Raw genomic sequence first — 110,571 nt, 5'->3', positions numbered from 1 at the left:
TCTCCAGGACGGCGGAGGCGGCCGCGGGGGCGGCGGCGCCGGTGGTGGGGTCGGCGAGCTCGATGCCGATCATGAGGCCGCGGCCGCGGATCTCCCGGACGAGGTCGACGCCGGCCGCGGCGGCGCGGAGCCGCTCGACGAGGAGGCCGCCGACGCGGCGGGCGTTGCCCTGGAGGTCGTGGTCGAGGAGGTAGCCGAGGTTGGCCAGGCCCGCGGCCATGGTGACGGGTGAACCGCCGAAGGTGGAGATGGAGTTGGCGTCGAGGCAGTTCATGATCTCGGCGCGGGCGACGACCCCGCCGACGGACATGCCGTTGCCGATGCCCTTGGCGAAGGTGAGCAGGTCGGGCGGGCCCGCCTGGCCGTGCGCCTGCCAGCCCCAGAAGTGGTCGCCGGTGCGGCCCCAGCCGGTCTGCACCTCGTCGGAGATCCAGAGGATGCCGTGGCGGTCGAGGACGCGGCGGAAGGCGGCGTACAGGCCGTCGGGCGGGGAGGTGAAGCCGCCGACGCCCTGGATGGGTTCGGCGATGAGGGCGGCGGTGCGGTGGGTGTGGCCGAGGAGGTCTTCGAGGTCGGCGACGGCGGCCTCGGTGAAGCGCTCGTCACTGAGGCCGGCGAAGGGGCCGCGGGTGCGGACCGCGCCGTGCACGTAGAGGGTCTGGAGCGGGGAGAGGCCGGTGGGCGACCAGGAGCGGTTTCCTGTGACGCCGACGGTGGAGAAGGAGCGGCCGTGGTAGCTGTTGCGCATCGCCAGGATCTGGTTCGAGCGCCGGTACGCGGTGGCGAGGAGCAGGGCCGTGTCGTTGGCCTCGGTACCGGAGGTGGTGAAGAAGACGCGGGCGTCGGGGATGCCGGAGAGGGTCGCGATCCGCTCGGCGAGCTCCACCATCGGCCGGTTGAGGTAGAGGGTGGAGGAGTGGACGATCCGGCCGGCCTGTTCGGCGACCGCCTTGGTGACCTCGGGGAGGGCGTGGGCGGTCATGGTGGTGAGGATGCCGCCGAAGAAGTCGAGGTAGCGGCGGCCTTCGGCGTCCCAGACGTGGCGGCCCTCGCCGTGGGTGATCTCGATCGGCTCCTCGTAGTAGAGGGCGAGCCAGTCGGGCAGGACGGAGCGGTGGCGGGCGTGGAGGCTGTTCACGGCCGGACCAGCCCGTCGTACGCGTCGGGGCGGCGGTCCCGGTAGAAGGCCCACTGCTGCCGGACCTCCTCGATGAGGCCGAAGTCGAGGTCCCGGACGACGAGTTCCTCCTCCTTGTCGGAGGCGAGGTCGCCGACGAAGCGGCCGCGCGGGTCGACGAAGTAGCTGGTGCCGTAGAAGTCGTTGTCGCCGTACTCCTCGACGCCGACGCGGTTGATGGCGGCGACGAAGTACTCGTTGGCGACGGCGGCGGCGGGCTGCTCCAGCTGCCACAGGTAGGAGGAGAGGCCCCGGTGGGTGGCCGAGGGGTTGTAGACCAACTGGGCTCCGTTGAGTCCGAGTTGGCGCCATCCCTCGGGGAAGTGGCGGTCGTAGCAGATGTAGACGCCGACCTTGCCGACGGCGGTGTCGAAGACCGGCCAGCCCGCGTTCCCCGGGCGGAAGTAGTACTTCTCCCAGAACCCCTTGACCTGGGGGATGTGGTGCTTGCGGTACTTGCCGAGGTAGCTGCCGTCCGCGTCGATGACGGCGGCGGTGTTGTAGTAGAACCCCTCGCCCTCGACCTCGAAGACCGGGACGACGATCACCATGCCGGTCTCGCGGGCGAGCTCCCGCATCCGCGTGACGGTGGGGCCGTCCGGGACGGGCTCGGCCCAGCGGTAGTGCTCGGGTTCCTGGACCTGGCAGAAGTAGGGGGCGTTGAACACCTCCTGGAAGCCGATCACCCGGGCGCCCTGGCGGGCCGCCTCGCGGGCGTGCTCCTCGTGCTTGGCGATCATGGATTCGGTGTCGCCGGTCCAGGTCGCCTGGACGAGTGCGGCGCGTACGACGGTCATGAGCAGCTCCTTCGGCGCGGCGTCGATGAGCCTCTACGCCCGTAGACACGGTGCGTAGGAGGAGAACGTAAGCCCCGTCACACCCCGGAGCAAGACCGCCGCCCGGAAGCAGCGCAGTCGATCATGTTTCATACCGGAGTGGTCCACACCGGACACGTACCGACACGTGCCGACTGCTCCCGTTCTCCCGTGCCGACTGCTCCCGTTCTCCCGTACCGGCCCGGCCCGCCCGGCACCGGCCCGGCCCGCCCGGCACCGGCCCGGTCCTCAGGGGCCGAGGACACCGCCGACCCGCAGCGCGTGCCGCAGCGCCCGGTCGTCGGCCGCCGACAGGGCGCGGGCCGCCGCGCCGAGCCGGGGCACGAGGAGGACCGGGTCGACGGCGGCGAGCCGGGCCGCCTCCTCGGGGGTGCGGACCCGGATGAACGCGGTGAGCAGGGCGTGGGCCTCGCGTTCGCGGGCCTCCGCGACCAGGGCCGCGACGGCACCGGTGAGCTCCTCGACCGGCCGGGCCAGGCCCTGGCGCAGCAGCTGTTCGCAGTCGTCGGCGCGGCCCGCGTCGGCGAGCGCCCCGGCGACGGCGGCCAGCCGCGCGGGCGGCAGCGAGGCGGCCTCCCAGAGCAGGGTGCCCCAGTCGGCGCCGAAGCCGGCCCGGTGCAGCTCCCCGGCGAGCGCGGGCAGCCGTCCCGGCGGTCCGCCGAGCGCCTCGCAGAGCAGCACGTGCGCCTCGCCGGTACGGCCCTGGGCCCGCAGCCTCCGGAGGGCGTAGACGGCGTTGACGGCGGCGCGAACGGCCTCCTCCGCCTCGTCCGCCCCGCCCGCGGCGGCCGTCCCGGGAGCCGGGGCGTCCGGCGCGGCGGTACGGGACCCGGTCCGGCCCCGGAAGCGGGCGCCGCGCGGCGGTTCGCCCCCGCCGACGGGCAGCTCGGGCACCGCGGCGGGCGCGGCCTCCTCGGCGACGTCGCCCGCCTCCGTCCAGGCGTACCGCGCACCCCGCGGCCGCCGCCGCACCGCCGCGGGCGCGGGGCCGTCGGCCGCGGCGCGCCCGGGCGGGGCCTCGTCCTGGCCCGTGGGGGCGTGGAGCCGGCCGAGGCGGGCGGTGAGGTCGGCGAGGCGGGCGGTGGCACGGGCGTGGTCGTCGCGGGTCCAGGCGAGGTCGTGGGCCAGCCGGGTCGCCTCCTCGGGGCCCGGGGCCGGGTGGGCGCCGAGGTGGCGCTCCAGCGCCTCGATCCGGGCCTCGGCGCGCCGGCGTTCCTCCTCCATGGCGTCGCGGCGGGCCACCAGGGCCTCGGCCCCGCCGGGCGTCCGGTCGTGCGCGCCGGCGGCGGCCTCGTACAGTTCCCGGCCCCGGCCCGGGGCCTCCCCCACGTCCCGGAGCAGGGACTCGACGACGTCCCAGGGCAGCAGTTCGGTGCCGTCGAGGCAGGCGCGCAGGCCCTCCGGGTCCCGTTCGGCGAAGACGGCCCACCAGCCGCCGACCTGCTCGGCGCGGGCGGCCAGTCCGTTCAGCCAGTGGGTGAACTCGGCCATCCGGGTGGGGATGTGAGTGACCGTCATCTGCATGCACCTGCCCCGCGCTTGGGAGAAGGGGACCTTCCGGTCCGCCGCAGGGCATTGCACCGCAGTCGTGTTACGGGACGGCTACGGACCGTTTTCCTTTCCGTGCCCCGGGGACCACATCGGTCCCCCACCGGGTCCGTAACCGGCGGGTCACAGGGTGACGACGATCCCGGTGTGCGGGCGCTTGCCGAGGCGGACGAGGGTGGCCGGCCAGTCCACCAGCCAGTACTGGTAGGTGTACTTGCGGGAGAGCAGGCGGCGGATGCGGCGCAGTTCCTCCCCCGTGACGAGGCGGGCGGTCCCGGGGGTCCTGGCGGCGCCCTCGGGGACGGTGCCGCGCAGGTCGCAGACGGCCAGTTCCACCCGGGGGTCGTTGCGGAGCCGCTTGACCTTCCAGGAGTCGGCGCGGGTCCACACGTACACCCGCTCCTCGTCGACGGCGTACCAGACCGGGGTGGCGACCCCGGTCCCGTCCTTCCGGTAGGTGGTGAGGCTGAGGTAGCGGCCGCGCCGCAGCTCCTCGGGGATTCGTCGGTCGGTCGTCATGACGGGGGAGCCTATGCCGGGGTGGGGTTGCGGGCGTGCGTCAGGGTCTCCCAGGCGACGAAGAGGCCGTCGGTGCCGCCGGGCCCGCTCGCCCGAAGTGTCGGCGCCGCAGGCCGCCGTGGCGAGGAGCAGCAGCGGGACGAGGGCGGCGGCCGTCCGGAGGCGGCGGCGCGGGCGGGTACGACGGGGCTGGGGCTGCACGGCACCACGGTGGGGCCCCGGCCGGGCGGCCGCATCCGCTGTTACGCCACCGGACGGTCCCGCGGGTACGCGGCCCGCGCGTCGCCGACCTCCGTGCCGTGGGCACGGGCCCAGGCGCAGGCGGTGTCCAGCGGGCCGAGGAGGGAGCGGCCGAGCGGCGTGAGGGCGTACTCGACGCGCGGCGGGTTCTCCTCGTACGCGGTCCGGGCGAGGAAGCCGCTGCGCTCCATGGAGCGGAGGGTCTCGGTGAGGACCTTGGGGGTGATCCACGGGAGGGCGGCGCGGAGTTCGCCGAAGCGGCGTGCGGCCCCGTCCTCCAGGCAGCGCAGCACCACGCCGGTCCACTTGTCGCCGACGCGGAAGGGCTGGACGGCCCCGTCGGCGCAGTCGGGGTCGTCGAACCGGACGCGGATCGGGGGTGGTTCGCTCATGGGGCCGACGGTAGCGGCGCCGGTTCCCTTGAAGTAACCGGGGGCCGCCGTCCTACCGTCCGGGCCATGGGAATCGGCACAGGCGAGAAGATCATCGTGTTCGGCGCCGGCGGGCGGGTCGGCCGCGCGGCCGTGGCGGAGGCGGCGGCCCGGGGCCACCGGGTGACGGCGGTGGTCCGCGACCCGGCGCGCCACCCCGGCCTGGGGGCGCCCGGGGTGACCGTCGTCCGGGGCGACGTGACGGACCCGGAGTCGGTGGCGGCGCTCGCCGCCGGGCACGGCGCGGCCCTGCACGCCTCGGTCCGCCTCGACGTGCCGTCCGAGGAGTACTTCACCGCGACGGCGAAGGCGCTGCTCTCCGGGCTTCCGGCGGCCGGGGTCGGCCGGCTGCTGACGCTGGGGATCGCCACCACCCTGGAGGACGCGTCCGGCGTCCGGCTGATGGACGCGCCGGGCTTCCCGGCGCAGTGGCGGGCCTTCGCCCAGGGGCACGTGGTGGAGTTCGAGCTCCTCACGGCCGGGGCGGGGCCGGGGCTCGACTGGCTGATGGTGGTGCCGCCGCTGGACCTGGACGCGGCGGCGAGGCCCACCGGCGGGTACCGGACGGCGGTCGGCACGGTCGTCGACGGCCCCGGCCGCCTCGCGCACGCCGACCTGGCGCTCGCCCTCGTCGACGAGATCGAGACGCCCCGCCACAGCCGCGTCCAGCTGGCGGTCTCGGCGTGAGGGCGCGGAGGTCCGGGCCCGAAGGGCGGGGTCGGGCGCGGGTGCCGAGCCGGGTCACGCTCGGGTGCTGAGCCGGCTCAGGCCCTCGGCCAGCTCCTCCGGGTTCATGACCGGGGAGTAGTGGACCTTGGCGCCGAGCCTCATGAAGAAGGGCTCCGAGATGGCCGGCAGGTCGGAGGACTCGGTGAGGTCGAAGAAGAAGTAGCCGGTGCGACAGCCGTCCTCGACCGTGAAGAAGGCGGCCTCGGGGTGGATCCGCGTGATCGTCTCCTGCATGAGCCCCGGGATGCTGCCCTGCCTGATGGCCTCGTTGGAGGCCTCGGTGTCCATCTCGACCTTCAGCAGCATGCGCATGGCACAGCTCCCATCCCGGCCGGGCGGGGACGCCGTGCGGTACGCCCTCGGTCCACCCGGACGTACTCCCTTCCAGCGTCCTCCCGCCGCGGGGCGGGGGCCACTCGGCGGCCGGGGCCGGTGCCGACGCTGCTGCCGGGGGCCGGTGCCGCTGCCGGGGGGCCCGGGGCTCAGGCGGGCAGCGGCGCGGTGCGGACCAGGAGGTCGTCCATCGACAGGTCGAGGACGCCGGCGAGGGCGGCGACGGTGAAGAAGGCCGGGGTGGGGGCGCGGCCGGTCTCGATCTTGCGGAGCGTCTCGGCCGAGAGGCCGGCCGCCGCCGCGATCTCGACCATCGACCGCTCGCCGCGGGCCTCGCGCAGCAGCTGCCCGAGCCGCTCGCCGCGCTCGCGCTCTTCCGGAGTGAGGGGGGTGCGCACCATGTCCCCACCATACCCGCCCGCCCCCATTTTTATACCGGTATAGTAATGGGAATGGTAGAGATCAAGACCGACGAGAACATGGACGCGATGCGCGAGGCGGGCCGCGTGGTGGCCCGCGCCCTGGCGGCCGCGCGGGAGACGGCGGCGCCCGGGGTGCCCGTCACCGAGCTCGACCGGGCGGCCCGGGAGGTCCTCGCGGAGGCCGGCGCCGGTTCGCCCTTCCTGGGCTACCGGCCGGAGTGGGCGCCGACGCCCTTCCCGGCCGTCGTCTGCGTCTCCGTCAACGACGCGATCGTGCACGGCATCCCGGACGGCTCCCGGCTCGCCGACGGCGACCTGGTGTCGGTGGACTGCGGAGCGCTGCTGGGCGGCTGGGCCGGGGACTCGGCGGTGAGCTTCACCGTCGGCCGCGCCCGCGCCGGGGACACCCGGCTGATCGGGGCGGCCGAGGAGGCACTGGCCGCCGGGATCGCGGCCGCCGTGGTCGGCAACAGGATCGGGGACGTGGCGCACGCCATCGGCGCGGTGTGCCGGAAGGCCGGGTACGGCATCCCGGACGGCTTCGGCGGGCACGGCATCGGCCGCGCGATGCACGAGGACCCGGGCGTGCCCAACGAGGGGCGGCCCGGGCGTGGGATGAGGCTGCGGCACGGCATGGTCCTGGCGATCGAGCCGATGCTCATCGGGGGCGGCGGCGACGAGCACTACACGGCGCGGGACGGCTGGACGATCCGTACCCTCGACGGCTCCCGCGCGGCCCATGCCGAACACACCGTCGCCGTCACGGACGCCGGGCCGCGCGTGCTGACGGCCCTGTAGCCGCCGGCGGCGTCCCGGGGGCTGTCGGAGGCCGTTCGTAGACTCGCGCCATGACGGAGAGAGCGGAGCGGGACACCCTCGCGGCGGAGGCGCTCGCGGCGCTGTGCGAGCGCCTCGGCACGGCCGTGACCCTGGAGGCCGGGGAGGTGCCGACGCTGGTCTGGACGGACGGGCCGACCGCCGCCCGGGGCGAGGAGGCTGCCCGGGCGGTGGCGCCGGAGGCGGCCGCCCGGGCGGCGTTCCGGCGCGAGCTGTCGGAGCGGTCGGTCGCGCTGGGGGCGCTCCGCCTGGCCGCGGCCCCCAGCCCGATGCACTGCGGGCTGCCGGTGCCCGTGTCGCCGGCGTCCGTCGTGGCGCTGTGGCGGGACACGCCGCTGCCCGCGCCCGCCACCGCGCGCGAGGAACGGCTCGTCTACGCCCTGCTGTACGAGGTGCACGACGACCACCGCGCGAACCACGTGACGGCGCGGCAGATCTGCGACGGCCTCATGGTCCGGGGCGTCGCGGCGCTGGCGCGCCGGATGGGCCTGGAGGCGGCGGACGGCCCCTGAGGGGGGTCGCCCGCCGCCTGGCGTCACTTGTCCGGACGGACGACCATCGCCGAGCCGCCGCCCCGGCGGACGGTCTCGGCGGCGGCGATCCAGCGTCCGCCGGGGAGGCGCTGGACGCCCGTCGCGGCGCCGATCTCCGGGTTCTGCCGGAAGCCGTGCCCGAGCGCTTCGAGCCGGGCCCGCAGGGGGCTGTTCCAGAGGGCGGGTTCGAGCTCGGTCGTCGCCTGGTTGCGCTGGCTGGCGCGCGGGGCGGCGATGGCGTCGACGAGCGGCAGGCCCCGGTCGACGACGCCGGTCAGGGTCTGCAGGACGGTGGTGACGATGGTGGCGCCGCCGGGCGAGCCGAGGGCGAGCACCGGCCGGTCGTGCCGGTCGAGGACGATCGTCGGCGAGATCGAGGAGCGGGGGCGCTTGCCGGGGCCGGGCAGGTTGGGGTCGTGGACGGCGGGGTTCGCCGGGACGAACGAGAAGTCGGTCAGCTCGTTGTTGAGCAGGAAGCCGCGCCCGGGGACGGTGATGCCGCTGCCGCCGGTGGACTCGATGGTGAGGGTGTAGGCGACCACGTTCCCCCACCGGTCGGCGACCGTGAGGTGGGTGGTGTTCTCGCCCTCGTACGTCGTCGGGGCCGCCGTCCCGCCGGCGCCGCACGGCACCGGGTTGCGCGGGTCGCCGGGCGCGAGCGGGCTGGTGAGCGCGGCGTCGTCGCGGATCAGGCAGGCCCGGGAGTCGGCGTACCGCTGGGAGAGCAGGCCGCGGACGGGCACGGACTCGAAGGCGGGGTCGCCCACCCATCGGCCCCGGTCGGCGAAGGCGATCCGGCTCGCCTCGATGAAGCGGTGGAGGTAGCCCTCCTGCGGGGCGGCGGAGAGGTCCGTGGTCTCCAGGATGTTGAGGGCCTCGCCGACGGTCGTGCCGCCAGAGGACGACGGGGCCATGCCGTAGACGTCGAGGCCCCGGTAGGTGACCTTGGTGGGCGCGCGCCGGACGGTCCGGTACGCGGCGAGGTCCCGCTCCGTGAGGTCGCCGGAGCGGACCACGCGCGACGCGCCCTCGCGGACCGGAGGGGTGCGGACGGTCCGCACGATGTCACGGGCGAGCGGGCCCCGGTAGAGCGCCCCGACGCCCTCCTCGGCGAGGGTGGCGTAGGTGCGCGCCAGGTCGGGGTTCCGGGCGACCGAACCGACCTCGGGCAGCCGGCCGCCGGGCAGGAAGAGCTCGGCGGAGGCCGGGAAGTCGCGGAATCGGGCCTCGTTGGCAGCGGTCTGGGCGCGGTAGGTGGCGTCGACCGTGAAGCCCTCGCGGGCCAGCCGCTCGGCGGGGGCGAGGAGTTCGTCCAGCGGCTTGCTGCCCCAGGCGTCGAGGGCGGTCGCCCAGGTGGCGGGGGTGCCGGGGGTGCCGACGGAGCGCCCGCTGGTCATGGCCTCCTCGAAGGGCAGCGGGGCGCCGTTCTCGGTGAACAGGGCGGTGTCGGCGGAGGAGGGGGCGGTCTCGCGGCCGTCGACGGTGGAGACCGTGCGGCTCCGGGCGTCGTAGTGGACGAGGTAGCCGCCTCCGCCGATGCCGGCCGAGTAGGGCTCGGTGACGCCCAGGGCGGCGGCGACGGCGACGGCCGCGTCGACGGCGTTGCCGCCCCGGCGGAGGATCTCGATGCCCGCGGCGCTGGCGTCGGCGTCCACGCTGGCGACGGCACCGCCGTGCCCGACGGCCACGGGGACCTTGTCCGGTGCGACGGGCGCGACCGGCACGGCGGGTCCGGGCCCCGCGGCGGGTGGGATCGGTGGGGCGGTACGGGACGGGGCCGCCGCCCCCACCGAGAGCACCGTCGCGGCAGCCGCCGCGAACACCCCGTACCGGACCGTGGAGCGACGCATCCTGACCTCCCGTCAATGACCGTCCACGCAGGGTAACTTCTGTGGGCCCGGCCGTCAGGACCGCCTCCAGCCCGCCTCTCGAACGGCCACCCGACCGCCGCTAGCATGCGCCCCTATGGACGAGGACCTGCGCAACATCGTGCTCGGCGTGCTGGCCACCGGGCTCAGCGCCTCGCTGGGCTGGCTGACCCGGACGTACGTGTGGCGCCGGCGGCTCCGCCGCAAGCAGGCGTTCTTCGGCCTGCCCGGCCACGCGGAGTGCCTGCTCGTGGTGAACCGCGAAGCGGGCGGGGAGGGGGCGGTGCACCGCTTCGACGTCTTCGCGCTGCTCGAACTCGCCGCCCTGGTGAAGGACTGCGGGGCGCAGGCGCAGATCGTCCAGCACGACCGGACGCACCTGGGCTTCGGCGACCGCACGGAGTTCTGCCTCGGCGGACCGGGGTCGAACCGGCGGATGGCCGCCCACCTCGGCTCGCTGCTGCCCGGCCTCTCCATGCGGACCGAGCCGGACCCGGTGGAGGAGCGCGGCGTCATCGAGGTCGGCGGCGAGCGGTACCCCATGGACCCGGGGGCCGTGGAGTACGTGGTGCTGGCCCGGATCACGGCGGGCGAGGGCGGGCGGCCGGTCTTCCTCTTCTGCGGGCAGCGGGCGATCACCAACCAGGCGGCGACCCGCTATCTGGCCCGCCACCACGAACGGCTCGCCCGCACCCATCGCGGCGGCTCGTTCGTGCTGCTGCTGCGGGTGGTCAACTCGCAGGCGTACGGCCCCGACGTGGTCGAGCTGGTGGCGGACGTGACGCGGGCGGCGCTCAGGGCTCCCGCAGCCGTACCGGCAGCGACTTGATCCCGTTGATGAAGTTGGAGACGAGCCGCCGGGGCGGACCGGCGAGCTCGACACCCCCGCAGACCTCACGCAACTCCTCGTGGAACACCCGGAGTTGAAGCCGGGCGAAGTGTGCGCCGAGGCAGACGTGCGGGCCGTCGCCGAAGGAGACGTGGGGGTTGGGGCGGCGGCCGAGGTCCAGCCGGTGCGGATCCGGGAAGACGCGCTCGTCGTGGTTGGCGGAGCCGTGGAAGACGACGACCTTGTCGCCCTCGGCGATCCGGACCCCGGCGAGTTCGGTGGCGCGGGCGGCGGTGCGGCGGAAGGAGACCACCGGCGGGTGGACGCGCAGGAGTTCGTCCACGGCGGTGTCCGTGCCGACCTCGCCTCGCCGGAGCCTGCGCTGTTCGCCGGGGTCCTCGGCGAGGGCGAGGACCCCTCCCGGGGCGGCGGACCGCACGGTGTCGTTGCCCGCGACGGTGAGGAGGAAGAAGAACATCTCCAGTTCGGCGTCGTCGAGTTCGGTGGTGGCGAGGGCGGTCATCAGGTCGTCGGCGGGATGGGCGCGCTTGTGGGCGGCGAGCTCCTGCGCGTACCCGAACATCTCGGCGAGCATGGCCGGTGACCGGGGGTTGACGGGCGTGCCGTCGGCGTCGAGGACGGCGGGTTCGTCGGGGTCCTGGTAGGCGATGACCCGTTCGGTCCAGGAGTGCAGCAGGCCCCGGTCGCCCGCCGGCACGCCGAGCAGGTCGGTGAGGTTGAGCAGCGCGTAGTCGTCGGTGACCGTCCGGACGAGGTCGACCTCGCCGCCCGCCTCGCGGGCCGCCGTCAGCAGCTCCCGGGCCCTGGCCCGGGCGGTCGCCTCGAACCGGGCGATCCGCCCCGGCGTGAAGGCCCGGCCGGCCAGCCGCCTCAGCTTCCCGTGCTCCGGCGGGTCCTGATTGAGCATCATGCGCCGGATGAACGGCAGGTCGGCGGGGTCGGGGTCGCGGATCTGGGTGGCGCCGAGCCAGGAGGAGTACGTCCCCGCGTCCTTGAGCACCCGGACGACGTCGGCGTGCCGCGTCACCGCCCAGAAGCCGGGTCCGGCCGGCCAGCCGAGCACCGCCCGCTCCTCCTGCCGGGCGACCGGCGCCCGGTCGCGCAGCTCGCGAAAGGCGTCGTGCGGCGGCCCGGCGGCGTGGACGCGGGGGTCGAAGACATCGGGGAGGTCCGTCGGCTGCTTCACGGCTCCAGCCTGGAGCAGGGGTGAAGACGTGTCCATCATGACAGGTCAGAGCCGTTTTTCGTAGGACGGAACGCACAGTTCGCGCGCCTTGTCCGACCTGTCGGCGGACGCCCAGAATCTCCGCCATGACGCATCGGGGTGGAGCAGAGGACGCACGGGTCGTGGACGCGGACAAGGTCATGAGGGCGCGGGTGCTGCTGCTGGGGTCGGGAAGGCTGAGCGAGCACCAGGAAGTGGAGGCGTACCGGGTCCTGGCCCCGGTCAGCCCGGCCGTGTACGCGCCGAAGCTGGTGTGGCGGCTCGGCGGGGTACGGGCGACGACGCCGGAGCGGCGCGAGGAGCTGGCCCTGGAGGCCGTCGCGGTGGCGAGGCTGCTCGACCCCGGCCATCCGCAGCGGACGGAGGTCCTGTGCCAGGCACTCGGCCGGTACGGGTCCGAACTGCTCCGGCAGGGGCGGCGGGCCGAGGCGCTCGGGGTCTGTCGGGAGTCGGCCGCGGTGGGCCGGGAGGGGTACGAGCGGGGCCAGGTGGACCACCCCGCGTACGGGTCGGGCCGACTGATCACCGTGCTGTCCGAGGAGGGGCGGTACGCGGAGGCGCTGGAGGCGCGCGGCGACCGGACGGAGACCGACTTCTGGTCGGCGGTCGAGGGGTCGGCGCTGCGCGAGGCGGCGGGCCGGAGCGACGAGGCGGTGGCGGTGTTCGGGGAGTTCCTGGCGGAGAAGCGAACGGCGGCGGCCGAGGGGCGCACGGCCCTCGCGATCCTCGTGTGGTCGCTGCTGCGGCAGGCGGAGGTGCTGGACCGGGCCGGGCGGCCCTACGAGGCCGGGGAGCGCCGCCGGGAGGCCGGCGCGGCGCTGGCCCGACTGGCCGCCGGCGGGGAGCCGGTCTCCTGGAGCAACATCCAGGAATGGTGGGTGACGCTGTTCCTGCTGTCGGGCCGCCCCGACGAGCCGCCCGCCTCGGCCGGGGCCCCCGGCCCCTGCTTCGGCGAGGACGCGCGGCACTGGTCGCCCGACGTGCGGCAGGCGTTCGCGGAGTCGACGGAAACCCTTGAGGCGGAGAAGGCGGTCCTGGCGGAGCGGGCGGCGACCGATCCGGTCCGCCTGCTGCCGGCCCTGGTGACCGCGCACCGGCGCTTCACGCTCCGCGCGGCCCTGCGCGCCGCGCACCGCTCCCACCGCATCCTCGACGCGCTGCGCCCGGTCTTCGACGAGGGGGTGGCGCTGGGCCGCCGGCTCTCCCCGGCGGCGGAGGTCCGGGCGCTGACGGACCGGGCGTCGATGCTGCTGGCGGCCGGGGCGTACGGGGAGGCGCACGCGGACTTCGCGGCGGCGCAGTCGCTGCGGGCGGCGGCGGTCGGGGCACCGGCGCCAGCGCCTGCGCCTGCGACCGCGCCGCCGGCGGCAGCGCCCGCGCCCGTGACGGCCGGGTAGGTGGCTCGGGCCGGGGTCCGACACTCCCGCCGGGCCCCGGCCACGGGCCCGGGGCCGCACCCGCACCGCCCCGCACCGCCCCACGCCGCCCCGCACCGCAATCGTTACCCGCACGTAACTTACCGACCGGTTACCACGGGTAGCGCGACGCGGTTACCGTCGGGCCACCTCGCCGACCCCCATCGGCGACCCCCCATCGAGGAGTGGCCCGTGCGTACACCCCTGGCCCTCGCCGTCTCGGCCGCGCTGCTGGCCGGGACGGCCCTGTCGCTCTCCCCCGCCGCCCACGCCGCGGAGTCCGGCACGAGCGGCACGTCGATCCGGTTCGTCGACATCGCCGGAGACGGCGGCACCGTGCTCAAGGCCAACGTCGTCACGCCCGCCGGGGCGGACGGCTCCGCCCGCTTCCCGGTCGTCGTGCTGCCCACCAGCTGGGCCATGCCCCAGGTCGAGTACCTGGCACAGGCGCAGAAGCTCGCCGACTCCGGTTACGTCGTGGTGAGTTACAACTCGCGCGGCTTCTGGGAGTCCGGCGGGGAGATCGAGACCGCCGGACCGAAGGACATCGCCGACGCGTCGAAGGTGATCGACTGGGCGCTCGCCCACACCCCGGCCGACCCGGCCAAGGTCGGTATGGCCGGGGTGAGTTACGGCGCCGGCATCAGCCTGCTCGCCGCCGCGCACGACTCCCGGATCAAGGCGGTCGCCGCGCTCAGCGGCTGGGCCGACCTCATCGACTCCATCTACGGCGGCCGCACCCAGCACCTCCAGGCCGCCGCCCTGCTCGGCGGAGCCGGATACCTCACCGGCCGTCCGGGGCCCGAACTGGAGAAGATCCTCGGCGACTTCCTCTCCTCGAACCTCGACCAGGAGGACGAGATGATCGCCTGGGGGCGGCAGCGCTCCGCCGCCACCTACCTGGACCGGATCAACGCCAACGGCGCCGCGATCATGCTCGGCAACGCCTGGGGCGACACCATCTTCCCGCCCAACCAGTACGCGAGCTTCTACGAGAAGCTCCAGGGCCCCAAGCGCCTGGAGTTCCGGCCCGGCGACCACGCCACCGCCGAGGCCACCGGCATCCTCGGGCTGCCCAACGACACCTGGACCAGCGCCCACCGCTGGTTCGACCGCTACCTCAAGGGCACCGACAACGGCATCGACCGCGAGCAGCCGGTCCAGCTGAAGCCGCGCTCGGACGGCGGCTACGAGGGGTACGCCGACTGGAAGTCCGTGGGCGCGCACCGCGAGCGGACCGCGCTGGACGACTCCGAGCACGTCTGGGCCAACGTCAACTCCGGGGCCGACGGCGGCATCGTGCTGCTCAGCAACCTCCTCGACCAGCTGGCGCAGACCCCGCCGACCGTCTCCGTCCCGCTGCTCCCCCGCTCCTTCGCCGCCGTCTGGCAGTCCGGGCGGTACGACTCCGGCGCGGCGGTGCGCGGCACGCCGGTGCTGCACACCACGGTCACCCCGACCGCGTCGAGCGGCACCTTCGTCGCGTACCTCTACGACGTGGGCCCGCTGGGCGTCGGAAAGCTGGTGAGCAACGCCCCGTACACCTTCCACGGCAAGACGCCCGGCCGGCCGTTCGCCGTGGACCTGGAGCTGTTCTCCACGGCCTACGACGTCCCGGACGGCCACCGTCTCGCGGTGGTGGTCGACACCGTCGACCCGCTGTACATCGAGCACAACCCGGCCGGCGCGCAGCTGACCTTCTCCTCCCCCGCTTCCGATCCCTCGTACCTGTCGGTGCCGCTGCGGGAGGAGTGATCACGGCTGCTGCCGGGCCGGTTTCAGGCCCGTGCGGGGGCCCGTACGGGGGTCACTCGCGGCCCGGCAGCGTGGTCACCGGTGCGGCGGGAGCGACGTCCACCCCCTTGGTGCGGGGGTCGCGGCGCTCCCGTCGCGCGACCCAGGTCGCGAACCAGGAGAGCAGCATGCACATGCCGATGTAGATCGGCGAGATGACGAGGACGACCGGGATGAAGGGCAGGTCGTAGTCGAGGTTGGAGGCGATCAGCTTGCCCGCGTGGAGGAACTCCTCGTAGGTGATGAGATAGCCGAGCGAGGTGTCCTTGAGGGCGACCACCAGCTGGCTGATGATGGCCGGCAGCATCGCCCGGACCGCCTGCGGGACCAGGACCCAGGTCATGACCTGGGTCTTGCGCATGCCGAGGGCGTACGCCGCCTCGCCCTGCCCGCGCGGCACGGCGTGCACGCCGGTGCGGAAGACCTCGGCGAGCACCGAGCCGTTGTAGAGGGTGAGTCCGGCGACGAGCGCGGGCAGCGGCTGCACCTTGAGCGCCACGAAGATGAAGAAGATCATCACGAGGACGGGCATGGCGCGGAAGAACTCCACGAGCAGGGTGGCGATCCAGCGCACCGGCCGGTGGTCGGAGAGCCGCCCGGTGGCGAGGACCGCGCCGAGCGCCAGGGACAGGACGGCGGCGAGCGCGAAGGCCTTGAGCGTGTTGCCGAGCCCCTCCAGCAGCAGCTCCTGGATGCCCTCGTAGAGGAAGGGCCGCCACTTCACGGCGGTGAACTGCTCGGTGTCGAAGAGGAGATAGAGGATCCAGGCGGCGAGGCCGAGGATCACGGCGGTGGAGGCCAGGCCGTAGAGCAGGTGCCGGCGGCGGGCCTGGGGGCCGGGGATGTCGTAGAGGGCGCTGGCCCGCTCGGTCCCGCTCATCGGGCCACCCCCCAGCGCTTCTCCATCACGTTGAAGACCGCGCTGATGGAGAGGGTGATGATCAGGTAGCCGACTGCGATCCAGACGAAGGTCCAGATGATGTTGTAGCCGAGTTCGCTCAAGGTCTTGTAGGTGCCCAGGAGTTCGGTGACGCTGAAGGCGCCGGCGATGGCGGAGTTCTTGGCGAGGGCGATCAGGGTGGAGCCGATCGGCGGGATCACCGAGCGGAAGGCCTGCGGCAGGACGACCGCGCCGAGGGTCTGGGTGAAGCTCATGCCGAGGCTGCGGGCCGCCTCGCCCTGTCCGACGGGGACGGTGTTGATGCCGGAGCGCAGCGCCTCGCAGATGAAGGCGGAGGTGTAGCAGCCCAGCGCGAGGACGGCGAACAGCTCGAAGGGCAGGACGAGCCCGAAGCGGGGCAGGCCCAGCATCACCGCGAAGAAGAGCAGGGTGAGCGGGGTGTTGCGGAGGATGGTGACCCAGACGGTGCCGAAGACCCGGAAGGAGCCGACGGGCGCGACCCGGAAGGCCGCCATGAGGAAGCCCAGGACGAGCGCGAGCGCCGAGGCGTAGAGGGTGAGTTCGAGGGTGCCGAGGAAACCCTCGCCGTAGAGCGAGAAGTTCTCTGTCAGTACGTCCATGTCTGTACGTCCATGTCAGCGGTGGGGGTCCTCAGTCGGTCGGGTAGCGGTCGATGGGCGGCGGCGTCGGGGCCGGTACGCCGGAGAGGCCGAGGGTCGCGTCGTACGCCTTCTTCCAGTCGCCGTTCTTCTCGTGCGCGGCGATCGCGTCGTCGAGGGCGAGGCGGAGCGCGGTGTCGCCGCGCGGCACCCCGATCCCGTACGGCTCCTTCGAGAACGGCTTTCCGGCGAGCTTCAGTTCGTCGGGGACCTTGGCGGCGTAGCCCATGAGGATGGTGTCGTCGGTGGTGACGGCGTCGACCTGGTAGGTGAGGAGGTTGTCGACGCAGATGGAGTACGTGTCGTAGGCGACGAGTTCGGCCTTCGGGTAATCCCGCTGGATGCGCTGGTAGGGGGTGGAGCCGGCGGCGGAGCAGACGCGCTTGCCGTCGAGGTCCTGCGGTCCGTGGATGTCGTCCTCGTCGGTGCGGACGAGGAGGGACTGGCCGGCCTCGTAGTAGGGGCCGGCGAACCCGACGAGCTCCTTGCGCTTGTCGTTGATGGTGTAGGTGCCGACGTAGTAGTCGATCTGGCCGTTCTGCAGGGCGGTCTCGCGGTTGGCGGAGGCGATGGTGCGGTATTCGACGCCGGTCGCCGGGTCGAAGCCGAGGGAGGCGGCCATCATCTTGGCGATCTCGATGTCGAAGCCGGAGTAGCGGCCGGTGGCCGGGTCCTTCTCGCCGAGGTACGGCTGGTCCTCCTTGGCGCCGACGATCAGGCGGCCGCGTTTCCGCGCCCGGTTCCAGGTGGAGGAGTCCGGCAGTCGGACGTCGGACTGGATCCGGTAGGACGGGAGTTGGTCGGGCTGGGGGCCCTTCACGGGCGGGCTGCCGGGCCGGCCGCAGCCGGCCAGGAGGGAGCCCGCGGTGGCGAGCAGCAGGGCGAGGGCGAGGGCGCCCGGGCGTCGGTGCGTGCGCGGCATGGTTCCCACCCCGGTCAGTGCGAGAGGATCTTGGAGAGGAAGTCCTTGGCGCGCTCGCTGCGCGGGGCGGTGAAGAACTCCTCGGGGGCGCGGTCCTCCAGGATCCGCCCGTCGGCCATGAAGACGACGCGGTTGGCTGCGGAGCGGGCGAAGCCCATCTCGTGGGTGACGACGACCATGGTCATGCCGTCGTGCGCCAGTTGCTGCATGACCTCCAGGACCTCGTTGATCATCTCCGGGTCGAGGGCGGAGGTCGGCTCGTCGAAGAGCAGCGCCTTGGGGTCCATGGCGAGGGCCCGGGCGATGGCGACGCGCTGCTGCTGGCCGCCGGAGAGCTGGGCCGGGTACTTCTCGGCGTGGGCGGCGAGGCCGACGCGATCGAGGAGGGCGCGGGAGCGGCGGTCGGCCTCCTCCTTCCCGCGCCGGCGGACCTTGATCTGCGCCAGCGAGACGTTGGCGAGGACGGTCTTGTGGGCGAAGAGGTTGAAGGACTGGAAGACCATGCCGACCTCGGCGCGCAGCCGGGCGAGGTCCTTGCCCTCCTCGGGGAGGGGGCGGCCGTCGATGCGGATCTCGCCGGACTCGATGGTCTCCAGGCGGTTCATCGCCCGGCAGAGGGTGGACTTGCCGGAGCCCGAGGGGCCGATGACGACGACGACCTCGCCGCGGCCGACGGTGAGGTCGATGCCCTGGAGGACGTGCAGTGTGCCGTAGTGCTTGTTGACGCCACGCAGTTCGATCAGCGGATCGACGGTCATGCGCTGCCCTGCCCCATTTCTCAGCGGTGTGCCGATGCGGTGTGTCGAGACAGCGCAAACTATCCGCCGGGAAAAGGGACTTCACGCCCGACACGCCCGAAAGGGGTAATCGGGGATTAGCCGTATTTACGTCACTGCTCGGCGGCTTCGGCGTACACCTGGGAGAGTTCGGGAGCGCCGGTCATCGCCCACTCCACGCCGTACTCGACGACGGGGATCTCGCGTCCGGACTCCAGGACGACGACCGGACCGCCGTTCGGCCACACCTGCCAGCGGGCCCCCGGCACGGTCCGCACGATGACGGTGCCGAGGTAGAGCCCCGCGTCGTTGCCGAACCACGGCAGCTCCTCGGGGTCGTCGCGCCAGCGCGGCGGGAGCTGGTCCAGCGCCTCCAGCGAGCGCGGGCTGTCGTCGAGCTCGACGCCCGCCGCCTCCACCCGGGCGCGGAGCAGCTCGCACTCGGCGAGCAGCTCCGCCACGCCCTCGGGGTCCCGGTCGTACGCCGCGGCCAGCGGGGACGGCTCGGGCTCGTGCCGCTTGCGCCAGTGGCCGAGAAACGGGATGTTCATCGGAACAGCGTCGCACCGTCACCTGCCGGACCACCACCCGGCACGCGGAGATCGACGGGACCGCCCCGTCGGGGCGGCCCGGGTCAGAGGTCGAGGTCGACGACGACCGGCGCGTGGTCGGAGGCGCCCTTGCCCTTGCGCTCCTCGCGGTCCACGTAGCTGTCCTTCACGGCCTCGGCGAAGGGCTTGTTGCCGTACACCAGGTCGATGCGCATGCCGTTGTTCTTGGGGAAGGCGAGCTGGCGGTAGTCCCAGTACGTGTACGGGTGGTCGTACTTGAGGGGGCGCGGGACGACGTCGGCGAGGCCGGCCTCGCGCAGGCCGGCGAGGGCCGCGCGCTCGGGCTCGGTGACGTGGGTGGCGCCCTCGAAGAGGGAGACGTCCCAGACGTCGGTGTCGGTCGGCGCGATGTTGTAGTCGCCGAGCACGGCGAAGGGGCGCCCGCCGGCCGCGTCCTCGGCGACGGCCGCCTTCAGCGCCTCCAGCCAGCGCAGCTTGTACGCGTAGTGCTCGTGGGCGACCTCCCGGCCGTTCGGCACGTAGACCGACCAGACGCGGACCGGGCCGCAGGTGGCGGAGATCGCCCGGGGCTCCTGCACGCCGTCGTACTCGGGACCGCCGGGCAGGCCGGTGACCACGTCCTCGAAGCCGACCCGGGAGAGCAGGGCCACGCCGTTCCACCTGCCGGTGGCGTTGACCGCCGACTCGTAGCCCAGTTCCTTCAGCGCCTCGGCGGGGAACTGCTCGGCGCTGCACTTGGTCTCCTGGATGCACAGCACGTCGGTGCCGCTGCTCTCCAGCCAGGCCAGCAGCCGGGGCAGCCGGGCGGTGATCGAATTGACGTTCCAGGTGGCGATGCGCATGGGCCCCACCCTACTGGCGGGCACCGACAACGGCCCGGAGCCGGCTCACAGGCCGACGGAGGCGCCGGAGGCGAGCCGCTGGTGGTCGGTGCCGCCGAGCGCGCCGATCTGCCGGTCGTAGATCGGCCGGGCCAGGTCGGTGAGGAGCGCGTCGTGGATGTCGTACGCCCGGCGCGGCTTCACCTCGCGGACGTAGTCGATGACCTCGGAGATCTTGTTCCAGGGCGCCATCACCGGCAGCAGCAGGGTGTCCACCGGCCGGCCGGGGACGGTGAGGGCGTCGCCGGGGTGGAAGACGGCGCCGTCGACGAGGAAGCCCACGTTGGTGACGCGCGGGATGTCGGGGTGGATCACGGCGTGCAGCTCGCCGTGGACCTCGACGTCGAAGCCGGCGGCGGTGAAGGTGTCGCCGTCGCCGACGGTGTGGACGCGGCCGGGGTAGGCGGCGGCCAGCTGCTCGGCGACGCTGCGCAGGGTCCAGAGCTCGGTGGCCGGACCGGCGTCCAGGGCGGCGCGCAGCCGGCCCTCGTCGAAGTGGTCCGGGTGTTCGTGGGTGACGAGGAGGGCGTCCGCGCCGAGCACGGCGTCCTCCTCCGTGAACGTCCCGGGGTCGAGGACGAGCGTCCGCCCGTCCTTCTCCAGCCGGACGCAGGCGTGGGACTTCTTCGTCAGCTTCACGGCCTCACCCTACGCCGGGCGTGCGGGCCCGGCGTGGTCCGAAGGCCACGGCCTACGCGGGCGGCGTGGTCTCCTCGGTGATGATCCGGCCGACGGTGGCGAGGGCGGTCTCGGCGGCGGGGAGGCCGCAGTAGACGGCGGTGTGCAGCACGATCTCGCGGATCTCGGCCGGCGAGAGGCCGTTGCGCAGGGCGGCGCGGGTGTGGTCGGCGAGCGCCTCCCGGTGTCCGCCGGCGACGAGGGCCGTGAGGGTGACGACGCTGCGGGTGCGCCGGTCGAGTCCTTCCCTGGCCCAGACTTCGCCCCAGGCGTAGCGGGTGACGAGCTCCTGGAAGTCGGCGGCGTCCTCGTCGGCGAGCGCCCGGTCTACGTGGGCGTCGCCGAGGATCTCGCGGCGCAGCCCGAGCCCCTTCTCGTACGGGTCGGGCCGGCCGGCCGGGGTCTCCTCGCCGTCCTCGGGGGCCTCCGGGGCGGGCGCGGGCTCGACCGGGGCGGGGGCGGGGACGGGCGGCGGCACGGCCAGGGTGCCGCTGGTCTCGTGGGAGGTCGCCGAGAAGTGCTCCAGGAGCAGGTCGGTGACGGCGGCCGGCTGTTCGACGGGGGCGAGGTGGGAGGCGCCCGGGACGACGGCGAGCTTGGCGTCGGCGATGCCGGCGACGAGGGTGCGGGCCTCGGCGGGGCCGGTGACCCGGTCCTCGGAGCCGACCAGGACGAGCGCGGGCACCCCGATGCTGCCGAGGGCGGCCCGGACGTCGAAGACGGCGAGGGCCTCGCAGGCGGCGACGTAGCAGGTGGCGTCGGTGGTCCGCACCATCTGGACGGCCCAGTCGACGATGGCGGGCTGGTTGGCGGCGAAGTGCGGGGTGAACCACTGCTCGGGCGCGGTGCGGGCCATCGGCTCCAGGCCGTTGGTGCGGACCACGACCCCGCGCTGCCGGAACTCGTCGGCGGTGCCGAAGCGGGGCGCGGTGGCGACCAGGGCCAGCGAGGCGACCCGGTGCGGGGCGCGCAGGGCGAGGTCCAGGCCGACGGCGCCGCCGAGGGAGCAGCCGGCGTAGCCGAAGCGCTGGACGCCGAGGGTGTCGAGGGTGGCGAGGACCCGGTCCCCGAGCTCCGCGACGGAGGTGAAGGGCTGCGCGGGCGCGCCGCCGTGTCCGGGGAGGTCGAAGCGGACCACCCGGCGGTCCCGGATCAGCTCCGGGATCTGCCGGTCCCACATGTGGAAGGTGGTGCCCAACGAGGGGCCCAGGACCAGGACGGGCGCGTCCTCGGGCCCGTCGACTCGGTATTGCAGGGTGTTCGTCGGTGTCTCACTCACTCGCCCGACCCTCTCATCCCGCCGGATCCGGCACGCCGCCGGGGCGGAGTTCCCCGGCGCGCGCGGGAGCGGGATCAGCGGCCGCGGCGGACCCGGGCGGCCTTGCGGGCCTCGGCGAGCTTGCGTTCCTCGGCGGAGCGGCGGGACTCGTTCCTGGCGCGGCCGGGCTTGCCGGGGACCGTGCCGATGCCGCGGTACTGCGCGCCGCCGCGCTTGGGGCGCTCGGGGCTGGGCGCGCTGCCCTCGACGGGGACGCCGGAGGGGGCCTTGGCGCCGGTGATGCGGCTGAGCTCGGCCTCGCCGGAGCGGACCTGGGTGACCTGGGGCCGCAGTCCGGCGTCGGACATGAGGCGCAGGACGTCCTTGCGCTGGTCGGGCAGGACGAGGGTGACCACGGTGCCCGAGCCGCCGGCGCGGGCGGTGCGGCCGCCGCGGTGCAGGTAGTCCTTGTGGTCGGCGGGCGGGTCGACGTTCACGACGAGGTCGATGTCGTCGACGTGGATGCCGCGCGCGGCGACGTTGGTGGCCACCAGGACCGGCACCTCGCCGGTCCGGAACCGCTCCAGGGTGCGGGTCCGCAGCGGCTGCGACTTGTCTCCGTGCAGGGCGGCGGCCCGGACTCCGCTGCCGCGCAGGTGCGCGGTGAAGCGGTCGACGGCCGCCTTGGTCGCCAGGAACATGATCACGCGCCCGTCGCGGGCGGCGATCTCCGTGGCGGTGGCGAACTTGTCGGCGCCGTGCACCTGGAGGACGTGGTGCTCCATGGTGGTGACGGCGGCGGCCGAGGGGTCCACGGAGTGGACCACCGGGTCGTGGAGGTAGCGCTGGACCAGCAGGTCGACGTTCTTGTCGAGGGTGGCGGAGAACAGCATCCGCTGGCCCCCCTCGCGGACCAGGTCGAGCACCCCGGTGACCTGGTCCATGAAGCCCATGTCGGCCATCTGGTCGGCCTCGTCGAGGACCGTGATCGCGACCCGGTCGAGGCGCACGTCCTTGCGCTCGACGAGGTCCATGAGCCGGCCGGGGGTCGCGACGACGACCTCGGCGCCCTCGCGGAGCGCGGTGGCCTGCCGGCCGATCGACATGCCGCCGACCACGGTGGTCATCCGCAGCCGCAGCGCGGCGGCGTAGGGGGCGAGCGCGTCGGTGACCTGCTGGGCCAGCTCGCGGGTGGGGACGAGGACCAGCGCCCGCGGCTTGCGCGCCTCGGCCCGCAGCCCGGCGGTGCGCGCGAGCAGCGGCAGCCCGAAGGCGAGCGTCTTGCCGGACCCGGTCCGCCCCCGCCCCAGCACGTCCCGCCCGGCGAGGGCGTTCGGCAGGGTGGCGGCCTGGATCGGGAACGGGGTGGTGACCCCCTGGGCGGTGAGCAGTTCCCGCACCTCCGCGGGGAGCCCGAGCTCGTCGAAGGAGGCGACGGCGGGCAGGGCCGGGGTGTGGCTGACCGGCTGCGCGAAGTCGTCCTTGGAGACGACGGGGCGGGGGCTGTGGTCCGGGCGGGAGGAGCGGTTCATGAGGTCCATTGTGGGTCACCGCCGCCGTCCGGAGCCCCGGCGCCGTGAGGCGGGCGTCTCCACGGGCCCCGGGGCCGGGATCCGTACGGGCCGGGGTACGCCGGAACGGCGGGGGTCCCGGCACCGCCGGGGCCGGGGCGGCGGCGGGTCAGTCGGCGCGGCACCAGGCCAGGGCCTCGGCGCGGGTGGGGAAGAGCCGCCAGGTGCGGGGGCGGCCCTCGGCGGCCTCGACGAAGGGCCGCTGCGCGGCGACGGCGGTGCCGTGGCCGTGCTCGGCGAGATCGTCGAGGATCGCGGCCAGGCCGGCCGCCGATCCCGGCAGCACCGCCGTGACGCCCGTCAGGTCCAGGACGACCCGGCCCGGGGTGGCCGGGGTGATCTCCCGCACGGCCTGCACCAGCGCCTCGAACTCGGTGAACTCCAGGGTCCCCTGGGCGGTCACCACGCCGACGGGCCGCCCGTGGTGCTCGAAGCGCTCGGCGCCGGTCACGGTCGTGGCGCGCACTCCCGGGCCGTGCATGATGTGCAGCCCGAAGCGCTCCGACATGGCGCGCAGGGCCGCCACGCCGCGGACCGGGTTGCCGGACCCGTCCAGCGGAGGGCTGTGGACGGCGACGCCGAAGCGGGCCGGGCTCGCGGCGATGAGCCCGCCGGAGACACCGCTCTTCGCGGGCAGCCCGACGTCGAGGAGCCACTCGCCCGCGGCGTCGTACATGCCGCAGGTGGCCATGACCGCCAGGGTGCGGACGGCGTCGGGCTCGGAGACGACCTGGACGGAGGTGACGGGATTGCGGCCGCCGTTGGCGAGAGTCGCCGCCATCACCGCCAGGTCGACGACGGTGACCCGGACGGAGCACTGGCGGAAGTACGTGTCGACGGTCTCGTCCGGGTCGGCGCGCAGCGAGCCCGCCGAGCGCATCAGATAGGCCAGGGCGCGGTTCCGGTCGCCGGTCGCGGCCTCGCTGGCGTAGACGTCCTCGTCGACGTCGAGCGGCCGGCCGGCGAAGGCGGAGAGGTGGTCGAGGATGCGCCGGAAGCGCGCCGCCGGGCCGTCGGCGCGGACCAGCGCGGTGGTGGCGATCGCGCCGGCGTTGATCATCGGGTTGGCGGGGCGCCCGGTGCCCGGGGCCAGGCTGATGGCGTTGAAGGGGTCGCCGCTCGGTTCCGCGCCGACCCGGCGCAGCACCTCGTCGGCGCCGAGGTCGTCCAGCGCGAGCGCGTACACGAAGGGCTTGGACACCGACTGGACGGTGAACGGGAGGTCCGTCCGCCCGGCCCGGTAGACGTGCCCGGCCATGCTGACGAGGGCGATGCCGAAGTCGTCGGGGTCGGCCGTCGCCAGCTGGGGGATGTAGTCGGCGACCTGTCCGTCGCGCAGTCCGCGCATCCGTCGGTGGACCTCGTCCAGGGCGTCGGTCACCGGATCCATCGCATCGGGCCTTCCTCGGGGCGGGTGCGGACTCCAGCCTCCCCCGGGCCGGGCGCGCCCGCCCCTCCTCGGGATCCCGGGGAGGGCTCAGGGGCTGGTGGTGGAGACGGCGAAGACGCGGGGGAAGGCCGGGTCCGTGAGGTCGACGGTGAGGTCGGTGGACGGGCGGGGGTCCTCGCGGTCGACGGTGGTGCCGGACCAGCTCAGGCCGTCGGGGAAGGTCCAGCCGACGATGTCGGCGTCCCGGTCGGAGACGGTGATCCGGCCCGGGGTGAGCGCGGCGCGGCCGGTGCCGGACTCGGCGAGGAAGGTGTCGAGGCCGGTCGCCGTGGTGGTGAACCGCACGTACAGCCGGCTGGTCTTCCAGTTGCTGGTCTCGTAGTAGGCGACGCCGGAGGCGCCCGCCGGGACGGGGACCTCGAAGACCCGGCGCTTCATCAGCGAGGGCCAGTTGTCCTGGAGGCCGACGACGGAGGACTCGCGCTCCTTGTCGATGCCGCTCTCCCGGCTCTGCCCGGCGGAGATCACCAGATAGCCGGCGGGGATGCCGACGAGCAGCACGATGATGACCGCCGTCAGCCAGCGGCGGCGCAGCACCCGCCCCCGCTCCTCCGGCAGCCGCTGCCGGTCGGGGCGCTCCTCGGGGAGCCGCTCCTCGGGCGGGCTCGCGGGCTGCTGGTGGACGGTCATGAGCCGGGGTCCTCGGGGGTGCGGGGGGTGCGCCCGTGGGTGCCGGCGCGGAAGGCCTGCGCGTAGCGCTCGTACCGCTCGTAGCGCTCCACCCGGCGCCGGTTGGCGCGGCGGAAGCGGCGGGCGACGAGCCGGGCGAGGTCGGCGGCGCCGACCATGCCGGCCTCGGGGCCGAGCTGGGCGCGGGTGATCCGGGCCTCGGGCCGGTAGCCGCGGCCGGTGAGGTGGCGGCGGAAGGCCTCCCGGGCCGGGCCGATGAGCAGGTCGTCGGCGGCGGAGACGCCGCCGCCGATGACGAAGCAGGAGGGGTCGAGGGCGGCGGCGAGGTTGGCGATGCCGACGCCGAGCCACTGGCCGATGTCCTGGAACAGCTCGACGCACATGGCGTCGCCCTCGCGGGCCAGCTCGGTGATGAGGGGGCCGGTGATGTCGGGGACGCTGCCCTTGACCCGCTCGATGATGTTGTACGCGACCGGGGAGTCGGCGGCGGCCAGCTCGCGGGCCTCGCGGACCAGGGCGTTGCCGGAGCTGTACTGCTCCCAGCAGCCGCGGTTGCCGCAGGGGCAGCGGTGGCCGCCGGGCACGACCTGCATGTGGCCGAACTCGCCGGCGACGCCGAACTTGCCCCGCTTGACCTTGCCGTCCTCCAGGATGGCCCCGCCGATGCCCGTACCGAGGGTGATCATGACGAGGTGGTCCTCGCCGCGTCCCGCGCCGAAGCGCCATTCGGCCCAGGCGGCGGTGTTGGCGTCGTTGTCCACCATGACGGGGACGGCGAGCCGGTCCTGGAGGGCGTCCCTGAGGGGTTCGTTGCGCCAGGCCAGGTGGGGGGCGAAGAGGACGCGGGCCCGGTCGGCGTCGACCCAGCCGGCCGCGCCGATGCCGACGGCGTGCACGTCGTGCCGGTCGGAGAGGTCCAGGACCAGCTCGACGATGGTGTCCTCGACGACCTTGGGGCTCTTGGACTTGTCGGGGGTCTCGGTGCGGATCTTCTCCAGGATGGTGCCGTCGGCGTCGACGACGCCCGCCATCACCTTCGTCCCGCCGATGTCGATGCCCACCGTCGGCACCCGGGGAGCCGACAGGTGGGAGCGCCGCTCTCGGGTCCCGACGGTCCGCAGGACACCGCCCCGGGCGGCGGGGTCACGGTAGGTACTCATCGGCTCGATTCTGCCAGGAGGGACGTCGGGTCCGCGTGATGAAGGCCGGGGCGGGTCACGGTCCGGCGGGCCGCTCCAGCTCGTGGCGGAGGTCGTCGAGCTCGCTGCCGCCCGCCATCTGGCGGGTCAACTCGTCGAGCGTCACCGAGTCCTTGGTGTGGCTCGCGGCCATCACGCCGCGCTTGAGCAGCACGAAGCGGTAGCCGACGAGGTAGGCGTGGTGCGGGTTGTGGGTGATGAGGACCACGCCGAGGCCCTGGTCGCGGGCGGCGGCGACGTACTTGAGGACGACGCCGGACTGCTTGACGCCGAGGGCGGCGGTCGGCTCGTCGAGGACGAGGACCTTGGCGCCGAAGTGGACCGCTCGGGCGATGGCCACGCACTGGCGTTCGCCGCCGGAGAGGGTGCCGATGGGCTGGTCGACGTCGCGCAGGTCGATGCCCATGCGGAGCAGCGCCTCACGGGTGGTGGTCCGCATCCGTTCGACGTCGAGCCGCTTGAGGGGACCCTTGCCCTTCGTCGGCTCGGAGCCGAGGAAGAAGTTGCGCCAGACGGGCATGAGCGGGACGACGGCGAGGTCCTGGTACACGGTGGCGATGCCCCGGTCGAGGGCGTCGCGCGGGTTGGCGAGGGCGACCTCCTCGCCCTCGATGCGGAAGGTGCCGGCGTCGTGCCGGTGGAGTCCGGCGACGATCTTGATGAGGGTGGACTTGCCGGCGCCGTTGTCGCCGAGGACGCAGGTGATCTCGCCGGCCGCGACCTCCAGGGAGACCCCTTCGAGGGCCCGGATGTTGCCGTAGTACTTGGAGACGTCGTCGAGCTCCACCAGCGGGGTCGTCGTCGGTGCCGTCACTTGGTGGCCTCCACGCGCTTGCGGATCCAGGCGTTCAGGAGCGTCGCGAGGAGCAGCATCGCGCCCAGGAAGAACTTGAACCAGTCGGGGTTCCACTCGGCGTAGACGATGCCCTTGCTGGTCATGCCGAAGATGAGGGCGCCGACGGCGGAGCCGATGGCCGAGCCGTAGCCGCCGGTGATCAGACAGCCGCCGATGACGGCCGCGATGATGTAGATCAGCTCGTTGCCGACGCCCTCGCCGGACTGGACGACGTCGAAGGAGAAGAGCAGGTGCTGGCCGGCGACCCAGGCGCTGAAGGCGACGCCCAGGTAGAGGCCGATCTTGGTCCGGTAGACCGGGACGCCGACCGCGCGGGCCGCGTCGGCGCCGCCGCCGACCGCGAAGATCCAGTTGCCGAAGCGGGTGCGGAGCAGGATCCAGGTGGCGACGGCCACCAGGCCGAGCCACCACAGGATGGTGACCTTCAGCTCCACGCTCCCGACGGTGAGGGTCGAGGCGAAGACGGCGTGGGCGGAGGGGAAGCCCTCCATGTCGGCGATCGACTTGGTGGAGACGGTGCCGGTGATCAGCTTGGTGAGGCCGAGGTTCAGACCCGTGAGCATGAGGAAGGTGCCGAGCGTGATGATGAAGCTGGGCAGTTTCGTACGGGTCAACATGAAGCCGTTGAAGGCGCCGATGGCCAGCGTGACCAGCAGCGAGACGCCGACGCCGACCCAGACGTTCGCGGTCATCTGGTAGCTGAACATCGAGGAGACCAGCGCGGAGCTGGTGACCAGGACGCCGGCGGACAGGTCGAACTCGCCGCCGATCATCAGCAGCGCGACCGGGACGGCCATGATGCCGAGGGTGGAGGCCGCGTACAGGACGGTGCCGAGGCTGGCGGGGCGCAGGAAGCTGTCGGCGGCGACCGCGAAGAAGACGAAGACGGCGATCGCGCCGACGACCGAGCCCAGTTCGGGGCGGGCGAGGAGCTTCTTCAGCGGGGTGGTGCGCAGCAGGCGTTCGTCGACGTGGTCGAGGCCGTCGCCCGGCGCGGACGGGGGCGCGGTGGCGCTCATCGGGTCCCCCGCTCCGTGTACCGCCGGAGCTCCGCGGCCTGGTCCTTGGTGATGATCTGCGGTCCGGTGAGGACGGGCTTGCCGCCGCCGAGGACGTCGGCGTTGTAGCGGTAGAGCCAGAGCAGGTCGACGGCCTCGTACCCCTGGAGATAGGGCTGCTGGTCGACGGCGAAGCCGAGGGTGCCGGCCGCCAGGGCGGCGGCGACCTTGGCGTTGAGGTCGAAGGTGTCGATCTCGGCCTGGCTGCCGGCGCTCTTCGCGGCCTGGGCGGCGGCGTCGGCGAAGGGGGCGCCGAGGGTGACGACGGCGTCGACGTCCTTGTCGGACTGGAGCTTGGCCTCGATGGACGCCTTCACGTCGGGCATGTTGGTGCCGTCGACGTAGAGGTCGACCAGTTCGCCGTCGAAGGTCTCCTTCGTGCCGGCGCAGCGCTGCTCGTGGCCGACGTTGCCCTGCTCGTGCAGGACGCAGAGGGCCTTCTTCTTCCCGCGCCGGGTGAGTTCCTCGCCGACGGCCTGGCCGGCGACGGTCTCGTCCTGGCCGATGTGGGTGAGGGCGCCGAAGGCCTTGGACTGCTCGGCGCCCGAGTTCACGGTGATCACCGGGATGCCGGCCTTGACGGCCTTCTCCACGGAGGCCTTCATGGCGTCGGGCTTGGCGAGGGTGACGATCAGCCCGTCGACGCCCTTGGCGACGTACGAGTCGATCAGCTGCGCCTGCTGCTGCGCCTCGGCGTCGTGCGCGTACAGGAAGTTGATGTTGTCCTTGGCGGCGGCCTGTTCGGCGCCGTTCTGGACGATGTCCCAGAAGGTGTCCCCGTCGCCCGAGTGGGTCACCATCGCGAAGGTCCAGCGGGGGGTGTCCACGGCCGCCCGGCCCTGGGCCGCGGCCGCCTTGCGGGCGTCCTCGGCCCGCTTGCCGCCCGTGCTGCTGCACCCGGCGAGCGCTCCCGTGAGCGCGAGTGCGAGCACGGCGCCGATCGCGGCGCGTACCCCTCCTGTCCGAAGCCTGGTCACGAGGCCGTGCCCTCCTTTGTGTCCTTCTGCGTGCATTGCAGTATCGGTCATGCGGGTACCGCGGCTCGCCAGGGGGCCTACCCCGCACCGGCGCGGCCTACGTACGGACCAGCGGCGGGACCGCCTTGACACCGCCCGGCGGGGCGGCCCACGGTGGGGCCATGCGCATCGGACTGATCGGTACGGGCCGGATCGGGAGCTTCCACGCGGGGGCGCTCGCCCGGCATCCGGAGGTCGGCTCGCTGGTCGTCACCGACGCCGAGGCGGCGCGGGCCCGGGCGGTGGCCGCGGCCGTGGACGCCGAGGCCGTGCCCGACGTGGCGGCGCTGCTCGGCTCCGGCGTGGACGCGGTGGTGATCGCCTCGGCGACGGCCGCGCACGCGGAGCTGATCGCCCGGGCCGCGCGGGCGGGTCTGCCGGTCTTCTGCGAGAAGCCGATCGCCCTGGACGTGCCGGGCACGCTGGCCGCGCTCGCGGCGGTCGCGGAGGCGGGCACCGAGCTCCAGCTCGGTTTCATGCGCCGCTTCGACGCGGGGTACCGGGCCGCGCGGGAGGCCGTCCGCACGGGGCGGCTGGGCCGGCTGCACACGGTGCGGACGGTCAGCTCGGACCCGGAGCCGCCGCCGGCCGCGTATCTGCCGCTCTCCGGCGGCCTCTTCCGGGACTGCATGATCCACGACATCGACATGGTCCGCTGGGTGACCGGCCGGGAGGTCGTGGAGGTGTACGCGCGCGGCGCGGACGCGGGCCCCGCGATGTTCCGCGAGGCCGGTGACGTGGACACGGCGGCCGCGCTGCTCACCCTGGACGACGGCACCCTGGTGACGGCGACGGCGACCCGCTGCAACGGCGCCGGGTACGACGTGCGGATGGAGCTGGCGGGCGACCGCGACCAGCTGGCGGTCGGAGTGGACGAGCGCACCCCGCTCACCTCCCTCGAACCCCACTCCCCCGCGCCGCCGCCCAAGCCGTGGCCCGGTTTCCTGGAGCGCTTCGCCCCGGCGTACGAGGCGGAGCTGGACGCCTTCGTGCGCCTGGTGCGCGGCGGGGGCCCGAACCCGTGCGACGGGTACGAGGCGCTGGCCGCGCTGCGGGTCGCGGAGGCCTGCGAGCGGTCCCGGCGGGAGCACCGCCCGGTGGCGGTGGCGGACTAGCCGACCGTGCGGACGGTGCCCTGGGCGAGGGCGCAGAGGGTCTCGTCGCCCTGCTCGTCGACGGCGAGGAGTTCGCAGCGGACGACGGCCTGGCGGCGGCCGGAGTGGAGGACCTCGGCGCGGGCGCGGAGGGTGACGCCGACGGCGGGGCGGACGTAGTCGATGGAGTAGCCGGCGGTGAGGACGGACGCGCCGAGGACGGTGCCGGCGGCGAAGGTGATCGCGTTGTCGGCGGCGTAGGAGAGGACTCCGCCGTGGACGTAGCCGTTCTGCTGGCGCAGGTCCTCGCGGATCGGCAGTTCCAGGGTGGCGCCGCCGTCGCCGAAGGCGCGGACGTCGGCGCCGACGAGGCGGCTGAAGGGCTGGGCCCGCAGGATGTCCCGGGCCAGGGCGAGGGCGGCGTTGTCGGTCACCCGCGCCACCCTACTCGCCGGTACGCTTCGGCGGCTCGTGATCGAGGAGACCGGCGTCGTGGACGAGGAGGGCGATCTGGACCCGGTTGTTGAGGCCGAGCTTGGCGAGCAGCCGGGAGACGTACGTCTTCACCGTGGGGACGCTCATGTACAGCCGGTCCGCGATCTCGGCGTTGGAGGCGCCGCGGCCGACGGCGACGGCGACCTCCCGCTCGCGGTCGGCGAGCCCGGCGAGCCGCTCGGCGGCGGTGTCGCGCCGGGGCCGGGCCTCCGGCGCGCCGGCGACGTGGGTCATGAGCTGGCGGGTGACGGCCGGGGAGAGGACGGGGTCGCCGGCGGCGACGCGGAGGACGGCGCCGGCGATCTCGGCGGGCGCGGTGTCCTTGAGGACGAAGCCGGCGGCGCCGGCCCGCAGGGCGCGCAGCACCTGCTCGTCGGCGTGGAAGGTGGTCAGGACGATCACCTCGGGGGCGCCGGGGCGGGCGCGCAGCCGTTCGGTGGCGGTGAGCCCGTCGACGTGCGGCATGCGGATGTCCATGAGGACGACGTCGGGGGCGAGCCGGGCGACGAGGTCGGGGACCTCGGCGCCGTCGGAGCCCTCGCCGACGATCTCGATGCCTTCGGCGCCGCCGAGCATCAGGGTGAGGCCCGCGCGGACCAGGGGGTCGTCGTCGACGACGAGCAGCCGGATGGTCATGGGGGCCACGGTAGCCAGGCGGTGAGGGCGAAGCCGCCGCCGGGGGTGGGGCCGTGGTCGAACCGGCCGCCGGCGAGGGCGGCCCGCTCGGAGAGGCCGATGAGGCCCTGTCCGGAGCCGGGGACGTGCGGGACGGTTCCGGCGGGGGCGGGATTGCGGACCTCGACGGTGAGCCCGTCGCCGGGCCGGCCGCTCAGGGTGACGGTGACCTGGGTGCCGGGGGCGTGCTTGCGGGCGTTGGTGAGGGCTTCCTGGGCGATGCGGTAGACGGTGCGGCCGGTGGCGGCGGGGACGGCGCCGGGGTCGTCGACGGTGGAGTCGAGGACGACGCGCATCCCGGCCGCGCGGGACTCGTCGACGAGCTCGCCGAGGGTGGCGAGGGTGGGCTGCGGCCGGTCGCCGCCACCGCTCTCCTCGCCGGGCGCGCGCAGCACGCCGATGATCTCGCGCAGGTCCTGGAGGGCGTCGTGGGCGCTGTCGCGGATGACACCGGCGGCGCGGGCGACCTGCTCGGGCGGGGCGTCGGGGCGGAACTCCAGGGCGCCGGCGTGGACGCTGAGCAGGGTGAGCCGGTGGGCGAGGACGTCGTGCATCTCGCGGGCGATGGCCTCGCGGGCGAGCCGCTGGGCCTGGGCGGCCCGCAGCTCGGCCTCGGACTCGGCACGCTCGGCGCGCTCGCGCAGCGCCTCGACGAGCTGGCGGCGGGCCCGCACGAGCATGCCCCAGGCGACGACGAGGAGGGTGAGGGCGACGCCGAGGACGATCCCGAGGAGCCGGCCGGTCTCGGGGTCGGGCCGGACGAAGACGGTGGCGACGGCGCCGGCGAGGGCGAGCGCGACGATCCAGGCGAGGTCGCGGAAGGGGCGCCGGACGGCCACGCTGAAGAGGCTCGCGAGCATGGCCCCGGCGGCGGCCGGGACGAGCGCGCCGACGACCGCCAGGACGGCGGCGAGCGCCATCGGCCACCGGCGGCGCAGCCAGAGCGAGCAGCAGGCGAGGGCGCCGACGATCTGGTCCGTGAGGTTCACGGGGTCGCTGTTGTAGCGGGCGCTGGTGTCGATGGCGACCAGCCCGAAGAGGGCGGCGAGCAGGAAGACCAGGATGTCCACGACCCAGTCGCGGACGGTACGGCGCGGCCGGGCGCCCCCGGTCCCGGCCGGTTCGACCAGGTGGGAGGGGAGCAGCCAGCGCTGCCGGTCCGTTCGCGTCATATCCGCAATGTACGCAGTCGGGGCCCGCCGCACCGGTCCGCGGCGCCCGGCCGCTACCGAAGTCGCGCGGATCGATACTTCGGTCGCACGGGGGTGGACCGGTGGCCGACGCGGGGGGCCGTCGGGCGCGCCCATGATCGCCGTATGAAGCGATTCCTTGAGGTGGCCGGTTTCCTGCTCACGGTGTTCGGGGTGTGCGGGGTGGTGCGCGAGCTGACGGACGGGTGGTTCTCGTTCATGGGCGTGACCCGCTTCCTGACCGAGAACGTGTGGTTCCTGGAGGGCCGGGAGGTCTTCACGAACCTGGTGATCGCCGCGCTCGGCCTGGTCGTGATGATCGTCTCGGACCGGGTGGAGCGGAAGGCCTGACTCAGGCGCGGGGCGCGGCGTCCAGGTGCTCGGCGACGCGGCGCTCCGCGCTCGCGCCCGCGTAGACGGCTGCGCCCAGGGCGGCGAAGGGGACGGAGCCGCCGAGGAGCAGGGTCATGAGGGGCCAGTCGCGGCTCTCGACGCAGTCGTCGTCGTGCGCGTACTCGCTGGCGACCAGGGCGGGACACTCGCCGTCGTCGCCGTACGGCGTGACGAGCAGGACGGCGAACCAGCCCCAGAGCAGACCGGCCACGGCGAGCAGGAGGAGGCCGCGGCCCTGGGAGCGGCGGGCGCGGGCGAGGAGCGGGGACTCGGGGCGGGTACGGGCGTCGGCGGTTGGCATGATCACAACCTAGTGGGCGGCGGTGTCGGCGCTGCGGCGCCCCCAGGCGGTGCCCGCGAGCACCAGGACCGCTCCGGCCAGGCCGAGGGCGCCCGGCCGGTCGCCGGCCAGGGCGATGCCGGCGAGGGCGGCCCACAGCGGCTCGGTGCCGAGCAGCAGGCTGACCCGGGACGCGGAGGTGCGGCGGACGGCCCACATCTGCACGAAGAAGGCGAAGAGCGTGCAGCAGACGGAGAGGAAGACCAGGCCGGCCCACTCGCGGGGCCCGAAGTCGAGCGCGGCGGCCCAGGGGGTCGTCCCGCCCCCGGCGGCCGAGAGCGCCGCGAAGACGAGGACGGCGGTGCCGAGCTGCACGGTGGTCAGGGAGAGCGAGTCCGCCGACCGCACGGCCTTCGTCCTGGCCATGGCGAGGACGTGCACGGTCCGGGCCAGGGCCGCCAGGAGGATCAGCAGGTCGCCGAGGGAGGGCGCGGTGAACCCGGCGCCCTGGGTGAGCAGCACGACGCCGCCGACGGAGAGCGCGGCGGCGCCGAGGAAGCCCCGGGAGGGCGCGGTCCGGGTGACGGCGGCCTCGGCGAGCGGGGTGAAGATCATGGTGAGGCTGATGATCAGGCCGGCGTTGGTGGCGGAGGTGTGGACGACGCCGTACGTCTCCAGGAGGAAGATCCCGGCGAGGATCAGCCCGAGGAGCGCGGCGCCCCGCCACTGCGCGCCGGTGAGTGCCCGTAGCCCCTTCCACCCGGCGGCGACGAGGACGGGCACGACGAGCGCGAAGCGCAGCACGAGGACGGCGACGACGGTGTGGCTCGTGGTGATGCCCTTGGCCGCGAGGTAGCTGCCGCCCCAGAAGACGGCGACGAGCAGCAGCGGCAGGTCGGTGAGCCAGGCGCGGCGGCGGACGCCGAAGGGGACGGCGGCGGCGGGCGCCGGGGCGGACGGAGCGGCCATGGCGGTCCGGGTCTCCCACTCTTGTGCAGGGGTGGAGACGTCGGCGGCTCGCACACGGGAGGCTCACCGTACCCGGCACGGCCCGTGGTGACTACACCTTTCCCTGCCGCCCTTCCTCAGGCGTAACTGCCGTACGTGGGGCGGCCGGCGCGCTCGTACGTGTGGAGGGCGACGCCCGTGCCGGTGACGGCCGACTCGGTGAGCCGGAAGGCGGTGGGCCGGGCGCCCTCGGCGAAGAGCCGGAAGCCGGTGCCGAGGACCACGGGGAAGACGTGCAGGTGGAGGGTGTCGATGAGGTCGTGGGCGAGGAGGGTGCGGGCGAGGCCCCCGCTGCCGTGCATCTGGATCTCGCCGTCGAGGCGCTCCTTGAGCGCGGTGACCTCCTCGACGGCGTCGCCGCGCAGCAGGGTCGTGCCGTTCCAGCCGGCGGAGTCGAGGGTGGTGGTGACGACGTACTTGGGCAGGGCGTTGAGCTTGCTCGCGACGGGGTCGGCGGGGTCGTCGTGCTTCGGCCAGTACCCGGCGAAGATGTCGTAGGTGCGGCGGCCGAGGAGGAAGGCGGTGGGCCGGGTGAAGATCTCCTCGACGCGGCGGAGGAAGGTCTCGTCGCCGAAGGGCACGGACCAGCCGCCGTGCGCGAAGCCGCCGCTGCGGTCCTCGTCGGGGCCGCCGGGGGCCTGGTACACGCCGTCGAGGGTGAGGAACTGGGTCAGGCTGAGAGTGGCCATGGCGGTCGCCTTTCGGGAGTGCGGGGACGTCGTGTCCCATCCGTATCGACCCGGCGCGGATCCGAAACTCATCGGTCCGCGCCGCGGCGAGGACGGCGTCCGATGGCCGCCAGCGAGGGCGCCCCGCACCGAGTTTCCTTGAATCCGCAACCAGTTGTGACGGATCGAGGAGGCGGAAGCGATGTCCACGACGAGGATGGCCGGGACGGCGGCGCTGGTGACGGGCGGCAGCCGCGGGATCGGCGCGGCGACGGCGGTCCGGCTCGCCCGGGAGGGCGCGGACGTGGCCTTCACGTACGTACGGGACGAGGCGGCGGCGAAGGAGGTCGCGGCCCGCATCGAGGCGACCGGCCGACGGGCCCTGCCGCTGCGCGCCGACGCGGCGGACGCGGGGGACGCGGCGGGGGCGGTGCACCGGGCGGCGGACGACCTCGGCCGCCTGGACGTCCTCGTGAACAACGTCGGCGTCGGCGTCCTCGGCCCGCTGGCCGAGCTGACGCTCGCGGACGTGGACCGGGTGCTGGCGGTGAACGTCCGCGCGACCTTCCTCGCCTCCCAGGCGGCGGCGGAACGCCTGCCGGACGGCGGCCGCATCATCACGATCGGCACCTGCATGACCCAGCGGGTCCCCGGCCCCGGCGGCACGCTGTACACCCTGAGCAAGTCCGCGCTGGTGGGCCTGAACCGGGCCCTGGCCCGGGAACTGGGCGCCCGCGGCATCACCGCGAACCTCGTCCACCCGGGCCCGGTCGACACGGACCTCAACCCGGCGGACGGCCCGTACGCGGCGGGGCAGGCGGCCATGACGGCCCTGGGCCGCTTCGGCACCCCGGACGAGATCGCCGCCGCCGTCGCCTACCTGGCGGGCCCGGAGACCCGCTACGTCACGGGCACCGAACTCTCGGTGGACGGCGGCCACGCGGCCTGAAGCGGAACGCTGCCCGCGGGCGGGGCCTGGCGTGACGGGCCGGCGAGCGAGCCGAAGGGCGCGCCGGGGGAACGACGCCGAGCGCGCGCAGGCCCATGAGGAACGAGCGGGCCGAGCACGCTCGGGGTCGCGAGCCCGGCTCACAGCGCCCGGAGGCGACCCGAGCCTCTGAAAGAGGGGTTCGCGAGGGCGCACCGGTGCTGTCGGGCCGGTGCGCCCTCGCGGGCCGGGCGGGGTGTCGTGCCCGCCCAGTCTGGGATGGGCCCGGCGAGTGAGCCGAAGGGGCGCGCCGGGGGAACGACCCCGAGCGCGCGCAGGCCCGTGAGGAACGAGCGGGGCGAGCACGGTCGGGGTCGCGAGCCCGGCTGCGGCGCCCCGGAGGCGAACCGAGCCCAGGAAGGGGGGCCGTGCCCGCCCGGTCCTGCCGGGGGCCGGTCGGTGTCGGCCGGCTCGGCCCCCGGGGTCGTGTACGGGCTGCGTCAGCCGCCGAGCTCCTGGTGGCGGGCGGTGAGGCGGGCGGTGCCCGCCTCGGTGAGGGAGCCGTAGAGGCGGAGGCGGGAGATGCCGCCGTCCGGGTAGATGTCGATCCGCACGCGGGAGCCGACCGCCGGGGTGTCGAGGACGAACCGGTGGTTGGTGTCGGGCTGGAGGCGGGTCCGGGGCAGCACCTCGGTCCAGTCCTCGGAGCCCTCGGCGGCGACGGAGAGCGCGGCCCAGCCGGCGCTGTTGCCCTTGAGGTACGCGGTGTCGATCTCGACGGCGCGGATCGCGGACTCGGCGACGAGGGAGTAGCGGATCCAGTCGTTGCCCTTGTCGCGGCGGCGGCGGGTCTCCCAGCCGTCGTCCATCTTGCGGGAGCGGCCGGGCTGGATGGTGTTGGTGGCCGGCGAGTAGAAGCGGTCGGAGGCGTCCTCGACCTGGCCGCCGTTCTCCAGGGCGGCGAGGTCGAAGGTGCCGAGGACGTCCAGCCACGCCGGGTCGGGGGCGACCTCGCCGTACACGCGGAGGCGGGCGATGCCGCCGTCGGGGTGCTGGTTGACGCGGAGGTGGGTGAAGCGCTGCTCGACGTCGACGGCGAAGCCGTTGGCCGCGTGGCCGCCGATGGCGGTGCGCGGGACGAGGGTCGTCCACTTCACGTCCTCGGCGAGGAGGTCCTCGGGCGAGGGCGAGCCGGGTACGGAGGCGGCCTCGACGGAGACGGCCTGCGGGTAGTTGCCGCGGAAGTGGGCGGTGTCGACGACGATGCCGCGGATGACGCCGGGGGCGCCGAGCCGGACGAGGGCCCAGTCGTGGTCCTCGGCGGTGGGGTGCGGTTCGGCGGCGGAGACGCCGCGCCGGCGGCGGGTCTCCCAGCCGTCCATGATCTTGCCCTTGTGGCCGAAGTGCTCGGGGTCGAACTCGGCGGCCTCGGGCTTGAGGAGGTTCTCGCGCTCGGCGAAGAACTCGTCGTTGGCGGCGATGACGCCGGCGCCGAGGCGGCGGTCGGCGAGGTCCGCGTACTGGGTGAAGGGGAACTCGGCCGTGCGGTAGTCGGCGTACGGGTCACCGCCGCCGTACGGGCTGGCGTCGCCGGTGAAGGAAGGTATGCCGGTCACGGGTCAGTTGTTCCTTTCGAGGAGGCGGCCGGAGGGCTCGGCCAGGGTGCCGCCGTCGTTGATCTTGCGGCCGTGGAGCCAGGTGGACTTGACGACGCCGTGGAGGGTCTTGCCGGCGTACGCGGTGATGCGGTTGCGGTGCTGGAGGTCGGCCGGGTCGACGGTGAAGGTGGCGTCGGGGTCGAGGACGGCGAAGTCGGCGTCGCGCCCGGGCTCGATGGCGCCCTTGCGGTCGAGGCCGGCGAGGCGGGCGGGGCCCTCGGACATCCAGCGGACGACGTCGGTGAGGTCGAAGCCGCGGCGGCGGGCCTCGGTCCAGATCGCGGGCAGGCCGAGCTGGAGGGAGGAGATGCCGCCCCAGGCGGAGGAGAAGTCCGGCGTCTTGAGGTCGGCGGTGGACGGCGAGTGGTCGGAGACGATGCAGTCGATGACGCCGTCGGCGAGGCCCTGCCACAGCGCGTCCTGGTTCACGGCCTCGCGGATGGGCGGGCAGCACTTGAACTCGGTGGCCCCGTCCGGGATCTCCTCGGCGGTCAGGGTGAGGAAGTGCGGGCAGGACTCGACGCTGACCTTGACGCCCTCGGCCTTGGCGGCGGCGATGAGCGGCAGCGCGTCGGAGGAGGAGAGGTGCAGCACGTGGACGCGGGCGCCGAGCCGGCGGGCCTGGTCGACGAGGTTCGTGATCGCCGTGTTCTCGGCGTCGCGCGGCCGGGAGGCGAGGAAGTCGGCGTACTGGGACGAGGACTTCTGCGGGGCGGCGGCGAGGTGGTGGGGGTCCTCGGCGTGGACGATCATCAGCCCGTCGAAGCCGGCGATCTCGGCGAGGGAGCGGGCCAGCTGCTCCTGGTCGAGCTCGGGGAACTCGTCCACGCCGGAGGGCGACAGGAAGCACTTGAAGCCGTAGACGCCGGCGTCGTGCAGGGGGCGGAGGTCCTTGACGTTGTCCGGCAGGGCGCCGCCCCAGAAGCCGACGTCGACGTGCGCCTTGGCGCGGGCGACCTCCTGCTTGACGCGCAGGTTCTCCACCGTGGTGGTCGGCGGCAGCGAGTTGAGCGGCATGTCCACGATGGTGGTGATGCCGCCGGCGGCGGCCGCGCGGGTGGCGGTCCAGAAGCCTTCCCACTCGGTGCGGCCGGGGTCGTTCACGTGGACGTGCGAGTCGACGAGGCCGGGGAGGACGACGTCGTCGCCGACGTCCTCCAGGACCGCTCCGGCGGGTACCTCGGCGTCGTACGGCAGGACCGCCGCGATCGTTCCGTCCGAGACGGCGATGGCCGCCGGCCGTGTGCCCTCCGGGGTGATCACCCGAGTCGAGCGCAGTACCAGGTTGACGTCCACCATGCCCCTTTCCGTTCCGCTTCGGGGAAGCAGAAATTCAACGAACTGTTGAAGGAGTTTGCGGCCGGGACGACATGCCGTCAAGGGGAGGCCCCCCGGGGCGGCACCCGGCCGAACTCGCTTGGATGTTTCCACAAAGTGGAATCGATATTTCGTACAGTAGAAGGTAGCTCCGCACAGGCGGGGTGGTCCAGACCCGCGCCGAGCAGCCGCCGACAACGGACAAACACCCCGCTGACCGGCCGGTTCGCCGGGCCCCGCACACTGTGCCCGGCCCGGCGGCCCGGTAGGCTGCTGCCTTGCCCGCCTGCCCCGAAAGGACCGTTGACGTGCCGACGTCCAGCGCCAGCACCACCGACGCCGCCAAACCCGCCGCGAGCGGGGGCGTCCAGTCCCTTGAGCGCGCCTTCGACCTTCTGGAACGGATGGCCGACGCGGGGGGCGAGGTCGGGCTCAGCGAGCTGTCCGCGAGCAGCGGGCTGCCGCTGCCGACCATCCACCGCCTGATGCGCACGCTGGTCGCCTGCGGCTACGTCCGCCAGCAGCCGAACCGGAGGTACGCGCTCGGCCCCCGGCTCATCCGGCTCGGCGAGTCCGCCTCCCGCCTCCTCGGCACCTGGGCCCGGCCCTACCTGGCGCGGCTCGTCGAGGAGACCGGCGAGACGGCGAACATGGCGCTCCTCGACGGCGACGAGATCGTGTACGTCGCGCAGGTGCCGTCCAAGCACTCCATGCGGATGTTCACCGAGGTCGGGCGGAGGGTGCTGCCGCACTCCACGGGCGTCGGCAAGGCGCTCCTCGCGCACACGCCGGACGAGGAGGTACGCGCGCTGCTCGCGCGCACCGGCATGCCGGCGGCGACCGAGAAGACCATCACCACGGCGGACGGCTTCCTCGCGGCGCTCGCGGACGTGCGGGAGACGGGGTACGCCGTCGACGACAACGAGCAGGAGATAGGGGTCCGCTGCCTCGCGGTCTCGGTCCCCGACTCGCCCACGGCGGCGGCGATCTCCATCTCGGGCCCGGCGGGCCGGGTCACCGAGGCGGCGACGGAGAAGATCGTCCCCATCCTCCAGCAGGTGGCCCGCGAACTCTCCACGGCCCTCGCCAACACCGCGGCCAACGGCCAGGCCTGACACCCGGCCGCGCCCCCCGTTCCGTCGTGGGCGCACGTTTCTCCCCCCGGAGGGGTACCCCTCCGGGGGGAGAAGCGTATGCCCGCACGGGCGGGCGTCAGGCCCTGGTGGTGACCGTCAGGCGGCCGTCGTGGACCGTCGTCAGTTCGTCGGCGGCCGACAGGTGCGTCCGGTCGTGGGTCACCAGGACCGTCGCCGTGCCACGGGCCCGGGTCAGATCCGCGAGCAGCGCCACGATCGCCGCGCCCCGCTCGTGGTCCAGCGCGCTCGTGGGTTCGTCGACGAGCAGGACCGACGGCTCGTTCATCAGCGCCCGTGCGATGTTGACGCGCTGGCGCTGACCGCCGGAGAGCTGGTGCGGGCGGCGGTCGGCGCGGTCCGCGAGGCCGACCGCGTCGAGGAGCTCCCTGGCCCGGTCGCGTACCGAGGCCGGCGGGCGTCCGGCCAGGTGCGCCATGACCTGGAGCTGTTCGGCCGCCGTCAGCGAGGGCAGCAGGTTCGGCTGCTGGAAGACGATCCCGATCGAGGTGCGGCGCAGCTCCGCCCGCCCGGCCGCGTCGAGGCCCGCCGTGTCCGTGCCCGCGACGACGACCCGGCCCCGGTCGGGCGTGACGAGGGTCGCGGCGACGGCGAGCAGGCTGGACTTGCCGGAGCCGGAGGGGCCGACGACGGCCGTGAGGCGGCCGGCCGGGACGGTGAGGGAGACCTCGTCGAGGGCGGTGAGCCGCCCGTCGCCGTCCGGGTAGGTCAGGGTCACGGCATCGAGTGCGAGGCTCATCGGACGCTCCCGAGCGCGGTGAGGGGGTCGACGGCGGTGATCCGCCGGATGGACAGGGCCGAGCCGATCGCGCCGAGCACGATGATCACGCCGGCCGGGCCGAGGACGGTCAGCGGCGCGAGGACGAAGGGGACGTCGCCGCCGGAGACCAGCGCGCCGATGCCGAGGGCGAGCGCCGTGCCGAGCAGCGTGCCCGCCACCAGCATCAGCACCGCCTGGCCGAGCGCGTCGCGCAGCAGGTACGGGGTGGAGGCGCCGAGCGCCTTCAGGACGGCGACGTCGCCGCTCCGCTGGATCGTCCACACCGTGAAGAAGGCCCCTATGACCAGCGCGGAGATCGCGAAGAGGAAGCCGCGCATGAGCTGGAGGGAGCCGTTCTCGGCCTGGTAGGACCCTATGGCGGTGAGCGCGCCGTCGACGGTCCGCGCCTCCGTGCCGGCCGCCGCGTCACCGGCCGCCCAGTCGGCGCCGTCGCCGCGCAGCACGATCACCGTCGCCTGGTCGCCCGCCGCCGCGCCGCTCTGCCCGAGCTCCTGCCAGTCGCCGAAGGCGGTCCACACGACGGGCGTGTGGCTGTACGAGGCGTCCCCGGCGATCGCCGAGACGCGGGCCTCCAGCGGGCCGAGCCGGACCGTGTCCCCGGTCCGCGCGTCCAGTTCCTCGGCCGCCGACGCGGAGAGGACGGCCTCGCCGGGCGCCACGGCGGCGGGGGCGAGACCGTCGCCCGGCCGCGTGCCGAAGGCGGAGACGGCGGCCGTCCGCTCGCCCGCGACCGCGTTGAGGGTGCGGATGCCGAGCGGTGCCGCCGCCGTGACGCCGGGCCGCTCCGCCCACCCGGTCCACTGCTCCTCCGTCACCGTCGAGTTGGTGAAGGAGACGGACTGCCCGGCGGGTGGGGCGGCGAAGGCCACGCGGTCGGCGGGCAGGCCGGTGATCGCGGAGACGTTCTCCCGCGCGAGCCCGGCCGTGAGCCCGGACAGCAGCCCCACGAGCAGGGTGATCAGCACGATCACCGTGCCCATGAGGGCGAACCGCCCCTTGGCGAATCTCAGGTCTCTCCATGCCACGAACATGGGACCCAGCCTGGTGCCCGCGCCCGGCCGCGGGCATCGCGCCACGGATGGCTCCCCCTTCAAACTTTTGGTTGACCCCCGCGGGCCCCACCCCTGCCTACGCTGGTGGGGTCATGGAACCCCTCTGCTCCCTCCCACCCGCCCGGCGAAGCCTCACCCCCGTCCTCCGCGCCCTCCGGCTCTGCCTGCACCTGCTGATGGCGGGGCTGCTCGTCCTCGCCGCGGTGCGCGACCGCTCCACGGCGGGCACGGTCCTCGCGGCCGTCATGGGCGCCGTGTACGCGGCCGGGGCCTGGCTCCCCTCCGTGCGGCGCTCGCAGCGGGCTGCGGCCGGCTGGCTGGCGGTGCTCGCGCTGTCCTGGCTGGCGCTGCTGTGGACGACGCCGGAGGCCCTGTGGCTGGCCTTCCCGCTGTACTTCCTCCAGCTGCACCTGCTGCCGGCCCGCTGGTCGCTGCCGGCGGTGGCGCTGACGGCGGGCGCGGCGATCCTCTCGTACGTGGGCCACGGCGCCGCTCTGAACCCGGGGGTCTTCATCGGGCCGCTGCTCGGTGCCGCCGTCGCCGTGGCGACGGTGCTCGGCTATCAGGCGCTGTACCGGGAGAGCGAGCGGCGGCAGCGGCTGATCGAGGAGCTGATCACGACCCGGGCGGAGCTGGCGGCGGCGGAGCGGCACGCGGGGACGCTGGCCGAGCGGGAGCGGCTGGCCCGGGAGATCCACGACACGCTGGCGCAGGGGCTGTCGTCGATCCAGCTGCTGCTGCGGGCGGCGGAGCGGGCGCTGCCGGAGGATTCGCCGGCGGCCGGGCACATCGACCGGGCGCGGCGGGCGGCGCAGGAGAACCTCGCGGAGGCGCGCCGTTTCGTGCGGGCGCTGACGCCGCCGGATCTGGAGCACGGTTCGCTGGCGGCGGCCCTGGAGCGGCTGTGCGAGCCGGGCGCGGGGCCGCGGGTGCGGTTCTCGGTGAGCGGGACGCCGGTGGAGCTGCCGACGCCGTACGAGGTGGCGCTGCTGCGGATCGCGCAGTCGGCGCTGGGGAACACGGTGCGGCACGCCGCGGCCTCCCGGGCGGAGATCACCCTGTCGTTCATGGACGCGTCGGTGACCCTGGACGTCGTCGACGACGGCCGGGGCTTCGACCCGGCCTCCGTGCGCCCGTCCTCGGACGGCGGTTTCGGGCTTCCGGCGATGCGCTCGCGGGCGGAGTCGCTGGGCGGCTCGTTCACCGTCGAGTCGGCGCCCGGCCAGGGCACCGCCGTCGCCGTCTCCCTCCCGCTGCCCCTCCCCCTCCCCGCAGGAGCCGCCGTATGACGATCCGACTTCTCCTCGCCGACGACCATCCGGTGGTCCGGGCGGGGTTGCGCGCGGTGCTCGACACCGAGCCGGGCTTCACGGTGGTCGGCGAGGCGGCGACGGCCGAGCGGGCGGTGGAGCTCGCGGCGGCCGGGGGCGTGGACGTGGTCCTGATGGACCTCCAGTTCGGCGCGGGGATGCACGGCTCGGAGGCGACGGCGGCGATCACCGCCGTGCCGGACGGGCCGCGGGTGCTGGTGCTGACGACGTACGACACGGACGCGGACATCCTGGCGGCGGTGGAGGCCGGGGCCTCGGGCTATCTCCTCAAGGACGCGCCGCCGGAGGAGCTGGCGGCGGCGGTGCGGACGGCGGCGGCCGGCCAGTCGGCACTCGCCCCGGCGGTGGCGCACCGGCTGATGGACCGGATGCGGACGCCGGCGGAGGCGCTGACCAAGCGGGAGCTGGAGGTGCTCCAGCTCGTCGGCGAGGGGCTGTCCAACCAGCAGATCAGCAAGGTGCTGTTCCTCAGCCAGGCCACGGTGAAGTCCCATCTGGTGCACGTCTTCGCCAAGCTGGGCGTGGACTCGCGGACGGCGGCGGTGGCGGTGGCCCGTGAGCGGCGGCTGATCCGGCGGTAGCGCATGCCCCCCGCCGCGTGCCCCCGCCGCGTGTGCGCCGGTCAGCGCGGGGACGGCGGGCCGGGCGGGCCGAAGAGCTCGACGGCGTTGCGGACGCCGGTGAGCGCCTCGGAGAGGGCGCTGACGGAGCCGAGCGAACCGGCGACGAGGAGCAGGCTGCGGCGCAGCCGCCACACCTCGGGGGCGCCGCTGACGGCCATGGCGTCGAGCGCGGCGAGTTCGTCCTCGGCGATCTCGCGGTCGGCGAAGTCCACCCGGTGTCCGGCCAGTTCCCGCCGGAGCCGGGACACGGCGGACCTCAGTCCGGCCACCCTCGGGTCCACTGCCTCGCCGGTCACTCGCCTCTGCCCCACGCTCCGCAACACGGTCTCCCCCCACGCCGAGTCGTCCGTCCAGGTACCCCGGGACGGCGGTCGGGCGCCCGGAGTGCGGACAGTTAACTCCCCGGCCGCCCGGCGGGGAAGAGGCAGTGCCGCGCATTCATGCGACCGTGTCATTCCGTGTCATGCGGTATGCAGTCCTCCATGACGCACATGGATCCCCTGACTCCCGAGACCCTCGGAGCACCTCTCGTCGCCGGGCTGCTCCTCGCCGCCGGAGGTGGCCGCCGGCTCGGCGGGCGGCCGAAGGCGCTGCTGCCGTACCGGGGCCGGCCGCTGGTCGAGAACGCGGTGCGGGTGCTGCGCGAGGGCGGCTGCCCGGTGGTGCACGTGGTGCTCGGCGCCTCGGCGGAGCTCGTACGGGAACGAGCCGAGCTGCCGGGTTGCGTGGTGGTGGAGAACCCGGAGTGGGCGGAGGGGATGGGTTCCTCGCTGCGGGTGGGGCTCGCCTCGCTGGCGGCGGATCCGCGCGGGGCGGACGCGGCGCTGGTGTCGCTGGTGGACCAGCCGGGGATCGGCGCGGCGGCGGTGGCACGGGTGCGGGCGTACGGGGCGCGGGACGCGCTGGCGGCGGCCTCGTACGACGGGAAGCGGGGGCATCCGGTGCTGTTCGGCGCGGACCGGTGGGCCGGGATCGCGGCGGGCGCCGTGGGCGACCGGGGCGCGCGGGAGTATCTGGCGGCGCACCGGGAGGCGGTCGCGCTGGTGGAGTGCGCGGACGTGGCGGAGCCCTTCGACATCGACACGGAGGCGGATCTGTACCGGCTCGACGGGTGAGGAGGGCCCCGGGCGGGCACCTGGAGTAAGGGGGCTGGCACCCGGAGCCATGATCTGTCGACCCGAAGAATCTCGACATCAACAAACGATTGAACTTCCACCATGAGGAAACTAATATCCACTGCTTAGAAGCGCCTCATCCCTTGTGAGGGCGCTCGCGGCCGTATCTCGGCATCGCGGCACTCCGTGCCGTCCGTGACGCCCGGCGGCCGCCAGGCACCGCCCGTAGTCCGCTGAAGGAAGTGACAGTTCATGTCCGCACCAGCGCCGTCCCCCCTGGTCGTCGTCGACGCCGAGCCCCTGCCGCGCCAGGAGGAGGTGCTGACGGAGGCGGCCCTCGCCTTCGTCGCCGAGCTCCACCGCCGCTTCACCCCGCGCCGCGACCAGCTGCTCGCCCGCCGCGCCGAGCGCCGCGCCGAGATCGCCCGCACCTCCACCCTCGACTTCCTGCCGGAGACCGCGGCGATCCGCGCCGACGACTCCTGGAAGGTCGCGCCGGCCCCGGCGGCCCTGAACGACCGCCGCGTCGAGATCACCGGTCCGACCGACCGGAAGATGACGATCAACGCGCTGAACTCCGGCGCGAAGGTGTGGCTCGCGGACTTCGAGGACGCCTCCGCCCCCACCTGGGAGAACGTGGTCCTCGGCCAGGTCAACCTGATCGACGCCTACACCCGGAACATCGACTTCACCGACGCCCGCACCGGCAAGTCCTACGCCCTCAAGCCCGCCGAGGAGCTCGCCACCGTCGTCATGCGGCCGCGCGGCTGGCACCTGGAGGAGCGTCATCTCGCCTTCGAGGGACGCCCGGTGCCCGGCGCGCTCGTCGACTTCGGTCTGTACTTCTTCCACAACGCGCAGCGCCTGATCGACCTCGGCAAGGGCCCGTACTTCTACCTGCCGAAGACCGAGTCGCACCTGGAGGCCCGCCTCTGGAACGACATCTTCGTCTTCGCCCAGGACTACGTCGGCATCCCGCAGGGCACCGTCCGCGCCACCGTCCTCATCGAGACGATCACGGCCGCGTACGAGATGGAGGAGATCCTCTACGAGCTCCGCGACCACGCCGCCGGCCTCAACGCGGGCCGCTGGGACTACCTCTTCTCCATCGTCAAGAACTTCCGTGACGGCGGGCAGAAGTTCGTCCTCCCGGACCGCAACGCGGTCACGATGACGGCCCCGTTCATGCGCGCGTACACCGAACTCCTCGTCCGCACCTGCCACAAGCGCGGCGCGCACGCGATCGGCGGCATGGCGGCCTTCATCCCGTCCCGCAAGGACGCCGAGGTCAACAAGGTCGCCTTCGAGAAGGTCAAGGCCGACAAGGACCGCGAGGCCGGCGACGGCTTCGACGGCTCCTGGGTCGCCCACCCCGACCTCGTCCCGATCGCCATGGCCTCCTTCGACGCCGTCCTCGGCGACAAGCCCAACCAGAAGGACCGCCTGCGCGAGGACGTCTCCGTGGCGCCCGGCGACCTCATCGCCATCGACTCGCTCGACGCCAAGCCCACCTACGAGGGCCTGCGCAACGCGGCCCAGGTCGGCATCCGCTACATCGAGGCGTGGCTGCGCGGCCTCGGCGCCGTCGCCATCTTCAACCTGATGGAGGACGCGGCCACCGCCGAGATCTCCCGCTCGCAGATCTGGCAGTGGATCAACGCGGGCGTGGTCTTCGAGAACGGCGAGACCGCCACCCCGGAGCTGGCCCGCAAGGTCGCCGCCGAGGAGCTGGCCGCCATCCGCGCCGAGATCGGCGAGGAGGCCTTCGCGGCCGGCAAGTGGCAGCAGGCGCACGACCTCCTCCTCCACGTCTCCCTCGACGCGGACTACGCGGACTTCCTCACCCTCCCCGCGTACGAGCAGCTCGTCGGCTGAGCTCCGACACACCCCCGTACAGGGCCCGGCCCCCGGCGAACGCACAGCTCCGGGGCCCGGGCCCTGTCGTGTCACAGGGGAAGTGACGCAACCGAGATATGCAGCTACCTAGCGGTAATAAGCCGACGCGTGCGAGATTCCGCCATGCCACCGGCCGGCGGCTGTCCCCCACGTCACTGCGTACCGCAGGAGCACACAGCCATGCTCTCGACCCCCCACCGCGCGCTGCGCGCACTCCTGGCACTGTGTACCGCCGCCGGACTGGCCACCGCCGCCGCCCCGGCCGCCCAGGCCTCCCCCGGCACCGGCCCCACCGCCGTCGTCGCCATGGGCGACAGCTACATCTCCGGCGAGGCCGGCCGCTGGCTCGGCAACAGCCTCACGAACTCCGGCGGCCGCGACGGCACCGACCGCGCCTGGACCGGCAGCGGCTACGACCCGTCCCGGGTGTACGGCTCCACCGCCGGCGGCTGCCACCGCTCGGACGTCTCCGAGGTCAGGAGCGCCGGACCGATCGCGACCAACCTGATCAACCTGGCCTGCTCCGGGGCGACCACCGAGAACGTCATCCGCGCCTCGCAGGGTGGCCAGGCGTACAAGGGCGAGGCCCCGCAGGCCGACCGGCTGGCCGCCGTCGCCGCCGCGAACGACGTGAAGCTGATCGCCCTGTCGATCGGCGGCAACGACCTCGGCTTCGCCGACATCATCACCACCTGCGCCACCGACTACATCGTCTGGTACTCCTACTGCCACGACGACCAGCAGGCCGAGGTCGACGCCAGGATCGACGCCGTGATGGCCTCCGTCGGCAAGGCCGTCGACGAGATCCGGGCGGTGATGACCGGCGCGGGCTACACCGCCTCCGACTACCGGATCGTGCTCCAGTCCTACCCCTCGCCGCTCCCCCGCGCCGCCGAGAACCGCTACTCCGAGAGCGGCTGGTCGCGGACGAACACCGGCGGCTGCCCGTTCTGGAACAAGGACTCCGACTGGGCGCGGGACTCCCTCGTCCCGCAGCTCTCCGGGCGGCTGCGCCAGGTCGCGGTGGCGAAGGGCGCGCAGTTCCTCGACCTGAGGGACGCGCTCCAGGGGCGCGAGGTGTGCGCGAAGGCGAGCCGCCAGGTGACGGCGTCCCTGCCGCCGTCCGGGGCGTCCGCCGAGTGGGCGCGGTGGATCGACAGCCAGTCCACCCAGGGGCTCGTCCAGGAGTCCATGCACCCCAACGCCTACGGTCAGCAGGCCCTCGGGCGCTGCCTGGCGCTGATCCACGCCGTCCCGTCGGGCCACCGCGCCTGCCGGAACACGGCGGGCGCGGGGCCCTCGGGGATGTACCTCACGACCGGCTGACGCACCTCACGGCAGGCTGATGCCCAGCGGGCCGAGGACGCGTTCCGTGCCGTGCCGGTCGGCCTCGGCCATCGCCCGGACGAGGGCGGCCGAGCCGCCCGGCCAGTCCGCGGCGGCCGCGTCGAAGGCGGCCCGCCGGGACTCCAGCGGCCCCTTCTTCCCGGGCAGCCGGTCCAGCAGGTGCAGGGCGCGGGCGGAGGCCGGCACCTGGACCGGGTCGGCCTCCTCTCCTCGGGCGCGCAGCGCGTCCAGCGCGTAGGCGCCGACCACCGGGTCCCGCAGCGCGCCGCGCAGGGCGCCCGGCGGGGCGGTGGCGGTGTCGAGGAGCCCGAACAGGGCGCGTACGTCGGCCCCTTCGGCGGCGTGGGCGTGGACGGAGCCGACCGCGGCCAGCAGCTCCGCCCAGGCGTCGGCGGTGTCCCCGCGCGCGTGCAGCCAGTCGGCGAGCCCGCGCGCGGCGGGCGCCTGCGGCCACTGCGCGGCGGCGGCCACCAGCTCCGCGGCCGACCAGGCGACCGCCTCGGCGGCGGTGGGCGCGGCGACCCGGCGGACCCGCAGGAGGTAGCGGACGGTGGCGGCGCCGCGCGGGGTGAGCCCGAAGGCGTCGCCGGAGCGCAGCACGAGGCCGGTGGCGGCCAGCCGGTCGGCGACGGCGGCGAGTTCGCGGGCCGGACGCTCCAGGCGGGCCCGGTCGTCCTCGCCGAGTCCGGTGGAGCCGAGCAGCCGGACGAGTTCGGGCACGGGCGGGGTGACGTAGGCCCCGGTGGCCCCCTCGGGGACGGTGACGGGGACGTCCTCCAGGGCCGGGTCGACGGTCCAGTCCTCGTACTCGGCGGCGCGCCGGGCGATCGAGTCGGCGGCGCAGCCGCGCTGGTAGAGCGCGTACAGCAGGTGCGGGGCCTCGCCGCCGTAGGGCTCGTGCTCCTCCTCGGCCAGCTCCTCGACGGCGGCGAGCAGGGCGTCGGCGTCCCGCTCGGCGTCGCCCGCGGCGGCGGGCTCGACGGCGGCGGGGGGCGGGACGGGGATCGACGGGTCGCCGTAGTAGTCCATGTGCTCGTCGAGGAGCGCGTCGGCGAGCACCAGGTGGGGGAAGTCGTCGGGGCCGGGGGCGAAGCGGGCGTAGGCGCCGGTGAGCTGGTCGGCGAGGCCGGCGGCGGTCCAGCGGTCGAGGAGCGCGGCGGCGACCCGGCCGACGCCGGCGGCGACGGCGTGGTCGGTGAGGAGCGGCCCGGCGGCGGGCGGCTCCTCGGCGTCCCGTACGTAGGCGCGGGCGACGGCCTCGGCGAGCACGGTGTCGGCGAGCGCGGTACGGCCCATGAGGTCGGCGCGGAGGACCCCGTCGGGCAGCGGCGCCCCGTCGAGCGCGCCGATCCGCCGCCGGACGTCGTCGGCGTCGCCGAGGTCGGTGCCGACGCTCCGCAGCAGCGAGGCGTACCACCGGTACCAGGTGAGGTTCCCGGGGTCGGCCATGGCGCGCTCGAAGTCCCCGGCGCTCTCGTCGACGACGGCGGCGATCCGCTCGCGCAGCCCGCCGTCGAACCGTCCGGCGAGCTCGCCGACGACCGCCCGGTAGCCGGGCAGCTCGCCGGGGGCGACGTAGACGAAGGCGGGCAGGTCCTCGACGAGGAGGCGCCGCACCAGCTCCGGCGTGGGCTCGGGCACCCCGCTGGCCCGGTCGGCCCCGCGCAGCGCGAGAAGGCCGAGGACGACCTCGGCGGCCCGGCGGAACGCGGGATCACGGTGCTCCGGCCTGCCGTCGAGCAGCTCCAGGAACCTGTCCAGCCCGGTATTGGTGAGAACGGTCTCGGCCACGGTTCCAGGGTAGTTCGGGGGCACGGGGAACGGCCTGAGGGACACCAACCGGGGAGGGCGGGGCGGCGGCGGGCCCGGGTGTCCCCGTTCCCGGCCGTACCCGGCCGTACCCGGCCGTCCTCAGCGCTCCTCAGCTGTCCTCCGCCCTTCTTCGCCGTCCTTCGCCGGTACGAGCCGTGCGAGCCGCTCCGCCGTACGGGCGCGGTCCAGTGCCCGGCACAGGGCGACGCTGCCGGTGCCGGGGCCGTGGTCCGGCGCGTACCGGCCGAGGAGGGCGCGGTGGCGGTCCTCGGCGTGGGGGCCGTCGGCGCGGACGGCGAGGTCGCGGGCGCGGGCGAGGAGCGCGCCGACGGCCTCGTCCTCCGGCGTGGCGTCGGGGAGGGGTGCGCCGATCCCGGACGGCTCGGTGTCGAGCCCCCGGTACCAGGGGCCGAGCAGGAGCCGGTCCGCACCGGCCCGCGCGGCGAGGGCGTCGGTCGCCCGGCGGGCCTCCCGCACCGCGTCGAGGGCGGTCCGCGCCCCTTCCAGGGTGGGGGCGTGCGCGGGTTCGCCGTCGCCCCGGCCGGGCGGGGCGAGGGCGTCGAGGAGGTCCATGGCCGCGGCGAGCGGGGCCAGGTGGGCGCTCGCCCAGTGGGCGGCCCGGCCGAACGAATGCCCGGCGAGCCCCTCCGCGCGGTCCGCGAGCCGCGGCCGGCGCAGGTCCGCCCGCCAGCCGGCCAGCGCGCCGCGCACCGCGGCGGCGTGACCGGTCAGTTCGGGGGCGGGCGTGCGGCCGTCGGCGAGCTGCGCGGCGAGGAGGGCGCGGCGGCGCGGGTCCGCCAGGGTGTCGGGCGCGAGGCGGTGGACGCTCTCGGCGTGGGCGAGAGCGGCGTCGAGGGCCGCCGGACCGGGGGGTTGCGGCGTCACGTACCGGGCCAGGAGCGCGCCGTGGGTGCGGACGAGCGACCGCAGCCGGTCGTGGGCGGTGCTCCAGGCGAGGGCGAGGGGCAGCGTGTCGTACAGGTCGCCGCGCCAGGACCCGGCGGTGGTGAAGGCGCCGATGATCCGGCGGTCCGCGCGCACGGCGGCGGAGAGCAGGCCGCCGATGCCGCGCGCTCCCCCGGTCAGCCGGCCGACGATGTCGGGGAGTTCGGGAAGGGTGACGATCTCGGGCCGGAAGACGGCGGACGCGGCCGCCCCCGCCTCGGCGAGGCGGCGGGTGGCGTCGGCGAGCTCGGCGCGGGCCTCGCGGACCCGGGGCAGCACCCGCGGGTCCAGCCAGTGCTCCGGCGCCCGGTGCGGGGCCGCGGCCAGGTCGGCGAGGGCGATCAGCTCCTCGGCCTCCCCGGTACCGAGGGGTGCGTCACGGCCCAGGAGTGCGGCGAGGGCGCGGGCCCGGGCGTCGGCCTTCGCCAGGCGGGCCGCGAGGGCGCCGAGCCACGGGGCGAGGCCGGCGGCCCGGGCGCGGGTGAGGGGGGCGAGGTCGAGGGCCTCGGGGCGCAGCCCGGCGAGCGCCTGCTCGCCGGAGAGGAACCGGGTGACGAGGGACGGCGGCAGTTCGGCCCAGCGGGGGCCGGCTTCGGCGGCGGCCCGCTCCCGGGCTGCCCGTGCCTCGGCGCGGCGGGCGAGGAAGGCGCGGAGGGCGTCGGCGGTGACGCGCACCGCCGCTTCCTCGACCTCCGCGGCCTCCACGACCTCCGCGGCCTCCAGGACCTCCGACGCCTCCTCGACCTCCGCGGCCTCCTCTGCCGGCTTGAGGCCCTCCTTGAACCGTTCCGGGTCTGCGCCGCCACCGAGGGCGATCGGGTTCGTCACGCTGGTCCTGGTCGTGTCGTCTGTTCTCGGTGGCACCGGCCGTGCCGGCCCGCCACCCATCTTGATCACACGATCCTATGAGCCGCCTTCATGGCGCGTGAAGATCAGCGGACGGTGACGGTCCGTGGGGCGGAGAAGTCGCCCCACGTGCCGTCGGGGAGGCGGGCGCGGAGGGTGAGGGTGTAGGTGGTGCCGGGTTTCGCCTGGGCCGGGAAGGTGTAGGTGGCGCGGCCGGTGGGCGGGGCGGCGCCCCAGACGATGGTGGTGGCGAAGCGGCCGTCGATGTGGAGTTCGTGGTGGGTGACGGGGCCTCCGGTCTCGGGTGGGGTCCAGCTGAGGGTGATCTCGCCGTCGGCGGAGGCGGCGGCGAGGGCGCGCGGGGAGGTGTTGGGGGGCGCGCCGGGGGCGGGGGCGGTGGTGAGTTCGGCCGGGGGGCTGTCCGGGGAGGTGTTCTCGGCGGCGTCGCGGGCGCGCAGGGTGAGGGAGTAGGCGGTGCCGGGGCGCAGGCCGGTGAGGCGGGCGGTGGTGGCGGTGCCGGGGGCGGTGTGGATCCGGACGCCGGCCTGGTGGACGTCGTAGGCGGTGACGCGGGTGTCGTCGCGGGCGGGGGTCCAGGTGAGGAGGGCGGCGGTGGGGCCGTCGGGGGTGGCGCGCAGGGTGCGGGGGGCGGTGGGGGGTTCGCGGTCCTCGGCGGTGGCGCGCAGGGTGGTGGCGGCGACGGCGGGGGTGGCGGGCGAGGTGTTGCCGGCGGCGTCGCGGGCGACGACGGCGAAGGCGTGGCGGCTGCCGGGGACGAGGCCGGTGACGTCGGTCATGAGGGTGGTGGCGGGCAGGTCCTTGACGGGGCGGCCGTCCTGGAGGACCTGGTAGCCGGTGACGGCGCGGTCGTCGGTGGCGGCCTCCCACATGACGTGGACGGTGGTGGAGCTGCCGGAGGCGGCGGTGAGGCCGGTGGGGGTGGTGGGCGGGGTGGAGTCCGGAGGTTCGGCGCGGGCGCAGGCGCCGAGCGCGAGTACGAGCAACAGGCTTGCGGCGAGCTGACGTTGGGGGCGTCGCACGGGCCGGCCTCCATCTCCATCGGAAAGGTCCAGACCTATATGGCACGCAGAGGAAGGGGTGCGCAAGGGGGCGTTGTCGGTGGGGTGCGCTTCACTGGAACCGTTACTCTCCGTAGTCGATTCTTGGGGGGATCATGACGGACCGTTGGCTGTACGTGGCGCCGGCCGGGGTGCGGCGGCGCGGCTGGAGCGACGCGATGATCCGGGAGCTGCTGGGGCTTCCGGACGTGCAGGGGCGCGATCCGCGGCGGTACGCGCTCGCGCCGCTGCGGCTGTACCTGCTGGCGCGGGTGGAGGCGGTGGAGCGGACGCCCGAGTTCGCGGCGGCCTCCTCGTCCCTGGCGGAGCGGGGGCGCAGCACCGCCGTCGGGGTCCTGGCCGAGGGGCGGCGGGCGGCCGTCCTCGCGGCGATCCGGACCGAGCCGCTCCTGGTGCCGAGGCTGCCGGCGGCCGAGCTGGAGCGGCGGGCGGCGCGCCACCGGCGGCTGCTCACGGCGCGCGGGGCGGGCGGCGGGGGCGGCGGGGCCTCGCCCGGCTCCCTGGTGCGGTGGCAGGTGGGCTATCTGCGGCAGACGCTGGCGCGGTACGAGACGCTGCTCGACGGGCTGTACGGCGACACGGGCCGCCGCGAGGCCGAGCGGCTGCTGCGGCGCAGGCAGTACGAGGCGATCGCCGCCGCGTATCCGGCGCTGGCCCCCGAGTGCGCCCGGCGGATCGCCCTGGAGTCGCGGTGAGGGGACCGGGCGGCACGCCGCCGCCCCGGACCCCGCGGGGTGCGCGGGGTCCGGGGCGGGCGGGACGGATGCCGTGGAGGCTTCGGGTCCTCTCGTGGCTAGTGGACGTGGGCCGCCTTCGCGGTGCGGGTCTCGGAGATCTCGTCGCCCGGTTCCATCGGCGCGGTCACCTCGTCGTCGTCCGCGCGCCGGCCGAAGTGGTTGAAGACCACGTTGAGCAGGACGGCGGCGACACAGCCGGTGGAGATGCCGGAGTCCAGGATGATCTGCGCGGTCTGCGGGAAGGCGTGGTAGAAGTCCGGCTTGGTAATCGGGATGATGCCGACGGCCAGCGAGACGGCGACGATGAGGACGTTGTTGTCCTTCTCCAGGCCGGCCTTGACCAGGGTCTGGATGCCGCTGGCCGCGACCGAGCCGAAGAGGACGACGCCGGCGCCGCCGAGGACCGGGCGCGGCACCACCGAGATCAGCGAGGCCATCACCGGCGAGAGGCCCATCAGGACCAGCAGGCCGCCGCCGCAGGCGACGACGAAGCGGCTGCGGATCCGGGTCATGGCGACCAGGCCGACGTTCTGTGCGAAGGCGCTGCACATGAAGCCGTTGAAGAGCGGGCTGATCGCCGAGCCGAGGGTGTCGGCGCGCAGACCGGCCGCGATGGTCTTCTCGTCGGCGGGCCGCTCGACGATCTCGCCGAGCGCCAGCATGTCGGCGGTGGACTCGGTCATCGAGACCAGCATGACCACGCACATGGAGATGATCGCGGCGAGCGCGAACTGCGGGGCGCCGAAGTGGAAGGGGCTCGGGAAGCCGACGATGTCCGCCTCGGTCACCGGGGAGAAGTCGGTGGCGCCGAAGGGTATGGCGATCAGGGTGCCGAGGACCAGGCCGACGAGGACGGCGATCTGCTTCAGGAAGCCGCGGGTGAAGCGGCGCAGCAGCAGGACGATGGCCAGGGTGACGGCGGCCAGGGCGAGGAACTTGCCCGAACCGTAGTCGTCCGCCGCGGGGTTGGGGCCCTGGGCCCAGCCGAAGGCGACCGGCAGCAGCGAGATGCCGATGAGCGTGATGACGGTGCCGGTGACCACCGGCGGGAAGAAGCGCACGAGCCGGGAGAACCACGGCGCGGCGAGGAAGCCGAGCAGACCGGCGACGATGATCGCGCCGAAGATGACGGGCAGCGCGTCCGACTTGTCCTTCGTGGTGTCGATGATGGCGAGCATCGGGGCCACGCCCGCGAAGGTGACGCCGTTGACGAAGGGCAGCTTGGCGCCGATCTTCCAGACTCCGAGGGTCTGGAGGAAGGTGGCGAGGCCGGCGGTGAAGAGGCTGGCGCCGGTCAGGAAGGTGAGTTCGGTGCCGGAGAGGCCGACGGCCGCTCCGACGATCAGCGGCGGGGCCACCACTCCCGCGTACATGGCGGCCACGTGCTGGAGGCCGCTGGTGAACATCTTCAGAGGGGGCAGGGTCTCGTCGACCGGATGTCTGGTGTCGTCTCCGGGGTCGGTGGTGCCTGCGTCTTGTGCATTGCGAACCTGGGGCTCGTCGGCCACGGCGGTTCCTCCGGTCGGTTACACGTCGGCGGTGACGCGGGTGTCTGGGAGGTGGTGCGATGCGGTGCGAAGTGCAGGAGGTGCGGCTCGTTGCGGGGTGGTGCGGTGCGCCGGAGGAAGGGGTGCGGCGCGGGGACGGGGTGCCCGGTGGGGGTACGGGCGGGTGTGGCCGTCCCGGGCGGCGCCGTACGACGGGTGCGTACGGCGCCGCCCGGTCGGGCTGCCGCGGATCCCGCTCGGGTCCGCGGCGACCGGTCGGGGGCCGTCCCCCCCGACCGGACTCCGGGGGGAGGGTCAGGCCTGGGCCGCGATGCGGGCCAGGCGCTGGGCCTCCGTGCGCGCGTCGCGCGCGATGGTGTCCTCGTCGACGGTGAGCAGCCGGTTGTTCTCGACGATCTGCTTGCCGTTGACGAAGGAGGCGGTGACCGGGGCCGCCGCGCCGAAGACGATGGCGGTGACCGGGTCGGCGATCGAGGAGTGGCCGAGGCCGTCGATCTTCCAGAGGACGAAGTCGGCGAGCTTGCCCGCTTCGAGGGAGCCGATGTTGTCGGCGCGGCCGAGGACCTCCGCACCGCCGTAGGTGCCGAGGCGCAGGGCCTGGCGGGCGTTGAGCGCGGACTCGCGGTGGGCGCCGAGGCGGTTGATGAGCAGGGCGTTGCGGAGCTCGGTGTGGAGCTCGCCCGACTCGTTGGAGGCGGTGCCGTCGACACCGAGGCCGACCGGGACGCCCGCCTTCAGCATGTCGGGGACGCGGGCGATGCCGGCGGCGAGGCGCGCGTTCGACGAGGGGCAGTGGGCCACACCGGTCTTGGTGCGGGCGAAGGCGGCGATGTCGGAGTCGTTCATGTGGACGCAGTGCGCCATCCACACGTCCTCGCCGAGGAAGCCGGTCGACTCGAAGTAGTCGGTCGGACCCATGCCGAAGAGCTCGTGGCAGAACTTCTCCTCCTCCACCGTCTCCGAGCCGTGGGTGTGCATGCGCACGCCGAGGCGGCGGCCGAGGGCGGCGCCCTCGCGGAGCAGCTCGGTGGAGATGGAGAAGGGCGAGCAGGGGGCGACGGCGACCTGCGTCATCGAATCGAAGGAGGCGTCGTGGAACTTCTTGACGGTCTCCTCGGTCGCGGCGAGGGCGCCCTCGGTGGTCTCGACGGCGAAGTCCGGCGGCAGGCCGCCGTCCTTCTCGCTGCGGTCCATGGAGCCGCGGGCCAGGGTGAAGCGCACGCCCATCTCGGAGGCGGCGCCGATGATGGCGCCGGAGAGGTCGCCGGAGCCCTTCGGGAAGACGTAGTGGTGGTCCATGGCGGTGGTGACGCCGCCGCGGGCCATCATGGCGAGCGAGCCCTGGGCGGCGACGCGCACCATCTGCTCGTCGATGCGGGCCCAGGTCGGGTAGAGCGCGACCAGCCAGTTGAAGAGGTTGTGGTCGGTGGCCAGGCCCCGGGTGATCCACTGGTAGAAGTGGTGGTGGGTGTTGACCAGGCCCGGGGTGATCAGGTGGCCGGTGGCGTCGATCCGCCGGACCACGTTCTCCAGGTTCTCGGGGGCCTTGCCGGGGCCGAGGGACTCGATCCTGTTGTCGGCGACGACGAGGTAGCCGGAGGCGTACTCGGTGTCGTTCGCGTCGACGGTGGCGATCGCCGCGTTCTCGATGACGATGCGCTGGGCTGCCGAAGGTGCTGCCATGGCGGTGCTTCCTTCATTCCTCATGGGTGGGGTGGGCACGGCAGGACCCTAGGAGGATTTGAGTGCCGGGGCCGTCTGACGGCTCCGGGTGCCGAGATGGTGGAAGAAGAGGTTCAGCAGGACGGCGACGAGCGCGCCCGCGCTGATGCCGGATCCGAGCACGGTCTGTGCCCAGGCGGGGAAGCCGGCGTAGAAGGTGGGTGCGGCGAGCGGGATGATGCCCGCGCCGAGCGCGACGGCCACCAGGATGATGTTGGAGCTGTCGTCGAGGCCGGCCTCGGAGAGGGTCCGGATGCCGCTGACCGCGATCGAGCCGAAGAGGACGATGCCGGCGCCGCCGAGGACGGGCATCGGGACCATGGAGACGACCGCGCCGAGCACCGGGAAGGCGCCGAGCACCAGGAGGGCGCCGCCGGCGACGGCGACCACGTAGCGGGAGCGGACCCGGGTGAGCGAGACGACGCCGACGTTCTGCGCGAAGGCGGAGGTCGGGAAGCCGCCGAAGACGGGGCCGAGCAGGGTGGCGATGCCGTCGGTGCGCAGGCCCCGGGTGATGGTCTTCCCGTCGCTGGGGCGCTCGCAGATCTCGCCGAGGGCGAGCATGCCGGCGCTGGACTCGGTCATCAGGACCAGCATCACGATGCACAGGGAGAGGATCGCGGCGGGCTGGAACTCGGGAGCGCCGAAGGCGAAGGGAGAGGGCAGGGCGGCGACGGGCGCCTCGCGCAGGGCGGTGAAGTCCGCCATCCCGAAGGGGATCGCGGCGAGGGTGCCGATGAGCAGGCCGAGGAGCAGGGCGATCTGCTTGACGAAGCCGCGGCCGAAGCGCTGGAAGAGCAGGACGACGACCAGGGTGAAGCCGGCGAGGGCGAGGTACTTCATGGCGCCGAAGTCGGCGGCGGTCTTGTCGCCGCCCTGGGCCCAGCTGACGGGCACCGGCATCAGGGTGACGCCGATCAGGGTGATGACGACGCCGGTGACGAGCGGCGGGAAGAAGCGCAGGAGCCGGCCGAAGAAGGGGCCGACGGCGAGGCAGAAGACTCCGGCGACCATGACCGCGCCGTAGATGGCGGGGAGCTGGTGTCCGGGGGCGCTCGTCTCGGCGATGGCCAGCATGGGGGCGATGCCCGCGGAGGAGGCCGCGTTGACGAACGGGAGCCGGTTGCCGGCGAAGTTCCGGATGCCGAGGGTCTGCAGGATGGTGGCGAGACCGGCGATCAGGAGGCTGGCGGCGATGAGCCGGGTCATCCCGGCCGCGTCCAGGCCGACGGCCTGGCCGATGATGAGCGGAGGGGTGACGACGCCGGCGTACATGGCGGCGATGTGCTGGAGCGCCGCGGGGACGAGCCGCGAGGCGGGGAGTTTCTCGTCGACCGGATGGGCGGCGGCCTGGGCAGGGGCCTCGGTGGTCGACGGGGTGGAACACGGGCCTTCGGCGGACGCCGGCCCCTTTGCGGGCAGTGCCATGCTGGGTTCCCTCCGGTCTGGTGCCGGTCCCCGCCCGACTGCGGGCGGGCGGGGACCGGGTCACTCAGTGCCGCTCAGAGATGTGGTGCCACTCAGAGGTTGGTCATGTCGACCGGGATCAGCGCCTCGGCGCCGTCGCGCAGGACCGTGGCCTCGATGAGGCCGTACATGCGGTCCGCGGCGTAGTAGACCTCGTTGTCGTTCTTGAGCCCGAAGGGCTCCAGGTCCACCAGGAAGTGGTGCTTGTTGGGGAGCGAGAAGCGCACCTCGTCGATCTCCGCGCGGTGGTTGATGATCCGCGTGGCCATCTGGTACAGCGTCTGCTGGAGGGAGTACGAGTAGGTCTCCGCGAACGCCTCGAGCATGTGCTTCCTGGTCTGCTCGTAGGACCGCTCCCAGTTGGGCATGCGCTGGTCGTCGTCGGTCCAGTTGAACCGCCAGCGGCCGGAGACCTGGGTGGCCAGGATGCGGTCGTACGCCTCCTGGAGGGTGGTGTACTGGTCCTTGATGTAGCCCCAGAACTCCGAGTTGGTGGAGTTCATGACGACGAGGTCCTTGAGGCCGGAGATGACCTCCCACTTCTCGCCGTCGTAGGTGATCTGGGTGACGCGGGTCTCCTGGCCCTTGCGGGCGAAGGAGTGGTTGACCTCGTCGGCGCCGATGAACTTGGAGTTGGCGTCCGAGGAGGCGATGCGCTCCCAGGAGTACTCCTCGATCCGGATCCGGGCCCGCTTGATCGGCTCCTGGCTCGTCACGAAGTGGCGGGCGAGGTGGATGCCGAACTGCTCGGCGGACTCGATGCCGTACTCCTTGGCGAACGCGAAGACGGTGTTCTTCGTCGTGTCGGTGGGGAGGCAGTGGGCGTTGGAGCCGGTGAGGTGGACGTCGCTGAGGTCGCCGGAGAGGGCGACGGAGACGTTCAGGTCCTTGATGTGGTGGGTGGCGCCGTCCCGCGTGATCTTGACGACGCGGTTCTCTGCTTTGCCGTACTGGTTCTGGCCGAGAATCGTGGGCATGTCTGCTAGCTCCCTCGGTAAACGGAGTAGCCGAACGGGTTGAGCAGCAGCGGTACGTGGTAGTGCTCGCCCGGCGTGACGGCGAACGTGATCGCCACCTCCGGGAAGAAAGCACCGGCCGGACCGCTGTCCCGATTCGCGGGGGCGTCCTGCTGCGCCTCGGCTTGCTGGTTCTGCTTGCTCAGGAAGTACGCCTCGGTCTCGAAGTCGAGGCGTACGTGGGTGGTGCCGACCGGCAGGGCCGGCAGGTCCTTGCACCGTCCGTCGGCGTCGGTGGCCGAGCCGCCGAGCGCGACCCAGGCGGCGTCGGAGCCGGCGCGGGCGGCGAGGGTGATCGCCACGCCCTCCGCGGGGCGTCCGATGCTGGTGTCCAGGATGTGGGTGGACACCGAGGCCGTGGTGTCGGTGCTCATGCGGCGCTCTCTTCCTCTACGAGACGGGTGAGCCGGATGCGGTTGATCTTGCCCAGTTCGGCGCGGACGATCTCGCGCTCCTGCTCGGGCGAGTTGCCGATCCGGTCCTTGACCGCGTCGCGCATCTGCTCGCCGGTCCTGCCGGTGGCGCAGATGAGGAAGACGTGGCCGAAGCGCTCCTGGTAGGCCAGGTTCAGTTCGAGCATCTCGGCCTTGAGCTCGGCGGAGGAGCCGGCCATCCCGCTCTGCTCGCGGGTGGAGGTGGCGTCCCCTTCCTTCGGACGACCGATCGGCGGGTGGCCCGCCATCGCCTCGGCCAGGTCCTCGGCGGTCAGCTCGGCCATGGCGGCGTCGCCGGCGAGGAAGAGGGCTTCGGCGGTGGTGTACGGGCGCTGGGCGAGGATCTTGCTCCCCCACGCCGAACTGGAGCACACCTCGTGGAGCGCGGCGAGAGCCTCGCTGTCCGCCGAGGTGTTGAACCGGGTGAGGCCCGGTGTCGTACCTGAAGTCACGGGAAGCCTCCGTGGCTGTTTTTCGCTGTGCGTCGGACGGGCTGCGGATAGCTAACGCCCTCGGCAACAGGACGTCAACACTTTGTTGAAAACTCGGTGACACAAAAGCCGTCGTCCCGGCATGCGGACGACGGCTTGTGGCCATTCTTGATCAACTAGGCGTTCTTGGAGGCGTTTTCCCTGTTCAGGTAGTTGTAGACGGTGAAGCGGCTGACACCGAGTGCACCGGCCACCGTCTCCACTCCATGACGCACGGAGAAGGCGCCGCGCGCCTCCAGGAGCCGCACGACCTCCTGCTTGGCCTTGCGGTCCAGTTCGGCCAGCGGCATCCCGTGCCGGCGCTCCATGGCCGCGAGGATGCGGTCCAGGGAGTCCGACAGCTGCGGCAGCCGTACGGCGAGGACGTCCTCCCCTTCCCAGGACAGCACGATGTCATCGGCCGCGGCCTGAGCCGGCTCCAGCACTTCCGCGCCCATCGCGTCGACCAGCGGCTTCACCGCCGCCGCCAAGGGATGCTCGGTCACTTCTCGTCCTCCCCGCCCTCACCGATCACGTTGACCTGGAGCGAGACCCGGGTGGCACCGGCACCGAGCGCCTTGCGCAGCAGCTCGTCGACGGCGGTGAGGACGGCGTCGGCGCCGCCTTCCGCGGTGTTGCCGAAGGGGCCGACATCGACGGCGTCCAGTTCGGCCGACTGGATGACCTCACGAGCCACGACCGCGTGGGCCGGCGCCTCGTCGAGGTCGAACGGCTCGGTCGTGAACTCCACTCTCAAACGCACCATGCCCCCACGCTACGGCCCGGACCAGGGCCTGGGGAGCCCTGAAGTCGGAGGGAGCCCTTGACAAGCCGGGCACTCCACTTGCAACATTCCGTCAGACAGAAAACGACTTCCGCAATACGGAAGGAGCGCCGCCCCTCATGGGATACACGGACCAGCGCTTCGATGTGAACCTGTCGATCCTCTTCACGGAACTCCCGCTCCTGGAGCGCCCCGCGGCCGCCGCCGCGGCCGGCTTCACCGCGGTCGAGCTGTGGTGGCCCTGGATCGACACCGCCACCCCCGAGCAGAGCGAGCTCGACGCCCTCAAGAAGGCCCTTGAGGACGCCGGCACCCAGCTGGTGGGCCTGAACTTCTACGCCGGACAGCTCCCCGGCCCGGACCGCGGCGCGGTCTCGGTCCCGGGCGAGGAGTCCGACCGCTTCAAGGCCAACATCGACATCGCCGCGGACTTCGCCGCCTCGGTCGGCTGCAAGGCGCTCAACGCGCTCTACGGCAACCGCGTGGAGGGCGTCGACCCGGAGGCCCAGGACGCCCTCGCCCTGGAGAACCTGGTCCTGGCCGCCCGCGCCGCCGACCGCGTCGGCGCGATCCTGCTGATCGAGACCCTGAACAAGCCGGAGTCGCCGCTCTACCCGCTGGTGAGCGCCCCCTCCGCGATCGAGGTCGTCGACAAGGTGAACGAGGCCACCGGGCTCGGCAACGCCAAGTTCCTCCTCGACATCTACCACCTGGCCATGAACGGCGAGGACGTCAGCGCCGTCATCGCCGAGTACGCGGCGAAGACCGGCCACGTCCAGATCGCGGACATGCCGGGCCGCGGCGCCCCGGGCACCGGCGAGCTCCCGCTGGAGCAGCTCCTCGACGAGCTGAAGAAGGCCGGCTACGACGGCTTCGTGGGCCTGGAGTACAAGGCGGCCGACGCCGCCGCGTCCTTCGAATGGCTCGCCGCCGAGGCCCGCCCGGCCCGCTGACGCAGGCCCCCTCCCCGTACGACCTTGTTTTGAGAGGCACCCTCATGAGCAACCTTCCCAAGATCGCGTGGATCGGTCTCGGCATCATGGGCTCCCCCATGTCCGAGAACCTGATCAAGGCCGGCTACTCGGTCACCGGCTTCACGCTGGAGCAGGACAAGCTGGACCGCCTCGCCGCCGCCGGTGGCACCGTGGCCGGCTCGATCGCCGAGGCCGTCAAGGACGCCGACGTGGTCATCACGATGGTGCCCGCCTCCCCGCAGGTCGAGGCCATCTCCTACGGCCCCGAGGGCATCCTGGAGAACGCCAAGCAGGGCGCCCTGGTCATCGACATGTCGTCGATCACCCCGCAGACCTCGGTCGACCTGGCGAAGAACGCCAAGGAGAAGGGCATCCGCGTCATCGACGCCCCCGTCTCCGGCGGCGAGGCCGGCGCCATCGAGGCCGTGCTCTCCATCATGGTCGGCGGCGAGCAGGCCGACTTCGACGAGGCCCTCCCGATCCTGGAGGCCCTCGGCAAGGTCATCGTGCTCTGCGGCCCGCACGGCTCCGGCCAGACGGTCAAGGCGGCCAACCAGCTCATCGTCGCCGTGAACATCCAGGCGTGCGCCGAGGCCGTGGTCTTCCTGGAGAAGTCCGGCGTGGACCTCAACGCCGCCCTCGACGTCCTCAACGGCGGTCTGGCCGGCTCGACCGTGCTGACCCGCAAGAAGGACAACTTCCTGAACCGGGACTTCAAGCCCGGCTTCCGGATCGACCTGCACCACAAGGACATGGGCATCGTGACCGACGCCGCCCGCAACGTCGGCGCGGCCCTCCCGGTCGGCGCCGTGGTCGCCCAGCTCGTCGCCTCGCTGCGCGCCCAGGGTGACGGCGGCCTGGACCACTCGGCCCTGCTCCGCGCCGTCGAGCGCCTCTCCGGCGCCCAGGTCTGATCCACCGCCCCGGATCCCCGGGGCCCCAGATTTCCGGTCGGCGGCGGTGCTGACACCTGTCCTGTCGCGCCCAGGCGCCGCCGCCGACCGGAACACCACACTTCATTTTCAACAAACTGTTGACGTCGTGTTTCGAGCGAACTTACGCTCCACGGCATCGTCATCAGCAGGTTCCTGTACGGAAAGGCCACCATGTCGAAGCGCGTGCTTACGACCGAGTCCGGCGCCCCCGTCGCCGACAACCAGAACTCCGCCACCGCCGGCGTCGGTGGCCCTCTCCTCCTCCAGGACCAGCACCTGCTGGAGAAGCTCGCGCGCTTCAACCGTGAGCGGATCCCGGAGCGCGTGGTGCACGCCCGCGGCTCCGGCGCGTACGGCTACTTCGAGGTGACCGACGACGTCACCGGCTTCACCAAGGCCGACTTCCTCTCCGAGGTGGGCAGGAAGACGGAGCTGTTCATCCGCTTCTCCACCGTGGCCGACTCGCTCGGCGGCGCGGACGCGGTCCGCGACCCGCGCGGCTTCGCGGTGAAGTTCTACACCGCCGAGGGCAACTACGACCTCGTCGGCAACAACACCCCGGTGTTCTTCATCAAGGACCCGATCAAGTTCCCCGACTTCATCCACTCCCAGAAGCGCGACCCCTTCACGGGCAAGCAGGAGGCGGACAACGTCTGGGACTTCTGGGCCCACGCCCCCGAGGCCACCCACCAGATCACCTGGCTCATGGGCGACCGCGGCATCCCGGCCTCGTACCGTCACATGAACGGCTACGGCTCCCACACCTACCAGTGGACCAACGAGGCGGGCGAGGCCTTCTTCGTCAAGTACCACTTCAAGACGAACCAGGGCATCCGCTCCCTCTCCGCCGACCAGGCCGCCGAGCTCGTCGGCAAGGACGCCAACTCGCACCAGACGGACCTGCTCCAGGCCATCGAGCGCGGCGTGAACCCGTCCTGGACCCTGTACGTGCAGGTCATGCCGGCCGCCGAGGCCGCGGACTACCGCTTCAACCCCTTCGACCTCACCAAGGTGTGGCCGCACAGCGACTACCCGCTGCAGCGCGTGGGCCGCATGGTCCTCGACCGCAACCCGGACAACGTCTTCGCCGAGGTCGAGCAGGCCGCGTTCTCCCCGAACAACTTCGTGCCGGGCATCGGCCCCTCGCCGGACAAGATGCTCCAGGGCCGTCTCTTCGCCTACGCGGACGCCCACCGCTACCGCCTCGGTGTCAACCACACCCAGCTCGCGGTGAACGCCCCCAAGGCGACGGCCGCCGAGAACTACGGCCGCGACGGCGCCATGGCGACCCGCAACGGCTCGCGGTACGACAAGAACTACGAGCCCAACTCCTACCAGGGCCCGGCCCAGACCGACGCGCCGCTCTCCGCGCCGCTCGCGATCCACGGCTGGACCGGCACCCACGCCGCCCCGCAGCACACCAAGGACGACGACTTCTTCCAGGCCGGCGAGCTGTACCGCCTGATGTCGGAGGAGGAGAAGTCCCGCCTGATCGCCAACATCGCCGGCGGTCTCTCCCAGGTGTCCCGCGAGGACGTCATCGAGAAGAACCTCGCCCACTTCGCCGCCGCCGACGCCGAGTACGGCAAGCGCGTCGAGGAGGCCGTCCGCGCCCTGCGCGAGGACTAGTCGTCTCGAATTCCCAGACCGCGTACGGCATCTGACGGGAGGTCAATGTCGTACGCCGTCCGGAACACCGGCCCGGATGAGGGGTGGCCGGTGTTCATGGACAGCGTGAGGACCGCGGCGGCTGCGAGCCAGTGCGGTGGCCAGGACGCCCGACCCCCCTTCCAGACCTGAAGGAAGGGACCGGCCGGAGCGTCCGTCGGAGCCGCCGCGGTCCCAACGCCCTCCCCCACGGGAGCCCCCATACTCCGCCCGGCGGCGCGAACGTCCTGTCGCGCCAGCCTCGCACCGCCGGGCGGTCATCGACGAGAGCGCGGAACCAGGTTTACGGTCCCTGGTTCCGCGCTCTTTCGTCGTTCCGTACGCCGGCGCCGTCGTTCCGCACCCCGGGGCAGCGCATCGTTTCTGCGGTGAAGATCCGCACCCGCTCGGGGGAGCGCACCGCGATGCGCCTCCCGTGCGCCCCGCTTCCGGCGCTATCCACCCGTACGTGATCAAGAACCTGATGCGCGGGCTCGTCCCGCTCGCCCTCGTCCTGTCCCCGCTCGCCGCCCCCGCGCCCACCGCCTCCGCGGGCGTCCAGCTCTTCCCCGACGCGCTCGCCGAACTCACCGAGGCCACCGAGGACCCGGCCGGGTTCGAGGAGTCGGCGTTCCCGCACTGGGACAAGGGCCTCGACGCGGCCGACGACTGCGACACCCGCGCCGAGGTGCTCCTCGCGGAGGCCGTCGAGGCGCCCGCCGCGGGCGCCGCCTGCGCCCTGTCCGGCGGCAGGTGGACCTCGTACTACGACGGCCAGACCGTCACCGACCCGGCGCTGCTCCGCGTCGACCACCTGGTGCCCCTGGCGGAGGCCTGGGCCTCGGGCGCGTCCGGCTGGACGGCGGCGCGGCGGGCGAAGTACGCCAACGACCAGGGGGCCGCGGCCACCCTGGTCGCCGTCACCGCCCGCAGCCAGAAGGCCAAGGGGACCCAGGACCCGGCCGAGTGGGTGCCGGACGGGAACGCCGCGTACTGCCGCTACGTCGGCGAGTGGGTCGGCACCAAGCTGCGCTGGGGGCTGTCCGTCGACAAGGAGGAGATGGAGGCGCTCAAGCTGTTCGCCGACGGGCCGTGCGAGGAGACGGTCGTGCAGCGCTCGACAGCCCCGCGGTGAGCGCGGCGGTGACGGCGAGCGAGGCCACCGCGAGGAGGGCCATCGCCGTCGCCGGCGAGGTCAGCTGCGCGAGCCCGCCCGCCAGGGCGGCGGCGAGGCCCTGGCAGGCGAGCATCCCCGAGCCGTGCAGGCCGAGCGCGTGCCCGCGCGACTCCTCCGGGACGAGCGCGAGCAGTCGCTCCTGGTACAGCAGGCTCGCGCCGTAGCCGACGGCGGAGACGACGACGGCCGCGCCCGCCAGGACCGGCGGCAGCCCCGTACCGAGCGCGAAGAGGAGGTACGGGGCCGCCAGCAGGCCCTGGAGGGGCGCGGCGAGCCGTCCGCGCAGCCGCGGCGGCACGAACCGCCCGACGACCGTGTCCCCGGCGAGCATGCCGACGGCGGCGCAGGCGAAGAGCAGCCCGGCGCGGTCGGGGGCGTAGGGGACGAACAGCGCCTCGCAGCCGACGATCAGCCCGTTGGGCACCCAGAGGGCGAGGTAGAGCAGGCGGCGGTGGCGGTCGGCGAGGAGCCGGCCGTTGGCCCGCCAGGTCTCGGCGGCCGAGGCGCGGCCGGAGGCGCGGGGCGGGCGGGCGGTGAGCCCGAAGCGGTAGAGGAGCGCGGCGAGGAGGTAGAGGCCGGCGCCGGCGAGGAGGGTGCCGCGCGGGGAGAGCACGGCGAGCAGGACGCCGCCGGCGGCGAAGCCCGCGATCTGGCAGACGCCGACGGCCATGTTCGTCACGGCCCGCCCGAGCAGGAAGCGCTCGCGTGGCAGGATCTCGCCGAGCAGCCCGAGCCGCACCCCGCCGCCGAGCGACCCGACGACGCCGAGCACGGCGAGCAGCCCGAAGGCGGCGGCGAGCGGCACCCCCGGCACGGCCTGGACGGCCGTGCCCGCCGCGAACACGACGGCGACGACGGCGAGCGCGGTACGGGGCGGCAGCCGGTCGGCGGCGGAGAGCAGCGTGGTGGCACCGAGCAGCTGGGCGAGCGAGGGCCCGAACATCGCGAGCGCGCTCAGCAGCGCCGAACCGGTCGCGTCGAACACGAGCGTGGCGAGCCCGAGCCCCGCGACGGTCTGCGCGGCGGTCTGCGCGGAACCCGCGAGGAAGAGGGGGACGAATTCGGGGGTACGGAACAGGTCGCGGTAGCCCGCGGCGGCGGGCGCCTCGGAGGCGGAGAGGGGCATGCCGGGGATTCTGGGGAGGCCGGGACGCCCCCCGGTACTGTTTCGCGGCCGCGCGAAACAGTGGGCGCGGGGCGGGGTGAGCGGCCACGCTCGGGCGGCGAGGTCGAGCAGGGATTTGGCGGCGAGGTCGAGCAGGGAATCGGCCGCGGGGTCGAGCAGGGAATCGGCCGCGGGGTCGAGCAGGGAATCGGCAGCGACGACGAGCGGGGCAGTCCGCCGCGGAGGTCGCCTGCGGAGACTCGGCCGCGAGGACGAGCGGGGAAGGGACCGGGCATGGGGTGGTGGCGGATCGGGGCGGACACGCTCGCGGGCGGCCGGTTCGTGGTGTCGCCGCTCGCCGAGACCGTCGCCGCGCTGAAGGCGCTGCACGCCGGGCGGGCCGGGCACCCGGGCGAGCGGGGCTGGCTGGCCGAGCACCTGCCGGCCTACCGGGCGCGGCTCGCGGCCGAGCCACTCGACGGGCTGCTCGTCCGGGCGGCGATCAGCCCCACCTGGAACGCCGACTTCCTCACGCCCACCCCGCTGGGCGAGGGCGAGCGGTGCTTCGAGGAGGAGGTGGCGGTGGTCCGCGCGACCGGACAGCCGGCCGCCCTGGCCGATCTGGCGGTCTCGGTCGGCGGCCCGGTGCCGGAGCCGCTGGCCTCGGCGCGCGATCTGCCGGGGCGCCTCGCGGAGCTGCTGACCTGGGTGTGGCGGGAGACGGTGCTGCCGGAGTGGCCGCGGCGGCGCCGGGTGATGGAGGCCGATGTGACGGCCAGGACCGCACGCCTCGCCCGGGACGGCTGGGCGGCGGCCCTCGACGAGCTGTGCCCGGGGAAGATGCGGTGGCTGGGGAACGGCCGGCTCCAGGTCAACGCCCGTGACTATCCGCCGCGTTCGGTGGAGGGCGGCCGGCTGCTGCTGGTGCCGGTGACACCGGTGACGGGCTGGGTGTCCTGGGACGCGGAGCACCCCGGCGAGGAGCGGTACGCGATCGTCTATCCCTGCGCGGGAGTTCTCGCCGACGGCTCCGGCCCGGCGGTGCCGGAGGCACTCGGCGCGCTGCTCGGACCGGCCCGGGCGGGGGTCCTGCTGCGCCTCGCGTCCCCCTTGTCCACCAGCCAGTTGGTGGCGCTGACCGGTCAGGGCCTCGGGTCGGTGGGGCGCCATCTGAAGGTGCTGCACGACGCCGGTCTGGTGCGCCGCAGGAGGGCGGGCCGGTCGGTGCTGTACGACTGGACGGAGGCCGGCGCCGTCCTCGTACGGGCGCAGCGGCCGGGGCCCTAGAACCCCGCCCAGGCACGCAGGCGTGCGCCGAGGACGACGGCGTGCGCGAGGTCCGCGAGGGCGTCGGGGTCGGCGGGCACGCCCTGGCGGGCGAGGATGCCGGCGAGGGCGGCCCAGTGGGCGGCGGCGGCCTGCTCCCGGGTCTGGTCGCCGTAGGGCTCGTCGGGGCCGACGACCGTGCGGGCGTCGTCCTCCAGGGACGCGCGGGTGAGGTGGGTCCGGATGTCGCCGTCGCCGAGGACGCTCTCGTTCCAGCCGCGGTCGTCGAGGAGGACCAGGGCGCGCCCGTCGGAGAGTTCGGCCTCCAGGCGGGCGGAGACCGACAGCTGTCGGCGGGTGGTGTGGGCCTCGTCGAGCTCGACGTGGGTGACGAGGCGGGTGGGGACGGCAGGGGTCATGGTGTCCACGGTAGACGCCGCGTGCCCGGCCGGATGGAGCCGGCCGGGCACGTTTCGAGCGGGGACGGGAGCGTCCCGGGCGGGCCCGCCCGCCCCCGTCACGTGGACGACGGGGGCGGGCGGGAACCGGGGGCGGGCCCTCAGGGGCCCGGCGGTCAGACCGCGAGCGGCTTGATCGCCGTCGGGGCGTGGCCGGGCTCGGTGGCCAGGTCCTCGAACTCCGTGACGTCGCTCATGTCGACGGTCTTGCTCATCGCGATGTTGGTGATGCGCTCCAGGATCGCCTCGACGACGACCGGGACCCGGTGCTCGACGGCCAGCTTCTTGGCCTCCTCCAGCGCCTCGCCCAGCTTGTCCGGGTCGGTGACGCGGATGGCCTTGACGCCGAGGCCCTCGGCGACCTTGACGTGGTCGACGCCGTAGGCGCCGATCTCCGGGGTGTTGATGTTCTCGAATTCGAGGTTGACCTCGAAGTTGATGCCGAGGTTGCCCTGCGCCTGGCGGATCAGACCGAGGTAGGCGTTGTTCACGAGGACGTGGACGTAGGGGACCTTGTGCTGGGCGGCGACCGCCAGCTCCTCGATCATGAACTGGAAGTCGTAGTCGCCGGAGAGCGCGACGACCGGGGTCTCCGGGTCGGCGGTCGCGGCGCCGATGGCGGCCGGGATGGTCCAGCCGAGCGGGCCGGCCTGGCCGCAGTTGATCCAGTGGCGCGGCTTGTAGACGTGCAGGAACTGCGCGGCGGCGATCTGGGAGAGGCCGATGGTGGTGACGTACCGGGTCTCCGGGCCGAAGGCCTTGTTCATCTCCTCGTACACGCGCTGCGGCTTGATCGGGACGTTGTCGAAGTGCGTCCGGCGCTGGAGGGTGGCCTTGCGCTCCTGCGCGGAGGCCGCCCAGGCGGAGAAGTCCGGGAGGGTGCCGGCGGCCTTCCACTCCTTGGCGATCGCGACGAAGAGTTCGAGCGCGGCCTTGGCGTCGGAGGCGATGCCGAAGTCCGGGGCGAAGATCCGGCCGATCTGGGTGGGCTCGATGTCGACGTGGACGAACTTCCGGCCCTTGGTGTACGCGTCCATGTTGTAACCGGTGTGGCGGTTGGCCCAGCGGTTGCCGATGCCGAGGACGAAGTCCGACTCCAGGAAGGTCGCGTTGCCGTAGCGGTGCGCGGTCTGGACGCCCACCATACCGGCGGCGAGCTCGTGGTCATCGGGGATGGTGCCCCAGCCCATGAGGGTGGAGATGACCGGGATGCCGGTCAGCTCGGCGAACTCGACGAGCAGGTCGGAGGCGTCGGCGTTGATGATGCCGCCGCCGGCGACGATCAGCGGGCGCTCGGACTCCAGGAGGAAGGACAGCGCCTTCTCCGCCTGGGCGCGGGTCGCGGACGGCTTGTAGACCGGCAGCGGCTCGTACGTCTCCGGGTCGAACTCGATCTCGGTGAGCTGGACGTCCATCGGGAGGTCGATGAGGACCGGGCCGGGACGGCCGGAGCGCATCAGGTGGAAGGCCTGCTGGAAGACGCCGGGGACCTGCGCGGCCTCCAGGACGGTGGTCGCGGCCTTGGTGACCGGCTTGGCGATGCTGGCGATGTCGACGGCCTGGAAGTCCTCCTTGTGGAGCTTCGAGGTCGGCGCCTGGCCGGTGATGCACAGGATCGGGATGGAGTCGGCGATCGCCGAGTACAGGCCGGTGATCATGTCGGTGCCGGCGGGGCCGGAGGTGCCGATGCAGACACCGATGTTGCCGGCCTTGGCGCGGGTGTAGCCCTCCGCCATGTGGGAGGCGCCCTCGACGTGGCGGGCCAGCGTGTGGCCGATGCCGCCGACGTTCTTGAGCTCGCGGTAGAAGGGGTTGATCGCCGCGCCGGGCACGCCGAAGGCGGTGGTGACGCCTTCGCGCTTGAGGATCTCAACGGCCGCTGCGGCGGCGGTCATACGAGGCATGGGAGTGCTCCTGCTCGGCCGGTCGGTCGCAGGTTCCGGGCGGGCCGCCCGTCCCTGTTTCCGTAATGCGGAAGAACTGTTCTGCTATACGGAAGCAATGTAGGTGGGGGCTCGGGAAGCCGTCAAGGGAGCGCCCACCAGGCGGGCACCGGACCGGCACCGGACGGACCGCGGAGAGGCCCCGGAAAGGCACCGGAGAGGCCCCGGAGCCCCGGGCCGATGGCCGAAGTCGCACCCCCGCGCGGCCGGATTGGTGGACCATGGGCGCACGGGAAGAGGGGGTTCGGTGTGGGTGAGTCGGTGTCGGTGCGCTGCCCTGAGTGCCTGCGGAGCCATACGTACGCGCCGCCCGCCTTCCCCTGCGCCTGCGGGACCCCCGTCGTCCCGCCCGTCCTCCCGGACACGACCGCCGAACCCGTCCGGCACCTGACCTGGCTGGACGCGTGGGTGACCGTCCGCTGCGGCGCCTGCGGCCGCGAGGGCGAATGGCCCCGCCCGGAGCTGGGCTGCGCCTGCGGGGCCGTGCTGAGGATCCCGGTGGCCCCCGTCTCCGGCCCGGCGGGAGCGGGCACGGCGACCCCCGTCCCGGTACCCCCGAGGACGGATCCGGAGGAGGGGCACGCCTCCGGGACCTTCGGGCCGGAGGGGTACGGCTCCGAGGCGTTCGGACCCGAGGAGTACGGCTCCGAGGGGTACGACTTCGAGGCGCTCGGGCCCGAGGAGCACGACTCCGAGGGGTACGACTCCGAGACGTTCGGACCCGAGGGGCACGACTCCGAGGGGTACGACTCCGGGACGCGCGGGCCCGTCCCGTACGCGCCGGACGACTCCGCCGGCCCCGGGCCCGCCGCCGGCGACCCCGGCCTCTTCGCCGCCCTGGACGGCGAGGCCGGAGTGTTCGGCGAGGCGGGAGTGTTCGACCCGGCCGACGGGTTCGACGAGGCGGGCGCGGCCACGGAGCCGGGCACCGGGCCCGTCTCGGACTGGTTCGGCGCCCCGCCCCGGTCCTTCGCCGAGCGGTACCCGGCGCACATCCCTCCACCGCCGACCGCGCCCCGGCCCTCACCGGGACGGGGCGCGTACCGGCCCGTGACGATCCGGACGGCGCGGGACGCGGTCGCCGCGGCGGCGACGTACCTGCACTGGCTCGGCTTCCGGGAGATCGTGCAGCCGGAGGACCGGCACTCCCCCGGCGTGGACCTGCGCGGGCCCGGACTCGTCGCCCAGGTCGACCCCAGCACCCGGCCGGCCGGACTGCGGGCCGTGGAGTGCCTGTGGCTGAACGGCCTCAGCGCCTCCGCCGTGAGCGTCTTCTTCTCGCTCGCCGGCTACACCCCCGAGGCCCGGTCCCGCGCCGCCGAGATACGGCTCCCGCTCTTCGTCCTCGACCTCACCGGAACCCCGCAGCCCGTGAACGACGCCGCCGACGAACTGACCTCCGGCGGCGCCGTCTGAGCCCTCACGGGCCGATCGGGGATACGAATCCGGCCATCCACGCGTGATGATCACGCTCCCCCGGGCAGAACCCTCCTGGGGGGTGGACGGCATGGGAACGGGGACGGGGTGGTTCGTGGCGGCGGCCTGCGCCGCCTGGGCCGAGGTACTGGTCGCGGCGGTGCTGCTGCGCGTCCGGGGCGGGAGCAGCGGCGCCGCCCCCGGCGGCGCCCCGCCCGGCCCCGAGGCGCTGGCGCTGCTGCGCGGCGGACGGCGGGCCGCCGTGGCGGTCGCGCTCGTCGCGCTGCACCAGCGGGGCGCGGTCGCGGCGGGACGCAAACACACGGTTCGGGCCAACGGCGGGCCCGGGCGCACCCGGGACCCGGTCCAGCTCGGCGTCCACCGCTCGCTGCGCAACGCCCTCCCGCCCCGCGCGCTCGCCCTGCGCCCCGAGGCGCGCCGGGCGGTGGACGCGCTGCGGGACGACCTGGGGCGGGCCGGGCTCCTTCGCCCGCCGGGACGACGGCGCGCGGCCCGGCTGCTGCTCGCGGCGGCGCCGGCCACGCTCGCCGCGGGGCTGCTCGTCGCGGAAGCCGGGGCACAGGACGGGCCGGGGCTCGCGCTCGTCCTCGTCGCCGGGGTGCCGGTGCTCCTGGCCGTGGCCGCGCTGCTGCGGCTGCCGCCGGCCACCCGGGCCGCCCGGCGGCTCCTCGCCGAGCTGCGGGAGCGGCACCCGCTGCCGGCGCACCGGCGGGAGGTGACGGACGGCCGGCTGGTCCAGCTGTACGTGGCGCTGTACGGCGACCCGGCGCTCGCGCTGTTCCTGCCGCGCTTCTCCCGGGACGGGGGGCTGCTCGGCCATCGGGCCTCCGACGGGCGGTGAGGCCGGGCCATACTGTCGTATGCGCATCCGAGCGGCCGCACCGGCCGAACTCCCGCTGCTCCAGTCCATCGAGCGCGCGGCGGGCGAACCCTTCCGCACTCTCGGGATGACGGCGATCGCCGACGACGAACCCCTCCCCCTGGACGTCCTGGAGGGGTATCGCGCGGCGGGCCGGGCCTGGGTGGCGGTCGACGGGGCCGACCGTCCCGTCGCCTATCTGATCGCGGACACGGTCGACGGCGCCGCCCACATCGAGCAGGTCTCCGTCCACCCGGAGGCCGCCCGCCGGGGCGTCGGCCGGGCCCTGATCGAGCACTTGGCGGAGGCCGCCCGGCAGGAGGGCCTGACGGCCCTCACCCTCACGACCTTCACCGAAGTGCCGTGGAACGCCCCGTACTACGCCCGGCTCGGCTTCCGCCCCCTCACCGACACCGACCCCGCCCTCACCGAGGGCCTCCGGGAGATCAGCCGCGCCGAGGCCGCCCACGGCCTGGCGGCCTGGCCCCGCGTCTGCATGCGCCGGGAGCTGGCGCAGGGGTCCTAGGCCGTCTCTTCCGGATCAGGCCGGGCTCGCGACTCCCCCAGCTACCGCTGGGAGGTGCCCCCATACGCACGCACGCTCGCCGCGTTGTCGTCGGTCGCCGATGTCCCCCAGCTACCGCTGGGAGGTGCCCCCACCGCATGGACTCCCTCCTCCGCCTTGCGACCGCACGCACCAGACGCCGCTCCCTGATCCGGCCCGATCCGGAAGAAACGGCCTAGGCGCGCCCGGACACCGGGACGCCGTAGCGCTCGCGGAGTTCCACCTTGCGGACCTTGCCGCTGACCGTCATCGGGAACTCGGTGAGGATCTCGACGCGGCGCGGGACCTTGTAGTGGGCGAGGCGGTCGCGGCAGAAGGCGGTGAGTTCGTCGAGGGTGGGCGGGTCGGCCGGGTCGCGCGGGATCACGCAGGCGAGGATCTCCTCGCCGTAGCGCTCGTCGGGGACGCCGACGACCTGGACGTCGGCGATCTTGGGGTGGGTGTAGAGGAACTCCTCGATCTCGCGCGGATAGACGTTCTCCCCACCACGGATGATCATGTCCTTGATGCGGCCGACGATCCGCACGTAGCCGTCCTCGCGCATCGTCGCGAGGTCGCCGGTGTGCATCCAGCGGCCCGCGTCGACGACGTCGGCGGTCTTCTCCGGCTCGTCCCAGTAGCCGAGCATCACGCTGTAGCCGCGGGTGCACAGTTCGCCCGCGGTGCCGCGCGGCACGGTCAGGCCGGTGGCCGGGTCGACGACCTTCACCTCGATGTGCGGCAGGACCCGGCCGACGGTGCCGGTGCGCCGCTCCAGGTCGTCGTCGCGGCGCGTCTGGGTGGAGACCGGCGAGGTCTCCGTCATGCCGTAACAGATCGACACCTCCGCCATGTTCATCTCGGTGACCACCCGCTTCATCACCTCCACCGGGCACGGCGAGCCCGCCATGATGCCGGTGCGCAGCGAGGAGAGGTCGTACGCGGCGAAGTCGGGGAGGTTCAACTCGGCGATGAACATGGTCGGTACGCCGTAGAGGGAGGTGCAGCGCTCCTCCTGGACGGCGCGGAGGGTCGCCGCCGGGTCGAAGGAGGGGGCCGGGATGACGATGCAGGCGCCGTGCGAGGTGGCCGCCAGATTGCCCATCACCATGCCGAAGCAGTGGTAGAAGGGCACCGGCACGCAGATCCGGTCCTCCTCGGTGTAGGCGATCATCTCGCCCACGAAGTAACCGTTGTTGAGGATGTTGTGGTGGGAGAGCGTGGCGCCCTTCGGGAAGCCGGTGGTGCCCGAGGTGTACTGGATGTTGACCGGCTCGTCGGCGGAGAGCGGCTCGGGCGCGAGCCCGCCGGACGGGCGGGCCGCGAAGTCGTCCCAGGTGGGGTCGCCGAAGTACACCGCCTCCCGCAGCCCGGGGCAGTCGGCGCGCACCTCCTCGACCATCGCCCGGTAGTCGCTGGTCTTGTGGGTGAGCGAGGCGAAGAGCAGCGAGATGCCCGACTGGCGCAGCACGAAGGCGAGTTCATGGGCGCGGTAGGCCGGGTTGATGGTGACCATGACGGCGCCGATACGGGCCGTGGCGTACTGGACGAGGACCCACTCGGCGCGGTTCACCGCCCAGATCCCCACCCGGTCGCCCTTGCGGACGCCGCTGCCGAGCAGGGCGCCGGCGATCCGGTCGACGTCGGCGCCGAACTCGGCGTAGGTCCAGCGCCGTCCGTCGGCGAGGTCGACCAGGGCCTCCCGTGCGGGCCAGGCGGCGACGGCCCGGTCGAGGTCGGCTCCGATGGTGTCGCCGAGCAGCGGGGTGTCCGCCACCCCGTGCGCGTACGAGAGCTCCGTGGCGGTCATGCCGGGTCCCTTCGGTGGTGTGCGTCGTGGAGCGGCGCGGGGGTCTGTCGTGAGGCGGGCCGCGGGGTGGTTCGCGGCCCGGCTCGCGGGGCGGTTCTCGGCCCGGTTCCGCGCGCGCCTCGCGGACCGGGTCGGTGGGGCTCCGTCCCGTACTCCGGGCCGGTGGGGTTCGTCAGTTCACGCCGCGGCCGAGGCCGTCCCAGTACGGCTCGCGGAGCTTGAACTTCTGGATCTTGCCGGTGGCGGTGCGCGGGATGTCCTGGCGGAACTCCACGCTCGTCGGCGCCTTGTAGCCCGCCATCCGCTCCTTGCAGTGCGCGATGATCTCCGCCTCCGAGACCGTCGCGCCGGCCGCGGTGACGACGAGCGCCTTGATCGTCTCGCCCCACTTCTCGTCCGGGACGCCGATCACGGCCACCTCGGCGACCGCCGGGTGACGGAAGATCACGTCCTCGACCTCGATCGACGAGACGTTCTCGCCGCCGGTGATGATGACGTCCTTCTTCCGGTCCGAGATCGTCAGGTGCCCGTCCGTCTCGTCGAAGGTGCCGCCGTCGCCGGTGTGGAACCAGCCGTCCTCCAGGGCGGCCGCGCTCTCCTCGGGCTTGTCCCAGTAGCCGGCGAGGACCGTGTTGGAACGGGCCAGCACCTCGCCCGTGCCGGAGAGCTCCATCTTCACGCCGAGCGCGGGCAGCCCGGCCCGGGACAGCTTCCGGGCCCGCTCCTCCGCGGGCAGGCGCGCGTCCTGCGGGCGGAGGCGGTTGAAGGTCAGCAGCGGCGAGGTCTCCGTCAGACCGTAGATCTGGGTGAACTCCCAGCCCAGCTCCTCCTCGACCCGCTGGATCAGCCGGCTCGGCGGCGGCGCGCCCGCGCACACGATCCGCACCCGGTCGCGGCCCGGCACCGGGCCGTCCCAGTCGGCCGCCGCGTCCACGACCGCCTTCCACACGGCGGGCGCCCCGCACATCAGGGTGACGCCGTGCTCGTCGACCCGGCGCAGGATCTCCGCGCCGTCGACCTTCCGCAGCACCACCTGCTTCACGCCCAGCCCGGCCATCACGTACGGCATGCCCCAGCCGTTGCAGTGGAACATCGGCAGCGTGTGCAGGTAGACGTCCCGCTCCCACACCCGCGTGTGCAGGCCGAAGGTCAGGCCGTTGACCCAGATGTTGCGGTGCGTCAGCTGCACGCCCTTGGGGCGGGCCGTCGTGCCGGAGGTGTAGTTGATCGTCGCCGTCGCGTCCTCGTCGGGCGCCGACCACGGGCGCGGTTCGACCCCGAACCGCATGAGGCCGGTGTCCGTCGCCTCCCCCAGCACGAAGCGGTGCCGCGTCCTCACCCCCGCGAGGGCCGCGTCGAGCTCGGGGTCGACGAGCAGCACCGACGCACCGCTCTGCTCCACGACGTACGCGACCTCCTCCGGCTTCAGCCGGAAGTTGACCGGTACGCAGATCCGCCCGCTCATCGGCAGCGCGAACAGCAGCTCCAGGAGGCGGGCCGAGTTGTGGCTCGCCACCGCCACCCGCTCGCCCTCCCGCACGCCCAGCGCGTCGAACCCGGCCTGCCAGGCCCGCACCCGCTCGGCGAAGGTCCCGTAGGTGGTCGTGGGAACGGCCCTCGCCGGCTGATCCGGCTCGTCCACCACCGCCGGGCCGTCGCGGAAGCCGAGCTCCGCCCGCTCCAGGAAGTCGGTGATCGTCATCGGTACACGCATCGGTGTCGCCTCTTCGCAGATAGGGGCCGGTCCCCCGGGCGTCGCCGCCGTGGGATGCCGACCGATTGACCCGAACGCCTAACGCGCCATCCAAACAGAGGAACCGGCCCCCGTCAGGACGGTTCCGGCCCGGCCCGCGTGGTGGAGGTGGCCGTCCTCGTCACGGGTGGCGAGGACGCCGGTCCGGTAGTGGCCGCCGGCCATGGCCCCGGCCGTCCGCTCCGGGTCGCCGTGGTAACCGGTCATCAGTCCCACCGGGTTGCCGGCCAGGTCGAGGCGGATCTCGCCCGCCTCCGCGTCCGGGAGTCCGGTCCCGGGGTCGACCAGGGTGACGGCGCACCCGGGGGCGGGGCGGCCGAGGGAGCCCGGCCTGGACGGCGAGCCGGGGCTGTCGGACAGCAGGACGGTGGTCTCGCTCTGTCCGAAGCCACCCCGCAGGGGCACGCCCCAGGCGCGCCCGACCGCCTCCGCGACCTCCCGGTCCGGCGGCTCCCCGCCGGCCACGGCCGTCACCTCGCGTGGCGGGGCGGCGGGCCGCCCGAGACCGGCCCGGACGAGCCGCCGCCACACGGCGGGCGGGGCGGAGACGGACGTGACGCGGTACCGGTCGACGAGGGCGGTCAGCCCGGCGGCGTGGAGGCCCGGGGCGGCGCGGACCAGCACCGTCGCCTCGGCGTTCCAGGCGGCGAAGAGGGTGGACCAGGCGTGCTCGGCCCGGCCGGGCGGGGCGATGTCGAGGTGCACGTCGCCGGGGAGCAGCCCCATCCCGTACATCGTCGACAGATGCCCCACGGGGAGGGAGGTGTGGGAGTGTTCGACGAGCTCGGCGCGGCCGACGGCGCCGGCAGTGCCGGTGGTGCCTGTAGTGCCGGTGGTGCCTGTAGTGCCGGTGGTGCCTGTAGTGCCTGCGGTGCCTGCGGTGCCTGCGGTGCCTGTAGTGCCTGTAGTGCCTGTGGTGCCTGTGGTGAAGCAGAGCATCAGGGTGTCGTGGGCGAGGGTGACGCCGTCCGGCTCGAAGGCCTCCGGCTCGCGGGCGGACAGCTCGTACCCCAGCCAGTCCACCCCGTCGCCGCCGATCGAGACGCGGGTGTAGTCACCGGGTACGCCGGCGAAGAGCCCGGTGCACGAGGAGCGGACGACGACGTGCCGGGCCCGGCTGCGCGCCATCCGCTCGCGGAGTCCCGCGGGGTCGAGGCACGGGGGGACGGGGACGACGACGGCCCGCAGCTTCATCGCGGCGAGGGCCGTCTCCCACAGCTCGGGCTGGTCGCCCAGCATCACGACGATCCGGTCCCCGGCGCGGACGCCCTGTCCGCGCAGCCAGTTCGCCACCTGGTTGGACCGGGCGGACAGTTCGGCGAAGCTCGTCCTCGTCTCCGTGCCGTCCTCCCGGACGAGGTGGAGGGCGGTGCGGTCGTTGCCCTCGGCGATGACGTCGAACCACTCCAGCGCCCAGTTGAACCGGTCGGGGCGGGGCGGCACGAAGCCGGCGTAGGCGGCCTCGTACTCCTCGCGGTACCGGATCAGGAAGTCCCGGGCGGTCCGGAACTCCTCGGTGGCGCCGGAAGCCGTCATGCGTCCTCCTCGTTGCGGGACGGGGTCCGCCCATCGTGTAATCGGTCCCCCGGGTCCCACTACCCCCGTTCGGGGGTGAAGGAAGGGTGTTCCTGCGTGTCCGAGCGGATCGAAGAGGCGGAGCTGCGCGCCGCGCTGGTACGGCTGCGGCGCGGCAGCGGGCTGCCCGTGGTCTTCGGCGGCCTCGTACCGGACGGCGGCCGGCCGCTGCGGATCGCCGAACTGCACGGGGCGGTCACCCCGGCGCTCCAGGGTCTGGTGGTCTCCCCCGGAAACGGCCTGGGCGGCAAGTGCCTGGCGCTGGCCCGCCCGTGCGCGGTCACCGACTATCCGGTGGCCCGGCACATCACCCACGAGTACGACCTGCCGGTGTCGGCGGAGGGCCTGCGCTCGGTGATCGCGGTGCCGGTGGTGGTCCGGCGGCAGGTCCGCGGGGTGCTGTACGGGGCGCTGCGGGACGCGCTGCCGCTCGGCGAGCGGGTCTTCGACGCGGCGATGACGGCGGCCCGCGACGTGGAGCAGGCGCTCGTGGTGCGCGACGAGCTGAGCCGCCGGTTCGGGACGGCGGAGCCCCCGCGCCCCGCCGCCGGGCCCGGCCCGGCGTGGGAGGAGGTCCGGCACGCCTACGGCGAGCTGCGTGCCCTCGCCCCGCAGGTCACGGACGAGGAGGTGCGGGCCCGGCTGCTCGCCGTCTGCGGCCGCCTGGAGACGGCCGCCGGCGCCTCGGCGCCGCTGCCGGGGGTGGCCCTGACGCCGCGCGAGACGGACGTCCTGGCGGCGGTCGCCTCCGGCGCGACGAACGCGACGGCGGCCCGCCGCCTCGGCCTGCGCCCCGAGACGGTCAAGGGCTACCTGCGCTCGGCCATGCGCAAGCTCGGCGCGCACACCCGCCTGGAAGCAGTGGTGGCGGCCCGCCGCGCGGGCGCGCTGCCGTAGCGGCGGGGGTGCCCCGCCGGTGACGGAAGCCGCGTCGCCGGGCGGACGCGCCCGCGCGGGACGACGGACCGCCGCCCGCGGCCGGCGCGTTGCCGCCCACACGGGAGCGGTGCCGCCGGAGACGGGCGCGCCGCCGCCCACACGGGAGCGGTACTGCTCCGGAGACGGGCCGCCGCCCGCGGCCGGCGCGCTGCCGTGGCCGCGCTCACTCCGTGCGGAAGGCGAGGTCGTACGCGTCCCCCTCGGGCGCCGTGAGGCGCAGGATCCGTTCGGCCTCGTCCGTCAGGGCCGCCCGGTCGGCGCGCGTGAGCCGCGCGAAGGGCTCGACGGTCAGGGTCGTACGCCCCCTGGCCTCCTCCAGGAACCAGAGGCCGGCGAGGAGCCCGTCGAGGAGGAAGACCCGGTGGGGCTGGTTGCCGGTCCAGGTGCGCCCCTTCAGCTCGGCGGGGACGATCCGGGTCCGGTCGGCGTGCGAGAGGAGCAGGTTGTCGTACTCGGGCAGGAGGCGCGGCGGGGCCGGCGTGTCCGCGTCGGGCCGGGGCGCGTCGGGCAGGTCGAAGAGCTCGGTGCCCTGCTCGTCGCGCAGGACGAGGAGCCGGGACCGCAGCCGCTCGAAGGCGGGCCGCAGCCGGGTGAGCCCGCACCAGGTCTGCATGTCCTTGACGGACGCGGGCCCGAAGGCACCGAGGTACCGCAGCACGGTCTCGTCGATCCCGGCCGCCTCCTCGTCGCCCCCGCCGAACCACTCCCGGGTGGTGGTCAGCGCCACCTGCCCGCTGCGCCGCCACAGCCCGCGCGGAGTGACCTGCACCATCGGCAGCAGACAGCGCGCGGCCACCGTGAGCGCCTGCGGATCCGCGTCCGGCCACTCCCGCAGCAGCCGCTCCCGCAGCTCCCTGACCGTCCGGGCCCGCTCCTCGACGTACGCGGTCGCCACGGCGACGAGCCGGTCGAGGTCGACGCCGACGAGCCCCTTCCGGAACCCCCGCAGCTCCCGCTCGACGGCCCCCGCCTGGACGAGCCGCCGCAGGCCGACGGCGTCCCGGGCGGTGTGGGTGTGCACGGTCGACCGCAGGGAGACGATCCGCGCGACCGCCCGCGACTCCATCAGCCCGGAGAGCTCCTCGGTCCGGAACCCGCCGAGCCGCGCGGCGAGGGCGTAGTACGGGGGCTTGGTGTTCTGCGCCTGGAGCCCCACCAGATGCCGCACGGCCTCCTCGACCCCGAGCTCCGAGGGCCGGAGCAGCAGCTGACGGGCGAGGGTCGCACGACCCAGGGCACGGCGCGAGAGGGTGGGAAGGGAGTCCATGCGGGGACGCTACAGGCCGAAGAGGACAGTTCCCGTCCTCCATGGCCGGAGGGGGCGAGGCCCGGCGAGGTCAGGTCAGGCCAGGTCATGGGGACGAGGTGCGGGGGCCGGGAGCAGGCGGGGGGACGAGCCCGGCGGCACCATTCCCACCCATATATCCTGATGACCGTCTCCACCCCCGCCGAGATCGGGAAGGGTTCGGAGGGCCCGGCAGCAGTCGACGGAGGTACGCATCGTGTCCGACCGCCACCCCCGCGCGGCCCGGCGCCGCGGGCCGGAGCCCGCGCGGGCCCCCGTGGCCCCGGAGCCCTCCGCCGAGGGCCCGAGCGTGATCCAGGCGACCCTGTACCGGGAGGGCCGCAAGGTGTCGTCTCCGGCGACGCTGGCGGAGACGTACCGGCAGCTGCGGGAACACCCGGACGGCATGGCGTGGATCGGTCTGCACCGCCCGACCGAGGACGAACTGCACTCGCTGGCCGCCGAGTTCGACCTCCACGAGCTCGCCGTCGAGGACGCCCTGGAGGCCCACCAGCGCCCGAAGCTGGAACGGTACGGCGACACCCTCTTCGTCGTCCTGCGCGCGGCCCGCTACCTGGACGCGCAGGAGGAGGTCGACTTCGGCGAGCTGCACGTCTTCGTGGGCCCCGACTTCCTCATCTCCGTCCGGCACGGCGCGGCCCCGGACCTGTCGGCGGTCCGCCGCCGCATGGAGGAGAACCCCGACCTGCTCGCCCTCGGCCCGGAGGCCGTCCTCTACGCCATCCTGGACGCGGTCGTGGACGGCTACGCCCCGGTCGTCGCCGGCGTCCAGAACGACGTCGACGAGATCGAGACCGAGGTCTTCGGCGGCGACCCGGCCGTCTCCCGCCGCATCTACGAACTCTCCCGCGAGATGGTCGAGTTCCAGCGCGCCACCCGCCCCCTCGTCGGCATGCTCCACGGCCTGATGGCCGGCTTCGCGAAGTACGGCACCGACGAGGAGCTCCAGCGCTACCTCCGCGACGTCGCCGACCACGTCACCCACACCAGCGAACGCGTCGACGGCTTCCGCCAGGCCCTCACGGAGATCCTCACGGTCAACGCGACCCTGGTCACCCAGCAACAGAACGCGGAGATGCGCGCGTTGGCGGAGGCCGGTTTCGAACAGAACGAGGAGATCAAGAAGATCTCCTCGTGGGCCGCCATCCTCTTCGCCCCCACCCTGGTCGGAACGATCTACGGCATGAACTTCGACAACATGCCGGAGCTGCACTGGGCGGGCGGGTATCCGTTCGCGGTGCTGCTGATGGCGGTGGTGTGCACCAGCCTGTACGTGATCTTCAAGAGGAGGGACTGGCTGTAGCCGCTCGGGGCGGCGCCCGGCGCAGTCGCCGTCGGCCGCGCTCCGCGGGAACAGGCCATTCGGCGCGTCCCGCGTTCTCGCGGCACGGCGTCCATCCGCGAGGCGTCGGCGCAGGCCAGGGATCCGGGCGGGTGGGCGGACACGCACGCGAGCGTGGCCGACTCGCCCCCTTGCCCCCTTGCCCCCTTGCCCCCTTGCCCCCTTGCCCCCTTGCCCCCTTGCCCCCGACCGATCATGACGATGCATCAGATTCCGTCGGTGATCGACGCTACAACCGATCCGGGGGTCCGCACGGTGCGGGCCGACGGGGAGGGATGCACCATGCCGAAGGTTCCGGACGGGTACGTGCGCGTACGGACCCACCTCCGCCGCAAGGCGGGACCCAGGTCCGCCAAGGGGCTGAGCGCGTGGACCGTGGCCGGCCTGTGCGCGGTGGCGTGGCTCTGGGGCCAGGTCTTCGGGTTCGGTGACGACTCCGCCGCACAGCGGCCCGCGCCGAAACCCACCGCCTCCACCGCACCGGCGGGCGGAGAGTGACGCCCCGCCCACGGCCCCGGCGGAAGATCCGGTGGCGGCCGCGCGGCACCGCGGACATCCTGGGCGCGGCAGCCGTGGTCCTCGCGCTCACGGTCGCCCTGGCGCAGGCCACGGCACACCTGGCCACCAGGGCCGCCGCGTCCTGGCCCCTGCCGGCTCTGGCCGTCCTCGCAGGCGCCGCCGCCCTGGCCGGCCTCCGCGTACGGGACCGCCTCCGGCGTCGTGCGGACGGCGAGCGCCTGGCACGCCTGCGCCTCACTCTGCCGGAGCTGGACGCCATGGGCGACCAGGAGTTCGAGTACGCGCTGCGCGACCTCCTCGTCCGCGACGGCTGGACGGCCAGGCAGGTGGGCGGCGGCGGGGACCAGGCCGCGGACGTGATCGGCGTCCGGACGCCCCTCGGGCGGATCGTGGTGCAGGCGAAGCACACCCGCGTCGGCGGCAAGGGTCGGCTCATCGGTGATGTACCAGGTGAAGGGCACCGCAGGTCCCGCCCACGGGGCGGACCACGCGGTCGTCGTCACCAACGGCGCGTTCACGCGCGACGCCATGGCCTGGGGCGACCGCCACGGCGTGCGCTGGGTGGACCGCGACCGGCTGCGCCGCTGGGCCCACGAGGGCGAAGCACTGCACGAACTGCTCGGACTCCCGGCCGGCCGCTCCCGCCTGCCCTGGCGTCGAACGGCCTGAGACGCGACGCTCGTCGCCCCGCGGATCCGCCTTCGCCCTCGGGTCAGCCGACGACCCAGGCGAGGGCCTCGTCCCGCGCGGCGAGGGGGAAGGTCTTCGTCTCGCCGGGGGTCATCCAGCCGAAGAGCGAGGTGACGTGGGCCATCCAGTCGAGGTCGGTGACCAGGGCGATGCGCTTCCAGGCGCGCAGGTGCTCGACGCCGACCTTGAGGTCCTCCCACAGCGCGCCCCCGGTCATGCCGTCGAAGTCGGTCACGACGAGCAGGAAGCGGACCTCGCCCGCCGCGGCCGCCTCCGTCAGGGCGGGCAGCACCGTGTCCCGGTAGTCCTCGGCGGAGATCTTCCCGGACGCCTCGAATCCGACGACGCCGTTCGGCAGGTTCTCCAGTCGGCTGATCACAAGGGGCTCCCGATGGCGGAGGGCGGCTTCCGGTCCCGCCCAGCCTTTCCGGCGGGTTCCGGGGGCACCACACGTGGCCCTCCGTTCGAGTGACTTCGAGTGATTTCGAGTGAGGAGGGGCGCGGCCACGACGAGGCCGCGGCCGCGCAGGCAGGCCGGGTGGTTCGACGGTCTCGCGCGCGAGACCGTCGAAGAGGTCGAAGAGGTCGAAGAGGCCGAAGAGGCCGAAGAGGCCGAAGAGGCCGAAGAGGCCGTCCGGGCAGGCGGGCGCCTCCCGCAGGGCGATCAGGATCCGACAGCGGACCGGATCGCCCGGCGCCCGGCCGAAGCGGGCACCCACGGTCCTGCCGGCCGGCCACCCGCCTGCCTGCCTGCCTGCACGCCACCCCGCCGGACGGCCGCCGCGTCACTCGTCTCCCGCAATGCCCGGACGCTCCTGCCGGAGCAACCGGGTGATCCCGGCGTGCCGGGGTCGGGAGGCCTCCCGGGCGGCCGTCCCGCCTGGTGCGATGGGTGCGGACCAGAGCGTCGGCCTGCCGGAGGCCCGTGGCACGAGCCCGTGGCGGGCCGGGGGAGCGGCGGGGCGGCCGACCAGCCGATCTCCCGGGGTGGCCAGTACATGACCATGATCCTCACCGTCGTCATCATCGCCACGGCGCTCGCCGTCGGCCTGATCGCCAACCAGGTCCGGCGCCGCCGCCGCCGCGCGGCCGGCGGGGGCGGCGGCGAGGAGGCGTCCGTCAGCGACCTGGTCAGCCCCCTGGAGACCCTCGCCGTCCTCCTCGTCGCCTTCGTCATCGTCCTGGCGGCCGAGTCGTTCGGCGCCGCCGCCACCGCCGTCGAGGCCGAGGCGGGGCGGGTGGACCAGCTGTACGAGGTCGCCGACTACGCCCCCGAGCCGCAGCGCGAACGCCTCCAGGCCTCCGCCGTCTGCTACGCGCGTGCCATCCAGGCCGCGGAATGGCCGCTCATGACCGAGGGCGGCGAGAAGTCCCCCGTCGCGTCCGTGTGGTCCAGCGGCTTCCGCACGCACTTCAAGGAGCTCGCCCACCGGGACGACCCGACCTTCGACCTCCTCGTCGAGGCCGACGACGAGCGCTCCAAGGCCCGGCAGACCCGCATCTCCGAGGCGAGCCCGGCCATCCCCCCGTCCGTCTACTGGTTCATGGTCGTCGCCCTGGCCGCCACCGTCGGGGCCTTCGCCTTCGGCCTCCCCCACGACCGCGGGCCCTCCCACATCGCCCTCCTGTGCGTGCTCGCCGTGCTGTTCACCGGCTCGCTGCTCCTGATCGAGGACATCGACACGCCGTTCTCCGGCCAGATCAAGATCACCAGCGAGACGATGGCGCAGACCGCCGAGGACATCTCCGAGGACTACGCCACGGACCACCCCGGCCGCCCCCTGCCGTGCGACGCGGCCGGGAACCGGACCACATGACGAGTCGCCCCATCACCCTTCCGGAATACCCCAGGGGGGTATATGGTTGTGATCATCGTCCAGAGCGGACGGCGCGCGCCACGGCGCATCGACCTGGGGAGGCACACCATGAACGACCACGGCGGACACGCAGCCCACGCGGCCCACGGAGCCCACGCCGGACACGGAGCCCACGCCGGACACGGCGGGGCGCAGCCCGGCGGGCTGGCGGTCTCGGTGGACGGGTACACCCTCGACGTCGACGCGACGATCCTCGCCGCCGGTACGCGGCAGCACGTCGGGTTCCGGGTGCTCGGGCCCGACGGGCTGCCGGTGACCGAGTTCGTCGCCGAGCACGAGAAGGAGCTGCACTTCATCGCCGTCCGGCGGGACACGGCCGGGTTCCAGCACGTGCACCCGGTGCGGGACGAGAAGGGCGCCTGGAGCACCGAGCTGGACCTGGAGCCCGGGGACTGGCGGTTCTTCGCCGACATCCACCCGGCCGGCCACGACGGCACCCTGACGCTGGGGATCGACGTCGCGGTCGCCGGAGCGTACGCCCCGCGGCCGCTCCCCGAGGCCGCCCGTACCGCCCTGATCGGCGCGTACGCCGTCACCCTCGACGGCGCGCTCGTGCCCGGCGAGGCGAGCGAGCTGACCCTCACCGTCAGCCGGGACGACCGCCCCGTCACCGACCTGGAGCCCTACCTGGCCGCCTACGGGCACCTCGTGGCCCTGCGCGTCGGCGACCTGGGCTACCTCCACGTCCACCCGGAGGGCCACCCCGGCGACGGGGTCACCGCGCCCGGGCCCGGGATCACCTTCATGGCGGTCGCGCCCTCGGCCGGCACCTACCGCCTCTACCTGGACTTCCAGCACGACGGCGTCGTCCGCACCGCCGAGTTCACGGTGCACACGACGGACGCCGCTCCCGCGCAGGGCGACCCGCACCACGGGCACGACCACGCGCACCACGCACATCACGCCCACCACTGACCGTCGTCCCGCGACCCCCCAGAAGGAGCGTCATGAGCCGCCGCCCCGTCCGATGCCGCCGCACCCCGAAGAGCGATCCCCATGCCTGAGAACTCCCCCGCCTGTATCCGCGGGGCACGGCCCCCGCCCCGGGGCCGCGCCCCGCCGCATGGACACGGAAGGAACCCGCCATGCGCCTGTTCGCCCTCCGCGACTACCGCCGTCTGTTCGGCGCCCAGGTCATCGCCCTGTTCGGCACCGGGCTGACCACGGTGGCCCTCGGCCTCCTCGCCTACGACCTCGCCGGTCCCGACGCCGGCGCGGTGCTCAGCACCGCCCTGACCGTCAAGATGGTCATGTACGTGATCATCGCCCCGCTGGCCGCCGCGTACGTCGACCGGCTGCCCCGCAGGACCTTCCTCTTCCTCCTCGACGTCGTCCGCGGCGCGGTGGTCCTGGCCCTGCCGCTCGTCACCGAGGTCTGGCAGGTCTACGTGCTGATCGGCCTGCTCCAGGCGGCCTCCGCGGCGTTCACCCCGACGTTCCAGGCCGTCATCCCCGACATCGTCACCGACGAGTCCGCCTACACGCGCGCCCTGTCCGCCTCCCAGGTGGCGTCCACCATGGAGAGCCTGCTGAGCCCCGTGCTCGCGGCGGTCGCCCTGACGTTCCTGAGCTTCGACCGCCTGTTCCTGGGCACCTCCGCCGGATTCCTGCTCTCCGCCGCGCTCGTCCTGTCGACGCGTATCCCCGACGCCCGCCCCAGCGGCCGCACCAGGGCGTGGGACAAGGCGACGGCCGGGATCGGGACCTTCCTCGGGACGCCACGGCTGCGCGGCGTCATGGCGCTCAACCTCGTGGTCGCGGCGGCCGGTTCGATCGTCGTCGTCAACACCGTCAACCACGTGCGCGACGTGCTCGGCGGCACGCAGTCGGACGTCGCCTGGATGCTCGCCGCCTCCGGCACCGGCACCCTCCTGGCCGCCCTCGTCCTGCCCCGCGTCCTCGACCGGGTCGCCGCCCGCACCGTCATGACGGCCGGCGCCGGGGTCCTCGTGGCCGGCACGACCGCCGCCGCCGCGCTGACCGCGACCGGTCTCCTCACCCGGACCGCCACGGCCGTCGTCTGGAGCGCGATCGGCGTCGGCATGGCCCTGGTCATCACACCGACCGGCAAGGTCCTGCGCGCCTCCGTGGCGCGGAACGCGATCCCCGAGGCGTTCGCCGCCCAGTTCTCCCTGTCGCACCTGGCCTGGCTGATCACCTATCCCCTCGCGGGGTGGCTCGGCACCACCGCCGGCTTCGCCGTCACCTGGTCCGTCCTCGCGGTCCTCGCCGGGGCGGGGGCGGCCGGCGCCCTCCTCCTCTGGCCGCGCCACGAAGGACGAGGCGGCACCCCGGCCGGCCTCACGGCGCCCGACCGGGACCGGTCCACCCTCGTCAAGGCCGCCTGACGCGCAAGGGCCGGGGCCGGACTCGTGGAGTCCGGCCCCGGCCGTGTGCGTGTCAGGCGCGGGCGAGGGCCGCGGCGCCGAAGGAGACGTCGAAGCGGTCGCACCAGATGCTGACGCTCGGGTACGCCGACCAGTCGACGCCGGCGGGCAGCGGGTAGTTCTGGTCGCCCTTGTTGCCCTTCAGCTTGGCGAGGTCGACGTACTTGCCGTCGTCGAAGACGAACCAGCCCGCCTTGCCCTCCTTCACGGGCGCGTCGCTCAGCAGGACGTGCAGGTCGGGGCCGTTGCTGGTGTCCAGGCCTTCCAGGCGGAGGGTGTGGGTGCCGTCCGCGAGGCGGACGATCTTCACGGTGCCGGTGGTGTCGTGCTCGTGGCTGATGAAGCCGCCCTGCGCGACGGTCACCGGACCCGCCGGGGACGGCGCCCCCGCCGCCGGTTCACCCGAAGCCGAGGTCGTCGCCGTCGCCGTCGCCGTCACGGCCGGCAGCGCCTCGTTCACCGTCTCGTCCACCCACAGTGCCCAGGGCTTGAACCACACGAGTCCGGCCACCGCCACCACCAGGCCGGCGACGGCCACCGCGGCCCACCGCCGCCTCCTCGTGACGCGCTCCATGCCGTCTCCCCCTTCCCCCTCGTTCCGGTCGACCGTCGTTCCGGTTCACCGTCGTTCCGGTGCAGGGTACGCGCCGCGTCCGGCCGCCGGCGCGAAGCGGTGCCGGAGGTTGACCGCCGCCGCCCTGGCCACCGACACCGGGTTGAGGAAGCCGAGCGGGCCGATGAGCCGGGCGGAGAAGAGGTACATGTGGCGGGCGGCGCCCTCGTCCCGGGCGGCCGCCGAGAACATCAGGCGTTCCATCGGGTTGAAGGGGCGGGAGCGGGCGAAGTCGACGGCGATCCGCTGGTGGGGCCGGAGCCGGCGCCGGTGGGTGCGGGCGTAGTGCGCGAGGGAGCGGTCGAGGTCGCCGCGGCCGGCCGCGGCGGGGGCGGCGGCCTCGGCCAGCCAGTGCGCGGTCTGGAACGCCCAGCCGCAGCCGGTGCCCCACAGGGGGTCGCCGGTCAGGGCGGCGTCGCCGACGAGGGCGATGCCGGGGGCGGTGGGCTCGCGGGTGAGCAGCGGGTGGTCGACCATGCCGATGATCTTCGAGACGCGTTCGGCGGAGTCGAGGGGCGGCGCCTCGGGCAGGGCCCGGACGAAGGCCTCGAAGGCGCCCTCCAGGTCCTCGCGGAAGGCGGGGAGGCGCTTCTTGTCGGGGACGACGGCGAGGACCGTGATGCCGTCGTCGTTGGGGAACGAGTACGCCATGTCGGGTTCGAGGAACCAGGTCTGGCCGATGCCGCCGGGCAGCGGGAGGTCGCGGTAGTGGGCGAGGTAGCCGAAGCGGCCGTTCTCGTGCCGCCGGGTGGGGATCCCGGCGAGCCGGGCGACGGCCGAGTCCTTGCCGTCGGCGCCGACCACCAGGCGGGCCCGCAGCTCCCGCTCGCCGCCGTCCGCGGTGGCGGCCCGCACGCCGGCGGTCCGGCCGCCCTCCTGGAGCAGCCCGGTCACCTTGTGGCCGGGGAGCAGGTCGACGCCGGGGGTCGCCGCCGCGCGGGACCTGAGGAGCGGGTCGAGGGTGGAGCGGCGGACGTTGTACGCGTACGGGAGCTCGGGTCCGCCGGGCGCCGCCTTCGGCGTGATCCACCCCCAACGGGTGTACCAGCGCGCTTCGTTGCGTACCGCTCCGGCCTTCTCCAGGTCCGGTACGAGGCCCAGCTCGTCGAGGACCGGATAGGCGCAGGCGGTGATGGCGTGGGTGCAGAGCACCTTGTACGCCTCCGGGTCCGAGCGGCGCTCCAGGAGCGCGACCCGGGCCCCGCGGCGCGCGAACAGGATCGCGGCGGTGCAGCCGGCGAGGCTGGCCCCCACGACGACGACGTCGTAGTCGCCTCCGTCCACGCGCCGTTCCGATGCCGTGTGCCGTTCCGATGTGCGCCGTTCCGATGCCGTGCGCCGTTCCGATGCCGTGGTCTCGGGCTCGCCCATGCGCTGATCGCCCCCTGAATCGGTGAAGGTCCCCAGTCCTGTCAGGGGCATGACCTCACTGTCAAGAGGGGCGGCCCGCGGGTGCGCGGGCCCGGTCGCCCGGCACCGGAACGGCCCGGGTCAGCCGAGCGTCCAGCGCTGGCGGGTGGTCCCGGTGTCCGGCTGCTGGGTGACCTGGGCTCCGTTGCCCGAGGAGGCGGTGGTCAGGAGGAGGCCGCTGCGGACGGAGGCGAGGGTGGTGGTGCCGTCGGGGAGCGTCGTGAGGGTCCAGCGCTGGTTGGCGCCGCCGTGGCAGGTCCACTGGATGACCCGGGCGCCGGCGGCGGTGGAACCGCCCTCGATGTCCGCGCACTTGCCGGAGGAGAGGTTGCGCAGCTCGTGGCCGCCGTCGGCGTGCGGGGTGAGCGTCCACTTCTGGTTGGCGCCGCCGTTCGGCGTCCAGGTGACGAGCCCGGTGCCGTTCGCGGTGCTGCTGTCGGGGTTGTCGAGGGCCTTGCCGCCGGTGGTGAGGGTGACCTTCCGGGGGGCGTCGCCGACCGGGGTGAGGGTGAGGGCCTGCTCGGCCGCCGTCCGGCCGCCGCCGACCGGGCTGCCGCTGGTGTCGGTCCAGCTGCGGGCCGGGGTGGTCTCGGCGGCGCGGGTCGCGGTGGCGGAGAGTCCGAGGACGAGCCCGCTGTGCCGGTTGACGAGCTTGTACGTGCCGGTGGGGGTGTTGTCGGCGGCGGAGGCGCCGGGGAGGACGAACCAGTCCTGGCCGGTGCCGGAGGCGGCCGCCGTGACCGTGGGTCTCGTGCCCCACGCGCGCGTGGCGGCGCCGTTCGAGGCGACCCCGAGGAGACCGCCGGTGGCGGCGTTGGCGATGCGGTAGGAGCCGTCGCCCTTGGCGGTGAAGGTCCAGTGCTCCAGGGCCGAGCCGGTGGCGGCCGCCGTGGACGTGGCGGCGGTGCCGCCGGACACCTGGGCGAGGACCCGGCCGCCGCCGGCGGCGATCCGGTAGGCGCGGCCGGTGTCGACGGGCGCCGCGGGCTGGTCGGTGCCGATGCTCAGGTCGACGTACTCGCCGCTGGCGCCGCCGGAGCAGCCGAAGGAGCAGTAGGCGCGGAAGTCCTTGCCGACGATGCCGGAGGAGGTGCGGTTGCCCGCGTCGAGGAACCAGCGGTACCAGGACGCGGTCCGGTAGCTGCCGGTGTCGCCGAGCCGGAACCACTTCTGGGTCGTCAGGTCGGCGGTGGCGTACAGCTCCTGGGGGGCGTTGCCGCTCTGGTCGACGGCCTGCGGCTCGCCGATGTAGAGGCCGAGGTGGGCGTTGTAGGTGATGTCCATGACGAAGAGCGGGGAGGTCGCGGGCGTCAGGCCCGCGGCGACCTGCTGGGCGACGGTGCCGGCGTTGGCGGGGTCGTACTCGTCGGCGGTCGGCACGTAGCCGGTGGTGCCGCCCGCGCCGACCGGGACCATGGTGGACTCCCGGCCGCCGACGCCGGGCTGGGTCCAGGCGCCGTCGTACCACTTGCGCCAGGAGCCGGGCGCCATCTTCCCGGAGATCGGGGCGCGGGCGACGTGCCCGTAGAACGCGGCCCAGCCGCCGCCCTTGTTGACGATCCGGGAGCCGTAGAAGGCGTAGAAGTAGCCGGAGGCGGTGTCGACGAAGAGCCGGGGGTCGCCGGTGCCGTAGTGGTAGGTCTGCTGCGGGAAGGCGGCGGTGTCGCCGCGCCGCGTGCTGTACGGCGAGGTGATGACGTGGTCCTTGACGGTCCACGTCCGGCCCTGGTCCTCGGAGACGGCGTAGTCGATGCCGTCGTAGTGGATGCCGTCCGCGAAGGGCTGCGGGGTGAACTCGTTGTGGACGAGGCCGTACCAGTCGCCGGTGTCCGGGTCGACCCACATCCCGGTCAGGTCGCAGTAGTTGCGGTGGGCGTAGCCGCTGCCGGCGGGGGCCGGGGTGGACTCGACGCCGGTGACGCTGTTGTTGCAGCGCCAGGTGGTGTCGTTGTTGCGGTCGGCGGAGTTCGCCGGGTTCACCGCGTCGCTGATCGCGGACGAGCGGGTGGCGGAGTCGAAGTCGGTGCCGGTGTAGAAGGTCCACTTGCGGGGGTCGGTCGCCCCGTAGAGGGCGTGCGCCTGCTGGTAGTAGAAGGTGCCGTCCTTGTCGACGTAGGGACTGGCGGGGGTGTCGTCGGGCCGGTTCCAGGTGCCCTTGGCACCGACGGTGACGGTGTAGGTGGCGGTCGCGGAGTACGGCGCGGGGGCGGGGGCGGGTTCGGACGTCGAGGCGGGGGTGGGGGCGGGGGCGGCGAGGGCCGCGCCGCCGGACACGGCGAGGGCCGCCGCGACGAGCGTGCTCACGAATCTGGTGCGCGGAAGGTGCACGAGTACTCCCTGGGTGGAGGAGTCGGGCCGCTGACGGCTCGGACCCTAGGGCGCATTTGACCGGTAAAACAAGAGCCCTGCGCGGGACGACTCGCTTTCTCCACAAGGGAGTTGACCGAGCGGCGGACGCGCGGGACGCGGCGCCGACGCCTTGACCGCAGGTGGGGGCCCGGTTACGTTGCGAGCCGGGCGGGAGCGACGGGCGGGGCGGGGGCGACGGGCGTCATGGTCACCATGCAGGACGTGGCGGAGCGGGCGGGCGTCACCAAGCAGACCGTCTCCAATGTCGTCACCGGGCGGGTGGCGGTGCGCCCGGCCACGGAGGCCCGCGTCCGCGCCGCGATCGACGAGCTCGGTTACGTACCGAATCTGGTGGCCCGCTCGCTCGCCACCGGCAGCAGCCGCACCGTCGGGCTCTTCGTGCCGACCGTCTCGGTGCCGTTCTACGCGGACGTGGTCGAGGAGGTCGAGGACGCGCTGGAGGAGCGGGGCCACCGGCTGCTCCTGTGCACCACCCGCCTCGACGGGGAGCGGGCGCGGCGCCATCTGGCGGCGCTCGCCAGCCGCTCCGTCGACGCCCTCCTGATCGCCGGCGACCAGGACCTCACCGGTCATCTGCCGCTCCTCGCGGACGCCCGCTTCCCGGTGGTGCTCTGCGCCTGGGAGGCCGCGCTGCCGGCCGGCTTCCCGGTCGTCACGGTCGACTACGAGCACGGCGGCCACCTCGCGGGCCGGCACCTGCGGGCGCTCGGGCACGAGCGGGCGCTGGTGCTCGCCAGCCCCGCGCACACCGTCCGCGCCGCCGGATTCCGGCGGGCCTTCCGCGAGGACGGCGTCGAGCTGCCCGACGACGCGGTCCGGACGGCGACGGAGCCCACCTTCCGGGGCGGCTTCGACGCCGCGCTCGACGCCCTGCGGGACCGCCCCGACACCACGGCCGTCTTCGCCACCCACGACGTCCTCGCGGTCGCCGCCGTGGAGGCCGCCCGCTCGCTCGGCCGCACGGTCCCCGACGACCTGTCCGTGGTCGCCCACGACGACACCCCCGCCGGGCTGCTCTCCGGTACGGCCCTGACCAGCGTCACCCTCCCCAAGCGGGCCATGGCCCGGCAGGCCGTCGACCTCGCCCTCGCCCCGGCCGCCCCCGGCACCGCCGTCTCCCGCCTCCTCCTCCCCACGCTCACCCCGGGCGAGAGCACCGCCCCGGTGTCCTGACGCCCCCCGGCCCGGCGTCAGGCCGCGGTGGTACGCCCCGTGGCGGGGCACTCGTCGCCGTACCCCTCGTCGCCGTAGCCCTTCGGCTCACAGGGGTCCGGGCCCGGACCCGGCTCGTCGCCCCGCTCGTTGTCCAGGGTGACGAAGACGGACTCCTGCTCGGCACTCACCACGTACGGCCCGCTGAACGGTTCCGCCGGCAGCGGGTACCCGTCGGGGGCCGCGGTCTCCCGCAGGTAGTACGTCCCGTGGTCGAGGTCCGTGAAGCCGCACATCCCGGCGAAACCGGTGGTGCAGGGCGCGCCGACCAGGGTGTCGCGACCGGCGCCGGCGGTCTGCGGCCCGGGGACGCCGTTCGTCTCCTCCCACAGCTCGAAGACGGCGCCGCCGAGCGGCATCCCGCTCTCCGCGTCGGTCTTGACGAGGTTCAGGGAGCCGCTCCCCGGCGGGATCGGCGTACGGGAGTTGGCGGCCCGCACGGTGACGCCCGCGGACGCGTTCGCCTCCGTCAGCACCAGCGGGCCGAAGACCGGGTCGGCCGGCAGGTCGTACCCGTCCGGCGCCCGCGTCTCCTGCCAGTAGTACGTCCCCGTCTCCACCGTCCGCTCGCACTCACCCTCCGCACCGGTCACGCACGGCGTGCCGACCGCGGTGTCCGGGTCGTCACCACCGGTCTGGAGGCCGTCGACGCCGTTCGTCTCCTCCCACAGACGGAACGTCGCACCCGGCAGCGGGTCCCCGCTCTCCGCGTCCGTCTTGAGGACCGTCACGTCACCGGTGACGACCTGGGGGGTGTCGCAGTCCGGGAGGTCTCCGGTGAACGGGTAGGCGTGGAACTCCTGGCCGCCGCTCTCGCCGAGGCTCGTGTGGGTGAGGGAGCCGGTGGTGAGGAAGCGGCCGTTGATGCCGGGGAGGCTGACGGTCGTGGTGGACGCCTGGTTGCCGATGAGGAAGCTGCCCTGGAACTGGCCGGTGCCGGAGAGGGTGACCTCGGTGGCGTCGGGGAAGTTCCACAGCAGCCGCTCGCGGTAGGCGTTGAGCGGGTCGTCGTTGTCGGCGATGCCGCCGCTGTAGGTGTGGAGGGTCCGGGCGGGGCCGCCGGTGACGTTGACGAGGATCGTCGCGTCGGCGGGGATGCCGGCGAAGACGATGCCCTGCTGGCCGCCGTTCGCGGCGACCAGGTCGAAGCCGACGTCGAAGACCTGCAGCGCGGAGCTGCCGTCGCCGGTGAAGAGGGTCCGGCCGCCCTCGTTGACGGCCGTGCCGGTGGGCGTGCGCGGGGCGCCGTCCACCCGCGCGTAGCACTGGCTCGCGGCCGTCAGCTCGTCCCGCAGGGCGGTGTAGGGGGCGGTGGCGTCGTCGTCCTGTTCGAGAGGGGCCTGGACCAGGCCGGTCACGGTGCCCGCGTGGCGTACGACCCCGGCCTCGGCCAGCACCCGCTGCTCCGCGGCGACGGTGATGTCGCCGCCGGTGGTGAGCCAGTCCCCGTCCTCGGAGGGCGCCACCTTCGAGCCGACGCCGACCTCGCCGATGTTGTAGACGCCGGGCGCGGCCTTGTTCATGTCGAAGTCGTCGAGGACGACGACGCGGCCCTCGGCCTCGGCGGCCCGGCCCCTGACCAGGTAGTCGGCGCCGACGTAGATGTTGATCGCGTCGTCGCGGCCCTTGACCGCGCCGTTGTCGATCGGGGGGAAGGGACTCGGGCAGCCCGGCGGATCGCCGTCGACGCAGGGGCCGAGGCCCCCCGGGAGGGTCGCGGCGGCCGCCGGCGCGGCGGCCGGGCCGAGGACCAGGGCGGGGACCGACGCGAGCGCCAGGGCGCAGGCGAGGCCGGTCGTCCCGGCGCGCCGCCGGCGGAGCGCCGGGCGGCGGGGCGTGAGCAGTGTCATGCGGGGAGTCTCGGAGGGCGGCGGGCGGCCCACCACCGGTGCGGTCCGCCGTTGGGCCGGCCGGGGCGGCCGCTCACCCGTCAGGATCCCCGGGACCCCCGTGGGGAGCGGCGCCCGCCGGGTCGATCCGGTCGGTGCCGAGCCGGCGGGCGAGGGCCGGTTCCCGGGCGAGTACGGCTCCGATGGTGAAGGCGAAGGTCAGCGCGGCGCAGACGACGATCAGCCAGGACAGCAGGGTGAGGACCAGGCCGAGGGAGCCGTACTCGGCGAGGGCCCGGTTGAGGGCGCCCGGCATGTAGAGGCGGGCGGTGACGCCGAGCGCGGTGGAGGCGGCGGCGCCCAGCAGGGCCCCTGGCAGGAGCGGCAGCCAGGGGACGCGGTTGGCGAGCAGGAGGTGCTGGGTCCAGAGCCAGACGCCCGTGGCGAGGAGGAAGAAGAGCGGGACGCCGAGCCAGGCGCCGGCGCCGAAGCCGTCCCGGATCGGCGCCTGCAGGAACACGACGACGACCAGGGCGAGCAGCCAGACCGCCCACCGCCAGGCGGCGATCCGGGTCCCGGCCTTGGGCAGGCCCCAGGCGCGCTCGCAGACGCGGGCCATGGCCCGGCTGAAACTGGTGGCGGAGACCAGGGCGACGAGGGCTCCGACGGCGCCGGTGGTCTCCCGCACCGCGTCGTCGGCGGTCCGGTCGAAGACCTGCTGGAGCTCCTGGTCGGCGGCGCCGGTGAGGCCGAACATGGCGCGCAGCGACTCCCTGAGCTGGTCGCGGACCGGAGTGGGGGCGAAGGCGGCGAGGGCGAAGAGGAGAGGGATCGCGGCGAGGAAGGCCTGGGCGGCGAGGCGGGTGCCGGCGTCGAGGAGGTTGCCGCCGACGAGCCGTTCGGTGACCTCGGTCAGGACCGGGAAGCGCCGCTCGGCGCCGGCGCGCAGACTCCGCAGCCGGTTCACCCACGACATCGCGCCGCCTCCCGCCCCGCCTCGCCGGTCCTCCCGCCCATGGGACACCGCCGCCGCTCCCCCGGCCATCCGGCGACGGCCGAACGGGCGGCTCACCGCTCCCAGTAACGGGCCAGCGCGCCCTCCTTGTACGGGGCGGGGCTGACGCTCAGGTCGCCGGCGAAGGGCCGGTCCAGGACGAGGACGAGGAGCAGGCTGAAGCCGATCAGCGCGGCGACGGCGGCGACGAACAGCAGCTGGATCCGCAGCCGCCGCATCCCGTACAGGAAGGTCAGCGGGACGAGGACGAGCGCGCCGCCGAAGGCGAGGACCTGGAGCAGCGGCGGCAGTTCCTGCTCGGCCATGGTGATCCGGGCGCGGCGCTGGGCGGCGACGTCGTTGAGGTGGGAGACGGCCTCCTCGTAGAACACCTCCTCGCGCGGGGTCTTCGGGTCGTACGCCTGGAGCACCTCGAAGGCGTCGACGAGGCTGCGCTCGGTGGCGCCGTACCGCGGCAGGCCCTCGCGCATCAGCGGCCACTGCTGCTCGACGACGGTGTGGACGTAGTCGCTGAGCGCGGCGTCGAGCTCGGCCCGGACGGGCGGCGGGAAGGCGGCGGCGTCCCGGGCGATGAGGGCGACGTCGGTGGCCTCGGCGGCGACGATCGTCTGGGTGCTCTCCAGCTGGGTCCAGAGGGTGACGATGACGAAGGCGAGGATGATCCCGTAGATCGCGCCGAACATCCCGAGGGTCACGCCGACCATGTCGTTGTGTTCCCCCTCGGCGAGCGACGGGTGGCGGCGGCGGAGCAGCACGCTGCCCGCGACGGCGAACACGACGGTCCCGCCGACGAGGACGACGGCGAGGGTGAAGGAGCTGAAGTGGTTGAGCAGCCAGAGCGACATGGGCGCGGAGTCTAGGGAGCGGGCGCGCGGCCCCTGGACCACTACCGAGGCGTACGCCCCCGGCGCGGGGGGAGAGTGCACTCCATCGGGTGACGCGGCAGGACGGCCCGGTGACCACCGTGGGAGTACGGCGGCCACCGGGCCGGGTCAGGTCAGGTCAGGTCAGGTCAGACCGGGTCGGGTCGGGTCAGGTCAGTCGGGCGAGGAGGTCGGCGAAGAGTTCGGGCCGGTTCCAGTACCCGACGTGCGAGGTGGGCAGGGTGTGCACGTCGAAGGGGTGGTCGGGGGTGAGTGCGTCCGCCTTGCGGATCATGTGGTCCTGGACGGCCGGGGTGAGGCCGCGGTCGGCGGCGAGGCGGACGTAGGTGTGGGGGACCCTGCGCCAGGCCTCGGGCCGGATCAGCGCGCCCGCCTCCAGGACGGCGTGGTTCTCGTCCGCGTCGAGCGTGTCGAGGAAGTGGCGGAAGAGGGGATCGGGGGCGTCGGCCATGATGGCGGCCTTCAGCGCCGCGAAGGTCTCCGGGTCGGCGTGGGCGCGGCGCCAGTCGAGGCGGACGACTCCGGGGTCGCCGGCCGGGTCCTCGTGGGGGACGGCGATGCGGGCCGCCGCCGCGTCGAGCAGGTTGTCGTCGACGACGTCCCACGGCTCGGTGAGCATGGCGGGGTCCGCCAGGCAGAGCGCCGAGAGGTAGACGACCCGGTCGACGAGCTCGGGGGCGGCGTTGACGACGGCGGTGAGGGTGAGTCCGCCGAGGCTGTTGCCGGCGAGGACGACAGGGCCGTGGGCGGCGAGCCTCCGCAGGACGCCGACGACGTGCCGGACGTTGTCGGCGAGGGTGACGCCGCTCATCGGGGAGGGCTCGTGGGTGAGGTCGGCACGGTCCGCGCCGGGCCGGTGGTAGGCGGCGGGGCCGGTGGCCGTGTCGCCGTGACCGGGCAGGTCGACGGCGTACGAGCGGTGGCCGCGCAGGGCCAGCTCGTTGATGAGCGGGGTCCAGGCACGGGCGTTGCTGGAACCGCCGTGCACGAACACGAAGGTGGGGCGCTGGTCTGAGCGCATGGGAGGGATCCTCGTCATCCTGAGGCGAAACGGTGGACGCGTGGACCTCGGGACCGGCGGACGCGAAGGCGTGACGGCACGCAGGCGCGACAGCCCGCGGGCACGAAGGCGCGACAGCGCGCGAAGGCGCGCGGGAACCCGCGGGAGCGCGCCTGGGGAAGGCGCGGCTGCGGGCGCGCGGACGGGCCGGGGTGGGCCGGGACCGTGGTCAGCGTGCGGAACGGAGCCGGTTCGCGCGGAAGTTCGGGATGACGGAGCACATGGGGCCGACCGTAACAGCCCTCCCCCGTCCCGGCCACGTCTTTTCGGACTGGTAACTTCTACAACACTGTAGAAGTTCGACCGAGGGAGTGTGAGCCGACGATGGCGCTGTGGGACCGGATCAAGGAGTCCGCCTCGACCATGCAGACCCAGCTGACCGCACGGAAGAACGAACTGACCAGCGGGGCCTTCCGGGACGCGAGCATGGCGATGTGCGCGCTGGTCGCCGCGGCCGACGGGAGCGTGGACCCGGCCGAGCGGCGGCGGGTGGCCCAGCTGATCGCCGCCAACGAGGTGCTGCGGAACTTCGACGCGGCCGACCTCCAGCGGCGCTTCGACGCCCAGCTCGACCGGCTCGCCGCCGACTTCGACTTCGGGAAGGTCGCCGTCCTCCAGGAGGTCGCCAAGGCGGGGAAGAAGCCGGCCGAGGCACGGGCCGTCGTCCAGATCGGCATCGTCATCGGCGGGGCCGACGGCCACTTCGACCCCACCGAGCGGGCCGTCGTCCGCGAGGCCTGCTTCGCCCTCGGCCTGCCCCCGCACGAGTTCGACCTCTGAGCCGCACCCTCCGCGAGGGGCCGTCAGAGCGGGGTCGCCGCCTTGAGGACCGCGTAGAGCGTCAGCGCCGAGTTGGCCGAGGAGAGGGCCGAGACGGCGACGCCGACCACCGCGCCCCACAGGGCGAGGCCGACGGCGGTGCCGGCCGGCGGCCAGGCGCGCGGGGCGGGCGGCGGCGCGAGGAGCGCGGCGACCCGGCGCGGCACGGGCCCGGCGACGGCGAAGCCCGGCAGGGACGCGGGTCGCGCGCCGCCGGGGGCCAGCGCCGCCCGCCCGATGGCACGCGCCACCACGCGCCGGCTGCCGACCCGCGCGGCCGCCTCCTCGTCCGCCCACCGCTCGGCCGAGTACGTGACGGCCGTGCGCAGCGGGCGCAGGAACGGGTTGGCCGCCGCGGCGAGCCGCGCCACGAGCAGCAGCCGGTCGTGGCGCCCCGTCAGATGCGCCCTCTCGTGGGCGAAGAGGGCCCGCCGCTCGGCCGGGCCGAGCCGGTCGAGCATGCCCCGGCTGACCACGATCCGCCCGCGGGAGCGGCGCGCCGCCGCCGGCAGGGCGTACGCGTACGGCTCCGGGTCCGGCAGGACCGCGACCGGCCTGTCCGGCAGCCCGGCGAGCGCGCGGGCGGCCCGCCGGCGGACGCTCCGGTGGCGCAGCAGCACCCGGCCGCAGACCGCGACCAGCGCGAGGAGCGCCGGGATCGCCGCCCGGCCCGCGATCTCGTCGTAGGGCAGGGCGGCCCGCACCTCCGGGTCCGACCAGGCGTCGGGCAGCGGGTTGCCGGGCAGTTGGGCGGTGCCCACGACCATGAGGAGGGCGAGGCAGAGCGTGCTGCAGACGGCGAGCACGGCGGCGACGGCGGTGAGCAGCCGGGTCGCGGCGCGCGGGTGGAGCTGGTGCTCGGCGAGGCGCGCGACGGGCCAGGCGGTCAGCGGCAGCAGGAGCGGCAGGAAGACGAAGACGCCCATGGGATCACCCCTCCCCCGCCCCGTCGCCTCCTCTTTCCCTGTCGCCCGCCCCTCCCCCTTCCCCTGCTCCTTCGCCTTCCCCTTCTCCTGCTCCTTCGCCTTCCCCTTCTCCTTCCCCTTCGGCTTCCCCTTCTCCTTCGGCTTCCGCACCGGCCAGCAGGGCCCTCAGGAGCTGTTCGTCGGAAGCGGGGAGGGTGGTGACGAAGCGGGTGAGAACGGCCTGCCGGTCGCCCTCGCCGTCGAGCAGACGGCGCATGCGGAGCGCGACGAGCCCGGCCTCGTCGGCGACGGCGGTCCACTCGAAGGAGCGGCCGGCGCGCTCGCGGGCGACGGCGCCCTTGGCGTGGAGGCGGGTGAGGATGGTGATGACGGTGGTGTACGCGAGCCCCCCGCCGAGCCGTTCCCGCACCCGGCCCGCGGTGACCGGACCCCCGGCGGCCCGCACCGCCGCGAGGACCTGCGCCTCCAGCTCGCCCTGGCCGCGCCGGGGCGCGGCGCCGCCGGGTCCCGCCCCTTCGGCGTCCCGCTTCTTCATCCCTCGTCCGCCTTCCCGTTCCCGGCCGCTCGTCCGGGCCACCCGGGTGCCGTTCATCGTTCGGGGGGCGACCCTACCCGGTTCTTCTACGCCCCTGTAGATTGACGCGGGTCAGGACCCCGTCCCGTCTCCCGCCAGGAGTGTCACCCCATGTTCGGTCTGAGCGAGATCGCGATCCTGCTGGTCGTCGTCGCCCTGGTGGTCGGCGCGCGGAAGCTGCCGGAGCTGGCCCGCAACGCCGGCAAGGCGGCCCGGATCCTCAAGGCCGAGGCGCGGGAGATGAAGGCCGACGGCACCCACCGGGAGCCGACGGCGACCTACACGGTCAGGGACACCCCGGCCCCGGCCGGCGGCACTCCCGCCGCCGCCGAGAAGCACTGACGGAAGCACTGCCGGACGCACTGCCGGACGCACGGACGGAAGCGCGGCCGGACGCACGGACGGAAGCACCGGCAGGCGCACCGGCGGACGCACGGACGGAGGCGCCGACCGGGGCACTCGCCGAGACACCGGCCGCACGCGTCACGCGGCGGGGAGCGGCTCGGAGACCGACGCCAGGTAGCGGGCGTACTCGTCGAGCGCGGCCAGCGCCTGCTCGTCGTCGCGGTCGATCAGCCAGGTGAGGGTGAGGCCGTCGAGGACGCCGAGGCCGTGGCGGGCGAGGACCGCGAGGTCGACGGTCCAGGCGAGACCGGCCGCCCGGGCCATCGACTCCAGGTGGGCGCGGTTCACGTCCAGGTAGTGCCGGTACTGGCGGCGGGCCAGGTCGGCGAGGCCGGGGCGGCGCAGCGCGTACTGGGTGACCTCGTACGTGACCAGGTGCTCGTCCGGGCGGGCCAGGACCTGCTCCCAGTAGGCGTGGAGGACGGCGCGGACCTTCTCGAAGGGCGTGGCGCCCTCGGGGTGGGCGAGGTCGGCCGGCGGGAGGTTGCGCTCCATGATCCGCTCGATGACGGTCTGGAACAGCTCCTCCTTGGAGCGGAAGCAGTAGTGGAAGGCGCCGAGCGGCACCCCGGCCTCGGTGACGACGGCCCGGGTGGTGGCCTTGCCGACGCCGTCGCGGATCATGACCCGGATCGCCGCCTCCGCCAGCTGCTCGCGGCGCTCGGCGGCGGAGAGTCGGGGCATGGCGCGGGCTCCTCGGGGAGGGTGGGGACGGCGGGCCGGGTCAACGTACCGCAGGGGCCGCGTCGGGGCCCCGGGTCGAGGCCCTACAGGAAGGCCATGCCCTCGCCCCGGTAGGTGGGGACGGCGTCGACGATCCGGTCGTGCTCCACGAGGTGGAGGGTGTCGACCCGCTCGCACAGCTCGCCCGCCTTGGCGTGCCGGAACCAGACGCGGTCACCGACCCGGAGGGTGTCGGCCGCCGGTCCGGTCAGCGGGGTCTGCACCTCGCCCGCGCCCTCGGCGCCGAGCATCCGCAGCCCGGCCGGGTGGACGGGGACGGGGAGCCGGTCGGGGCCGGGCGCGCCGGAGGCCGCCCACCCGCCGCCGAGGACGGTGACGGTGCCGGGGGCGGGGCGGCGGACCACGGCGAGCGCGAAGAAGGCGGCGGGCAGCGGGCTGAAGCCCCGGTAGTGGTCGAAGAGCGCGGGGGCGTAGAGCCCGGAGCCGGCACCGAGCTCGGTGACGGCGGGCTCGGCGGAGGTGGACTCCAGGCTGCCGGTGCCGCCGCCGTTCACGAACTCCAGCGGCGCCACCTCCCGCACGGCGCGGACGGCGGCGGCCCGGCGGGCGCGCAGTTCGCGGGCGGAGAGCTGCTGGACCACGCGGACGGCGGCGCGCATCGGCCGGGCCTGGGTCGGCTGGTCGTCGCCGACGCCCGCGATCTGGCCCTCGTACGCCATGACGCCGACGAGCCGCAGCCGCGTCCTGGCGACGACGGCGCGGGCCAGCGCCGCCGCCTGCGCGGGGGCGTGCAGCGGGGAGCGGCGCATGCCGAGGTGGACACGGCCGCCGAGCAGGCGGAGGGAGGCGTCGAGGTCGAGGCAGACCCGCACGGGCGGCCCGGAGGGGCCGATCGCCGCGGTGAGGAGGTCGAGCTGTTCGGGCGAGTCGACCATGACGGTGACGCGGGCGGCGGTGTCCTCGTCGGCGGCGAGGCGGCGCAGCGCGTCGGTGTCGGCGGTGGGGTAGCCGACGAGGACGTCGACGGCGGGGTCCCGGGCGGCGAGCCAGAGGGCCTCGGGAAGGGTGAAGGCGAGGACGCCGGAGAAGCCGGGGTGGGTGAGGACCTCGTCGATGAGGGCGCGGCAGCGGAGCGACTTGCTGGCGAGGCGGATCGGTTTGCCGCCGGCGCGGCGGGCCATCTGGGCGGCGTTGGCGCGCAGGGCGCCCAGGTCGACGACGGCGAAGGGCGGCTGGAGGCCGGCGGTCGCCTTCTCCAGGTCGGCGAAGCCGGCGGGGCGCGGGACGGGCACGGCGGCGGTGGCCGCGGCGTCGGGGCGGGCGCTTGCCATGGTGGGCGGCCTTTCGTGGACCTGCTCGTGGACCTGTCCGGGGACCCGCTCGGGGACCCGTTCAGGGACCCGTTCAGGGACCCGCTCGGGGACCCGTTCAGGGACCTGCTCGGGGACCCGTTCAGGGACCTGGTCGTGGACCTGTTCGTGGACCTGCGGACCCGTTCGTGAACCCGCTCGGGGACCGTGCGCGGCTTCTCCGGAACCGGTGGCGACGCCGTCACGGTCTCTTGGTCGTCCGTCCAAGTCAAGACTCCGCGACCCTTGACTTGGACGGTTGTCCAAGTCCACCCTTCCGGACAATGAGAACCGGCGGTAACCCGCCACACCGGCCGAAGGGACCGCCCGGCATGAGCAGCAGCGAGAACGGCGCCGTCTGGCGCAACTGGGCCGGGAACGAGGAGGCCCGCCCCCGGCGGGTGCTGCACCCGGCGAGCACCGAGGACGTCGCGGCGGCCGTGAAGGACGCGGTGCGGGACGGGCTGCGGGTCAAGGCGATCGGCGCGGGCCACTCCTTCAGCGGCGTCGCCGTCGCCCCCGGCGTGCAGCTCCGCCTCGACCGGCTCGACGCGGCCGTCTCCGTGGACGCGGAGACCGGGCTCGTCACCGTCGGCGCCGGCATGCCGCTGTGGAAGCTGAACCCGCTGCTCGCCTCGCACGGCCTCGCCCTGGAGAACATGGGCGACATCGACCGGCAGACGGTCTCGGGCGCGATCTCCACCGGCACCCACGGCTCCGGCGTCCGCTTCGGCGGCATCGCCACCCAGGTCCGGGCGCTCGAACTCGTCCTCGCCGACGGGTCGGTGACGGTCTGTTCGGAGACCGAGCGGCCGGAGCTCTTCGCGGCGGCCCGGGTCGGCCTCGGGGCGCTCGGGATCCTCACCAAGGTCACCCTCCAGACCGTCCCGCTGTACGCCCTGCACGCCCGGGACGCCTCGATGCCGGTGGCGGAGACCCTCGGCCGGCTCGACGAACTCGTGGCGGACAACGACCACTTCGAGTTCTTCTGGTTCCCGCACAGCGAGACCACGCTCACCCGCCGCTTCCGCCGGCTGCCCGGCGACACGCCCCTCTCCCCCATCGGCGGCTTCTCCCGGCACCTCGACGAGGCCGTGAGCGGCCCCGCCTTCGAGGCGCTGAACCGGCTCGGCACCCGGGTGCCCCGCCTGGTGCCGCCGATCACCCGCTTCGCCGCCCGCGCGATGTCCTCCCGGTCCTGGACGGACCACGCGTACCGGATCTTCGCCTCGGTGCGCGACGTCCGCTTCCACGAGGGCGAGTTCGCGATCCCCCGCGCCCACGCGGCCGAGGCGCTGCGCGAGCTGAGGAAGTGGATCGACGCCCGCGGCGAGCCGGTGTCGTTCCCGCTGGAGGTCCGCTTCACCGCCGCCGACGACATCTGGCTCTCCACCGCGCAGGGCCGGGAGAGCTGCTACATCGCCTTCCACCAGTACCACCGGATGCCGTACCGCCGGTACTTCGACGCCTGCCAGAAGATCCTGGGCTCCTACGGCGGCCGCCCGCACTGGGGCAAGATGCACGACCTCGGCGCGGCGGAGCTGCGTCCCCGCTACGAGCGCTTCGACGACTTCGTGGCCCTGCGGAACTCCCTCGACCCCTCCGGCGTCCTCTCCAATCCGTACCTCGACCGCGTCCTCGGCGCACCTCCGGCGGCGGGCTGACCCCCGGCGCCGCGCGGTGGCACACTGACCCGGTCTGCCGAAGGAGTACCACCGTGTCCGTGATCCAGCGCCTGCGCACCGCCGTCCGCCGGACCTACCGCCGCACCGTGGACCTGAGCCACCCGGCGCGCTCGCCGCTCGGCAGCGCGGTCGTCAACTGCGTGGTGTACGCCGACGGCGTGCGCCGTACCGTCCGGGGCGGCGGCGCGGAGGAGGCGCTGCGGCATGTGCGGCGCACCGGCGACGGCTTCGTGTGGATCGGCCTGCACGAGCCGGCGGAGAAGGAGCTGACCGTCCTCGCCGAGCTCTTCGGCCTGCACCCGCTGGCCGTCGAGGACGCCGTCCACGCCCATCAGCGCCCCAAGATCGAGGAGTACGACGGTGTGCTCTTCGCCGTCCTGAAGACGGTCCGGTACGTCGAGCACGAGGAGCTCACGGCGACCAGCGAGGTGGTGGAGACCGGCGAGCTGATGGCCTTCGTCGGCCCCGACTTCGTCATCACCGTCCGACACGGCGGGCACGGTTCCCTCGGTCCCCTGCGCGAGGCCCTGGAGGAGCTGCCCGAGCAGTTGACCAAGGGCCCGTCGGCGGTGCTGCACGCCGTCGTCGACCACGTGGTCGACGACTACCTCGCCGTCGCGGACGCGGTGCAGACCGACCTCGACGCGATCGAGAACGCGGTCTTCTCCGCGCAGGCCGACCGCCGCGACGCGGGCCGGATCTACCAGCTCAAGCGGGAGCTGCTCGAACTGCGCCGGGCCGTCGCCCCGCTCGCCCGCCCGCTGACGGCGCTCGCGACCCGGCCGATGCCGCTGGTGGACCCGGAGATCCGGGCGTACTTCCGGGACGTCACCGACCACCTCTCCCGCGTGACCGAGCAGATCGCCTCGTACGACACCCTGCTCGACTCGGTGCTGCAGGCGCACCTGGCGCAGGTGACGGTGGCGCAGAACGAGGACATGCGGAAGATCACCGCGTGGGCGGCGATCGTGGCCGTGCCGACGATGGTCTGCGGGGTCTACGGCATGAACTTCGACCACATGCCGGAGCTGCGCTGGACGTACGGCTACCCGCTGGTCCTCGGGGTGATCGCGACGGCGTGCTACGTCATCCACCGCGGCTTCCGGCGCAACGGCTGGCTGTAGGAGCCGGACCCCGGGACGGAGCGTGACGCGGGGCCGCGCCCCGGGGGCGCGGCGTAGGGGTGCGAGACGACCGGAAAGGCGCCGCGAGCGGCGGATATGAGAGGTTTGCTCCGTTCATCCGATCGACGGGCGGCGGAGAGGTGCGGCACGGCATGGCGCGGTGGGACGGGACGGGGACGGCGGCGGGCCCGGAGGGGGACGCGCGGCCGGCGGACGACGAGGCCCGCTGGTTCCGGGTCCTGCTCCACGTGGGCTTCTTCCTGCTGCTCGGCTCCTCGCTGACCCGCTTCCTGATGCGGCACACCGGCGAGGGGATCGCCCCCTGGGTGGTCGCCCTCGCCGCCCTGCTCGCGGTGCTGTACGTGGCCGAGCCCGCCCTCGCCGACGACCGGGCCCGGCGGCACGTGTGGCTCGGCACCTGCGCGGCGACCTGGATCGCGCTGGTCTTCCTGGCCCCGAGCTTCGCCTGGTGCTCGATCCCGCTCTTCTACCTCGGGCTGCGCGATCTACGGCCGCCGGTCGCCGCTTGCTTCATCGGGCTGCTCACGGTCGTCTCGGTCACCGCGCAGCTGCGGCTCGCGGGCCGCTTCGAGTTCGACATCCTGCTCGCGCCGCCGGCGATCGCCGCCCTCTGCGTCGCCGTCTTCGTCCGCATGGACCAGCAGACCCGGCGGCAGCGCGAGCTCATCGCCGACCTCGTCCGCACCCGCAGGGAGCTCGCCGCCACCGAGCGCCGCGAGGGCACCCTCGCCGAGCGGCAGCGGCTCTCCATGGAGATCCACGACACCCTCGCCCAGGGCCTGTCCAGCCAGCAGATGCTGCTCCAGGCCGCCGACCGCACCTGGCGGTCGGACCCCGAGACGGCCCACCGGCACGTGCGCGCGGCCACCGCGATCGCCGAGCACAACCTCACCGAGGCCCGCCGCTTCGTCCACGACCTGGCCCCCGCCGACCTCGCCGGGGGCGGCGGCCTGGACGAGGCCCTGCGCACCCTGGCCCGCCGGGAGTCCACCGGCGGCCTCGCCGTCCGCTGTCACATCGAGGGCGTTCCGGCCCGCCGCCTGCCGGACCGGGTCCAGTCGGCGCTGCTGCGGATCGCGCAGGGCGCGCTCGCCAACGTGCGGGAGCACGCGGACGCCCGTACCGCCGCGCTCACCCTCACCTACCTCGACGACCAGGTCGTCCTGGACGTCGCCGACGACGGCCGGGGCTTCGACCCGGCGGCGGTCGGCGCGGGCGGCGGCGTCCGGGGCCACGGGCTGCCGGCGATCCGCACCCGGGCCCGCCAGCTGGGCGGCACCCTGACGGTCGAGTCGGCCCCGGGCGAGGGCACGGTCCTGTCGGCCGCCGTCCCCCTGACCGCGCCCTGACCGCTCCCCGGCGGACCCGCTCCCGGTCAGGCCGCGGGAGCGCCGCCCGGGTAGGCGACCCGCGCGGTGATGCGGGCGATCCGCCGCGCGGACTCCTCGGGCGGTGCGACGGGCTGGACGATGTGGCTGACGGTGAGCCGCACGATGGTCTCGACCGCGAGCCCCCGCGACTCCTCGTCCACATCGGGCCAGGCCTCGATCGCGTACGCGTCGAGCAGCGTCATCGCGGTCCCGAAGACGGGCTCGGTGCGCGTGGTCAGGTACGCGAGCAGATCGGCGTCCGCCCCGCCCCGGGCGGCAAGGAGCACGCTCTTGATCAGCGGATTGTCGACGGCCTGCTGGAGGGTGTACCGCACCCCGGCCCGCGCGGCCCGCTCCAGCTGCCCCCGGTGCGCGTCCAGCTCCCGCTGGATCCCCACCAGGAAACGCTCCAGCTCGCGCTGCACGAGCGCCCCGCCGATGGCCTCCTTGGACCCGAACTCGTTGTAGAGCGTCTGCCGGCTGATCCCCGCGGCCCGCGCGATGGCGGTCATCCGCAGCACGCCCCACCCGTCGGCCGCCACGAGCCCGTAGGCGGCATCGAGCACCTGCTCCCGGAGCAGGGACCGAACACTCTCACGGAAACTGGTCATCGTGCCCCCACCATAGACGCGCGGCGGGGTCGCCGAGGTGACGGACTATGCCGCTTCCGCGCGGTCGGCGAGAAGTCGCCGGTACCAGCTCAGGTGGCGGGGGAAGACGGCGGTGAAGCCGGGGCCCGGGCCGCGGCCGAAGTCGGTCCAGGGGCGCTCGTCGGCGAACCAGTGGTCGAGGCCGAACATCTCCAGGTGGTGCGCGGCGAGCGGGTTCCCGGCCAGCAGCGTCCGGGCCTCGGCGAACTCCACGGCGGGACCCCGGGCGGCCCGCACCGGCTCCGGGAGCAGGGGCTCGACGGCGGCGAGCAGCTCGTCGTCGGAGACCGGGTCCGGGTGGGCGAGGTAGTACGCGCCGGGCCCGGTGGCCGGGGAGAGCGCGGCGCCGAGCAGGGCGCCCGCCAGGCTCTCCACCTCGATGAGCGAGTGGAGCGAACCGCTGCCGACGAGCGGCCCGGGCAGCGCGGCGAGCAGCGTCAGGATCCCGGGGACCACCTGCCGGTCCCCGGTCCCGTAGACGAGGTGCGGGCGCAGGACGGTGCCGCTGGCGTCCAGGACGTACCGCTCGCCCGCGGCGCGGGTCCGGCTGGTCGCCGACACGGGGGCGAGCGGAAGGGTGCCGGGGGCGGCGGCGCGGAAGGGTCCCCGGCCGTGCACGGAGGCGGTGCTGAGGGAGACGATCCGGCCGACTCCGGCCCGGCGGGCGGCGTCGACGAGCGCGCGGGTGCCGTGCTCGTTGACGTCCCGCAGGAGCTCCTCCTCGCCGCCGATCGCGGAGGCGCAGTGGATGACGGCGTCGACCCCTTCGCAGGCCCGGCGCAGGCTCCCGGCGTCCCGGACGTCGCCCTGGACGGTCTCGACGACGGGACCGCCGGCGGGGGCGTCCGGGTGCGCGGCGGGGGCCGCGTCCGGGTTCCTGACGAGCAGGCGCACCCGGTCGAGATCGGGGTGCGCGGCGGCAGCGGCGGCGACCCGGCCGCCGATGAAGCCGGTGGCGCCGGTGACGAGGAGGCGGGTTCCCATGACGATCTTCCGGTGAGAGGGCGGACGCGGCCGGGCGGTCAGCCGGCGAGGCGGCGGTCGACGTCGGCGAGCGCGACGGCGCCGGTCGGCGAGGAGAAGGTGCAGGTGAAGACGGACTGGCCGTCCTGGCGCCCGGAGACCCGCACGGCGTACGTCTCGGGGTCGAGGGCGGGGACCGTCTCTGCCGTGATCCAGCACGGGGTGTCGAGCTCGGCGTAGCGGTGGAAGGAGACGTTCATCACCGAGGGGAAGAACTTCTCGGACCCGACGGTGGCGTGCGCGGCCTGGCGGGCCGCCTCCAGGAGCAGCATGCCGGGGACGTGGTCGTTGGGGCGGCGGAAGAGCGTGGGGTGGCCGGTGTCGATGCGCAGCTGCCACTGGCCGGGCAGGGGGCCCGCTCCGAGGACCACGTCCTCGGGCCGCGCCCGGCCGACCGACTGGGGGTCGATTCCGGATATCAGCGGCACCGGCCGGCCGAGGAGGGCCAGCTGGGGGCCGCGGATCCGGCGGTACGCGGCGGCGGAGGTGCAGCTCGCCACACCACGCCCGGTCGCCACGAGGCGTCCGTCCCGGGTGAGGACCGTGGTGGTGCGCAGCGCCCGCAGCCCCCGGCCCCGGCCGCGGACGTCGGAGAGGATCACGTCGACGGTGAGGTCGGTGTCGCCGTCGTCCACCAGGAGGGCGTCGGGCTCGGCGTCGTAGGAGAGGTCCCAGAGGACGAACTGCGACTCGACGGGGACGTCGTACTCGGCGTGGGCGATGAGCATCGTCGCCTGGCGTATGGTCTCGGCGACCAGAATCGGATCGTGCCGGTCGCCATCGACCGGGGAGAAGAAGGGATGCCCGGTGGACCAGGCGGCGGATACGGAGAAGCGATTCTCCGCGAGCTGCGTCCAGCCGGTGGGGATGATGTCCAGGGGATCGTGCCGGTGGACGAACTCTCCCGGGACGCTCGTCCCCGTCTCCCCCTGTGGATTCTGCCGGTCCATGCCTGTTCCCCCCGTGGCCCTACCCCCCGAGCCTCTTGCCCGGCCCGGCGTAGGGTACGTACGTTCCGGTTTCTTTTTCAATGCTTCACGTCACACGGCGAAAGCACACAGTGAGACAGCGGGAGGGCCCTGTGGCGCAACAAGCGCGTGCCATCCGAACACGACGGACGATCCTCGAAGCAGCCGCCACCGTCTTCGCGGAGCGCGGATACGAGCGGGCCACCGTCGGGGAGATCCTCGCGCGCGCCGGAGTGACCAAGGGTGCGCTGTATTTTCACTTTGCGTCCAAGGAAGAGGTCGCGATGGGCGTCCTCGACGCCCAGCTGCTCGACGAGCCGCTCACTCCGCAGGAGGTCAAGCTCCAGGAGCTCATAGACCAGGGCTTCCTGCTCGCCCACCGCCTGCAGCACGACCCGCTGGTGCAGGCGAGCGTCGCGCTCGCCCTGGACAGCGGAGCGGTGAGTGTCAACCGCGCCATCCCGTTCCAGGCCTGGGTCGACCAGGTCTCGGACATCCTCACCGTGGCGCGGGCGCGCGGCGAGCTGCTCCGCCATGTCAATGTGACGGACACGGCCGAACTGTTCTCCGGAGCGTTCACCGGAATCCAGACGATGTCCGCCGTACTGTGCGATCGCAATGATCTTCCTCATCGGACGACGGTGCTGATGAAGCATCTGATCCCGTCGATATGCACGCCGTCGATCCTGCTGGAGCTGGACATGAGCGCGGAGCGGGGGCGGGCCCTCGCGGCCGAGTACGAGGCGGGGCGGCACCGTCGGGACGATGTCCCGGCCGACATCCACGCGTAACCGGAGCACCCGACAAAAACATACCGACCGGTCTTGTCTGCGCCCCGACGGCACTCCGCCGTCGGGGCGCTCTGGCATCATGGCACTGAGTGTGTTTTGCTGAGGGTACTCAGTGCCACAAGCATTCCAGGGAGCTCGAAACCATGGGCAAGGACTTCGACCTGTACCGGACGTCCGAGGAGCACGAGATGCTCCGGGAGTCGGTGCGTGCGCTGGCGGAGGCGAAGATCGCTCCGT

At 74.0% G+C, this 110,571-nt stretch carries 105 protein-coding genes and 4 pseudogenes (1 of these 109 only partly in view); 40 read left to right on the top strand and 69 right to left on the bottom strand.

Features of this window, described 5'->3' with window-relative positions:
* The 5 genes from AB0E19_RS19995 to AB0E19_RS19975 all read right to left on the bottom strand — a co-directional run.
* Positions 1–1,138: the 5' portion of an aspartate aminotransferase family protein gene (locus AB0E19_RS19995; protein ID WP_362181576.1), read on the bottom strand. Its footprint begins 143 nt before the window's first position; only the first 1,138 of its 1,281 coding nucleotides appear in the window; its start codon is at positions 1,136–1,138; its stop codon lies off the left edge, out of view.
* Positions 1,135–1,974, bottom strand: a complete 840-nt coding sequence (locus AB0E19_RS19990) for a nitrilase-related carbon-nitrogen hydrolase (protein ID WP_362181573.1) — start codon at positions 1,972–1,974, stop codon at positions 1,135–1,137. Before AB0E19_RS19990 ends, AB0E19_RS19995 begins: the two co-directional genes overlap by 4 nt.
* Before the next feature lie 267 nt (positions 1,975–2,241).
* Complete coding sequence (locus AB0E19_RS19985; RefSeq protein WP_362181569.1) at positions 2,242–3,531, bottom strand: UL36 very large tegument protein; 1,290 nt, start codon at positions 3,529–3,531, stop codon at positions 2,242–2,244.
* Positions 3,532–3,684: 153 nt separating this feature from the next.
* On the bottom strand, positions 3,685–4,080 hold the full coding sequence (locus AB0E19_RS19980) for a PPOX class F420-dependent oxidoreductase (protein ID WP_362181566.1): 396 nt from the start codon (positions 4,078–4,080) through the stop codon (positions 3,685–3,687).
* 242 nt (positions 4,081–4,322) lie between these two features.
* The gene (locus tag AB0E19_RS19975) at positions 4,323–4,712 is read right to left on the bottom strand and encodes a helix-turn-helix domain-containing protein (RefSeq protein WP_362181563.1); all 390 of its coding nucleotides are present in this window, start codon (positions 4,710–4,712) and stop codon (positions 4,323–4,325) included.
* Between the two features lie 66 nt (positions 4,713–4,778).
* Between AB0E19_RS19975 and AB0E19_RS19970 the strand changes: the two genes are divergently transcribed.
* Positions 4,779–5,438 carry an NAD(P)H-binding protein gene (locus AB0E19_RS19970; protein WP_362181560.1) on the top strand — a complete coding sequence of 220 codons (660 nt, stop codon included), beginning with the start codon at positions 4,779–4,781 and terminating at the stop codon, positions 5,436–5,438.
* A gap of 54 nt (positions 5,439–5,492) precedes the next feature.
* Here the strand turns inward: AB0E19_RS19970 and AB0E19_RS19965 are convergent, their stop codons facing one another.
* Both AB0E19_RS19965 and AB0E19_RS19960 read right to left on the bottom strand, forming a co-directional pair.
* Complete coding sequence (locus AB0E19_RS19965; protein WP_362181557.1) at positions 5,493–5,792, bottom strand: hypothetical protein; 300 nt, start codon at positions 5,790–5,792, stop codon at positions 5,493–5,495.
* Positions 5,793–5,962: 170 nt separating this feature from the next.
* Complete coding sequence (locus AB0E19_RS19960; RefSeq protein ID WP_362181554.1) at positions 5,963–6,214, bottom strand: helix-turn-helix transcriptional regulator; 252 nt, start codon at positions 6,212–6,214, stop codon at positions 5,963–5,965.
* A 51-nt stretch (positions 6,215–6,265) separates the two neighbouring features.
* On the opposite strand from AB0E19_RS19960, the gene map reads away from it, so the two are divergent.
* Complete coding sequence (gene map, locus AB0E19_RS19955; RefSeq protein ID WP_362181550.1) at positions 6,266–7,033, top strand: type I methionyl aminopeptidase; 768 nt, start codon at positions 6,266–6,268, stop codon at positions 7,031–7,033.
* A 50-nt stretch (positions 7,034–7,083) separates the two neighbouring features.
* A complete protein-coding gene (locus tag AB0E19_RS19950; RefSeq protein ID WP_362181547.1) occupies positions 7,084–7,584 on the top strand; it encodes a hypothetical protein in 501 nt (166 codons plus the stop codon).
* A gap of 23 nt (positions 7,585–7,607) precedes the next feature.
* On the opposite strand, the gene ggt is transcribed toward AB0E19_RS19950, so the two are convergent.
* Complete coding sequence (gene ggt, locus AB0E19_RS19945; RefSeq protein ID WP_362181544.1) at positions 7,608–9,455, bottom strand: gamma-glutamyltransferase; 1,848 nt, start codon at positions 9,453–9,455, stop codon at positions 7,608–7,610.
* A 115-nt stretch (positions 9,456–9,570) separates the two neighbouring features.
* On the opposite strand from ggt, the gene AB0E19_RS19940 reads away from it, so the two are divergent.
* Complete coding sequence (locus tag AB0E19_RS19940; protein WP_362181541.1) at positions 9,571–10,302, top strand: hypothetical protein; 732 nt, start codon at positions 9,571–9,573, stop codon at positions 10,300–10,302.
* Here AB0E19_RS19940 and AB0E19_RS19935 read toward each other — a convergent pair.
* A complete protein-coding gene (locus AB0E19_RS19935; RefSeq protein WP_362181538.1) occupies positions 10,268–11,509 on the bottom strand; it encodes a cytochrome P450 in 1,242 nt (413 codons plus the stop codon). The genes AB0E19_RS19940 and AB0E19_RS19935 overlap by 35 nt on opposite strands.
* Before the next feature lie 125 nt (positions 11,510–11,634).
* Between AB0E19_RS19935 and AB0E19_RS19930 the strand changes: the two genes are divergently transcribed.
* Both AB0E19_RS19930 and AB0E19_RS19925 read left to right on the top strand, forming a co-directional pair.
* A complete protein-coding gene (locus AB0E19_RS19930) occupies positions 11,635–12,945 on the top strand; it encodes a hypothetical protein (protein WP_362181535.1) in 1,311 nt (436 codons plus the stop codon).
* Positions 12,946–13,155: 210 nt separating this feature from the next.
* Positions 13,156–14,718: an alpha/beta fold hydrolase gene (locus tag AB0E19_RS19925; RefSeq protein ID WP_362181532.1), complete on the top strand. Its 1,563-nt coding sequence runs from the start codon at positions 13,156–13,158 to the stop codon at positions 14,716–14,718.
* 52 nt (positions 14,719–14,770) lie between these two features.
* Here AB0E19_RS19925 and AB0E19_RS19920 read toward each other — a convergent pair whose 3' ends face one another.
* The 15 genes from AB0E19_RS19920 to AB0E19_RS19850 all read right to left on the bottom strand — a co-directional run bounded on the left by AB0E19_RS19920 (position 14,771) and on the right by AB0E19_RS19850 (position 29,145).
* The gene (locus tag AB0E19_RS19920) at positions 14,771–15,637 is read right to left on the bottom strand and encodes an amino acid ABC transporter permease (protein ID WP_362181529.1); all 867 of its coding nucleotides are present in this window, start codon (positions 15,635–15,637) and stop codon (positions 14,771–14,773) included.
* Positions 15,634–16,278: an amino acid ABC transporter permease gene (locus AB0E19_RS19915; RefSeq protein WP_362181526.1), complete on the bottom strand. Its 645-nt coding sequence runs from the start codon at positions 16,276–16,278 to the stop codon at positions 15,634–15,636. The genes AB0E19_RS19920 and AB0E19_RS19915 overlap by 4 nt, the downstream gene beginning before the upstream one ends.
* Before the next feature lie 31 nt (positions 16,279–16,309).
* Positions 16,310–17,239, bottom strand: coding sequence for a glutamate ABC transporter substrate-binding protein (locus AB0E19_RS19910; protein WP_362181523.1), 930 nt, complete (start codon positions 17,237–17,239; stop codon positions 16,310–16,312).
* Between the two features lie 14 nt (positions 17,240–17,253).
* On the bottom strand, positions 17,254–17,997 hold the full coding sequence (locus AB0E19_RS19905) for an amino acid ABC transporter ATP-binding protein (RefSeq protein ID WP_360610056.1): 744 nt from the start codon (positions 17,995–17,997) through the stop codon (positions 17,254–17,256).
* A gap of 131 nt (positions 17,998–18,128) precedes the next feature.
* Positions 18,129–18,566 (bottom strand): DUF6278 family protein, encoded by a 438-nt coding sequence (locus AB0E19_RS19900; protein WP_360610057.1) that lies wholly within the window; start codon positions 18,564–18,566, stop codon positions 18,129–18,131.
* Between the two features lie 83 nt (positions 18,567–18,649).
* Positions 18,650–19,429 carry an exodeoxyribonuclease III gene (locus AB0E19_RS19895; RefSeq protein ID WP_362181517.1) on the bottom strand — a complete coding sequence of 260 codons (780 nt, stop codon included), beginning with the start codon at positions 19,427–19,429 and terminating at the stop codon, positions 18,650–18,652.
* Between the two features lie 45 nt (positions 19,430–19,474).
* A complete protein-coding gene (locus AB0E19_RS19890) occupies positions 19,475–20,107 on the bottom strand; it encodes an MBL fold metallo-hydrolase (protein WP_362181514.1) in 633 nt (210 codons plus the stop codon).
* Between the two features lie 52 nt (positions 20,108–20,159).
* Positions 20,160–21,425, bottom strand: a complete 1,266-nt coding sequence (locus tag AB0E19_RS19885; protein ID WP_362181511.1) for an alpha/beta fold hydrolase — start codon at positions 21,423–21,425, stop codon at positions 20,160–20,162.
* Between the two features lie 74 nt (positions 21,426–21,499).
* A complete protein-coding gene (locus AB0E19_RS19880; protein WP_362181508.1) occupies positions 21,500–22,936 on the bottom strand; it encodes a DEAD/DEAH box helicase in 1,437 nt (478 codons plus the stop codon).
* A gap of 148 nt (positions 22,937–23,084) precedes the next feature.
* Positions 23,085–24,365, bottom strand: coding sequence for a glutaminase A (glsA, locus tag AB0E19_RS19875; RefSeq protein ID WP_362181504.1), 1,281 nt, complete (start codon positions 24,363–24,365; stop codon positions 23,085–23,087).
* Between the two features lie 87 nt (positions 24,366–24,452).
* Positions 24,453–25,055: a hypothetical protein gene (locus AB0E19_RS19870; RefSeq protein WP_362181501.1), complete on the bottom strand. Its 603-nt coding sequence runs from the start codon at positions 25,053–25,055 to the stop codon at positions 24,453–24,455.
* Entirely contained in the window at positions 25,052–26,215 is a 1,164-nt protein-coding gene (locus AB0E19_RS19865) for an ROK family glucokinase (RefSeq protein ID WP_189945947.1), read from the bottom strand. The genes AB0E19_RS19870 and AB0E19_RS19865 overlap by 4 nt, the downstream gene beginning before the upstream one ends.
* Positions 26,216–26,270: 55 nt before the next feature.
* Positions 26,271–27,068, bottom strand: coding sequence for an ATP-binding cassette domain-containing protein (locus AB0E19_RS19860; RefSeq protein WP_362181497.1), 798 nt, complete (start codon positions 27,066–27,068; stop codon positions 26,271–26,273).
* Positions 27,065–28,129, bottom strand: a complete 1,065-nt coding sequence (locus AB0E19_RS19855; protein WP_362181494.1) for an ABC transporter permease — start codon at positions 28,127–28,129, stop codon at positions 27,065–27,067. Before AB0E19_RS19855 ends, AB0E19_RS19860 begins: the two co-directional genes overlap by 4 nt.
* The gene (locus AB0E19_RS19850) at positions 28,126–29,145 is read right to left on the bottom strand and encodes a sugar ABC transporter substrate-binding protein (RefSeq protein ID WP_362181491.1); all 1,020 of its coding nucleotides are present in this window, start codon (positions 29,143–29,145) and stop codon (positions 28,126–28,128) included. Before AB0E19_RS19850 ends, AB0E19_RS19855 begins: the two co-directional genes overlap by 4 nt.
* A gap of 161 nt (positions 29,146–29,306) precedes the next feature.
* Here AB0E19_RS19850 and AB0E19_RS19845 point away from each other — a divergent pair, with 161 nt between their 5' ends.
* Positions 29,307–30,299, top strand: a complete 993-nt coding sequence (locus AB0E19_RS19845) for a Gfo/Idh/MocA family oxidoreductase (protein WP_362181488.1) — start codon at positions 29,307–29,309, stop codon at positions 30,297–30,299.
* Here AB0E19_RS19845 and AB0E19_RS19840 read toward each other — a convergent pair.
* Genes AB0E19_RS19840 through AB0E19_RS19830 form a run of 3 tightly spaced genes read right to left on the bottom strand, consistent with a single transcriptional unit; the run spans position 30,296 to position 32,620 of the window.
* Positions 30,296–30,712, bottom strand: a complete 417-nt coding sequence (locus AB0E19_RS19840; RefSeq protein ID WP_362181485.1) for a PaaI family thioesterase — start codon at positions 30,710–30,712, stop codon at positions 30,296–30,298. The genes AB0E19_RS19845 and AB0E19_RS19840 overlap by 4 nt on opposite strands.
* Positions 30,713–30,722: 10 nt before the next feature.
* On the bottom strand, positions 30,723–31,418 hold the full coding sequence (locus AB0E19_RS19835; RefSeq protein WP_362181482.1) for a response regulator transcription factor: 696 nt from the start codon (positions 31,416–31,418) through the stop codon (positions 30,723–30,725).
* The gene (locus tag AB0E19_RS19830) at positions 31,406–32,620 is read right to left on the bottom strand and encodes a sensor histidine kinase (protein WP_362181478.1); all 1,215 of its coding nucleotides are present in this window, start codon (positions 32,618–32,620) and stop codon (positions 31,406–31,408) included. Before AB0E19_RS19830 ends, AB0E19_RS19835 begins: the two co-directional genes overlap by 13 nt.
* 144 nt (positions 32,621–32,764) lie before the next feature.
* On the opposite strand from AB0E19_RS19830, the gene AB0E19_RS19825 reads away from it, so the two are divergent.
* On the top strand, positions 32,765–32,989 hold the full coding sequence (locus AB0E19_RS19825; RefSeq protein ID WP_362181475.1) for a hypothetical protein: 225 nt from the start codon (positions 32,765–32,767) through the stop codon (positions 32,987–32,989).
* Between the two features lies 1 nt (position 32,990).
* On the opposite strand, the gene AB0E19_RS19820 is transcribed toward AB0E19_RS19825, so the two are convergent.
* The 3 genes from AB0E19_RS19820 to AB0E19_RS19810 form a co-directional block, all read right to left on the bottom strand.
* The gene (locus tag AB0E19_RS19820) at positions 32,991–33,332 is read right to left on the bottom strand and encodes a hypothetical protein (protein WP_362181472.1); all 342 of its coding nucleotides are present in this window, start codon (positions 33,330–33,332) and stop codon (positions 32,991–32,993) included.
* Between the two features lie 9 nt (positions 33,333–33,341).
* A complete protein-coding gene (locus AB0E19_RS19815) occupies positions 33,342–34,280 on the bottom strand; it encodes a DMT family transporter (protein ID WP_362181469.1) in 939 nt (312 codons plus the stop codon).
* 116 nt (positions 34,281–34,396) lie between these two features.
* Positions 34,397–35,008, bottom strand: a complete 612-nt coding sequence (locus AB0E19_RS19810) for a dihydrofolate reductase family protein (protein WP_362181467.1) — start codon at positions 35,006–35,008, stop codon at positions 34,397–34,399.
* 181 nt (positions 35,009–35,189) lie between these two features.
* Here AB0E19_RS19810 and AB0E19_RS19805 point away from each other — a divergent pair, with 181 nt between their 5' ends.
* On the top strand, positions 35,190–35,936 hold the full coding sequence (locus tag AB0E19_RS19805) for an SDR family oxidoreductase (protein WP_360610073.1): 747 nt from the start codon (positions 35,190–35,192) through the stop codon (positions 35,934–35,936).
* 479 nt (positions 35,937–36,415) lie between these two features.
* Here AB0E19_RS19805 and alc read toward each other — a convergent pair whose 3' ends face one another.
* On the bottom strand, positions 36,416–37,531 hold the full coding sequence (gene alc, locus AB0E19_RS19800; protein WP_362181462.1) for an allantoicase: 1,116 nt from the start codon (positions 37,529–37,531) through the stop codon (positions 36,416–36,418).
* Between the two features lie 3 nt (positions 37,532–37,534).
* Positions 37,535–38,872 (bottom strand): allantoinase AllB, encoded by a 1,338-nt coding sequence (allB, locus tag AB0E19_RS19795; protein WP_362181459.1) that lies wholly within the window; start codon positions 38,870–38,872, stop codon positions 37,535–37,537.
* 326 nt (positions 38,873–39,198) lie between these two features.
* On the opposite strand from allB, the gene AB0E19_RS19790 reads away from it, so the two are divergent.
* Complete coding sequence (locus tag AB0E19_RS19790; protein WP_362181456.1) at positions 39,199–40,005, top strand: IclR family transcriptional regulator; 807 nt, start codon at positions 39,199–39,201, stop codon at positions 40,003–40,005.
* A gap of 97 nt (positions 40,006–40,102) precedes the next feature.
* Here the strand turns inward: AB0E19_RS19790 and AB0E19_RS19785 are convergent, their stop codons facing one another.
* The gene (locus AB0E19_RS19785; protein ID WP_362181453.1) at positions 40,103–40,783 is read right to left on the bottom strand and encodes an ABC transporter ATP-binding protein; all 681 of its coding nucleotides are present in this window, start codon (positions 40,781–40,783) and stop codon (positions 40,103–40,105) included.
* Positions 40,780–41,856: an ABC transporter permease gene (locus tag AB0E19_RS19780; protein ID WP_362181450.1), complete on the bottom strand. Its 1,077-nt coding sequence runs from the start codon at positions 41,854–41,856 to the stop codon at positions 40,780–40,782. The genes AB0E19_RS19785 and AB0E19_RS19780 overlap by 4 nt, the downstream gene beginning before the upstream one ends.
* Before the next feature lie 113 nt (positions 41,857–41,969).
* On the opposite strand from AB0E19_RS19780, the gene AB0E19_RS19775 reads away from it, so the two are divergent.
* Positions 41,970–43,166, top strand: coding sequence for a sensor histidine kinase (locus AB0E19_RS19775; RefSeq protein ID WP_362181447.1), 1,197 nt, complete (start codon positions 41,970–41,972; stop codon positions 43,164–43,166).
* Positions 43,163–43,789, top strand: a complete 627-nt coding sequence (locus AB0E19_RS19770; protein WP_360610080.1) for a response regulator transcription factor — start codon at positions 43,163–43,165, stop codon at positions 43,787–43,789. The genes AB0E19_RS19775 and AB0E19_RS19770 overlap by 4 nt, the downstream gene beginning before the upstream one ends.
* A 41-nt stretch (positions 43,790–43,830) precedes the next feature.
* Here the strand turns inward: AB0E19_RS19770 and AB0E19_RS19765 are convergent, their stop codons facing one another.
* Positions 43,831–44,142, bottom strand: coding sequence for a DUF5955 family protein (locus AB0E19_RS19765; protein ID WP_362181442.1), 312 nt, complete (start codon positions 44,140–44,142; stop codon positions 43,831–43,833).
* A 180-nt stretch (positions 44,143–44,322) separates the two neighbouring features.
* On the opposite strand from AB0E19_RS19765, the gene AB0E19_RS19760 reads away from it, so the two are divergent.
* The 3 genes from AB0E19_RS19760 to AB0E19_RS19750 all read left to right on the top strand — a co-directional run bounded on the left by AB0E19_RS19760 (position 44,323) and on the right by AB0E19_RS19750 (position 48,168).
* The gene (locus AB0E19_RS19760; RefSeq protein ID WP_362181439.1) at positions 44,323–44,946 is read left to right on the top strand and encodes a nucleotidyltransferase family protein; all 624 of its coding nucleotides are present in this window, start codon (positions 44,323–44,325) and stop codon (positions 44,944–44,946) included.
* Positions 44,947–45,198: 252 nt separating this feature from the next.
* On the top strand, positions 45,199–46,821 hold the full coding sequence (gene aceB, locus AB0E19_RS19755) for a malate synthase A (protein WP_362181436.1): 1,623 nt from the start codon (positions 45,199–45,201) through the stop codon (positions 46,819–46,821).
* Between the two features lie 201 nt (positions 46,822–47,022).
* Complete coding sequence (locus AB0E19_RS19750) at positions 47,023–48,168, top strand: GDSL-type esterase/lipase family protein (protein WP_362181433.1); 1,146 nt, start codon at positions 47,023–47,025, stop codon at positions 48,166–48,168.
* A 6-nt stretch (positions 48,169–48,174) separates the two neighbouring features.
* Here the strand turns inward: AB0E19_RS19750 and AB0E19_RS19745 are convergent, their stop codons facing one another.
* From AB0E19_RS19745 to AB0E19_RS19735, 3 genes are all read right to left on the bottom strand, one after another.
* Positions 48,175–49,980: a hypothetical protein gene (locus tag AB0E19_RS19745; RefSeq protein ID WP_362181430.1), complete on the bottom strand. Its 1,806-nt coding sequence runs from the start codon at positions 49,978–49,980 to the stop codon at positions 48,175–48,177.
* Positions 49,981–50,100: 120 nt separating this feature from the next.
* Positions 50,101–51,774, bottom strand: a complete 1,674-nt coding sequence (locus AB0E19_RS19740; protein WP_362181427.1) for a hypothetical protein — start codon at positions 51,772–51,774, stop codon at positions 50,101–50,103.
* A 104-nt stretch (positions 51,775–51,878) separates the two neighbouring features.
* Positions 51,879–52,832: a fibronectin type III domain-containing protein gene (locus tag AB0E19_RS19735; RefSeq protein ID WP_362181424.1), complete on the bottom strand. Its 954-nt coding sequence runs from the start codon at positions 52,830–52,832 to the stop codon at positions 51,879–51,881.
* Between the two features lie 134 nt (positions 52,833–52,966).
* Between AB0E19_RS19735 and AB0E19_RS19730 the strand changes: the two genes are divergently transcribed.
* Positions 52,967–53,566: a hypothetical protein gene (locus AB0E19_RS19730; RefSeq protein ID WP_362181420.1), complete on the top strand. Its 600-nt coding sequence runs from the start codon at positions 52,967–52,969 to the stop codon at positions 53,564–53,566.
* A gap of 98 nt (positions 53,567–53,664) precedes the next feature.
* On the opposite strand, the gene AB0E19_RS19725 is transcribed toward AB0E19_RS19730, so the two are convergent.
* From AB0E19_RS19725 to AB0E19_RS19690, 8 genes are all read right to left on the bottom strand, one after another.
* The gene (locus tag AB0E19_RS19725) at positions 53,665–55,014 is read right to left on the bottom strand and encodes a nucleobase:cation symporter-2 family protein (protein ID WP_362181855.1); all 1,350 of its coding nucleotides are present in this window, start codon (positions 55,012–55,014) and stop codon (positions 53,665–53,667) included.
* Positions 55,015–55,410: 396 nt separating this feature from the next.
* Positions 55,411–56,799 carry an 8-oxoguanine deaminase gene (locus tag AB0E19_RS19720; protein WP_362181417.1) on the bottom strand — a complete coding sequence of 463 codons (1,389 nt, stop codon included), beginning with the start codon at positions 56,797–56,799 and terminating at the stop codon, positions 55,411–55,413.
* 48 nt (positions 56,800–56,847) lie between these two features.
* Positions 56,848–58,266 (bottom strand): nucleobase:cation symporter-2 family protein, encoded by a 1,419-nt coding sequence (locus AB0E19_RS19715; protein WP_362181414.1) that lies wholly within the window; start codon positions 58,264–58,266, stop codon positions 56,848–56,850.
* 92 nt (positions 58,267–58,358) lie between these two features.
* Entirely contained in the window at positions 58,359–59,282 is a 924-nt protein-coding gene (pucL, locus tag AB0E19_RS19710; RefSeq protein WP_360610091.1) for a factor-independent urate hydroxylase, read from the bottom strand.
* A 5-nt stretch (positions 59,283–59,287) separates the two neighbouring features.
* Positions 59,288–59,695, bottom strand: a complete 408-nt coding sequence (uraH, locus tag AB0E19_RS19705; protein ID WP_169089502.1) for a hydroxyisourate hydrolase — start codon at positions 59,693–59,695, stop codon at positions 59,288–59,290.
* Entirely contained in the window at positions 59,692–60,207 is a 516-nt protein-coding gene (gene uraD, locus AB0E19_RS19700; RefSeq protein WP_362181409.1) for a 2-oxo-4-hydroxy-4-carboxy-5-ureidoimidazoline decarboxylase, read from the bottom strand. Before uraD ends, uraH begins: the two co-directional genes overlap by 4 nt.
* Before the next feature lie 155 nt (positions 60,208–60,362).
* Positions 60,363–60,683, bottom strand: a complete 321-nt coding sequence (locus AB0E19_RS19695; protein ID WP_360610127.1) for a helix-turn-helix domain-containing protein — start codon at positions 60,681–60,683, stop codon at positions 60,363–60,365.
* A gap of 44 nt (positions 60,684–60,727) precedes the next feature.
* The gene (locus tag AB0E19_RS19690) at positions 60,728–60,988 is read right to left on the bottom strand and encodes a hypothetical protein (RefSeq protein WP_360610128.1); all 261 of its coding nucleotides are present in this window, start codon (positions 60,986–60,988) and stop codon (positions 60,728–60,730) included.
* A 140-nt stretch (positions 60,989–61,128) separates the two neighbouring features.
* Here AB0E19_RS19690 and AB0E19_RS19685 point away from each other — a divergent pair, with 140 nt between their 5' ends.
* The 4 genes from AB0E19_RS19685 to AB0E19_RS19670 all read left to right on the top strand — a co-directional run bounded on the left by AB0E19_RS19685 (position 61,129) and on the right by AB0E19_RS19670 (position 65,700).
* The gene (locus tag AB0E19_RS19685; protein WP_362181406.1) at positions 61,129–61,962 is read left to right on the top strand and encodes a TIM barrel protein; all 834 of its coding nucleotides are present in this window, start codon (positions 61,129–61,131) and stop codon (positions 61,960–61,962) included.
* Between the two features lie 44 nt (positions 61,963–62,006).
* A complete protein-coding gene (locus tag AB0E19_RS19680; RefSeq protein ID WP_362181403.1) occupies positions 62,007–62,897 on the top strand; it encodes a 2-hydroxy-3-oxopropionate reductase in 891 nt (296 codons plus the stop codon).
* A 192-nt stretch (positions 62,898–63,089) separates the two neighbouring features.
* Complete coding sequence (locus AB0E19_RS19675) at positions 63,090–64,547, top strand: catalase (RefSeq protein WP_362181401.1); 1,458 nt, start codon at positions 63,090–63,092, stop codon at positions 64,545–64,547.
* 487 nt (positions 64,548–65,034) lie between these two features.
* The gene (locus AB0E19_RS19670) at positions 65,035–65,700 is read left to right on the top strand and encodes an HNH endonuclease (RefSeq protein WP_362181398.1); all 666 of its coding nucleotides are present in this window, start codon (positions 65,035–65,037) and stop codon (positions 65,698–65,700) included.
* On the opposite strand, the gene AB0E19_RS19665 is transcribed toward AB0E19_RS19670, so the two are convergent.
* Positions 65,636–66,868 (bottom strand): MFS transporter, encoded by a 1,233-nt coding sequence (locus AB0E19_RS19665; protein WP_362181394.1) that lies wholly within the window; start codon positions 66,866–66,868, stop codon positions 65,636–65,638. The two genes, AB0E19_RS19670 and AB0E19_RS19665, sit on opposite strands and share 65 nt — an antisense overlap.
* Positions 66,869–67,141: 273 nt before the next feature.
* Here AB0E19_RS19665 and AB0E19_RS19660 point away from each other — a divergent pair, with 273 nt between their 5' ends.
* Complete coding sequence (locus AB0E19_RS19660) at positions 67,142–68,134, top strand: ArsR family transcriptional regulator (RefSeq protein ID WP_362181391.1); 993 nt, start codon at positions 67,142–67,144, stop codon at positions 68,132–68,134.
* Here the strand turns inward: AB0E19_RS19660 and AB0E19_RS19655 are convergent.
* Positions 68,131–68,532, bottom strand: a complete 402-nt coding sequence (locus AB0E19_RS19655; RefSeq protein ID WP_362181387.1) for a hypothetical protein — start codon at positions 68,530–68,532, stop codon at positions 68,131–68,133. The genes AB0E19_RS19660 and AB0E19_RS19655 overlap by 4 nt on opposite strands.
* A 155-nt stretch (positions 68,533–68,687) precedes the next feature.
* Positions 68,688–70,475, bottom strand: coding sequence for a glyoxylate carboligase (gene gcl, locus AB0E19_RS19650; protein ID WP_362181384.1), 1,788 nt, complete (start codon positions 70,473–70,475; stop codon positions 68,688–68,690).
* Positions 70,476–70,960: 485 nt separating this feature from the next.
* Here gcl and AB0E19_RS19645 point away from each other — a divergent pair.
* From AB0E19_RS19645 to AB0E19_RS19630, 4 genes and pseudogenes are all read left to right on the top strand, one after another.
* Positions 70,961–71,218 (top strand): annotated as a pseudogene (locus AB0E19_RS19645) (pentapeptide repeat-containing protein); the annotation flags it as partial.
* 316 nt (positions 71,219–71,534) lie between these two features.
* Positions 71,535–71,930 (top strand): annotated as a pseudogene (locus AB0E19_RS19640) (hypothetical protein); the annotation flags it as partial.
* 91 nt (positions 71,931–72,021) lie between these two features.
* On the top strand, positions 72,022–72,792 hold the full coding sequence (locus tag AB0E19_RS19635; protein ID WP_362181381.1) for a TIGR04222 domain-containing membrane protein: 771 nt from the start codon (positions 72,022–72,024) through the stop codon (positions 72,790–72,792).
* Positions 72,793–72,811: 19 nt separating this feature from the next.
* A complete protein-coding gene (locus AB0E19_RS19630; protein ID WP_362181378.1) occupies positions 72,812–73,336 on the top strand; it encodes a GNAT family N-acetyltransferase in 525 nt (174 codons plus the stop codon).
* 214 nt (positions 73,337–73,550) lie between these two features.
* Here AB0E19_RS19630 and AB0E19_RS19625 read toward each other — a convergent pair whose 3' ends face one another.
* From AB0E19_RS19625 to AB0E19_RS19615, 3 genes are all read right to left on the bottom strand, one after another.
* Positions 73,551–75,164: an AMP-binding protein gene (locus AB0E19_RS19625; protein WP_362181376.1), complete on the bottom strand. Its 1,614-nt coding sequence runs from the start codon at positions 75,162–75,164 to the stop codon at positions 73,551–73,553.
* Between the two features lie 172 nt (positions 75,165–75,336).
* Positions 75,337–76,878 (bottom strand): AMP-binding protein, encoded by a 1,542-nt coding sequence (locus tag AB0E19_RS19620; protein WP_362181373.1) that lies wholly within the window; start codon positions 76,876–76,878, stop codon positions 75,337–75,339.
* 78 nt (positions 76,879–76,956) lie between these two features.
* Positions 76,957–78,453 carry an AMP-binding protein gene (locus tag AB0E19_RS19615; RefSeq protein WP_362181370.1) on the bottom strand — a complete coding sequence of 499 codons (1,497 nt, stop codon included), beginning with the start codon at positions 78,451–78,453 and terminating at the stop codon, positions 76,957–76,959.
* Positions 78,454–78,549: 96 nt separating this feature from the next.
* Here AB0E19_RS19615 and AB0E19_RS19610 point away from each other — a divergent pair, with 96 nt between their 5' ends.
* Positions 78,550–79,389, top strand: coding sequence for a helix-turn-helix transcriptional regulator (locus tag AB0E19_RS19610; protein ID WP_362181367.1), 840 nt, complete (start codon positions 78,550–78,552; stop codon positions 79,387–79,389).
* Between the two features lie 205 nt (positions 79,390–79,594).
* Here AB0E19_RS19610 and AB0E19_RS19605 read toward each other — a convergent pair whose 3' ends face one another.
* Positions 79,595–80,698: a winged helix DNA-binding domain-containing protein gene (locus tag AB0E19_RS19605; protein ID WP_362181364.1), complete on the bottom strand. Its 1,104-nt coding sequence runs from the start codon at positions 80,696–80,698 to the stop codon at positions 79,595–79,597.
* Positions 80,699–80,933: 235 nt separating this feature from the next.
* Here AB0E19_RS19605 and AB0E19_RS19600 point away from each other — a divergent pair, with 235 nt between their 5' ends.
* The 3 genes and pseudogenes from AB0E19_RS19600 (at position 80,934) to AB0E19_RS19590 (ending at position 83,267) form a co-directional block, all read left to right on the top strand.
* A complete protein-coding gene (locus tag AB0E19_RS19600; protein WP_362181362.1) occupies positions 80,934–82,040 on the top strand; it encodes a magnesium and cobalt transport protein CorA in 1,107 nt (368 codons plus the stop codon).
* 321 nt (positions 82,041–82,361) lie between these two features.
* Positions 82,362–82,577, top strand: a complete 216-nt coding sequence (locus AB0E19_RS19595; protein ID WP_362181359.1) for a hypothetical protein — start codon at positions 82,362–82,364, stop codon at positions 82,575–82,577.
* Between the two features lie 56 nt (positions 82,578–82,633).
* A pseudogene (locus AB0E19_RS19590) lies at positions 82,634–83,267 on the top strand (restriction endonuclease).
* Positions 83,268–83,310: 43 nt separating this feature from the next.
* On the opposite strand, the gene AB0E19_RS19585 reads toward AB0E19_RS19590, so the two are convergent.
* Both AB0E19_RS19585 and AB0E19_RS19580 read right to left on the bottom strand, forming a co-directional pair.
* Positions 83,311–83,667: an STAS/SEC14 domain-containing protein gene (locus tag AB0E19_RS19585; protein ID WP_362181851.1), complete on the bottom strand. Its 357-nt coding sequence runs from the start codon at positions 83,665–83,667 to the stop codon at positions 83,311–83,313.
* A gap of 126 nt (positions 83,668–83,793) precedes the next feature.
* Positions 83,794–84,007, bottom strand: a pseudogene (locus tag AB0E19_RS19580) (hypothetical protein); the annotation flags it as partial.
* Between the two features lie 279 nt (positions 84,008–84,286).
* Here AB0E19_RS19580 and AB0E19_RS19575 point away from each other — a divergent pair.
* The 3 genes from AB0E19_RS19575 to AB0E19_RS19565 all read left to right on the top strand — a co-directional run bounded on the left by AB0E19_RS19575 (position 84,287) and on the right by AB0E19_RS19565 (position 87,513).
* Positions 84,287–85,105 (top strand): hypothetical protein, encoded by an 819-nt coding sequence (locus tag AB0E19_RS19575; protein WP_362181356.1) that lies wholly within the window; start codon positions 84,287–84,289, stop codon positions 85,103–85,105.
* Between the two features lie 108 nt (positions 85,106–85,213).
* Complete coding sequence (locus tag AB0E19_RS19570; RefSeq protein ID WP_362181353.1) at positions 85,214–86,080, top strand: hypothetical protein; 867 nt, start codon at positions 85,214–85,216, stop codon at positions 86,078–86,080.
* Positions 86,081–86,250: 170 nt separating this feature from the next.
* Positions 86,251–87,513, top strand: coding sequence for an MFS transporter (locus AB0E19_RS19565; RefSeq protein WP_362181350.1), 1,263 nt, complete (start codon positions 86,251–86,253; stop codon positions 87,511–87,513).
* A gap of 52 nt (positions 87,514–87,565) precedes the next feature.
* Here AB0E19_RS19565 and AB0E19_RS19560 read toward each other — a convergent pair whose 3' ends face one another.
* From AB0E19_RS19560 to AB0E19_RS19550, 3 genes are all read right to left on the bottom strand, one after another.
* Positions 87,566–88,126, bottom strand: a complete 561-nt coding sequence (locus tag AB0E19_RS19560; RefSeq protein ID WP_362181347.1) for a DM13 domain-containing protein — start codon at positions 88,124–88,126, stop codon at positions 87,566–87,568.
* Between the two features lie 45 nt (positions 88,127–88,171).
* Positions 88,172–89,449 carry an NAD(P)/FAD-dependent oxidoreductase gene (locus tag AB0E19_RS19555; protein WP_362181345.1) on the bottom strand — a complete coding sequence of 426 codons (1,278 nt, stop codon included), beginning with the start codon at positions 89,447–89,449 and terminating at the stop codon, positions 88,172–88,174.
* A gap of 207 nt (positions 89,450–89,656) precedes the next feature.
* Entirely contained in the window at positions 89,657–91,879 is a 2,223-nt protein-coding gene (locus tag AB0E19_RS19550) for an RICIN domain-containing protein (RefSeq protein ID WP_362181342.1), read from the bottom strand.
* Positions 91,880–92,128: 249 nt separating this feature from the next.
* On the opposite strand from AB0E19_RS19550, the gene AB0E19_RS19545 reads away from it, so the two are divergent.
* Positions 92,129–93,118: a LacI family DNA-binding transcriptional regulator gene (locus AB0E19_RS19545; RefSeq protein WP_362181339.1), complete on the top strand. Its 990-nt coding sequence runs from the start codon at positions 92,129–92,131 to the stop codon at positions 93,116–93,118.
* A 17-nt stretch (positions 93,119–93,135) separates the two neighbouring features.
* On the opposite strand, the gene AB0E19_RS19540 is transcribed toward AB0E19_RS19545, so the two are convergent.
* The 4 genes from AB0E19_RS19540 to AB0E19_RS19525 all read right to left on the bottom strand — a co-directional run bounded on the left by AB0E19_RS19540 (position 93,136) and on the right by AB0E19_RS19525 (position 97,906).
* Complete coding sequence (locus AB0E19_RS19540; protein ID WP_362181336.1) at positions 93,136–95,007, bottom strand: choice-of-anchor A family protein; 1,872 nt, start codon at positions 95,005–95,007, stop codon at positions 93,136–93,138.
* 73 nt (positions 95,008–95,080) lie between these two features.
* A complete protein-coding gene (locus AB0E19_RS19535) occupies positions 95,081–95,962 on the bottom strand; it encodes a YhjD/YihY/BrkB family envelope integrity protein (RefSeq protein WP_362181332.1) in 882 nt (293 codons plus the stop codon).
* 92 nt (positions 95,963–96,054) lie between these two features.
* Positions 96,055–96,846: a DUF4239 domain-containing protein gene (locus AB0E19_RS19530; RefSeq protein WP_362181329.1), complete on the bottom strand. Its 792-nt coding sequence runs from the start codon at positions 96,844–96,846 to the stop codon at positions 96,055–96,057.
* 187 nt (positions 96,847–97,033) lie between these two features.
* Positions 97,034–97,906: an alpha/beta fold hydrolase gene (locus AB0E19_RS19525; RefSeq protein WP_362181326.1), complete on the bottom strand. Its 873-nt coding sequence runs from the start codon at positions 97,904–97,906 to the stop codon at positions 97,034–97,036.
* Between the two features lie 363 nt (positions 97,907–98,269).
* On the opposite strand from AB0E19_RS19525, the gene AB0E19_RS19520 reads away from it, so the two are divergent.
* Positions 98,270–98,725 (top strand): tellurite resistance TerB family protein, encoded by a 456-nt coding sequence (locus AB0E19_RS19520; RefSeq protein WP_362181323.1) that lies wholly within the window; start codon positions 98,270–98,272, stop codon positions 98,723–98,725.
* Positions 98,726–98,748: 23 nt separating this feature from the next.
* On the opposite strand, the gene AB0E19_RS19515 is transcribed toward AB0E19_RS19520, so the two are convergent.
* Both AB0E19_RS19515 and AB0E19_RS19510 read right to left on the bottom strand, forming a co-directional pair.
* The gene (locus tag AB0E19_RS19515) at positions 98,749–99,690 is read right to left on the bottom strand and encodes a M56 family metallopeptidase (RefSeq protein WP_362181320.1); all 942 of its coding nucleotides are present in this window, start codon (positions 99,688–99,690) and stop codon (positions 98,749–98,751) included.
* Positions 99,691–99,694: 4 nt separating this feature from the next.
* Positions 99,695–100,225, bottom strand: a complete 531-nt coding sequence (locus AB0E19_RS19510) for a BlaI/MecI/CopY family transcriptional regulator (RefSeq protein ID WP_362181317.1) — start codon at positions 100,223–100,225, stop codon at positions 99,695–99,697.
* A 150-nt stretch (positions 100,226–100,375) separates the two neighbouring features.
* Here AB0E19_RS19510 and AB0E19_RS19505 point away from each other — a divergent pair, with 150 nt between their 5' ends.
* Positions 100,376–100,606, top strand: coding sequence for a twin-arginine translocase TatA/TatE family subunit (locus AB0E19_RS19505; RefSeq protein ID WP_362181313.1), 231 nt, complete (start codon positions 100,376–100,378; stop codon positions 100,604–100,606).
* Between the two features lie 141 nt (positions 100,607–100,747).
* On the opposite strand, the gene AB0E19_RS19500 is transcribed toward AB0E19_RS19505, so the two are convergent.
* Together AB0E19_RS19500 and AB0E19_RS19495 are read right to left on the bottom strand one after the other, a co-directional pair.
* Entirely contained in the window at positions 100,748–101,353 is a 606-nt protein-coding gene (locus tag AB0E19_RS19500; RefSeq protein WP_360610817.1) for a TetR/AcrR family transcriptional regulator, read from the bottom strand.
* Positions 101,354–101,436: 83 nt separating this feature from the next.
* Positions 101,437–102,684 carry an alanine racemase gene (locus AB0E19_RS19495; RefSeq protein ID WP_362181309.1) on the bottom strand — a complete coding sequence of 416 codons (1,248 nt, stop codon included), beginning with the start codon at positions 102,682–102,684 and terminating at the stop codon, positions 101,437–101,439.
* Positions 102,685–102,699: 15 nt separating this feature from the next.
* Here AB0E19_RS19495 and AB0E19_RS19490 point away from each other — a divergent pair, with 15 nt between their 5' ends.
* The 4 genes from AB0E19_RS19490 (at position 102,700) to AB0E19_RS19475 (ending at position 106,881) form a co-directional block, all read left to right on the top strand.
* Positions 102,700–102,855, top strand: coding sequence for a hypothetical protein (locus AB0E19_RS19490; protein ID WP_362181307.1), 156 nt, complete (start codon positions 102,700–102,702; stop codon positions 102,853–102,855).
* A gap of 179 nt (positions 102,856–103,034) precedes the next feature.
* A complete protein-coding gene (locus AB0E19_RS19485; protein ID WP_362181304.1) occupies positions 103,035–104,366 on the top strand; it encodes a D-arabinono-1,4-lactone oxidase in 1,332 nt (443 codons plus the stop codon).
* A 53-nt stretch (positions 104,367–104,419) separates the two neighbouring features.
* Positions 104,420–105,511 (top strand): magnesium and cobalt transport protein CorA, encoded by a 1,092-nt coding sequence (locus tag AB0E19_RS19480; RefSeq protein ID WP_362181301.1) that lies wholly within the window; start codon positions 104,420–104,422, stop codon positions 105,509–105,511.
* Positions 105,512–105,663: 152 nt separating this feature from the next.
* The gene (locus AB0E19_RS19475) at positions 105,664–106,881 is read left to right on the top strand and encodes a sensor histidine kinase (protein ID WP_362181298.1); all 1,218 of its coding nucleotides are present in this window, start codon (positions 105,664–105,666) and stop codon (positions 106,879–106,881) included.
* A gap of 26 nt (positions 106,882–106,907) precedes the next feature.
* Here AB0E19_RS19475 and AB0E19_RS19470 read toward each other — a convergent pair whose 3' ends face one another.
* From AB0E19_RS19470 to AB0E19_RS19460, 3 genes are read right to left on the bottom strand one after another with little or no spacing between them, the layout of a single operon-like run.
* The gene (locus AB0E19_RS19470; RefSeq protein WP_362181295.1) at positions 106,908–107,513 is read right to left on the bottom strand and encodes a TetR family transcriptional regulator; all 606 of its coding nucleotides are present in this window, start codon (positions 107,511–107,513) and stop codon (positions 106,908–106,910) included.
* A 45-nt stretch (positions 107,514–107,558) separates the two neighbouring features.
* Positions 107,559–108,536, bottom strand: coding sequence for an NAD-dependent epimerase/dehydratase family protein (locus tag AB0E19_RS19465; protein WP_362181292.1), 978 nt, complete (start codon positions 108,534–108,536; stop codon positions 107,559–107,561).
* Positions 108,537–108,574: 38 nt separating this feature from the next.
* Complete coding sequence (locus tag AB0E19_RS19460) at positions 108,575–109,525, bottom strand: ScbA/BarX family gamma-butyrolactone biosynthesis protein (RefSeq protein ID WP_362181289.1); 951 nt, start codon at positions 109,523–109,525, stop codon at positions 108,575–108,577.
* A gap of 131 nt (positions 109,526–109,656) precedes the next feature.
* Between AB0E19_RS19460 and AB0E19_RS19455 the strand changes: the two genes are divergently transcribed.
* On the top strand, positions 109,657–110,334 hold the full coding sequence (locus tag AB0E19_RS19455) for a ScbR family autoregulator-binding transcription factor (RefSeq protein ID WP_362181286.1): 678 nt from the start codon (positions 109,657–109,659) through the stop codon (positions 110,332–110,334).
* Positions 110,335–110,571: the final 237 nt, after the last annotated feature.

It is taken from the genome of Streptomyces sp. NPDC047974, from assembly GCF_040653375.1.
Lineage (GTDB): Bacteria > Actinomycetota > Actinomycetes > Streptomycetales > Streptomycetaceae > Streptomyces.
The sequence above is the reverse complement of the archived record's forward strand: the minus strand, read 5'-3'. Positions and strand labels throughout refer to the sequence as shown.

Bases quoted from the DNA above. Each gene is read 5' to 3' on its own strand.
- AB0E19_RS19990 (WP_362181573.1), bottom strand. From the start codon at position 1,974: ATGACCGTCGTACGCGCCGCACTCGTCCAGGCGACCTGGACCGGCGAC.
- AB0E19_RS19985 (WP_362181569.1), bottom strand. From the start codon at position 3,531: ATGACGGTCACTCACATCCCCACCCGGATGGCCGAGTTCACCCACTGG.
- AB0E19_RS19980 (WP_362181566.1), bottom strand. From the start codon at position 4,080: ATGACGACCGACCGACGAATCCCCGAGGAGCTGCGGCGCGGCCGCTAC.
- AB0E19_RS19975 (WP_362181563.1), bottom strand. From the start codon at position 4,712: ATGAGCGAACCACCCCCGATCCGCGTCCGGTTCGACGACCCCGACTGC.
- AB0E19_RS19970 (WP_362181560.1), top strand. From the start codon at position 4,779: ATGGGAATCGGCACAGGCGAGAAGATCATCGTGTTCGGCGCCGGCGGG.
- AB0E19_RS19965 (WP_362181557.1), bottom strand. From the start codon at position 5,792: ATGCGCATGCTGCTGAAGGTCGAGATGGACACCGAGGCCTCCAACGAG.
- AB0E19_RS19960 (WP_362181554.1), bottom strand. From the start codon at position 6,214: ATGGTGCGCACCCCCCTCACTCCGGAAGAGCGCGAGCGCGGCGAGCGG.
- map (WP_362181550.1), top strand. From the start codon at position 6,266: ATGGTAGAGATCAAGACCGACGAGAACATGGACGCGATGCGCGAGGCG.
- AB0E19_RS19950 (WP_362181547.1), top strand. From the start codon at position 7,084: ATGACGGAGAGAGCGGAGCGGGACACCCTCGCGGCGGAGGCGCTCGCG.
- ggt (WP_362181544.1), bottom strand. From the start codon at position 9,455: ATGCGTCGCTCCACGGTCCGGTACGGGGTGTTCGCGGCGGCTGCCGCG.
- AB0E19_RS19940 (WP_362181541.1), top strand. From the start codon at position 9,571: ATGGACGAGGACCTGCGCAACATCGTGCTCGGCGTGCTGGCCACCGGG.
- AB0E19_RS19930 (WP_362181535.1), top strand. From the start codon at position 11,635: ATGACGCATCGGGGTGGAGCAGAGGACGCACGGGTCGTGGACGCGGAC.
- AB0E19_RS19920 (WP_362181529.1), bottom strand. From the start codon at position 15,637: ATGAGCGGGACCGAGCGGGCCAGCGCCCTCTACGACATCCCCGGCCCC.
- AB0E19_RS19915 (WP_362181526.1), bottom strand. From the start codon at position 16,278: ATGGACGTACTGACAGAGAACTTCTCGCTCTACGGCGAGGGTTTCCTC.
- AB0E19_RS19910 (WP_362181523.1), bottom strand. From the start codon at position 17,239: ATGCCGCGCACGCACCGACGCCCGGGCGCCCTCGCCCTCGCCCTGCTG.
- AB0E19_RS19905 (WP_360610056.1), bottom strand. From the start codon at position 17,997: ATGACCGTCGATCCGCTGATCGAACTGCGTGGCGTCAACAAGCACTAC.
- AB0E19_RS19900 (WP_360610057.1), bottom strand. From the start codon at position 18,566: ATGAACATCCCGTTTCTCGGCCACTGGCGCAAGCGGCACGAGCCCGAG.
- AB0E19_RS19895 (WP_362181517.1), bottom strand. From the start codon at position 19,429: ATGCGCATCGCCACCTGGAACGTCAATTCGATCACCGCCCGGCTGCCC.
- AB0E19_RS19880 (WP_362181508.1), bottom strand. From the start codon at position 22,936: ATGAACCGCTCCTCCCGCCCGGACCACAGCCCCCGCCCCGTCGTCTCC.
- glsA (WP_362181504.1), bottom strand. From the start codon at position 24,365: ATGGATCCGGTGACCGACGCCCTGGACGAGGTCCACCGACGGATGCGC.
- AB0E19_RS19870 (WP_362181501.1), bottom strand. From the start codon at position 25,055: ATGACCGTCCACCAGCAGCCCGCGAGCCCGCCCGAGGAGCGGCTCCCC.
- AB0E19_RS19865 (WP_189945947.1), bottom strand. From the start codon at position 26,215: ATGAGTACCTACCGTGACCCCGCCGCCCGGGGCGGTGTCCTGCGGACC.
- AB0E19_RS19855 (WP_362181494.1), bottom strand. From the start codon at position 28,129: ATGAGCGCCACCGCGCCCCCGTCCGCGCCGGGCGACGGCCTCGACCAC.
- AB0E19_RS19845 (WP_362181488.1), top strand. From the start codon at position 29,307: ATGCGCATCGGACTGATCGGTACGGGCCGGATCGGGAGCTTCCACGCG.
- AB0E19_RS19830 (WP_362181478.1), bottom strand. From the start codon at position 32,620: ATGACGCGAACGGACCGGCAGCGCTGGCTGCTCCCCTCCCACCTGGTC.
- AB0E19_RS19825 (WP_362181475.1), top strand. From the start codon at position 32,765: ATGAAGCGATTCCTTGAGGTGGCCGGTTTCCTGCTCACGGTGTTCGGG.
- AB0E19_RS19820 (WP_362181472.1), bottom strand. From the start codon at position 33,332: ATGCCAACCGCCGACGCCCGTACCCGCCCCGAGTCCCCGCTCCTCGCC.
- AB0E19_RS19815 (WP_362181469.1), bottom strand. From the start codon at position 34,280: ATGGCCGCTCCGTCCGCCCCGGCGCCCGCCGCCGCCGTCCCCTTCGGC.
- AB0E19_RS19810 (WP_362181467.1), bottom strand. From the start codon at position 35,008: ATGGCCACTCTCAGCCTGACCCAGTTCCTCACCCTCGACGGCGTGTAC.
- AB0E19_RS19805 (WP_360610073.1), top strand. From the start codon at position 35,190: ATGTCCACGACGAGGATGGCCGGGACGGCGGCGCTGGTGACGGGCGGC.
- allB (WP_362181459.1), bottom strand. From the start codon at position 38,872: ATGGTGGACGTCAACCTGGTACTGCGCTCGACTCGGGTGATCACCCCG.
- AB0E19_RS19785 (WP_362181453.1), bottom strand. From the start codon at position 40,783: ATGAGCCTCGCACTCGATGCCGTGACCCTGACCTACCCGGACGGCGAC.
- AB0E19_RS19780 (WP_362181450.1), bottom strand. From the start codon at position 41,856: ATGTTCGTGGCATGGAGAGACCTGAGATTCGCCAAGGGGCGGTTCGCC.
- AB0E19_RS19775 (WP_362181447.1), top strand. From the start codon at position 41,970: ATGGAACCCCTCTGCTCCCTCCCACCCGCCCGGCGAAGCCTCACCCCC.
- AB0E19_RS19770 (WP_360610080.1), top strand. From the start codon at position 43,163: ATGACGATCCGACTTCTCCTCGCCGACGACCATCCGGTGGTCCGGGCG.
- AB0E19_RS19760 (WP_362181439.1), top strand. From the start codon at position 44,323: ATGGATCCCCTGACTCCCGAGACCCTCGGAGCACCTCTCGTCGCCGGG.
- aceB (WP_362181436.1), top strand. From the start codon at position 45,199: ATGTCCGCACCAGCGCCGTCCCCCCTGGTCGTCGTCGACGCCGAGCCC.
- AB0E19_RS19750 (WP_362181433.1), top strand. From the start codon at position 47,023: ATGCTCTCGACCCCCCACCGCGCGCTGCGCGCACTCCTGGCACTGTGT.
- AB0E19_RS19730 (WP_362181420.1), top strand. From the start codon at position 52,967: ATGACGGACCGTTGGCTGTACGTGGCGCCGGCCGGGGTGCGGCGGCGC.
- AB0E19_RS19725 (WP_362181855.1), bottom strand. From the start codon at position 55,014: ATGTTCACCAGCGGCCTCCAGCACGTGGCCGCCATGTACGCGGGAGTG.
- AB0E19_RS19720 (WP_362181417.1), bottom strand. From the start codon at position 56,799: ATGGCAGCACCTTCGGCAGCCCAGCGCATCGTCATCGAGAACGCGGCG.
- AB0E19_RS19715 (WP_362181414.1), bottom strand. From the start codon at position 58,266: ATGGCACTGCCCGCAAAGGGGCCGGCGTCCGCCGAAGGCCCGTGTTCC.
- pucL (WP_360610091.1), bottom strand. From the start codon at position 59,282: ATGCCCACGATTCTCGGCCAGAACCAGTACGGCAAAGCAGAGAACCGC.
- uraH (WP_169089502.1), bottom strand. From the start codon at position 59,695: ATGAGCACCGACACCACGGCCTCGGTGTCCACCCACATCCTGGACACC.
- AB0E19_RS19695 (WP_360610127.1), bottom strand. From the start codon at position 60,683: ATGGGCGCGGAAGTGCTGGAGCCGGCTCAGGCCGCGGCCGATGACATC.
- AB0E19_RS19685 (WP_362181406.1), top strand. From the start codon at position 61,129: ATGGGATACACGGACCAGCGCTTCGATGTGAACCTGTCGATCCTCTTC.
- AB0E19_RS19680 (WP_362181403.1), top strand. From the start codon at position 62,007: ATGAGCAACCTTCCCAAGATCGCGTGGATCGGTCTCGGCATCATGGGC.
- AB0E19_RS19675 (WP_362181401.1), top strand. From the start codon at position 63,090: ATGTCGAAGCGCGTGCTTACGACCGAGTCCGGCGCCCCCGTCGCCGAC.
- AB0E19_RS19665 (WP_362181394.1), bottom strand. From the start codon at position 66,868: ATGCCCCTCTCCGCCTCCGAGGCGCCCGCCGCCGCGGGCTACCGCGAC.
- AB0E19_RS19660 (WP_362181391.1), top strand. From the start codon at position 67,142: ATGGGGTGGTGGCGGATCGGGGCGGACACGCTCGCGGGCGGCCGGTTC.
- AB0E19_RS19655 (WP_362181387.1), bottom strand. From the start codon at position 68,532: ATGACCCCTGCCGTCCCCACCCGCCTCGTCACCCACGTCGAGCTCGAC.
- gcl (WP_362181384.1), bottom strand. From the start codon at position 70,475: ATGCCTCGTATGACCGCCGCCGCAGCGGCCGTTGAGATCCTCAAGCGC.
- AB0E19_RS19635 (WP_362181381.1), top strand. From the start codon at position 72,022: ATGGGAACGGGGACGGGGTGGTTCGTGGCGGCGGCCTGCGCCGCCTGG.
- AB0E19_RS19630 (WP_362181378.1), top strand. From the start codon at position 72,812: ATGCGCATCCGAGCGGCCGCACCGGCCGAACTCCCGCTGCTCCAGTCC.
- AB0E19_RS19625 (WP_362181376.1), bottom strand. From the start codon at position 75,164: ATGACCGCCACGGAGCTCTCGTACGCGCACGGGGTGGCGGACACCCCG.
- AB0E19_RS19620 (WP_362181373.1), bottom strand. From the start codon at position 76,878: ATGCGTGTACCGATGACGATCACCGACTTCCTGGAGCGGGCGGAGCTC.
- AB0E19_RS19615 (WP_362181370.1), bottom strand. From the start codon at position 78,453: ATGACGGCTTCCGGCGCCACCGAGGAGTTCCGGACCGCCCGGGACTTC.
- AB0E19_RS19605 (WP_362181364.1), bottom strand. From the start codon at position 80,698: ATGGACTCCCTTCCCACCCTCTCGCGCCGTGCCCTGGGTCGTGCGACC.
- AB0E19_RS19595 (WP_362181359.1), top strand. From the start codon at position 82,362: ATGCCGAAGGTTCCGGACGGGTACGTGCGCGTACGGACCCACCTCCGC.
- AB0E19_RS19575 (WP_362181356.1), top strand. From the start codon at position 84,287: ATGACCATGATCCTCACCGTCGTCATCATCGCCACGGCGCTCGCCGTC.
- AB0E19_RS19570 (WP_362181353.1), top strand. From the start codon at position 85,214: ATGAACGACCACGGCGGACACGCAGCCCACGCGGCCCACGGAGCCCAC.
- AB0E19_RS19565 (WP_362181350.1), top strand. From the start codon at position 86,251: ATGCGCCTGTTCGCCCTCCGCGACTACCGCCGTCTGTTCGGCGCCCAG.
- AB0E19_RS19560 (WP_362181347.1), bottom strand. From the start codon at position 88,126: ATGGAGCGCGTCACGAGGAGGCGGCGGTGGGCCGCGGTGGCCGTCGCC.
- AB0E19_RS19545 (WP_362181339.1), top strand. From the start codon at position 92,129: ATGGTCACCATGCAGGACGTGGCGGAGCGGGCGGGCGTCACCAAGCAG.
- AB0E19_RS19540 (WP_362181336.1), bottom strand. From the start codon at position 95,007: ATGACACTGCTCACGCCCCGCCGCCCGGCGCTCCGCCGGCGGCGCGCC.
- AB0E19_RS19535 (WP_362181332.1), bottom strand. From the start codon at position 95,962: ATGTCGTGGGTGAACCGGCTGCGGAGTCTGCGCGCCGGCGCCGAGCGG.
- AB0E19_RS19530 (WP_362181329.1), bottom strand. From the start codon at position 96,846: ATGTCGCTCTGGCTGCTCAACCACTTCAGCTCCTTCACCCTCGCCGTC.
- AB0E19_RS19525 (WP_362181326.1), bottom strand. From the start codon at position 97,906: ATGCGCTCAGACCAGCGCCCCACCTTCGTGTTCGTGCACGGCGGTTCC.
- AB0E19_RS19520 (WP_362181323.1), top strand. From the start codon at position 98,270: ATGGCGCTGTGGGACCGGATCAAGGAGTCCGCCTCGACCATGCAGACC.
- AB0E19_RS19515 (WP_362181320.1), bottom strand. From the start codon at position 99,690: ATGGGCGTCTTCGTCTTCCTGCCGCTCCTGCTGCCGCTGACCGCCTGG.
- AB0E19_RS19510 (WP_362181317.1), bottom strand. From the start codon at position 100,225: ATGAAGAAGCGGGACGCCGAAGGGGCGGGACCCGGCGGCGCCGCGCCC.
- AB0E19_RS19505 (WP_362181313.1), top strand. From the start codon at position 100,376: ATGTTCGGTCTGAGCGAGATCGCGATCCTGCTGGTCGTCGTCGCCCTG.
- AB0E19_RS19500 (WP_360610817.1), bottom strand. From the start codon at position 101,353: ATGCCCCGACTCTCCGCCGCCGAGCGCCGCGAGCAGCTGGCGGAGGCG.
- AB0E19_RS19495 (WP_362181309.1), bottom strand. From the start codon at position 102,684: ATGGCAAGCGCCCGCCCCGACGCCGCGGCCACCGCCGCCGTGCCCGTC.
- AB0E19_RS19485 (WP_362181304.1), top strand. From the start codon at position 103,035: ATGAGCAGCAGCGAGAACGGCGCCGTCTGGCGCAACTGGGCCGGGAAC.
- AB0E19_RS19475 (WP_362181298.1), top strand. From the start codon at position 105,664: ATGGCGCGGTGGGACGGGACGGGGACGGCGGCGGGCCCGGAGGGGGAC.
- AB0E19_RS19470 (WP_362181295.1), bottom strand. From the start codon at position 107,513: ATGACCAGTTTCCGTGAGAGTGTTCGGTCCCTGCTCCGGGAGCAGGTG.
- AB0E19_RS19465 (WP_362181292.1), bottom strand. From the start codon at position 108,536: ATGGGAACCCGCCTCCTCGTCACCGGCGCCACCGGCTTCATCGGCGGC.
- AB0E19_RS19460 (WP_362181289.1), bottom strand. From the start codon at position 109,525: ATGGACCGGCAGAATCCACAGGGGGAGACGGGGACGAGCGTCCCGGGA.